Source organism: Ureibacillus sp. FSL W8-0352 (assembly GCF_038004345.1).
GTDB lineage: Bacteria > Bacillota > Bacilli > Bacillales_A > Planococcaceae > Ureibacillus > Ureibacillus thermosphaericus.
In genome coordinates this window covers 346,028-461,370 of record NZ_JBBOQT010000001.1, presented here as the reverse complement: position 1 = coordinate 461,370, position 115,343 = coordinate 346,028, and the positions used below count along the sequence as shown (strand labels likewise).

105 protein-coding genes, 1 other RNA gene, 2 pseudogenes and 1 riboswitch (1 of these 109 cut by a window edge) are annotated in these 115,343 nt (G+C 36.0%); of the genes and pseudogenes, 18 read left to right on the top strand and 90 right to left on the bottom strand.

What is annotated here, in order from left to right; genetic code table 11:
* The 4 genes from qoxB to NST98_RS02280 all read left to right on the top strand — a co-directional run.
* Positions 1 to 922 carry the 3' end of a cytochrome aa3 quinol oxidase subunit I gene (qoxB, locus tag NST98_RS02295; protein ID WP_340714297.1) on the top strand. Its footprint begins 1,028 nt before the window's first position, so 922 of the gene's 1,950 nt are visible here — the last part of the coding sequence; the start codon falls outside the window, past its left edge; it ends in the stop codon at positions 920 to 922.
* Positions 919 to 1,515, top strand: coding sequence for a cytochrome aa3 quinol oxidase subunit III (qoxC, locus tag NST98_RS02290; protein WP_096550877.1), 597 nt, complete (start codon positions 919 to 921; stop codon positions 1,513 to 1,515). The genes qoxB and qoxC overlap by 4 nt, the downstream gene beginning before the upstream one ends.
* A gap of 1 nt (position 1,516) precedes the next feature.
* On the top strand, positions 1,517 to 1,798 hold the full coding sequence (gene qoxD, locus NST98_RS02285; protein WP_016839144.1) for a cytochrome aa3 quinol oxidase subunit IV: 282 nt from the start codon (positions 1,517 to 1,519) through the stop codon (positions 1,796 to 1,798).
* Between the two features lie 537 nt (positions 1,799 to 2,335).
* Positions 2,336 to 2,436, top strand: a riboswitch (purine riboswitch).
* Positions 2,437 to 2,566: 130 nt separating this feature from the next.
* The gene (locus NST98_RS02280; RefSeq protein ID WP_340714296.1) at positions 2,567 to 3,862 is read left to right on the top strand and encodes an NCS2 family permease; all 1,296 of its coding nucleotides are present in this window, start codon (positions 2,567 to 2,569) and stop codon (positions 3,860 to 3,862) included.
* A 310-nt stretch (positions 3,863 to 4,172) separates the two neighbouring features.
* Here the strand turns inward: NST98_RS02280 and NST98_RS02275 are convergent, their stop codons facing one another.
* The 16 genes and pseudogenes from NST98_RS02275 to NST98_RS02200 all read right to left on the bottom strand — a co-directional run bounded on the left by NST98_RS02275 (position 4,173) and on the right by NST98_RS02200 (position 21,379).
* Positions 4,173 to 4,853 carry a Dph6-related ATP pyrophosphatase gene (locus NST98_RS02275; protein ID WP_340714295.1) on the bottom strand — a complete coding sequence of 227 codons (681 nt, stop codon included), beginning with the start codon at positions 4,851 to 4,853 and terminating at the stop codon, positions 4,173 to 4,175.
* Positions 4,854 to 5,064: 211 nt separating this feature from the next.
* A pseudogene (locus NST98_RS02270) lies at positions 5,065 to 5,784 on the bottom strand (enoyl-CoA hydratase/isomerase family protein).
* 80 nt (positions 5,785 to 5,864) lie between these two features.
* Entirely contained in the window at positions 5,865 to 6,458 is a 594-nt protein-coding gene (locus tag NST98_RS02265) for a TetR/AcrR family transcriptional regulator (protein ID WP_340714294.1), read from the bottom strand.
* Positions 6,459 to 6,669: 211 nt separating this feature from the next.
* Positions 6,670 to 8,256, bottom strand: a complete 1,587-nt coding sequence (locus NST98_RS02260) for an FMN-binding glutamate synthase family protein (RefSeq protein ID WP_340714293.1) — start codon at positions 8,254 to 8,256, stop codon at positions 6,670 to 6,672.
* A 766-nt stretch (positions 8,257 to 9,022) separates the two neighbouring features.
* On the bottom strand, positions 9,023 to 9,832 hold the full coding sequence (locus NST98_RS02255; RefSeq protein WP_340714292.1) for a C40 family peptidase: 810 nt from the start codon (positions 9,830 to 9,832) through the stop codon (positions 9,023 to 9,025).
* 12 nt (positions 9,833 to 9,844) lie between these two features.
* Positions 9,845 to 10,603, bottom strand: coding sequence for a serine hydrolase (locus NST98_RS02250; protein ID WP_340714291.1), 759 nt, complete (start codon positions 10,601 to 10,603; stop codon positions 9,845 to 9,847).
* 12 nt (positions 10,604 to 10,615) lie between these two features.
* Positions 10,616 to 11,548: a S66 peptidase family protein gene (locus tag NST98_RS02245; protein ID WP_340714290.1), complete on the bottom strand. Its 933-nt coding sequence runs from the start codon at positions 11,546 to 11,548 to the stop codon at positions 10,616 to 10,618.
* On the bottom strand, positions 11,545 to 12,492 hold the full coding sequence (locus NST98_RS02240; protein ID WP_016839436.1) for an ATP-binding cassette domain-containing protein: 948 nt from the start codon (positions 12,490 to 12,492) through the stop codon (positions 11,545 to 11,547). The genes NST98_RS02245 and NST98_RS02240 overlap by 4 nt, the downstream gene beginning before the upstream one ends.
* Positions 12,485 to 13,537, bottom strand: a complete 1,053-nt coding sequence (locus NST98_RS02235; protein ID WP_340714289.1) for an ABC transporter ATP-binding protein — start codon at positions 13,535 to 13,537, stop codon at positions 12,485 to 12,487. Before NST98_RS02235 ends, NST98_RS02240 begins: the two co-directional genes overlap by 8 nt.
* Positions 13,538 to 13,548: 11 nt before the next feature.
* Positions 13,549 to 14,523, bottom strand: coding sequence for an ABC transporter permease (locus NST98_RS02230; RefSeq protein ID WP_340714288.1), 975 nt, complete (start codon positions 14,521 to 14,523; stop codon positions 13,549 to 13,551).
* Complete coding sequence (locus tag NST98_RS02225; protein ID WP_340704101.1) at positions 14,523 to 15,467, bottom strand: ABC transporter permease; 945 nt, start codon at positions 15,465 to 15,467, stop codon at positions 14,523 to 14,525. Before NST98_RS02225 ends, NST98_RS02230 begins: the two co-directional genes overlap by 1 nt.
* 113 nt (positions 15,468 to 15,580) lie before the next feature.
* Complete coding sequence (locus NST98_RS02220; protein WP_339288666.1) at positions 15,581 to 17,404, bottom strand: peptide ABC transporter substrate-binding protein; 1,824 nt, start codon at positions 17,402 to 17,404, stop codon at positions 15,581 to 15,583.
* Between the two features lie 19 nt (positions 17,405 to 17,423).
* The gene (locus tag NST98_RS02215) at positions 17,424 to 18,497 is read right to left on the bottom strand and encodes a mandelate racemase/muconate lactonizing enzyme family protein (RefSeq protein ID WP_340714287.1); all 1,074 of its coding nucleotides are present in this window, start codon (positions 18,495 to 18,497) and stop codon (positions 17,424 to 17,426) included.
* A 20-nt stretch (positions 18,498 to 18,517) separates the two neighbouring features.
* Positions 18,518 to 19,312, bottom strand: coding sequence for a M55 family metallopeptidase (locus NST98_RS02210; protein ID WP_340714286.1), 795 nt, complete (start codon positions 19,310 to 19,312; stop codon positions 18,518 to 18,520).
* Entirely contained in the window at positions 19,309 to 20,055 is a 747-nt protein-coding gene (locus tag NST98_RS02205; protein WP_340714285.1) for a M15 family metallopeptidase, read from the bottom strand. Before NST98_RS02205 ends, NST98_RS02210 begins: the two co-directional genes overlap by 4 nt.
* 280 nt (positions 20,056 to 20,335) lie before the next feature.
* The gene (locus tag NST98_RS02200; protein WP_340714284.1) at positions 20,336 to 21,379 is read right to left on the bottom strand and encodes a DmpA family aminopeptidase; all 1,044 of its coding nucleotides are present in this window, start codon (positions 21,377 to 21,379) and stop codon (positions 20,336 to 20,338) included.
* Positions 21,380 to 21,784: 405 nt separating this feature from the next.
* On the opposite strand from NST98_RS02200, the gene NST98_RS02195 reads away from it, so the two are divergent.
* On the top strand, positions 21,785 to 22,195 hold the full coding sequence (locus NST98_RS02195) for a DoxX family protein (protein WP_168412505.1): 411 nt from the start codon (positions 21,785 to 21,787) through the stop codon (positions 22,193 to 22,195).
* 57 nt (positions 22,196 to 22,252) lie between these two features.
* Here NST98_RS02195 and rbsB read toward each other — a convergent pair whose 3' ends face one another.
* The 15 genes from rbsB to NST98_RS02115 form a co-directional block, all read right to left on the bottom strand.
* A complete protein-coding gene (gene rbsB / locus NST98_RS02190) occupies positions 22,253 to 23,179 on the bottom strand; it encodes a ribose ABC transporter substrate-binding protein RbsB (protein WP_096550864.1) in 927 nt (308 codons plus the stop codon).
* Positions 23,180 to 23,192: 13 nt separating this feature from the next.
* Positions 23,193 to 24,131: a ribose ABC transporter permease gene (rbsC, locus tag NST98_RS02185; protein ID WP_340714283.1), complete on the bottom strand. Its 939-nt coding sequence runs from the start codon at positions 24,129 to 24,131 to the stop codon at positions 23,193 to 23,195.
* The gene (locus NST98_RS02180) at positions 24,124 to 25,614 is read right to left on the bottom strand and encodes a sugar ABC transporter ATP-binding protein (RefSeq protein ID WP_340704105.1); all 1,491 of its coding nucleotides are present in this window, start codon (positions 25,612 to 25,614) and stop codon (positions 24,124 to 24,126) included. The genes rbsC and NST98_RS02180 overlap by 8 nt, the downstream gene beginning before the upstream one ends.
* A gap of 28 nt (positions 25,615 to 25,642) precedes the next feature.
* Complete coding sequence (gene rbsD, locus NST98_RS02175) at positions 25,643 to 26,032, bottom strand: D-ribose pyranase (RefSeq protein WP_340704106.1); 390 nt, start codon at positions 26,030 to 26,032, stop codon at positions 25,643 to 25,645.
* On the bottom strand, positions 26,029 to 26,910 hold the full coding sequence (gene rbsK, locus NST98_RS02170) for a ribokinase (protein WP_340704107.1): 882 nt from the start codon (positions 26,908 to 26,910) through the stop codon (positions 26,029 to 26,031). Before rbsK ends, rbsD begins: the two co-directional genes overlap by 4 nt.
* Entirely contained in the window at positions 26,907 to 27,887 is a 981-nt protein-coding gene (locus NST98_RS02165) for a LacI family DNA-binding transcriptional regulator (RefSeq protein WP_340714282.1), read from the bottom strand. Before NST98_RS02165 ends, rbsK begins: the two co-directional genes overlap by 4 nt.
* Before the next feature lie 519 nt (positions 27,888 to 28,406).
* The gene (locus tag NST98_RS02160; protein ID WP_340714281.1) at positions 28,407 to 30,080 is read right to left on the bottom strand and encodes a formate--tetrahydrofolate ligase; all 1,674 of its coding nucleotides are present in this window, start codon (positions 30,078 to 30,080) and stop codon (positions 28,407 to 28,409) included.
* Between the two features lie 618 nt (positions 30,081 to 30,698).
* Positions 30,699 to 32,272, bottom strand: a protein-coding gene (locus NST98_RS17255) for an IS3 family transposase (protein ID WP_445684020.1) whose coding sequence is annotated in 2 segments (ribosomal slippage) — positions 30,699 to 31,630 and positions 31,630 to 32,272 — 1,575 coding nt in all. Because the reading frame shifts where the segments join, the coding sequence is not laid out codon by codon here.
* A 159-nt stretch (positions 32,273 to 32,431) separates the two neighbouring features.
* A complete protein-coding gene (locus NST98_RS02145; protein WP_340714278.1) occupies positions 32,432 to 33,586 on the bottom strand; it encodes a PstS family phosphate ABC transporter substrate-binding protein in 1,155 nt (384 codons plus the stop codon).
* Positions 33,587 to 33,641: 55 nt separating this feature from the next.
* Complete coding sequence (locus NST98_RS02140; RefSeq protein WP_340714277.1) at positions 33,642 to 34,394, bottom strand: VOC family protein; 753 nt, start codon at positions 34,392 to 34,394, stop codon at positions 33,642 to 33,644.
* Positions 34,395 to 34,406: 12 nt separating this feature from the next.
* A complete protein-coding gene (locus NST98_RS02135) occupies positions 34,407 to 34,925 on the bottom strand; it encodes a YbaK/EbsC family protein (protein ID WP_340435658.1) in 519 nt (172 codons plus the stop codon).
* Positions 34,926 to 35,022: 97 nt separating this feature from the next.
* Entirely contained in the window at positions 35,023 to 35,697 is a 675-nt protein-coding gene (locus NST98_RS02130; RefSeq protein WP_340714276.1) for a phosphopantothenoylcysteine decarboxylase domain-containing protein, read from the bottom strand.
* A gap of 326 nt (positions 35,698 to 36,023) precedes the next feature.
* Positions 36,024 to 36,215, bottom strand: coding sequence for a zinc-finger domain-containing protein (locus tag NST98_RS02125; RefSeq protein WP_016837023.1), 192 nt, complete (start codon positions 36,213 to 36,215; stop codon positions 36,024 to 36,026).
* Between the two features lie 332 nt (positions 36,216 to 36,547).
* Entirely contained in the window at positions 36,548 to 38,152 is a 1,605-nt protein-coding gene (locus NST98_RS02120; RefSeq protein WP_340714275.1) for a DUF4179 domain-containing protein, read from the bottom strand.
* Entirely contained in the window at positions 38,133 to 38,687 is a 555-nt protein-coding gene (locus NST98_RS02115; protein WP_340704113.1) for an RNA polymerase sigma factor, read from the bottom strand. Before NST98_RS02115 ends, NST98_RS02120 begins: the two co-directional genes overlap by 20 nt.
* A gap of 189 nt (positions 38,688 to 38,876) precedes the next feature.
* Between NST98_RS02115 and NST98_RS02110 the strand changes: the two genes are divergently transcribed.
* Positions 38,877 to 39,266 carry a ribonuclease HI family protein gene (locus NST98_RS02110; RefSeq protein ID WP_016837020.1) on the top strand — a complete coding sequence of 130 codons (390 nt, stop codon included), beginning with the start codon at positions 38,877 to 38,879 and terminating at the stop codon, positions 39,264 to 39,266.
* A gap of 199 nt (positions 39,267 to 39,465) precedes the next feature.
* Here NST98_RS02110 and coaW read toward each other — a convergent pair whose 3' ends face one another.
* The 3 genes from coaW to NST98_RS02095 form a co-directional block, all read right to left on the bottom strand.
* A complete protein-coding gene (gene coaW / locus NST98_RS02105) occupies positions 39,466 to 40,311 on the bottom strand; it encodes a type II pantothenate kinase (RefSeq protein WP_340714274.1) in 846 nt (281 codons plus the stop codon).
* A gap of 131 nt (positions 40,312 to 40,442) precedes the next feature.
* The gene (locus tag NST98_RS02100) at positions 40,443 to 41,498 is read right to left on the bottom strand and encodes a 3'-5' exonuclease (protein WP_340714273.1); all 1,056 of its coding nucleotides are present in this window, start codon (positions 41,496 to 41,498) and stop codon (positions 40,443 to 40,445) included.
* A gap of 121 nt (positions 41,499 to 41,619) precedes the next feature.
* Positions 41,620 to 42,981 carry an IS4 family transposase gene (locus tag NST98_RS02095; protein WP_096550514.1) on the bottom strand — a complete coding sequence of 454 codons (1,362 nt, stop codon included), beginning with the start codon at positions 42,979 to 42,981 and terminating at the stop codon, positions 41,620 to 41,622.
* 282 nt (positions 42,982 to 43,263) lie between these two features.
* Between NST98_RS02095 and NST98_RS02090 the strand changes: the two genes are divergently transcribed.
* On the top strand, positions 43,264 to 44,091 hold the full coding sequence (locus NST98_RS02090) for a squalene/phytoene synthase family protein (RefSeq protein ID WP_016837017.1): 828 nt from the start codon (positions 43,264 to 43,266) through the stop codon (positions 44,089 to 44,091).
* Positions 44,092 to 44,201: 110 nt separating this feature from the next.
* On the opposite strand, the gene NST98_RS02085 is transcribed toward NST98_RS02090, so the two are convergent.
* The 3 genes from NST98_RS02085 to NST98_RS02075 form a co-directional block, all read right to left on the bottom strand.
* Positions 44,202 to 44,414, bottom strand: a complete 213-nt coding sequence (locus tag NST98_RS02085; RefSeq protein WP_016837016.1) for a hypothetical protein — start codon at positions 44,412 to 44,414, stop codon at positions 44,202 to 44,204.
* 162 nt (positions 44,415 to 44,576) lie between these two features.
* Positions 44,577 to 45,893 (bottom strand): D-serine ammonia-lyase, encoded by a 1,317-nt coding sequence (locus NST98_RS02080; protein ID WP_445684019.1) that lies wholly within the window; start codon positions 45,891 to 45,893, stop codon positions 44,577 to 44,579.
* Positions 45,886 to 46,353: a YaiI/YqxD family protein gene (locus tag NST98_RS02075; RefSeq protein ID WP_340715645.1), complete on the bottom strand. Its 468-nt coding sequence runs from the start codon at positions 46,351 to 46,353 to the stop codon at positions 45,886 to 45,888. The genes NST98_RS02080 and NST98_RS02075 overlap by 8 nt, the downstream gene beginning before the upstream one ends.
* Positions 46,354 to 46,517: 164 nt before the next feature.
* On the opposite strand from NST98_RS02075, the gene gdhA reads away from it, so the two are divergent.
* Both gdhA and NST98_RS02065 read left to right on the top strand, forming a co-directional pair.
* Entirely contained in the window at positions 46,518 to 47,891 is a 1,374-nt protein-coding gene (gene gdhA, locus NST98_RS02070) for an NADP-specific glutamate dehydrogenase (RefSeq protein ID WP_340714272.1), read from the top strand.
* Between the two features lie 165 nt (positions 47,892 to 48,056).
* A complete protein-coding gene (locus NST98_RS02065) occupies positions 48,057 to 48,704 on the top strand; it encodes a Yip1 family protein (protein WP_340704118.1) in 648 nt (215 codons plus the stop codon).
* A 150-nt stretch (positions 48,705 to 48,854) separates the two neighbouring features.
* On the opposite strand, the gene NST98_RS02060 is transcribed toward NST98_RS02065, so the two are convergent.
* The 4 genes and pseudogenes from NST98_RS02060 to NST98_RS02045 all read right to left on the bottom strand — a co-directional run bounded on the left by NST98_RS02060 (position 48,855) and on the right by NST98_RS02045 (position 56,232).
* Entirely contained in the window at positions 48,855 to 50,054 is a 1,200-nt protein-coding gene (locus tag NST98_RS02060) for an NAD(P)-dependent malic enzyme (RefSeq protein ID WP_016837011.1), read from the bottom strand.
* Between the two features lie 492 nt (positions 50,055 to 50,546).
* Positions 50,547 to 51,031 (bottom strand): annotated as a pseudogene (tnpA, locus tag NST98_RS02055) (IS200/IS605 family transposase).
* A gap of 382 nt (positions 51,032 to 51,413) precedes the next feature.
* Complete coding sequence (locus NST98_RS02050; protein ID WP_340714271.1) at positions 51,414 to 52,334, bottom strand: copper amine oxidase N-terminal domain-containing protein; 921 nt, start codon at positions 52,332 to 52,334, stop codon at positions 51,414 to 51,416.
* Positions 52,335 to 52,611: 277 nt separating this feature from the next.
* Positions 52,612 to 56,232 (bottom strand): dynamin family protein, encoded by a 3,621-nt coding sequence (locus tag NST98_RS02045; RefSeq protein WP_340714270.1) that lies wholly within the window; start codon positions 56,230 to 56,232, stop codon positions 52,612 to 52,614.
* Between the two features lie 409 nt (positions 56,233 to 56,641).
* Here NST98_RS02045 and NST98_RS02040 point away from each other — a divergent pair, with 409 nt between their 5' ends.
* The 5 genes from NST98_RS02040 to NST98_RS02020 all read left to right on the top strand — a co-directional run bounded on the left by NST98_RS02040 (position 56,642) and on the right by NST98_RS02020 (position 61,255).
* Positions 56,642 to 57,094, top strand: a complete 453-nt coding sequence (locus tag NST98_RS02040; protein ID WP_340714269.1) for a chemotaxis protein CheX — start codon at positions 56,642 to 56,644, stop codon at positions 57,092 to 57,094.
* A gap of 233 nt (positions 57,095 to 57,327) precedes the next feature.
* The gene (locus NST98_RS02035; RefSeq protein ID WP_016837008.1) at positions 57,328 to 57,456 is read left to right on the top strand and encodes a hypothetical protein; all 129 of its coding nucleotides are present in this window, start codon (positions 57,328 to 57,330) and stop codon (positions 57,454 to 57,456) included.
* 22 nt (positions 57,457 to 57,478) lie between these two features.
* Entirely contained in the window at positions 57,479 to 57,976 is a 498-nt protein-coding gene (locus tag NST98_RS02030) for a cytochrome c oxidase subunit II (protein WP_340710016.1), read from the top strand.
* Positions 57,977 to 58,025: 49 nt separating this feature from the next.
* Positions 58,026 to 59,657 (top strand): b(o/a)3-type cytochrome-c oxidase subunit 1, encoded by a 1,632-nt coding sequence (locus NST98_RS02025; RefSeq protein ID WP_026018956.1) that lies wholly within the window; start codon positions 58,026 to 58,028, stop codon positions 59,655 to 59,657.
* 236 nt (positions 59,658 to 59,893) lie between these two features.
* Positions 59,894 to 61,255 (top strand): IS4 family transposase, encoded by a 1,362-nt coding sequence (locus tag NST98_RS02020; RefSeq protein ID WP_096550514.1) that lies wholly within the window; start codon positions 59,894 to 59,896, stop codon positions 61,253 to 61,255.
* A gap of 51 nt (positions 61,256 to 61,306) precedes the next feature.
* Here the strand turns inward: NST98_RS02020 and fabG are convergent, their stop codons facing one another.
* From fabG to NST98_RS01970, 10 genes are all read right to left on the bottom strand, one after another.
* Positions 61,307 to 62,047, bottom strand: coding sequence for a 3-oxoacyl-ACP reductase FabG (fabG, locus tag NST98_RS02015; RefSeq protein ID WP_340714268.1), 741 nt, complete (start codon positions 62,045 to 62,047; stop codon positions 61,307 to 61,309).
* 176 nt (positions 62,048 to 62,223) lie between these two features.
* Complete coding sequence (locus tag NST98_RS02010) at positions 62,224 to 64,125, bottom strand: ATP-dependent DNA helicase (RefSeq protein WP_340714267.1); 1,902 nt, start codon at positions 64,123 to 64,125, stop codon at positions 62,224 to 62,226.
* Positions 64,126 to 64,291: 166 nt separating this feature from the next.
* Positions 64,292 to 65,425 carry a THUMP domain-containing class I SAM-dependent RNA methyltransferase gene (locus NST98_RS02005; protein ID WP_340714266.1) on the bottom strand — a complete coding sequence of 378 codons (1,134 nt, stop codon included), beginning with the start codon at positions 65,423 to 65,425 and terminating at the stop codon, positions 64,292 to 64,294.
* Complete coding sequence (locus tag NST98_RS02000; protein WP_340714265.1) at positions 65,426 to 67,177, bottom strand: EAL domain-containing protein; 1,752 nt, start codon at positions 67,175 to 67,177, stop codon at positions 65,426 to 65,428.
* A 127-nt stretch (positions 67,178 to 67,304) separates the two neighbouring features.
* Positions 67,305 to 67,701: RNase P RNA component class B (gene rnpB, locus NST98_RS01995), an RNA gene on the bottom strand.
* 59 nt (positions 67,702 to 67,760) lie between these two features.
* Positions 67,761 to 68,057, bottom strand: a complete 297-nt coding sequence (gene gpsB / locus NST98_RS01990) for a cell division regulator GpsB (RefSeq protein ID WP_340714264.1) — start codon at positions 68,055 to 68,057, stop codon at positions 67,761 to 67,763.
* Positions 68,058 to 68,218: 161 nt separating this feature from the next.
* The gene (locus NST98_RS01985; RefSeq protein WP_340714263.1) at positions 68,219 to 69,463 is read right to left on the bottom strand and encodes a ribonuclease H-like domain-containing protein; all 1,245 of its coding nucleotides are present in this window, start codon (positions 69,461 to 69,463) and stop codon (positions 68,219 to 68,221) included.
* A gap of 25 nt (positions 69,464 to 69,488) precedes the next feature.
* The gene (locus NST98_RS01980; protein ID WP_340714262.1) at positions 69,489 to 71,762 is read right to left on the bottom strand and encodes a DEAD/DEAH box helicase; all 2,274 of its coding nucleotides are present in this window, start codon (positions 71,760 to 71,762) and stop codon (positions 69,489 to 69,491) included.
* Positions 71,740 to 72,117: a YppE family protein gene (locus tag NST98_RS01975; protein WP_016836998.1), complete on the bottom strand. Its 378-nt coding sequence runs from the start codon at positions 72,115 to 72,117 to the stop codon at positions 71,740 to 71,742. The genes NST98_RS01980 and NST98_RS01975 overlap by 23 nt, the downstream gene beginning before the upstream one ends.
* A 34-nt stretch (positions 72,118 to 72,151) precedes the next feature.
* Positions 72,152 to 72,349 carry an endonuclease gene (locus tag NST98_RS01970; RefSeq protein ID WP_096550842.1) on the bottom strand — a complete coding sequence of 66 codons (198 nt, stop codon included), beginning with the start codon at positions 72,347 to 72,349 and terminating at the stop codon, positions 72,152 to 72,154.
* Positions 72,350 to 72,511: 162 nt separating this feature from the next.
* Here NST98_RS01970 and recU point away from each other — a divergent pair, with 162 nt between their 5' ends.
* Both recU and NST98_RS01960 read left to right on the top strand, forming a co-directional pair.
* Positions 72,512 to 73,129 (top strand): Holliday junction resolvase RecU, encoded by a 618-nt coding sequence (gene recU / locus NST98_RS01965; RefSeq protein ID WP_340714261.1) that lies wholly within the window; start codon positions 72,512 to 72,514, stop codon positions 73,127 to 73,129.
* Positions 73,130 to 73,153: 24 nt separating this feature from the next.
* Entirely contained in the window at positions 73,154 to 75,805 is a 2,652-nt protein-coding gene (locus tag NST98_RS01960) for a PBP1A family penicillin-binding protein (protein WP_340714260.1), read from the top strand.
* Between the two features lie 563 nt (positions 75,806 to 76,368).
* On the opposite strand, the gene NST98_RS01955 is transcribed toward NST98_RS01960, so the two are convergent.
* From NST98_RS01955 to dapB, 15 genes are all read right to left on the bottom strand, one after another.
* Positions 76,369 to 76,722: a YpoC family protein gene (locus NST98_RS01955; RefSeq protein WP_340432877.1), complete on the bottom strand. Its 354-nt coding sequence runs from the start codon at positions 76,720 to 76,722 to the stop codon at positions 76,369 to 76,371.
* Entirely contained in the window at positions 76,719 to 77,378 is a 660-nt protein-coding gene (nth, locus tag NST98_RS01950) for an endonuclease III (protein WP_016836992.1), read from the bottom strand. The genes NST98_RS01955 and nth overlap by 4 nt, the downstream gene beginning before the upstream one ends.
* A 10-nt stretch (positions 77,379 to 77,388) precedes the next feature.
* Entirely contained in the window at positions 77,389 to 78,108 is a 720-nt protein-coding gene (locus NST98_RS01945; RefSeq protein ID WP_340714259.1) for a DnaD domain-containing protein, read from the bottom strand.
* Positions 78,109 to 78,175: 67 nt separating this feature from the next.
* Entirely contained in the window at positions 78,176 to 79,369 is a 1,194-nt protein-coding gene (locus NST98_RS01940) for a pyridoxal phosphate-dependent aminotransferase (protein ID WP_340714258.1), read from the bottom strand.
* Between the two features lie 15 nt (positions 79,370 to 79,384).
* Positions 79,385 to 79,864: a cell wall elongation regulator TseB-like domain-containing protein gene (locus NST98_RS01935; RefSeq protein ID WP_340432869.1), complete on the bottom strand. Its 480-nt coding sequence runs from the start codon at positions 79,862 to 79,864 to the stop codon at positions 79,385 to 79,387.
* Between the two features lie 40 nt (positions 79,865 to 79,904).
* Complete coding sequence (dinG, locus tag NST98_RS01930) at positions 79,905 to 82,703, bottom strand: ATP-dependent DNA helicase DinG (RefSeq protein WP_340714257.1); 2,799 nt, start codon at positions 82,701 to 82,703, stop codon at positions 79,905 to 79,907.
* Positions 82,704 to 82,951: 248 nt separating this feature from the next.
* Positions 82,952 to 84,292, bottom strand: coding sequence for a dihydrolipoyl dehydrogenase (gene lpdA / locus NST98_RS01925; RefSeq protein ID WP_340714256.1), 1,341 nt, complete (start codon positions 84,290 to 84,292; stop codon positions 82,952 to 82,954).
* A 214-nt stretch (positions 84,293 to 84,506) separates the two neighbouring features.
* On the bottom strand, positions 84,507 to 84,890 hold the full coding sequence (gene panD, locus NST98_RS01920; RefSeq protein ID WP_340714255.1) for an aspartate 1-decarboxylase: 384 nt from the start codon (positions 84,888 to 84,890) through the stop codon (positions 84,507 to 84,509).
* Positions 84,883 to 85,749, bottom strand: a complete 867-nt coding sequence (gene panC, locus NST98_RS01915) for a pantoate--beta-alanine ligase (protein ID WP_339288712.1) — start codon at positions 85,747 to 85,749, stop codon at positions 84,883 to 84,885. Before panC ends, panD begins: the two co-directional genes overlap by 8 nt.
* A gap of 3 nt (positions 85,750 to 85,752) precedes the next feature.
* Positions 85,753 to 86,586, bottom strand: a complete 834-nt coding sequence (gene panB / locus NST98_RS01910) for a 3-methyl-2-oxobutanoate hydroxymethyltransferase (RefSeq protein WP_339288714.1) — start codon at positions 86,584 to 86,586, stop codon at positions 85,753 to 85,755.
* 274 nt (positions 86,587 to 86,860) lie between these two features.
* Positions 86,861 to 87,850: a biotin--[acetyl-CoA-carboxylase] ligase gene (locus NST98_RS01905; RefSeq protein ID WP_168411773.1), complete on the bottom strand. Its 990-nt coding sequence runs from the start codon at positions 87,848 to 87,850 to the stop codon at positions 86,861 to 86,863.
* Positions 87,819 to 89,012, bottom strand: coding sequence for a CCA tRNA nucleotidyltransferase (locus tag NST98_RS01900; RefSeq protein WP_340714254.1), 1,194 nt, complete (start codon positions 89,010 to 89,012; stop codon positions 87,819 to 87,821). The genes NST98_RS01905 and NST98_RS01900 overlap by 32 nt, the downstream gene beginning before the upstream one ends.
* On the bottom strand, positions 89,009 to 90,148 hold the full coding sequence (gene bshA / locus NST98_RS01895) for an N-acetyl-alpha-D-glucosaminyl L-malate synthase BshA (RefSeq protein WP_096550830.1): 1,140 nt from the start codon (positions 90,146 to 90,148) through the stop codon (positions 89,009 to 89,011). The genes NST98_RS01900 and bshA overlap by 4 nt, the downstream gene beginning before the upstream one ends.
* Before the next feature lie 128 nt (positions 90,149 to 90,276).
* Positions 90,277 to 90,684 carry a methylglyoxal synthase gene (locus tag NST98_RS01890; RefSeq protein ID WP_026018954.1) on the bottom strand — a complete coding sequence of 136 codons (408 nt, stop codon included), beginning with the start codon at positions 90,682 to 90,684 and terminating at the stop codon, positions 90,277 to 90,279.
* A gap of 25 nt (positions 90,685 to 90,709) precedes the next feature.
* Entirely contained in the window at positions 90,710 to 91,507 is a 798-nt protein-coding gene (dapB, locus tag NST98_RS01885) for a 4-hydroxy-tetrahydrodipicolinate reductase (RefSeq protein ID WP_168411770.1), read from the bottom strand.
* Between the two features lie 287 nt (positions 91,508 to 91,794).
* Here dapB and NST98_RS01880 point away from each other — a divergent pair, with 287 nt between their 5' ends.
* Positions 91,795 to 92,643 carry a YitT family protein gene (locus NST98_RS01880; protein WP_340704136.1) on the top strand — a complete coding sequence of 283 codons (849 nt, stop codon included), beginning with the start codon at positions 91,795 to 91,797 and terminating at the stop codon, positions 92,641 to 92,643.
* A gap of 107 nt (positions 92,644 to 92,750) precedes the next feature.
* Here NST98_RS01880 and NST98_RS01875 read toward each other — a convergent pair whose 3' ends face one another.
* The 15 genes from NST98_RS01875 to aroC all read right to left on the bottom strand — a co-directional run bounded on the left by NST98_RS01875 (position 92,751) and on the right by aroC (position 105,514).
* Positions 92,751 to 92,957, bottom strand: a complete 207-nt coding sequence (locus NST98_RS01875; RefSeq protein WP_340714253.1) for a hypothetical protein — start codon at positions 92,955 to 92,957, stop codon at positions 92,751 to 92,753.
* A 208-nt stretch (positions 92,958 to 93,165) separates the two neighbouring features.
* Complete coding sequence (locus NST98_RS01870; protein WP_340714252.1) at positions 93,166 to 93,843, bottom strand: zinc metallopeptidase; 678 nt, start codon at positions 93,841 to 93,843, stop codon at positions 93,166 to 93,168.
* Positions 93,844 to 93,901: 58 nt separating this feature from the next.
* Positions 93,902 to 94,501 carry a DUF1405 domain-containing protein gene (locus NST98_RS01865; RefSeq protein ID WP_016836974.1) on the bottom strand — a complete coding sequence of 200 codons (600 nt, stop codon included), beginning with the start codon at positions 94,499 to 94,501 and terminating at the stop codon, positions 93,902 to 93,904.
* 160 nt (positions 94,502 to 94,661) lie between these two features.
* Complete coding sequence (locus NST98_RS01860) at positions 94,662 to 95,456, bottom strand: menaquinol-cytochrome c reductase cytochrome b/c subunit (protein ID WP_096550825.1); 795 nt, start codon at positions 95,454 to 95,456, stop codon at positions 94,662 to 94,664.
* A gap of 39 nt (positions 95,457 to 95,495) precedes the next feature.
* Positions 95,496 to 96,170, bottom strand: coding sequence for a menaquinol-cytochrome c reductase cytochrome b subunit (gene qcrB / locus NST98_RS01855; protein WP_016836972.1), 675 nt, complete (start codon positions 96,168 to 96,170; stop codon positions 95,496 to 95,498).
* A gap of 22 nt (positions 96,171 to 96,192) precedes the next feature.
* Positions 96,193 to 96,690, bottom strand: coding sequence for a QcrA and Rieske domain-containing protein (locus NST98_RS01850; RefSeq protein ID WP_016836971.1), 498 nt, complete (start codon positions 96,688 to 96,690; stop codon positions 96,193 to 96,195).
* A 151-nt stretch (positions 96,691 to 96,841) separates the two neighbouring features.
* Entirely contained in the window at positions 96,842 to 97,291 is a 450-nt protein-coding gene (locus NST98_RS01845; RefSeq protein ID WP_016836970.1) for a YpiF family protein, read from the bottom strand.
* Between the two features lie 123 nt (positions 97,292 to 97,414).
* The gene (locus NST98_RS01840; protein WP_016836969.1) at positions 97,415 to 97,972 is read right to left on the bottom strand and encodes a ReoY family proteolytic degradation factor; all 558 of its coding nucleotides are present in this window, start codon (positions 97,970 to 97,972) and stop codon (positions 97,415 to 97,417) included.
* 13 nt (positions 97,973 to 97,985) lie between these two features.
* On the bottom strand, positions 97,986 to 99,242 hold the full coding sequence (locus tag NST98_RS01835) for a tetratricopeptide repeat protein (protein WP_340714251.1): 1,257 nt from the start codon (positions 99,240 to 99,242) through the stop codon (positions 97,986 to 97,988).
* 102 nt (positions 99,243 to 99,344) lie between these two features.
* Positions 99,345 to 100,655: a 3-phosphoshikimate 1-carboxyvinyltransferase gene (gene aroA / locus NST98_RS01830; protein ID WP_445684018.1), complete on the bottom strand. Its 1,311-nt coding sequence runs from the start codon at positions 100,653 to 100,655 to the stop codon at positions 99,345 to 99,347.
* A gap of 5 nt (positions 100,656 to 100,660) precedes the next feature.
* Complete coding sequence (locus NST98_RS01825; RefSeq protein ID WP_340714249.1) at positions 100,661 to 101,758, bottom strand: prephenate dehydrogenase; 1,098 nt, start codon at positions 101,756 to 101,758, stop codon at positions 100,661 to 100,663.
* On the bottom strand, positions 101,755 to 102,855 hold the full coding sequence (gene hisC, locus NST98_RS01820; RefSeq protein ID WP_168411768.1) for a histidinol-phosphate transaminase: 1,101 nt from the start codon (positions 102,853 to 102,855) through the stop codon (positions 101,755 to 101,757). Before hisC ends, NST98_RS01825 begins: the two co-directional genes overlap by 4 nt.
* A 15-nt stretch (positions 102,856 to 102,870) precedes the next feature.
* Positions 102,871 to 103,242, bottom strand: a complete 372-nt coding sequence (gene aroH, locus NST98_RS01815; protein WP_016836963.1) for a chorismate mutase — start codon at positions 103,240 to 103,242, stop codon at positions 102,871 to 102,873.
* Positions 103,239 to 104,330, bottom strand: coding sequence for a 3-dehydroquinate synthase (aroB, locus tag NST98_RS01810; RefSeq protein WP_016836961.1), 1,092 nt, complete (start codon positions 104,328 to 104,330; stop codon positions 103,239 to 103,241). The genes aroH and aroB overlap by 4 nt, the downstream gene beginning before the upstream one ends.
* A gap of 2 nt (positions 104,331 to 104,332) precedes the next feature.
* Positions 104,333 to 105,514, bottom strand: coding sequence for a chorismate synthase (aroC, locus tag NST98_RS01805; protein WP_016836960.1), 1,182 nt, complete (start codon positions 105,512 to 105,514; stop codon positions 104,333 to 104,335).
* A 231-nt stretch (positions 105,515 to 105,745) separates the two neighbouring features.
* Between aroC and NST98_RS01800 the strand changes: the two genes are divergently transcribed.
* Complete coding sequence (locus NST98_RS01800; protein WP_096549683.1) at positions 105,746 to 106,861, top strand: IS4 family transposase; 1,116 nt, start codon at positions 105,746 to 105,748, stop codon at positions 106,859 to 106,861.
* 235 nt (positions 106,862 to 107,096) lie between these two features.
* Here NST98_RS01800 and NST98_RS01795 read toward each other — a convergent pair whose 3' ends face one another.
* From NST98_RS01795 to folE, 9 genes are all read right to left on the bottom strand, one after another.
* Positions 107,097 to 107,867, bottom strand: a complete 771-nt coding sequence (locus NST98_RS01795) for a CheR family methyltransferase (protein ID WP_016836959.1) — start codon at positions 107,865 to 107,867, stop codon at positions 107,097 to 107,099.
* 437 nt (positions 107,868 to 108,304) lie between these two features.
* Positions 108,305 to 109,579, bottom strand: a complete 1,275-nt coding sequence (locus NST98_RS01790) for an ISL3 family transposase (RefSeq protein ID WP_340714248.1) — start codon at positions 109,577 to 109,579, stop codon at positions 108,305 to 108,307.
* A 179-nt stretch (positions 109,580 to 109,758) separates the two neighbouring features.
* Positions 109,759 to 110,175 carry a nucleoside-diphosphate kinase gene (gene ndk, locus NST98_RS01785; protein ID WP_016836958.1) on the bottom strand — a complete coding sequence of 139 codons (417 nt, stop codon included), beginning with the start codon at positions 110,173 to 110,175 and terminating at the stop codon, positions 109,759 to 109,761.
* A gap of 175 nt (positions 110,176 to 110,350) precedes the next feature.
* Positions 110,351 to 111,706, bottom strand: coding sequence for a transposase (locus tag NST98_RS01780; RefSeq protein ID WP_340714247.1), 1,356 nt, complete (start codon positions 111,704 to 111,706; stop codon positions 110,351 to 110,353).
* Positions 111,707 to 111,844: 138 nt separating this feature from the next.
* Positions 111,845 to 112,819 carry a heptaprenyl diphosphate synthase component II gene (gene hepT / locus NST98_RS01775; protein ID WP_016836957.1) on the bottom strand — a complete coding sequence of 325 codons (975 nt, stop codon included), beginning with the start codon at positions 112,817 to 112,819 and terminating at the stop codon, positions 111,845 to 111,847.
* A gap of 14 nt (positions 112,820 to 112,833) precedes the next feature.
* The gene (locus tag NST98_RS01770; protein WP_340715644.1) at positions 112,834 to 113,538 is read right to left on the bottom strand and encodes a demethylmenaquinone methyltransferase; all 705 of its coding nucleotides are present in this window, start codon (positions 113,536 to 113,538) and stop codon (positions 112,834 to 112,836) included.
* Between the two features lie 23 nt (positions 113,539 to 113,561).
* A complete protein-coding gene (locus NST98_RS01765; RefSeq protein WP_016836955.1) occupies positions 113,562 to 114,308 on the bottom strand; it encodes a heptaprenyl diphosphate synthase component 1 in 747 nt (248 codons plus the stop codon).
* A 69-nt stretch (positions 114,309 to 114,377) separates the two neighbouring features.
* Positions 114,378 to 114,599: a trp RNA-binding attenuation protein MtrB gene (gene mtrB / locus NST98_RS01760; protein WP_016836954.1), complete on the bottom strand. Its 222-nt coding sequence runs from the start codon at positions 114,597 to 114,599 to the stop codon at positions 114,378 to 114,380.
* A gap of 56 nt (positions 114,600 to 114,655) precedes the next feature.
* A complete protein-coding gene (folE, locus tag NST98_RS01755; protein ID WP_016836953.1) occupies positions 114,656 to 115,225 on the bottom strand; it encodes a GTP cyclohydrolase I FolE in 570 nt (189 codons plus the stop codon).
* Positions 115,226 to 115,343 lie beyond the last annotated feature (118 nt).

Sequence of the window (115,343 nt, the reverse complement as noted above, 5' to 3'; positions counted from 1 at the left end):
CTTCTCCATTTCAACAATGGCCATTGCGGTGCCTACTGGAGTGAAAATCTTTAACTGGCTGCTTACGATGTGGAAAGGGAAAATTCGCTTTACTGTTCCAATGCTGTACTCAGTAGGATTCATTCCACTATTTACAATCGGTGGGGTTACTGGGGTTATGCTTGCGATGTCAGCAGCGGACTATCAATATCATAATACAATGTTCTTAGTCGCTCACTTCCATAATACAATCATACCTGGTGTCGTATTTGCGATGTTAGCTGGCTTACATTACTACTGGCCAAAAATGTTCGGCTTTATGTTAAATGAACGCATTGGTAAATGGGCTTTCTGGTTCTTATCAATCGGATTCGTCCTTGCCTTCTTCCCAATGTACATTACAGGTTTAGACGGACAAGCACGCCGTATGTATACGTATTCAGAAGCGACAGGTTTCGGTCCTTTAAACTTTGTTGCATTCATCGGTGCAGGTTTAATGACAATTGCCTTCTGCATTATCGTCTATAACATTTTATATAGTATTAAAAATTCTCCAAGAAATGTTGGGGATGACCCATGGAACGCTCGTACATTGGAGTGGGCAACGCACAACCCAGTGCCAGAATACAACTTCGCACGCACTCCACATGTAGCAACGAGTGAAGCATTATGGGATGTGAAGAAAAATGGACATGAATTATTTAAAGGTGACATTGAAAAAATCCACATGCCAAATAATAGTGGTGTCCCATTTATTATGGGTGTGATTTTCTTTATCGCTGGATTCTCCTTCGTATTTGCATTGTGGGTTCCTGCAGTCATCGCGCTAATCGGTATTTTCGCATGTATGGTGCTTCGTTCCTTTGAAAAAGATGATGGACGCTATATTTCAGTGGAAGAAATTAAAGCAACGGAAAGCACATATGGAGGTGCTAATTCATGAAAATCGATCACACGCAGCCTCTTGAATATGGTACACATCAAAACCAATTGAATATTTTAGGTTTCTGGATTTTCCTTGGTGCGGAAATCATGCTGTTTGCAACACTTTTTACAGCCTACTTCATCATGGAACATCGAACAGGAAATGGACCAACTGGACCGGAAATCTTCGAAATTTCACCAGTGCTTATTGAAACGTTTGTATTACTCACAAGTAGTTTCACCATTGGCCTTGCTGTTCATGCAATGAGAATCGGACGTAAAAAGGCCATGTTAGCATTTTTAGGTATTACCCTATTACTTGGTCTAGGGTTCCTTTCAGTAGAAATCTTTGAATTTATGCATTACTACCATGTTGGTGCAACTTATCAAACAAGCGGATTTACTGCTGCACTCTTAACAACGCTCGGTACCCATGGTGCCCACGTTACCCTCGGATTGTTCTGGGGACTTAGCATCATCATTCAGGTGGCAAAAGACGGCATAAATGCACGAACAGCCAATAAATCCTTTATATTCTCCCTTTACTGGCATTTCCTAGATGTTGTCTGGATTTTCATTTTCAGCTTCATCTACTTGAAAGGAATGATGTAATATGAAAGAATTATTTCCTGCAAAACAAGTCGGCGGCTATATCTTTTCATTAGTGTTAACGATTATTGCTCTGCTTGTATATTTTCTGGATTTTACTTTCCCAATAGCAATGTCAATCCTACTTGTCACAGCTTTTGTCCAAGCAACAGTGCAATTAGTGCTATTTATGCACGCAGGTGAAACGGAAGACGGTAAAGCGATTTATACAAATGTGCTTTACGGAATTATTATCGCAGTCGTTACAATAATTGGTTCATTATTGATTTTAATTTGGGATATGTAATGGACATGGAAAAAGCTTGAATCTTGCATTCAAGCTTTTTTATTATTTGACTGAAATTCAAATTGGATTAAATGAAGAAATAGGCCAATGAGTAATGAATAAAAACTCCCTTTCACGATACTAATACCGTACCACATTGATAGATTGGAAACAAAACTAATTCCAAGTATTCAACATAGTCCTCTCCCCTATGCTATCAACAATCGTGAATACCCTTTTGTATATTTTCCGTTCACAATTTAGACAAATTTTTTCTTAAAAAAATAATACCATACTTTTTATACTTCAAACATAATAATTGTATTTTATGAACTTTTTTTGTTTTATGTTTACACTTTTATTAAAACGACTTTCAATTCATCTTTTTAACTGCTCTCAAACTTTGTTCTCCTTATGCATGTTCCTATCCATGACTTTTCGTTTTATTATTCTTACTTTTTTCATTTTTTAAAATATTTTATATTAATTATTTATAAAAAATCATTCTAATTTATATTGACGATTCAAATGAAAGCTGTTATCATTTTTCTAAACTTTTTAATATAACATAAAAAACCTTGTATAAATTCAAGAATACGGCTTGAATGTTTCTACCAGCTACCATAAATAGCTTGTCTACAAGGAATGAAAACTTATTATACATAATATTTTTATTCCATTCTGTAGAGAAACTTTGGCCTAATTGTCGCCAAAGTTTTTTTATTGGGGAAATCTATTAGCTGTAAACTTGCTTTCATCTATTCTTTGATAAAACTAGGAGAGTACATCATGAGAAACTTTTTTAAATTTACTGAACGAAATACATCCTATAAGCAAGAAACATTAGCAGGGATTACGACTTTCGTATCCCTTGCCTATATTTTAATCGTTAATCCGCTTATTTTGAGCCAATCTGGGATGGATCAAGGAGCAGTATTCACTGCAACAGCTCTTACTGCCATCATTGGTACACTACTTATTGGGCTGCTCGCTAACTTTCCCATCGCCATAGCTCCCAGTATGGGATTGAATTCTTTCTTTACTTTTTCCGTATGTATTGGAATGGGGATTGACTGGAAAATTACACTAACTGGGGTTTTTGTTGCGGGCATTATTTTTACGTTATTAAGTTTAATGAAAGTTCGAGAAAAAATTATTACGATTATTCCATCAGATTTAAAATACGCCATCGCTTCCGGAATCGGGTTCTTCATCACGTTTATCGGTTTAAAAAATGGTGGTATTGTTATAAGCAATGAAGACACATTTGTTTCCATTGGAGATTTGACTTCACCGATGACTCTGCTTGCAATAGTTGGACTTACTATCACAATTATTTTATTAGTGCGTGGAATCAATGGCGGCATATTCTATGGAATGTGTATAACAACCATTATAGGTATGATGTGCGGCTTAATTGAGGTTCCTTCATCATTCATTGGGAGTATCCCAAGTATTGAACCAACTTTTGGTGTCGTGTTTAATCACTTAGATGAAATATTTACACCTGAAATGTTGACAGTCATCTTTACCTTTTTAATTGTTGCCTTTTTTGATACGGCTGGTGCTTTAATTGGATTAACAAGCCAAGCTGGCATGGTCAAAGATGGTAAAATCCCGAATATAGGTAAAGGATTGCTTGCTGATTCTCTTGCCGGTGTATTTGGTGCTATTCTAGGAACTTCAACTCCTGCCACAAGTGTTGAATCGTCAGCTGGTATTGCTGTTGGAGGAAGAACGGGCTTTACATCTGTCGTCATTGCAGCGTGTTTCCTAGTTGCGTTGTTTTTCTCACCGCTTGTCAGTGTGATTTCGGCGGAAGTGACATCCGCTGCATTAATTATTGTCGGTGCCTTAATGGCAATGGAAATCCGTAAAATCAATTGGACAAAGTTAGAAATTGTAATTCCATCGTTTTTAACAATAATTATGATGCCACTTACGTCTAGCGTAGTTATTGGTATTGGATTAGGGTTTGTCCTTTATCCCATTTGTTTAATGGCTCAAAAACGTTTTAAAGAAGTTCATCCAATGATGTATTTACTTTGTATTCTATTTATTTTATATTTTGCGTTTTTCATCTAAGAAACACATTGATGAGTGATGTCAAAAGTAATAACCACTACATAGAATAGTCTAAAAAAATGCTGGTAGAAACCCTCCTCTGAATGAAAGTGCCTGTGAAATTTTTTACTGCGAAATTTCACAGGCAATTGTATTTTACACGCAATCCCATCATCGACACTTTATCTATTGTATTAAGAGTATTTTCGTTGTAGTCCTTCATGCTGATTACAATGAAAAACGGCTTTCAAAAGAACTTCTACACCATTTATTTTAAAAATATCAAAACCTTACATTTAGAGAGGCACTTCTAAATGTAAGGTTTTCATTATTACGCTTTTAATTTCAATGGCAAAAATGCATAATTTTCATGTGTAATAATGTCCAACGGTTGAACTTGAAGAGGGGCTGAAAATATTGGACCATCGATCACCGTTGTATGGAACTCGCCCCCTTCGCCGCAAGGATCAATAGATCTTTGCTGAAGCTCGTCCAAGAAGTCTCTAGTCAAGATTCTTCCTAAGTCTTCCATACGCATACCGAGTGATAAATTCACGGTTGTCACCATAGCTATAAAGTCTAAATCAATAAATTCTTCAACTAGCGAACGATGATTTTTAAGGTAAAGGGGCATGCTTAATGTGATCCCTACTTTATTTGTGACATCTGCGTGCCATGTTCCCTCATATGCTACGTCCACGTCTCCAGTCACGAGGACTTCCGCACCTTTTTTCTTCGCCTCTTGTAATAGCTCAATGAAATGTTGTTCATATGTTGTCCAGCTTGCTCCCCGTGAATAAATGGGATAACCAATAGCTTGAGCTTGCGCAGTTAAAAATTCAGGAGTCAGTCTGTGCGAGTGGGAATGTTCTTCTGTTTCATCCAGCATTGCAATTAGTCCAAGTGGTTCTGCTACTTGCTTCGCTTTATATAAAGCAAGCATACTATCCTTTCCCCCGCTAAAGGATGCGATAAATTTTTTATTTTTTACTCTTTCCAGCCAATCATTCACTATCGTTTCAGCCTTTCAATATATGTTTTTTCTTATTTATTATAAACCGTTTATAGACTCAGTGCTTCGAAAAACAAAAAACGAATTAAAGTGTAAAATAGCTCTACTTCTATAGTTACAAATTGCTATATAGAAACAAACGGTTTGAATTCGAAACTGGCTGTATAGAGAGCATTAATTTTAAATATGACTCCCTTTTATTTTTGATTCATCATTTTTTCATAAGCTGTTTAAACAATACCTCTTTAAATGCTTGATCATGTTCAATTTTAAAGGCTCTTTCAAAACTTTCCTCCGCATGTTTTTTCATATAACTTTTTGTGAATCGTAAAGTCTCAGCAGGAGATTCTAAAATCTGTTTAGCTATTTCAATACATTTATTTAATACTTGATCACTTTCCACAAGGTAATTAACTAATCCAATTTCATACGCTTTTTTTGCATCAATTATTCTTCATGTAAAACAAATATCCTTCGCAATTCCTTCTCCAACTATCCAGCGAAGTGGAGTAAAAATAGGAGGAGCTCCAAATTTTATTTCGGGATGTGCAAAAGTTGCATCAACTGAACAGATCCTCAAATCACATAAAGTAGCTAAGTCAAATCCTCCGCCATACGCTAAACCATTAATACCAGCAATTAATGGTTTAGGAAAATGCCAAACATCTCTATGATATTTAGCAGAAGATTCATATATTTCATCAAATAAAGTTTGGTCTGAGAACTCTTTCAAATCAAAACCACTTGAAAATACGTTCCCTGCACCCGTAATAATAACGACACCAATCTCATCACATTCTTTCCACTTATTTAGACATTCTGATACTTCTCTTCTTAACGTAATGTTAATAGCATTCTTTTTTAATGGTCGATTCAGGATAATAATCCCTATGCCATCTGCCCTTTTCTCCACTAAGATTTCTTTATACATATTCAATCCTCCTTCATTTTTTTCTGATAGGAACCAATCGGTCTCTTTTTGTAAAAAATAAAAATTCTGCATAGCAGAGATTAGTTTACTAATGTCTGTAAATACTTCTCTAAATTTTCGCAAACAGTTAATAAATATTTCGAATCTTTATAAAGCTTGGTTAGTGCCAATCCTCCTTCCAATGAAGATATAAAAAAAATAGCTTGCTCTTTTGCGGATAATTCGGAATGGAAAGTTCCTTTTATTCTTCCAGATTCGATAATCTCAGTAATCATTTCTATTAGTCTATGCATCGTTTTTTGTGCATGGGGTAGTATGTCGCTATCTTGTTGACAGTCCATCTCAATCGATGCATTGAAAATCGGACAACCACCTGCAATCGGAATATCATTTGCTAAATTTTTAAATACTTCAAAAAAGGTTTTTAATAAAGTCAATTCATCACTTTCTAACGTTGTTTTCTCTAAATAGAAATTTCTTACTTTTTTCACCGCAAAGTAGAAGGCTTCAATCATTAATTCATTTTTATCTTTAAAATATCTATATATTCCCCCTTTTTTCAATCCGGTTTCATTCATAATATCTGACAATGATGTTTGGTAATACCCTTTTTCATTAAAGATTTGAGCAGATTTTTCAATGATTCGTTGTCGTGTTTTTTCACCTTTTCGCATCGTGATCTCCCGTTTTCATCATTAGTGTTGATATTGAAGAAGCCTAGATCAATTAAAAATTTATAATACATTCTAATTGTCAATATGCTTATTTTGTTAAATTTATAACTCCTAATGTTTTTTAATGTTGCAAAAAAAAGAGGAATTATGATCACTATTGGAACATAATTACCTCTTATTAATTTTTAACCACAATTTTTTCTTGTATTCATCAACTTTTTAGTAATGATTGATACATCTCTTCTAATGAAATTACACGTCCTTTATTATCTTTATAAACAACATGTTCAGGTTTGAAATGGATTGGCGATTCAAGACCACAAGCAGCCGCTATACGGAAAAGTCCTTCCCTTAAGGTAATGACATAATTAGCCGTACGATATTTCTTTTCATCAACGACAAGAGCTTTTTGCAAATCAGGGTCTGTCGTTGCAACTCCAACAGGACAAGCATTTGAATGGCATTTTAATGCTTGGATGCATCCTACCGTAATCATAAATCCACGTGCGATGTTGACAAGGTCCGCTCCCATGGCTAAGGCAATCGCAATCCGATCTGCAGAGAACAGTTTGCCGGAAGCGATGATTTTCACCTGATTCCGTACACCGTAATTGATTAATGCACTGTGAACTAATGGCAAGGCGGATTTAATTGGCAATCCGACACTATCTGCTAACTCTTGGAAGGATGCACCTGTTCCACCTTCCCCACCATCAACCGTAATGAAATCGGGACCTTTTCCAGTCTCTTTTATCGCTTTTGCTAAAGCTTCTGCTTCATCGGGGCTTCCAATAACTACCTTCATGCCAACGGGTTTTCCTGTTTTTTCTCGAATTTGTTCCATAAATTCAAATAATGAAGGGAAATCATTAAACTCTTTAAATCGGTTCGGACTATCGATTGCTTTAAACGGCTCCACCATACGAATTCTTGCAATTTCCTCTGTCACCTTTTCAGCGTCGATATGGCCACCGCGTGTTTTCGCACCTTGAGCTAATTTAATTTCGAATGCCTTAATCTGTGGAATCTGACTTTTTTCCAATAATGCATCCCAATTAAAATTTCCTTCTTTATCTCGCACACCAAACAAACCAGGGCCGATTTGCATAATAATATCGACATTACCTTTTAGATGATATTCCGAAAGCCCTCCTTCCCCAGTGTTCATCCATGTCCCTTTCGCTAATCCTAACCCCTCTGATAAGGCAGTAATGGCATGATCTCCTAAGGAACCATAACTCATAGCAGACATGCCGATTTGCCCTTTCACAATAAACGGATGTTTCGTTTTTTCTCCAATGACAATTGCATCTTCATCATGTAATAAAAATGCCTTTGAAACATGATCTTCAAATATTTCCTTTCTTTGGCCAAATAAAGGCTCTTTCACTAAGAGGTATCTTTTTGTCTTTATTTTTTCATCGTCCATTTTTAATTCTTCTGTTAACTTAGGAAACATGGAGTTGCGAATATAAAAACCGGGTTTTTCAAAATCTCGAAGTGAACCAAAACCAATTACATCCCGTTTATATTTTGCCGATTTGACAATAGTTTGATATTCGATACGTGAAAATGGCTTACCCTCAGTATCATTGTTAAATAAATATTGGCGCAATTCAGGACCTATCGTTTCAAATAAATAACGGGCTCTCCCAATTAGTGGATAATTGCGAAGTACAGGATGTTGCTTTTGCGTCCGGTCAATAAAATATAGATATAATCCAATCACGACAAGAATGAATAAAAGGAAGCCTATTAGTACCGAACCAATTACAATCAGCACATCTGCAAGATTCAATATGGATACCTCCAAACAATATTAATTGAAAAAATCCCTATAGTTTAGATTTCTCAATCATATGGAAACTATTCAATTTTAGTTGCGAGAATTCCGATGATGTATTTTCTTCATTTCTGTTAGAAAGAATTTAGACTAAAAATCTGCTGCTTCTAGAATCTGATCCGCCAATAAAATCTATACATTAAACATTTGGAAAATATATCTTGATTTTACAAATTACTTAATAAATCATTCCCTCAAATATTTAAATAATAGCCAAAACTTTGCTTTTAATAGTCAAAATCCAAAAGATAATAGTCAAAGTAACTTACTTAATAGCCAAGCAGCTCAAAATCGCCCCTATAAAATCCGATAATAGTCAATTGCTAGCACATATTAGTCAAAATCCAAAAGATAATAGTCAAAGTAACATACTTAATAGCCAAGCAGCTCAAATTCGTCCTCTTAAAATCCGATAATAGTCAATTGCTAGCACATATTAGTCAAACTCCGTAAGATAATAGTCAAAGTAACTTACTTAATAGCCAAGCAGCTCAAAATCGCCCCTATAAAATCCGATAATAGTCAATTGCTAGCACATATTAGTCAAAATCCGTAAGATAATAGTCAAAGTAATGCTCTTAATAGCCAAACGAATAAAACCGTCCTTACTACAAAATCATGCAAAGTCAAACTATGAAAGATATAGCCAACCTTTACAATATTTCATCTTCAAAATTAACGGGCAGTCTAGACAAAATTCTAGACTGCCACGAAAAACAACCTATCCAAATAAACTCCCCACTGCAGTAATAGAAGTCGCTAAATCTTTTCGATAGTTCGAATCCTTTTCATTTAAACTATTGATGCTTACCTCATTTCCTCCAAGCGAGGAGTGAACATACAGTCCATCCCCCATATACATGGCGATGTGTCCAGGGAAATAAAGCAAGTCGCCTTTTTGTATTTTTTCAAAGGGTATTTCCTTGATTGGGAAACCTTCTACAATTTGTGCATCTCGGTAAATATAAACACCATTCAACATGTATGCCATAGAACATAATCCAGAACAATCAATTCCCAGCGGCGATTTTCCTCCCCAACGATAAGGCGCCTTTAAATAGCTCAATGCAGTTTGAACAACATTTTCTCGAAACGCTTCCTCAGAATCCAATTCTACAATTCTTTCACGTATCCAATAAGAACGACTATAACCAATCTCGCCATTCACCAATTTTACTTTAACCCATTCTGGATTCAAACTCGAATCTTCCACTAATGAAATAGAAGATCCCTTCACTAATGTAGCGATTTTCGCGCTTTGAATTTTTGGTTCCGCTAAAATATCTGCGAAGTTTTGAATGATGACATGTTTTGCTTCTTTATCCCATTGCCCAGCTTTTCCTTCATTGATGAGCAATTTTTCTTTTAAACAATACCCCTTATATCGATAGGCGGTTTGAACATGTACCCAAGTGCCACAATCTTCGAGTATCTCAACAACCATTCCATATAATACTTCGTCAACACATTCAGAAGTAGAATACGGGTGTTTATGTAGGGGTACAATCATATCACTTGCAACTGCTTTCATAGGGTATCCCCCCTATTCGAAATAGTCATATACGATTTTGGAAATGCGGCCGATGAATCGCTTTCCGAATTCAAAATCATTTAATTCCGTTAGAAAAACTCCGATCAAATAGTCCATAGTTGGATGATAGACAATTCCTACATCATGACAAACCGTATCTAAACTGCCTGTTTTATGGGCAATCCGGACGTCCGCTATATATCTCTTTAAGCGTTCATAGTCTCTTTGCTTGCACAAAATATCAATTGCTATTTTATTAAATTCGTCTATTAATAATTGTTGTTGATAAATCAATGAAAATAATTGTGCCATATCTCTCGCAGTCGTCACATTATCGTACCCTAGATTTATTTTTTCAAAATCCATCATTTTGCGTTCCAGGTTTGTATGAGCCAAACCGATTTTCTTAAAATAATGGTTCAACTTTTCAAAACCAAGTAAATCAATGAGTTCATTTGTTGCAGAATTATCGCTCGTAATAATCATCCATAATAGCAACTCATAGATGGTACAGGATGTTAAGTCTTGCTCCGTGATTACACTAAAATCCACTTTATTTTCTGGTGAAATTTCAACTACATCTGTTAAAGAAAATTGATCTTCTTGTACATAATGCAATACAGCTAATAAAATGGGAACTTTTATAATACTTGCACTTGGAAAGACTTCATCCATCTTTTCAGCAATCAGGTATTGATCCGTTTTCAAATCTTTCACTACAAGATGCACCTTACAATCTGCTTCATCTATCAAGGTTCGGATTTGCTCCATCCTAATCGCCACCTACCCCATTACTTTTATCATTCTCAATTCGGTATTAAATGAAATCTTCTTGCCTAATGGCAGCGTCATCGTAGGCAGCACATGACCACATGTAATGTCCATTAAGATCGGTTTACCTGTCGGAACTAATATTTCTTCAAATATAGTGTGCAATCGTAAACTTTGTTCAGGCTTATCTGGATTTTGTGGACCACAATTTGTCCAAGCTCCCAGCAAAATGCCCGCAGCATCATCCAGTTTACCTGCAAGTTTTAATTGTGTAAGCATTCGATCAACACTTCGCTCATATTCATCGATATCTTCTAAAAATAATATTTTTCCTTTCGTATCAATTTCATATGGAGTTCCTAATGATGAAGCCACCAATGTCAAATTGCCGCCAACCAATTCACCAGTCGCTTCACCTGGAACTAATACTTTCACAGGATTTCCAGGTGCATTTTCTAAAAAATAATCCGTGCGTTCTGTATCCATGACGCTTGTCAAAAATGAATTCCATGTATAATCGTCCATTTCCTCTTTAATGAATTCCGTAGATGGCATAGGCGAATGGAATGTGACAAATTGACATAGTTGATTAAATACAATATGAAGCGCTGTGACGTCACTATACCCAGCAAAAACTTTTGGGTTTTCTTTAATCATCTCTAAATCCAACAATGGCAAAATTCTTTGGGCACCATATCCTCCGCGAATGCAAAAAATCCCATCAATTTCAGGATTGCGGAACATTTCATTGATTTCTTGTGCCCGTAAGTCATCTTTTCCAGCTAAATATCCATGCCTTTCTTTGCAAGTTTCGCCTACAACGACGTTAAAGCCAAGGTCTTCAATTGCTTTGATGGCTCTAGGCAACACTTCAGATGGAGTTGGACTGGACGCACTAACCAACCCAATCGTATCACCCTTTTTTAACGATTTTGGTATTCTCACATGCTAACCCCCATTCTTCTCGTTTCACGGTAACGGGCAATTTCTTCTTCGTTTGCCAATACAAAATGTCCCTTTTCTATTTCAATAAAAGAAGGCGGCATTGTTTCATAGTTATGCTGAGTAGGGTCATAGATTTCCACCTTTTTACTACGTTCTTTATACGGATTTGGTTCAGGCACAGCTGATATTAATGCACGGGTATAAGGGTGAATGGGATTGGAAAACAATTTTTCTGTTTCTGCCAATTCCACAATATTCCCCTTATAAATCACTGCCGTTCGATCTGTGAAAAAGCGAACAATGGATAAATCATGGGCAATGAATAAATAAGTTAAATTATTTTGTTGTTGTAGGTGTTTCATTAAATTCAATACTTGCGCACGGATGGAAACATCTAAAGCTGAGATTGGTTCATCTGCAATAATAAACTCTGGTTCCATCACTAAAGCACGAGCAATTCCAATTCGTTGACGCTGACCACCTGAGAATTCATGAGGAAACCTTGAGGCAAATTCCGGTAAAAGGCCAACTTGTAGCAAAGCATTTCTTATTTTCTCTTGTCGTTCTTTTTCACTGGAATAATTTTTAGTATTTATTAAGCCTTCACTAATGATATAGTCCACTTTTGCCCGTTCATTTAAAGAAGCCATTGGATCTTGGAAAATCATTTGAATTTTTTGTGTGATTTCACGATCCCAATCACGAGGGATTTTTCCATTGATTTTCCTTCCTTTAAATAATATCTCCCCACTTGTAACTTCATTAATGCGCATAATCGCACGGCCAATCGTTGTTTTTCCTGAACCAGATTCTCCTACTAATCCAAATGTCTCTCCTTTATAAATTTGAAAGCTGACATCTTTGATGGCTTCAAACTTTTTCTTACCTTTTCCAAAGGTCACATTTAAATTTTTCACTTCAAGTATTACTTCGCGATTAGCCATTTGCGTATTGTCTCCCTTCTTCAAAAAATTTTCTCAACACTTCGGGAGGCTCTACTTTTGGGGCATCGGGATGAAGCAGCCACGTTTTGGCATAATGGGTATCACTGACTTTAAAGTATGGAGGGCGTTCTACAAAATCAATTTTCAATGCATATGGATTACGAGGCGCAAATGCATCTCCTTTAATTTCATTAAATAAATTCGGCGGCGTCCCTTTTATGGAATAAAGTTCTTTCCCTTTTTCCCCTAATTGTGGTAGTGATGAAATTAATGCCCATGTATAAGGATGTTTTGCATTGAAAAAGATTTCATCCGTTTTCCCAAATTCGATAATGTCACCTGCATACATCACCGCAACGCGATCCGCTACTTTTGCTACAACCCCAAGGTCATGGGTAATATAAATCGTTGTCAATTGATATTTTTCTTGGAGATTTTTCAGCAACTGCAAAATTTGTGCTTGAATCGTTACGTCAAGAGCTGTTGTTGGTTCATCACAAATTAATATTTTTGGATTACATGCAATCGCGATGGCAATCACAATCCTTTGACGCATACCACCTGAAAACTCATGAGGATATTGTTTGTAACGTCTTTCCGCATCTTTTATTCCAACATCCCGAATTATTTGAAGAACTTTTTCGTAGGCTGATTTTCCCTTTAGTCCTTGATGCAAAATGACCGCTTCCTCAATTTGCTTCCCAATCGTTTTTAACGGATTAAGAGAAGTCATAGGGTCTTGCGTCACCATCGCAATTTCTTTCCCTCGAATTTTCAACCAATCATTTTCCGTTTTAAATTGCGCTAAGTCATAATCTTCATACAAAATTTTCCCTTGATCAATATAACCGTTTTTATCCAATAGCCCTATGATCGATTTCATTAATACAGATTTTCCAGAACCTGATTCTCCTACGATGGCTAAACTTTCACCTTTATATAAATCTAAAGATATATCACGAATAGCCGTCAGTTCTCGTCCACGCAATGTAAACTTTATGACTAGATTTTCAATGGACAAGATTTTGTTCTTCTCATCTACCATTTGAATGCCTCCTATACGTGATTTTTCGGATCAGCCGCATCAGCGAATGAGTTACCTATAATATAGAAAGAAATCGTAATCACACTTAATACGATACTTGGGAATAGTAGCTGATATCTTAAATCTGGAGACATCATTAATACTCGACCTTCGTTAATTAAGTTGCCTAATGATTGCTCACCTACAGGCAACCCTAAACCGATATACGTTAAAAATACTTCTGCTCCAATTGCATAAGGAACAGCTAAACTCATTCGCAACATAATGATTGAAATTAAATATGGTAACAAGTTTTTTAAAATAATACGATAGCTTGGCGTTCCTAACGTTCTTGATGCCAAGTTATATTCACGGTCACGCAAGATGACAATTTGGTTGCGAATAAATCTTGCCATCTCAACCCAGCCAGTTATACACATTGCCACAATAATCGTAGTGATACTTGGTCGTAATATTAAAGACATTAAGATTAATACAATCGTCGTTGGTATATTTTCAATCACGTTATAAGCATGAGTGAGAGGTGCTTCTAATTTCCTTGAATACCCCCACAGAGCACCGATGGTAATCCCAATAATCGCCTCAACAATAGCTACGACCACACCAATAAATAACGATGTTCTTGTTCCTGCCCATATGCGAGACCATAAATCTTGTCCAATGGAGTTTGTACCAAACCAGAATTCCTCGTTTGGTGGGACATTGCGGGCTTGGTAGCCAGTTTCAGGATCCAGGTAGATTTCCGTTGGCGATTTTTGGTTAGGTAAATATGGCTGAATCAGAACAAATAAAACAATCGCAATAACTAAAATCAATAAACTTACTGCTACTTTATTTTTTAAAAAAGACTTCCAAGTAGAGCGCCAATAAGAATAATTCGAATAGCCGATTTTTTCTGCATTGTTTTCATCTGCTACCGCAAATTCAAATAATTGTTTACTAGATTTGTCCGTAATATTGCGTATTTCTTCAGAATATAAGCCCATCAGCGAACACTCTCCCCTTTGCCGAATTTGATGCGAGGATCAACAAGGGCCATTGCTACATCTCCTAAAAATAATCCAATGATCCCTAAAGATGAGAAGAGTAATACAAGAGCTTGAACGACTGGATTATCTTGACGCTGGATGGCGTCAACGAGCAACCCGCCCATTCCCGGTATGGAATATAAAGATTCAATATAAATGGAGCCAGTGATAGTTAGCAAGATGGTTGCTGGCAAATACTGAGCCAATGGAATAAAAGCATTTCGCATAACATGTCTAAACATGATGGTGCGTTCTTTTACACCTTTAGCCCGCGCTAGTTTAATATAATCTTTGTTTAATTCATCGACCATATAACGTCGCATCCACATGGCATAAGAAGCGATTGGCCCTAAAGACAGTGAAATTAATGGCAACACCCAAGTAATGGGCTTGTTTTCATTAAACAACATAGGTAAATTCAAGAAGTCCGTTATATATACTTGAATGAGCAAGTAATAGACCATGGAAGGAACTGCCACAATGAACACAATATAGCCCGTCCCAAGCCGATCTAACCATCTTCCTTTAAATTGAGCCATGAAAATTCCTAATGGAACGCCCACGATAATGGATAAGGCAACAGCTGCGACTCCAAATGCAAATGAATACACGATTTTATCTGCAATAATATCAATAACGGGTACATCCGTACGATATGTAATGGATTTGCCCAAATCGCCACGCAATAAATCTAAATAAAAGTTTCCTAGCTGAACGAGGATTGGATCACGCAATCCTAAATTCGTTAAATAGACTTCTTGTTGTTCGGGTGTCATTTTATCAGCAGCGGCACCTAAATAACCTTCTTCAGGCAATAAGCGTAATAAAAAAAACACGACTGTAATAATGACAAATAGTGTAACCACTGACTGTAACAGCCGTTTTACGATATATCCTAGCATGAGAACCCCCCTTGTTTACCTAAATAAGAGAAGAAAGGAGATGTAAGTTAGCCATCTCCTTCTTCAAAGATCGACTATGAATCTTTTCATTAATTGAATAAATTCATAGTGAATTATTGACTTGCTTTAGCTAGCGCTTCAGCACGCTCTTTCTCCCATTGCGCTTTCGCTTCTTTAAATTCTTCGTTGTTCATTGGTTTGTCTAGCAATTTTTGCCCTTTAAATTTCTCCATTGTTACCCCAAATGGTGAATATTGTGCATCAAATGGATTTAATTTAGATGCTACGTATCCAGTGCCACCTACTTTGTAAGGAACAACGAATGCTTCTTCGATTAAGAAAGCTTCTGCCTCGGCAAACAATTCATAGCGTTCTGCAAAATCAATTGCTGCTTTCGCTTTGTTTACCATATTTTCATAAATCGGTTGACCATTCGTATCAGTATATCCTTCAGCTAATTCTGGTTTGTTATATGTTCCACCTATTGTAAATGGATCTGTATAAGTGGATGGATCTGCATAGTCTGGACCCCAGTTCACTTCCATAAATGCAAACTTTCCTGGACGCCGAACTTCTCCAAGGAATCCAGTTGAAGGGCCAGCATAAACAATAATGTCAATATAATCTTTGCCTAACAAATTTTCCATTTGTTGTTCAATAACTTGAGAGCGGTTTGCCCAGTCAGGCATTCCAGAGTTATATGGCATTAATACTTTAACAGGGAAAGTCGCTTTACCTTGAAGTTCTGCCATCGCTTTTTCTTTATATTCAAGCGCTAAGTCAGGGTTAAATGAATCATTATTTGTAAACTTGGCTAATGGTTCTAATTGTGTATAGTCAACACCATCTATATCAACAAAGTTTTTAGGCGTAATCGTATTGTTTAATAATGATTCAGGATTATAAGGTTCGTCCGTCAACATAGCAGAAACTCGGTCAAGCGCATGGAATAATGATTTACGGAAGTTTTTGTTGTTTACTGCAATCTTCCAGTTTTCCGGTTCATATTCTGCATCAAATTGTGGATTAAAGTTTAATGCATAGAAATAAGAATAGAAGTTGCTTCTACTTTGACGAATTAATTCTTTTTTCTCTGAATCTTTGAACCAATCATCTAAAATGGCAGTTGGAATTGCCGCTTCGTCCACTTCTCCACGTAAGAATAATTCTGGTGCAACAGTAGCTGCTTCTTTGTTATACTTATATTCGATTTTGTCAATTAACACATTTTCATGATCCCAATAAGTCGGATTTTTCGTTAATACACGTTTATTTTGAGGTTCAAACTCAGTTAAAATATAAGAACCATTGTATAAAAGGTTTTCTTTTGATGTACCAAAGCTGTCTCCCTTTTCAGCTAAAAACTCGCCATATACCGGGAAGAAACATACATAGTTCAACATGGAAAGAAAGTAAGGCGTTGGTCCCTCCAATGTATATTCAAGGGTATATTCATCTAAAGCTTTTACCCCAACTTGAGAAAAATCTGTAATTTCTCCTTCATAGAATGCATTGCCGTTCTTCACAACAGTTGCAATCCATGCAGTTGATGATTCATTTTTTGCATCGAGCACATAATGTAATCCATCTACAAAGTCTTTTGCAGTTACTTCAGCTACTTCATTACCTTCATGGTCTACCCATTTCACACCTTTTCGAAGTCTAAATGTCCATACTGAAGCATCTTCATTTGTTTCCCACGATTCAGCTAAACCTGGTTGAACAATGCCGTATTTGTCATATTCAATTAATCCATCTACTAAGTTTGCAGCAACTGCAAATTCATTAGTTTCAGATGTTTTTAAATAGTTGAGCGTTTTTACTTCTCCGGAATATACTGTGCGAAATACAGATTCATCTTTTGTTTCTTCATCATCGCTACAAGCTGCTAGCATCATAGCAATACAAGCGAGCAAAAACAGTAAATACTTTTTCATAGAACCCCCCATTTTTTCTCTAACTTTCTATTGAAAATCCTAACCCAGGATCCTCCGACATTCTAATCCATTGGCTTTCGAATGTTGGACCACCTGAAATAGGATCTTTCAAACATAAGCTTGGCCCATCTAAATCAACGAGCGTAATGTTCTTTTGTGACGCAGCAAAATGAGCCGCAGCGCTTACGCTAATTTTTGTTTCCAACATGCAACCAATCATGCATGCAATTCCATTCGCTTCTGCAATATGGGAAATTTTTTGTGCCTGATAAATACCACCCGTTTTCATCAGTTTAATATTGATACAATCACAAGCACGCATTTGAATAACCTTAAGTGCATCTTTTGCTGAAAAAACGCTTTCATCTGCTAAAATATTTGTTTCTGTATGAGCTGTTACATAGTGCATGCCTTCCAAATCAGCATAGTGAACAGGCTGTTCGACTAATTCGATGTTGACATTTGCATCCTCCAATTTACGAATTATTCTGACAGCTTGTTTTGGAGACCAGCCTTGGTTGGCGTCTACACGAATTTGAATGTCAGGTCCCACAGCCTTTCGGATAGCGATAACTCTTTCCGCATCACTTTCAGGATCTTTCCCAACTTTCACTTTTAAAATTTGATAACCACGTTTCACTGCTTTCAAGCTGTCATTGACCATCGTTTGTGCATCATTAGCACTAATGGTGATATCCGTTACAAGCTCTTTACGATAACCACCCAACACTTTGTATAAAGGAGCATTATAACGCTTTGCAAACAAATCATAAATAGCCATATCTACTGCGGCTTTTGCACTTGTATTTTTATATATGCATTGATCAAGGCGTTCCATAATGAACGCAATTTCTTCGATTTCCAATCCGATTATTGCAGGTTTTATGTAACGCTCAATTGCGTGTACAATTGATTTTCTCGTTTCACCAGTAATGACAGCCGTTGGAGCTGCTTCCCCAATCCCAATTTCTCCCTCATCTGTATAAACGTAAACAACAATATTTTGAATATTTTCGACTGTTCGAAGTGCCGTTTTAAAAGGTGTAATAAGGGGCGCTGCAACTTCGAAACACTTGATGTCTGTAATTTTCATGTTGGCTCACCTTGATTCATTTAAGTTAAAAACTGCAATATTCGTAAAACGTCAAAATAGTTATCTGTTTCATATTCCACTGTATTATGAGGCTTAAATTTTGCTCCAGGATAAAAAGAATTTCGATATGCACGTGTATGATCTCTGTAAATAATTTCGACATTGAATTGCTTTGGAAGCTCTATTTTAATTGAATCTCTATCAACCTTCATCGCTTCTTCTACCAATCTCTTTGTTTCGCTAATTGCTAATTTAGGGCTAATACTTACAGTAGCTCCACCAATTCCCTCTTTGATAGGAAGCGTAACAATATTTTCGTTAACAGACTTGATTTCCTCTGTCAGTCCAACATCTCCACTGACAAATGCAACAGGAACTCCATGTAGTGCTGCCGCATAAGCATTAATTAAAAATTCACTTGCATATTCACCGTTGATTTTCACATCGGCATTCACGACCAATGTGTGGGCCAATGGATTTCGATGACTTCCACCTTTACTGTGATAACCGATGAAAATGGCGCGATCAAAACTTTCATCTAATCCAGCAACCATACACATTGGATCCCCAGTCCAGCCACGAATTATTTTCACATTTTCTGGTAAGTTTGAAAAATCAATATTCCTTGCAGAGTCATGGGCATCTTTTAATATGATTTCAGTTGCTCCACCCGCTATTGCTCCTTCGATTGCGGCTTCAACTTCTTTTGTCATTTGCTTTTGAAAAGGGGCATAATCCGGTGTATTTTTTTCCGTCTCAATCCAAGTTGTTGAGCCAGCAACTCCTTCTAAATCTGCACTAATATAAACTTTCATATAAACTGAAACTCCTTTACATCATTGTTTTCTAGTTCTGCTAATACTGGGCCATAAGGGACGACTTGTTCATTTACTCTCCTTGCCCAAGAGATATTTCCGAAATCATAATGCCACCATTCATCAGCGTAATTTGTAAAGCCGACATGGATTAAACTGTTATATAATATTCTTCTATTTTGAAGTGCTGTAACATTTTCTTCTGGATGATCTTCAAAATATCTCGTTGCTGATTTTTCGTTCATTTCATCAAACTTTGTGCCTAAGTCTAGTTCGTTTCCATTCGCATCGCCTAAAGTTAAATCAATCGCTCCCCCTGTAATATGGGGGGAAGTACGTGTTGGCTCAATGCTTGGATACGCAACATATTTTAAAGTGATTTGAAAAATTTCCTCTTCCGTCAGCTCAGGATGCTGCATTTTCATTTTTTCTAAAAACAGATTGAATAGAGATTGCTGAACCTGGAATGGACGAAATCCATCGAATAGAATGAAACTATACTGACGAGGCAATATTTCTAAAGCTTTCTTGATTCGTAGATAAACTCCCTTACGTAAATAGATGGATTGAATACTAGATGGAATGTTTAGTTCATAATAAATAGGTCTGATGTATAATCGGTTCGGTACTTGTTGCACTTTAATAAGTGGTTCATGAACTTCAAGTATTTGTGGAGTCCACTTTTGTGATGGAATTTTAAGATCTTTAATGGGTGAAAGTAGAAAATCCTGTATGAAAATCACCTCAAATAATCGTTAATACTATTAAATTTTCATAATGAATTACCATATGGCAGAATGTTTTGATAATTCTGTATTCAAACGAAATATATTATACCTTCCTTGTTTTTTCTAGTTCCTTTTTGGTTAATTATTATAAATAAGTATATATATGGTATTAATTGATATCATTTTATTATTAGTTCGCTATTTTTATAAAACTTAGGGTTTGAATAATAAATGCATTTTGCAAGCACGTGTATTCTTTGCTTCCTCTACGGAAAACAGGACCAATTCATTTTATTTACCAATTAAATGAATGAACGACATGTCCATTTCTTCCAGTTGTTGTAACAGCTTGGGATAAGGAATTTAAAATTGCTTCTTCCGTTGTTTCTGCAGCAGCAATAAATAATTGATTCATGATTGGATGATCTTCTCGTAGTTGGATTCTAGATTCAGTAATATAATCAGTGAAATGTGGAATTTTGTGAGCAGTCGTAAAACCAATTACAATATCACCACTGCCGTGAGAATAATGGCTTCCTGTTCTAGCTAGTCCAATTCCACAACGTTTAATTACGCGCAATAATTGCCGGCTGCTTAACGGTGCATCTGTTACTAGTATTATGATGATTGAACCATCTGTCGGTTTAAGAGTGGAATCCTCTTGACGTTGGTTTGTTGTATATTGCTCACGTCGAAACTCAACACTTTCTCCAAAATTACTCAACACTAAACATCCAAGTGTATAGGATTGGTTCTCAGCCGTTACAATTCGAGATGAGGAACCAATTCCTCCTTTATAACCAAAGCAGATCATTCCTTTTCCCGCTCCAACAGCTCCTTCCTCCACTACTTTATCAGATGCATTTTGAATCGCTTCAATGGCATGTTCAGGTGTGACAGGACATGCACGGATAGAATTTAAATAACTATCATTACACTCTCCTACAACAATATTAATGGTTCCTGTTGAGATACCAATCTCAGGATTTTGTTCTAACATATATTCTAAAGTGCCTTGAGTGACAGCTGGAACGCCAAACGTATTGGTTAACATAATCGGTGATTCGATGACACCTAATTCATTGATTTGTACAAGGCCTGTTGTTTTTCCAAATCCATTCAGGACATAGCTTGCTGCAGTTACCTTTTCTTTAAATAAATTACCGCCATGCGGTAATATGGCAGTTACACCTGTACATGCATATGTACCTTGATCATCTATTGGATAATCCAGCGTCACATGACCCACCTTTACCCCTTCCACATCGGTTATGCAGTTTTTTTCTCCTACTGGCAATCTTCCAATGTTGATTCCAAATTCTCGAATCTTTTTCCTCATATTCCAACCCCCATCGATTTTTATCATGTATTTTAATAGAATTGATAGGTTTGGAAAAGATTAGAAGAAACAAAAAGCACATGAGCTGGATTTAAAATCAAATAGATCGTTGAAATAATATATTTTAAAAATATGAAAAATTTGAAGGAAATAGAACCAACTTCTCTTTATTTCTCTCATTTTTGCAAACATTTTCATATCTATTTAGCGTCATAATCTATATTTATAATTAAATTAAACATATTTTGCTAGAAAAGATGTTGATTCAATCTGAAAGTGAAAAGCTAACAGGTTGCCAAGTAATTTTATTGGCAAAAATAAAACGATATAAAATTTGAATGAAACGGTGCTATGTTTGGACGAGCGATAATATGATAGTAAAAAAGCAGTTGGAAGGAGATTTGATTGAGAAAAAGTGAATTTGGAGGTTTTATTCTTCGGATTGTTCTAGGAGTTATTTTCATCGTTCACGGATTAGCAAAATTGCAGGAAGGAATTACTGCCGTAGCAGACCGATTTGCCAGCTACAATTTACCATTCCCAGAAGTTTTTGCATATGGTGTTACAGGTCTTGAAATCATTGGAGGAATTTTCATTGTCATTGGTTTTTCCATACGTCTATTTGCTTTTTTATTCATTCTTCTGATGGCAGGAGCCATTGCAACAGTGAAATTTGCTGTTGGGTTCCTCCAAGGTTATGAATTGGATTTAGCTTTGATGGCAATGGCTACTTATTTACTTTTTGCAAGCAATCGTTTTCTTGCTCTTGATAACTTCATTGTAGAAGGAAAAGAAAAAAGGAATAAAGTACGATAAAAAACAAAGGTAGAACGTTGCAGCAATTCATGCTACTAAGTTCTACCTTTTTATTGATTATTGTTTTGTAACTAATTCTAAGTCAACTGGTACGAATTCTTCTACAGATTCACCGTTTAAATATTTAATAGCTGTTTCTACAGCAATTTTACCAATTTCCTCTGGTTTTTGCGCAACAGTTGCAGCCATTACGCCTTCTTCAACTTTCTTCACAGCATCATCTGTAGCGTCAAATCCAATTACAATAATATCTTTACCAGCTGCTGAAATTGCTTCAATTGCACCTAAAGCCATTTCATCGTTTTGTGCGAATACTGCTTCAATGTCAGGATGTGCTTGAAGCATATTTTCCATTACAGATAAACCTTCACTACGGTTGAAATTAGCAGTTTGACTAGAAACAAGATCTACTTTACCTTCTACAGCTTCAAGGAAACCTGCACCACGGTCACGAGCAGCAGATGATCCTGGAACACCTTCAAGCATTGCTACTTTTGCACCTTCACCAGCAAGCTCAAGTAAATATTCTCCTGCAAGTTTACCACCAGCTACGTTATCAGAAGCGATATGTGAAATCACTTCACCGCTATCTGCAGAACGGTCAACTGTAATAACCGGGATGCCAGCAGCGTTTGCAGATTCTACTGCAGAACCTACCGCTGAAGAGTCAACAGGATTGATTAACAATAAGTCAATTCCTTGTTGAATTAAGTCTTCTACGTCAGAAGCTTGTTTAGAAGCATCATCTTGAGCATCTACAATCACAAGCTCTACACCATTTTCTTCACTAACAGCTTTTGCACCTTCGCTAAGTGTAACGAAGAATGGGTTATTTAATGTAGAAATGGAGAAACCAACTTTTACTGCTCCTTCTTTTGTTCCTTCATCTGCAGCATCATTTTGTTCCACAGATGAATTCATGGAACATGCAGATAAAACTAACATTGCAATGACAACAAAGAATAGATGTTTCATTTTTTTCATTCTTAACCACTCCTTATTCAGATTTTTTTCGATCTAGTAAAACTGCTAATAATATTACGATCCCTTTCACGACTTGTTGCCAGAAAGAGGAAACGCCAATGAGGTTCATACCGTTATTGAGTACACCAATAATAAGTGCACCAATTAACGTACCAAAAATCCAACCTTTCCCGCCATTTAAACTTGTACCGCCTAACACAACCGCAGCAATCGCATCTAACTCATAAGATTGCCCTGCAGTTGGTTGAGCAGAATTTAGGCGAGAAGTTAAAATTAATGCAGATAATGCAGCAAGGAAACCGGAAATCGCATAAACTGCAATTTTCACTCGGTCTGCATTTATACCTGATAATTTTGCAGCTTCTTCATTTCCACCTACCGCATAAACACGGCGGCCAAATGTTGTTTTATGCAAAATAAAATAAAGAATACCAAAAGTGATTAATGTCGTAATAACTGGAATCGGAATTCCTAAGAAATATCCTTTACCAAATAATTGGAATGAAGCATGGTCACCTAAACCTGAAATTGGCTTACCGTTTGTATAAACAAGCGTTAAACCTCGATAAACTGTCATGGTTGCTAATGTTGCAATAAATGGTGCTACTTTACCTTTTGTAATAATTACCCCATTTATTCCACCTAAGATGAGACCAAGAATTAAAGCAATTCCCATAGAAAGGATTGGATCAAACCCACCAGCTAATAAACTTGCGGCAACAGCGCCTGTTAATGCTAGTGTTGATCCTACAGATAAATCTATACCACCTGTGAGAATAACAAAGGTCATTCCGAATGCAATAATAGCGCTGATTGATACTTGTCTTAACACGTTGAAGATATTAGAAATGGTTAAAAAACTAGGATTCAATATACTAACGACAATAATTAAAAGAATTAAACCAATTAATGGCCCTAATTTTGATATTATTTCTTTCGACGATTTAGACAACTTGTTCACCTCCAGTTGCAAAATGCATAATTCTTTCTTGCGTCATTTCTTCTTTCGAAACTTCTCCCGTTAATTTTCCTTCATGCATAACAAGAACGCGATCAGCCATTCCAATGATTTCTGGCAATTCTGATGAAATCATTAAAATCGCTACACCTGCTTGTGCTAAATCGTTAATGATTTGGTAAATTTCTTTTTTTGCACCGATATCGACACCGCGAGTCGGTTCATCTAATATTAATACTTCAGGTTCCGTACCTAGCCATTTAGCAAGAACCACTTTTTGCTGATTACCACCACTTAATGATTTGGCACTTTGTTTTGGACTAGATGTCCGAATTTTTAACTGCTCAATATATTGGTTGACGAGGGATAATTCTTTCTCTTTCTTCACTACACCTGAAGTGGAAACTTTCTTTAAGTTCGCCAACGCTACATTTTCCTGAATGGAAAAATTCAGTACTAACCCTTTCGTTTTACGGTCTTCCGTCACGTATCCAATTTTGTGTTTCATTGCATCAATCGGTGATTTAATGGATACTTTATTACCATCGATCAAAATGTCACCACTATGTGCTTTTCGATAACCGAAAATGGTTTCAGCTACTTCCGTTCTTCCAGCTCCCATTAATCCGGCAACACCAACCACTTCACCTTTTCGTACGTTAAACGAAATATTTTCAAACAAACCTTTCGCCGTTAAATTACGGACTTCCAGTTTGATGTCTCCTATATCACATTGTCTTTCGGGGAATCGTTCGCCCAGTTCCCTTCCTACCATCATGGCAACAATTTCATCAAAATTCGTTTCAGGGATATTTCGTTCCCCCACATATTGTCCATCTCTTAAAATTGTAATGCGATCACAAATGGAGAAAATTTCCTCCATACGGTGAGAAATATATACAAACGAAATTCCTTTCGTTTTTAGTTCATTAATTGTTTCAAATAATGTTTTTATTTCCCGATCTGTTAAGGCAGCAGTTGGTTCATCCATCACGATATACTTCGCGTCACTGGCGATCGCTTTAGCTATTTCAATGATTTGCTGTTTTCCGACAGACAAATCTCCAGCACGAGTTTTCGGATTCACGTGTAACCCTAACTTAGATAATAACTCCTCAGCTTCTCTATCCATTTCGCGATTTTTTAAAATACCGAAAGGACCGTATGTTTTTTCTTTTCCTAAAAATAAATTTTCAGCAACAGTTAAATCAGGTAATATATTTAATTCTTGATGTATGACAACGATTCCGTATTTTTCAGCATCTTTAGGCGATTTAAAGTTGACAGGTTGACCATCTACTTTAATTTCACCAGCATCCTTCGTATAAATGCCACTTAAAATTTTCATTAATGTCGACTTTCCAGCACCATTTTCCCCCATTAGTGCATGGATTTCACCTTCTTTAAGGTTAAACCGAACATCTTTTAACACGACATTGCCATTGAAGGCTTTCGAAATGCCTGTCATTTCAATCATGAAATCACCTACTTTTTCAAGAAATCTATTAAAAAATCACACCGCATTGCAAAATGACATTGGCATAAGGCGTCGTTTCACCAGTGCGAATAATGAACTTCGCATTTTTCGTTAATCGCTTAAATTCCTCATGTGAAACATACGAAATGTTCGGTAATGTGTTTGTTAATGTTTTCGAAAGCTCTGCGTTTTTTGTTTTAATTTCTTCTGCTAAAACGGAGCTTTCTACGACTAAATCGTCAAGTACAACTTCTAAAATAGTAAGAAATCTCGGCTCTCCCAACTTATATGATAAATCTATACAAGGTACATCATCTGGAATTGGTAAACCACAGTCGGCAATAACGATTTGATCCGTATGACCTAATTTTGCGAAACGACCAGCTAATTCTCTATTTAAAATTCCGTGTTTTTTCAAACTTCCTGTCCTCCCAAGCGAGCTAATACTTCATTTAAAGTTGGCATGCCGCCTTGTGCGCCAAACTTTTCAACTGAAAGGGATGCAGCGATGTTTGCAAATTCAACCGCATCATCAATTGATTTTCCACTGCAAATCGCATGAGCAAATGCGCCATTAAACGTATCCCCAGCTCCTGTTGTATCAACAGCAGTTGTTTTAAATCCAGGGATTCTTACAATTTTTGATCCATCATAGTAAGCCGCACCTTCACTACCTAAAGTAACAATGACTTTATTTGGATAATCTTTTAATACCGTTTCCCAATCAGCACCAAAGATTAATTCACATTCCGTTTCGTTTGGCGTTAAATAAGTAATTTGATTCATCCATTCTTTTTTGAAATTCGCAGCAGGTGCTGGATTTAATAAAACTGGAATAGCATGCTCTTGACAGATAGTGAATACGTACTCAATCGTTTCTGCTGGTATTTCCAACTGCATCATCACAAGTTTGCTTTCTCGAATCAGTTGGATATTGGCATCGATAATTTCTTTATTTAAATCAAAATTCGCTCCTGGAACAAAAAGAATGCGATTATCACGATTATGTAGCAAGATATTTGCTATTCCAGTGGAATTATTTGTTTTCACGATGCCTGAAACATCTATATTTTCATTCATTAATTTTTTATATAACTCTATTCCAAAGCTATCGTCTCCTACTGCACCAATCATGCGAACTTGACTTCCAAGTCGAGCCGCTGCAACAGCTTGATTTGCACCTTTTCCGCCTGGAATCGTCGTAAAAAGCTTTCCTTGAACCGTTTCTCCCTGTTTCGGGAAAGTGTCAGTTTCCACTACAAGATCCATATTTATGCTTCCAATCACCGTGATCATTGTAAGAACCCCTTTCGAGTCGTCTCTCGCACAACTAATTCCGGATTAATGACAATGTTTTTCTCAGTTATGCTTTTGCCTTCGATTTGTTGAATTAATAATTCTGTTGCAGTTTCACCTAGCTTGTAAATGTTTTGGGCAACAGTTGTTAAACTAGGAGTTGTATATTTTCCTAACTGTATACCGTCAAAACCAATGATTTGAATATCATTCGGCACGCTTCTATTCAATTTTTCACAAGCTTTTAACGCTCCAATTGCCGAAACGTCGCTACTGCCAAATATTCCATCAATAGTAGAATGTTTTTGTAAAAATTGGAATGTAATATGTTCAGCAACTTTAAAATCATAGGGACTTTCAACAATGTGTACTTTTATATTTTTTCCTTCAACAGCCTTTAAGAAACCTTTCAAACGCTGTTCGGATGAAATAAGTTGCTTAGGACCTTTTAGAAAAAGCAGCTCTTTAGCACCACACTCTAGCATGTAGCGGCCGGCCATTTCTGTTCCCAGTATATTATTTGTCGTTACAGATGGGATATCAATAATCGGAGCCCGGTCTAAGGCAACGATTGGAATCGTTGCTTCTTGATCATTTCCTGAGTGAGTAGATGTGATAATAACACCAGCCACGTATTCTTGAGTAAGAGCTTTAAAGTAATGTTGTTCTTTTTTAGGATTCTCGTCCGAATTACATAATATAACAGTGTATCCATATTTGTAGGCGGTATCTTCTACAGCACGGGCAAGCTCTGGAAAGAATGGGTTTTTAATATCCGGAATAATGAGTCCAATCATATTGGATTGTTTAGTGGATAGCGTCCTTGCAACATTGTTTGGGACAAAGTTCAATTCTTTAATCGCGCGCTCTATTGCTTCTCTAGATTTTTTTCCCACATAACCATTCTTATTAATGTATCTAGAAACTGTGGCTGCAGATACATTTGCCCGCTTTGCTACGTCATGAATCGTTACCATACAATCACCTTTCGAATCATTGTGGTATCGGTTACACATTTTCATGAAAAAATATGTAATCGGTTACACATTTGACCTCATGTGTAATCGGTTACACAATCTACCGCCTAAAAAAATTTACGTGTATATATTACCTGAAATAATCTTTTATAGTATGTCATTTTTCTTTTAAATAGGCTATACCATTATCGATTGTTCACAAATTGTTCATCATTTTGTAATTATATGGAATAACCTTTTTGTTTTCAACTGATTTCTTTAGATTTCAACTTTACATTCAGCCTGTCTATATAATGATTGGCGTCCTTAAATTGTTGTTTTATAAAAAAAAGGCTGTCCAAAGTCGAACACTTTCTGAACAGCCTTACTTCTTATAGTAATATTCTCTTAAAAACTTTGCTCTCCTGCGGTGGTCACATCAAACGCGCCTCCTCGTCGCAATTTATCTGCGGCGAAAGCGATAGCGACAGCCGCAAAGTGGGCGTCTCAAAATGACTTTTCAGACGCCCACTTTTCCAATTAAAACAACCCGATTGCATTCCCTTTTTCATCAACATCCATACGTAATGCGGCGGGTGCTTTGGGCAATCCTGGCATTGTCATAATATCGCCCGTTATGCAAACTAAAAATCCTGCTCCTAATTTTGGAATGATTTCTCTTACAGTAATCGTAAATCCAATTGGGCGACCTATTAATGTTGGATCGTCTGACAATGAATATTGTGTTTTTGCCATACAGATTGGTAATTGATCCCAACCGTTTTCCTTAATTTGTTTCAATTGCTTTTTCGCTTGATTTGAAAATTCTACTCCAATCCCGCCATATACTTTTTGGACAATCGTCGTAATTTTCTGTTCTATGGAATCGGATAATTCGTAAAGCGGAGCAAATTGTTTCGGTTCGTCTAAAACTTCCAATACTTGTTTGGCTAGATCCATTCCACCTTTCCCGCCTTCTTCCCATACATTTGTTCTAGCGATGCGGACATTGTTTAATTTCGCCCAATTTAGAAGCGTTTGAATTTCTTGCTCCGTATCCGTTATAAATCGATTCAAAGCAACAACCGGTTCAATTCCGAAATTTCTTACTGTCTCAATATGTCGAGCTAAATTTGGGATTCCGTTGCTGAGAGCCTCAATATTTTCTTTCGCTAACTCGCTTTTTTCTGCTCCGCCATGCATTTTTAATGCGCGAATCGTTGTCACAATTACGACTGCATCCGGATGGAATTCACCTTTTCTTGCTTTAATGTTCAAAAATTTTTCAGCACCTAAATCCGCACCAAAACCAGCTTCTGTCACGACGATGTCCGCTAATTTCCGTGCGGTTTGCGTAGCAATCAGGGAATTACATCCATGAGCAATATTCGCAAAAGGTCCACCGTGAACAAGAGCAGGAGTTCCTTCAATAGACTGTACAATGTTCGGTTTGAACGCTTCTTTTAAAATTAATGTTAATGCCCCCTCAATTCCTAGGTCCCGCACAAAGACTGGGTGACGATCATAAGTGTAACCAATTAACATCTTGGATAATCGTTCTTTCAAATCCTCCATACTTGTTGCTAAACAAAATACCGCCATAATTTCAGAGGCAACTGTTATATCAAAGCCGTCTTCCCTTGGAACTCCTTGCGTTGGACCTCCTAGTCCTACAACAACTTTTCTAAGTGCTCGGTCGTTCATGTCCAATACCCGTTTCCAAATAATTCTTCTAGGGTCGATGTTTAGTTGATTTCCTTGATGAATATGATTGTCAATTACTGCAGAAATTAAGTTATTCGCAGTTGTAATCGCGTGAAAATCTCCATTAAAGTGCAAGTTAATTTCTTCCATTGGAAGCACTTGTGCATAGCCGCCACCTGTTGCTCCACCTTTGATGCCGAATACAGGACCTAACGATGGTTCGCGAAGAGCTACCATGACCTTTTGATTTAATTGTTTTAAGGCATCAGCAAGTCCAATAGTAACCGTTGATTTTCCTTCTCCGGCAGGTGTTGGATTCGTTGCTGTAACAAGTACAACTTTACCATAAGGCTCACCCGGAATTTTTTTCGGGTCGATTTTTCCTTTATAACGTCCATATTGTTCAAGTGCATCATCTGGAATGTTTACTTGTTCTGCAATTTCTGCAATAGGTTTTAATGCTGCACCATAAGCAATGTCTAAATCCGTTAATGGTTTTGTAATTGTCATACTAATTCCTCTTTCTAGTCAGATTGAGTTTACTCTTCGTTATGAACGTTATTATTTACACAAATGTTTGTTTTATAATGTTTTTGTTTTGTCTGCTTTGTTAATTAATGACGGATTTTATTATTACTACATAAATTCACTTTTTAGAAATGGGGCTGATAATAGTCAAAGCTCGGGCAATAATAGTCATACTGGGATGAATAATAGTCAAATTTGTGAACATAATTGCCAACCCATAAAAATTTGCTTCAATTATGGAAGATATTAGTCAGTTTCAAGCATTTAATAGTCAACTGGCCAAGGATATTTGCCAAATTGATGAACATAATAGCCAACTACATATAAACGATTTCCTTGAAATAACGATAATAGCCAAAATCAAGATTATAATAGTCAATCTTTGATAAATAATAGCCACACTCGAGCAAATAATAGTCATTCATTTTTTTTTCGTATCCTATCCATCATTATACAATTCATCTAGCAAGATTTGCCCTTGAGCTTTCAAAAGAATTGTGAACTCTCATTCTAAAAATTTCACCATAAAAACGAAGAAAAGGCTGTCTAGAAAGTGAACTGCTCCCTGTCAAGTAGACAGTGTAAAAAATAAAAATGTTACTAAGCGGCTTGAGCCCTGTATTCTAAGGGACTTAAGCCGTTTAATTTTTTCTGATAACGGAAATTGTTATAGAAATAAATATATTCATCAATCGATTGTTTCAGTGCTTGATATGAATCATAGGTATTCAAATGATATTTTTCACATTTGAATTTACTCCAAAAGGATTCAATTGGAGCGTTATCGATGCATTGACCTACCCGAGACATACTTTGTGTTAATTGTGCCTCGTCTATAATTTCCTTATATTTTTTGGACGTATATTGGAATCCTCGATCGCTATGTACGAGTGGATGTTCATCAGGTTTCAGGGTTTGGATTACTTTTCGTATGGTTTTAAAAACTAATTGATTATTATTGGAATGACCCAATTCATAACTCACAATAGAACCATCATACAAATCAATAATGGCACTTAAATAGGCTTTTTTTCCGTTCCCATATTTCAGCTCCGTTACATCTGTACACCATTTCATATTGGGCTTTTCTGCAGTAAACTCGCGATTTAATCGATTTTCAGCTACGTGTTGAACAGGTGATTTCTTATATCGTTTTCGTTTTCTTCGAATCACCGCTTGAATCTTCGCAATTTTCATCAAACGATAAATGCGTTTTTCATTGACAAGGGGCTCATTCGCCATTTTTCTGTATCGATTAATGGTGATGGTCATGCGACGATAACCATAGATTCCATTGACTTGTTCGTGAAGTGTTTTAATGCCCTCTAACAGTGATTCATTCAATTGTTCACGCGCTGATGGAGTGCGTTTCAGCCATTTATAATAAGCTGCTCGTGAAACGCCTGCGATGTGACAAAGTAAAATGATAGATAAGTGTTCGGTTTCATGTAATTCTTGAATGGCCTCATATCGAGTTTGTAATCGTACTTGGGTTAACGACACTTCCTTTCGATTTCCTCTAACTTTTTTAAAAATAGATTTTCTGCACGTAAACGTTCATTCTCGCGTTCAATTCGTTTGATTTCTAATTTAAATTTTTCTTCCGTCGTTAATTCAGCCTCTGATTTTGTGCGTCCACGGCGATCTTGTAGCCCTTCTTCTCCATGTAACTCAAATTTTTTCACCCATTGGTATACCTGTTGATAAGAAACTTGATAAGTTTGGGCTGCTAATTGATAATTTTTATGGTGCTTTAAGCAAAAATCGACTATCTCCATTCGTTCTAGTAGGGTTGTTTTTCTACCTTTTGTCATTGTTTTACTCAATCCTTTACCCGAATCTTTTATATCACAATGACTAGTATACTTTTTCACCCACTTCATTAAAATAGTTCTACCTGAAATTTGATGTTTTTTCATTAATTCGAGTAAAGAATATTCACCAGATAAATAATCCTCCACCGCTTGAATCTTCTGTTCTCTTGTATAACATCGTGGAGAAAAGTTAGAGTGAAAGACCGCTTCACCAAAGGCTTCATACTTTCGAACCCATTCTTTTAAAGTACTTTGGTGAATTTTATATTGACGAGCAAGCTTTTCAAATGAATAATCACCCGTTAAATATAAATGAATCAGTTTTAACATGAACTCTTTAGGATACTTGTAAAAGGTCATAATGAAAGCCCCCTATTAGGTTAGATGAATTTTTATTTTTTCATCTGTCTACCTAATAGGGAGCATATCAAAGTCGGAAACTTTCCAAACAGCCTCACTTCCTCATAATCATGATTTTTTCTGTCCAAAATGACAGCCACTTTTTGTCATACTATTTATTCATTCATCCACATTATTTATAGGCACATACCCAACCTTTTCAATCAGTTGTTGTCCTTGAGGAGATAGTACCCAATCAATTAATTTGTCGACATTTGGATTTTCCGTACCTGCAGTAACAATATAAAACTCCCCTGTTATAGGATATTCGCCACTTCGAATCGTTTCTTTTGTCGGAGGAACTCCGTCAATGGCCAATAGTTTAATTTGATTATTGCCGACCATTTCTTGTGAATAATATCGAAACGTATAGCCAATTGCGTTTTCGAAATTTCGATATTGTGCCACTTCGCTAATGATTTCTCCCATGCCGCTCGCCACATTTTCTCTTGGTGCATCCATAATAGGCGTATCACCCATTAATGACTGCAACGCCGTTTGAGAACCGCTATCTTCAGGGCGTTGATATGCCCGAATAGGTTCGTTTTTACCACCAACCTCTTTCCAGCTAGTGATTTTACCGGAATAAATATCTTTAATTTGTTGCAAAGTTAACCCATCAACTTCATTTTTTTGATTGACGAAAAATACAAACGCTTCCTTCCCAATGGGTATTAATTTTAGTTCGACTCCCTTTTCTTTTGCTCGCTGCAATTGTTTTTGAGAAGGCTCATTGACAAAAATCATATCCACTTTACCATTAATTAAATTTTCGTAGGCTTCTGGCGTTGTATTGACCATCACTTCACTATTATATGGGTCGTATTCTTTTTTCGGATATGTAGCTTGTGCAATGGCGGAATAGATCGGATACAATGCTGTTGCACCATCCATGATTGGTAATGAATCGGATAATTGAAGAGTTGCTTCTTCTTCTAAAGTTACTACTTTCGAATTTTCTTCAAAAGGCATGTATTCATAAATATTTACTTCTGCTGAAACGGTTGGAATGTTCTCTACATATTTTTGGTAAATCGGCCAAATGGAACTAGCACTAATCGCAACACAAGAAATAACGACAAACCAAATGATTCTTTTCTTTGTTTTGAAATATCGAAATAGAAATGCTAAAAAAAGCAAATACAGAAAAATTGCAAAAATAATGATGATTGGAATCCATTCGAAATTTCCTATCAACAGTTCCATAAAAACGACACCAAATGTAAAAAAACATAGAACGAAGAAAACAATGATTGACACAAAAATGTTCGTCATTACAAAAAACCTCCTACCACCTAATTCGGCATGTAGGAGGTGTTTCCCTTTATTTTCATCGAACGAACAAATAATTCCCGTCCTCAAGCGTTACATGCTTTTCTTCTTTCGCACCGCTAATTTTCACTTCAACGATTTCATACTTTTGCTCTAAATTAAATTTGAAATGACAATTTGGCGCTTTTAATGTTATGTATGAGTCTGTACTCTCCACTATTTCATGTTCAAATAAACTTGCCCATTCTTTTGCCCACTGTAAATCTGTAACGGAGAATGAGATTTCATCAATTGTTAAGTCTCCTAAAGGATGCTTTTGGATTGTTCCATTTTTTACCAAATCATTGTATCGTTCTTCGTCTGACCCTTCCCATTGAATCAGAAATGGATATTCAAAAGGCAACTCTTTTTTGCCAAAATGCAGTAATTTCCAAGTTAATACACTTCCATCTGGGCGTATTCTTGAAAATGAATCAGGTCCAATCACTTCATATCCTGCATCACTAAGTTTTTTTGCATCTTCTTCAATTGTCGTTGTCCGAATGGCAATTCGTGTAAAACCATTTTCTTTGTTTCGTTTTTTATAAGATTCATGCAATGTATATGGAATTTCCGCAGATTTTTCGAGCAACGTTTCATCAAATACGCCAATGAATTCAATATAAGAAAGGCCGAAATAACTGAGGGAATTATAGGTTCCCCACATTTCATGTTTTCCTCCTTCTACTGTATGAAGGCCAATTTCTTTCGTTTTTTCAACCATGGCTTTCGGCTCTTTCACAAAATGTACGATATGATCAAGTAAATACATATTTCTCACCTACTATAATTCATTTGTTGCTGCAAATTCACTAATGTCCGTTAATGTTTCATTCCAATCTTTTCCGACATCCACCCACTCTTTCGCATTTGAAAATTCAAACAATTCATCGCAAGTTAATTCGATTGCAGAATTGATGCTGCCGCAAGCTGGAAACACTGTTGTAAAACGTTTTAACGAAACATCTAAATAAACATCTAAATCATGAGCTAATCCAAAAGGACATACTCCCCCAATGACATGCCCCGTAAAATGTTCTACTTCTTCTGAACTTAACATTTTCGCCTTAACGCCAAATGTAGATTTAAATTTTTTATTATCAATTTTTGCATCACCAGCTGCTACAACAAGAAAAGCATTTCCTTCTTTATCTTTAAATGATAATGTTTTGGCGATGCGTGCAGGAATGACGTTTAATGCGATGGCTGCTTGTTCAACTGTTGCACTACTTTGTTCATATTCTAAAATATCTTGGTCACGGTTAAATTTTTTTAAATGTTCTTTTACACTTTGTAAAGACATTTTCCCATCCTCCAATCCCGATAAAACAAATTCGAATTATTACCTATTATATACAAGAAAAGACTAGTGAAACTAGCCTTTCGTTTTAATTTCAATTTTATACTTTTTCGCACAGTATTTCCAATAAAGTTCTTGCCGTTTGTTCTTTGCCTTGTACTTCAATGACATCTCCAGTTTGCGAAATAATATAATGCTGAACATCGCCATACAATGATTGAGAACTATTTGCCACCATAATGTTAGCATTCGATTCTTCCATTCGCAATTTTGCACGTTGAATTAAATAGTCTACATCTTCCGTTGCTTCAAGTTTAAACCCGACAAGAAGGGTTTTTGGATCCCAGCCTTTAATTTTCCCTAAGATTTTTGGCGCTTTTTTAAAATGAATAATCGGTGGTTCATCCGAAGACATTTTTCCATTTTCCGTGATTAATTTACCGTTTTGGTCGTAAACTTTGTCTACAACCCAATCAGAACCAGCCGCTGCCATAATCACAATATCAATTTTTTCACTTTGCAAAATATGTTTTATTTTATTTCCTAAATCTTCAATTCCTTCAAAACCTACTAATCGCATGGATTCTTTATGTTTCGGAAGCTTCGCAAAATATCCGTGTAAATAAACTACTTCTGCCCCCATAGAAAAAGCTGTTTCAGCTAAAAAACAGCCCATCGTGCCTTTTGAAAGATTCGTATGTCCGCGAACCCGATCCCATTTTTCAAGGGTTCCTCCGCTTGTAATGAGCACTTTTTTTCCTTCTAATGTCTTCACAGCTATCACCTATCATTTTTATCTTTCGTTATAGATTAAGTTTACTGAACTTTAACTCCATTTTCATTAATAAATTCTAATTTTTAAAAACGAGTCGTTATGTAAAAAGTTTCTGTTTCGGAAAATACAAAAAAGCAGCCCTTATTAAGGGAGCTGCTCAACCTATGGTAACCAACCGTGTATATATTAATCCTCTGAAGATATATCAATTCATGTGTAAAGACATATGATTTGATAGATATATCGAGAGTATTAATATTACATTGATAATATTATCATTATTTTATCAAAAATTCAATACAAAAAGGTACCAAAGTTCTATTGCATCATTTTTCCTGCATCTTTAATAATTCGTTACCCAAAAATTGCAATTGCTCGCCAACAGAGCACTGTTCAATGCAAAACCGGTGTGCTCCTGCTTTTCCTCTTATTTGTCTTAAATCCCTTTTGATGGGACAATCTATGCAATAAGTATCAATTAATTCATCTATATCTTTAATCACTGCACTTTTATCCACAAATCACAATCCCCCTTTATTAGTTTTTATATTTTACTATCGTCATTTTTTATTTGTCAAAGCGCATTGCTTCCAGTTGAAACAAGCTTATTATGTTGTAAAACAATTGAGAATATGTCTATTGCGACATTTTCTGAGCTTGTCCTTTTGGAACAAGAGTTGATATACCTTTTGCTCGACAATTTTTTATAATCAAGTCTTTACGATAGTCTATGATAAAGGGGATAAACACCGTTTGTGCAGTAATTCTTCAACTTTATAAAAAAGCAGCAGTTCCAAAGGTGAACTACTGCTTAACGAACCATTGATTTCCTCTACGTTAAATGATTCATTCAATTTTTAAATAATGGAATTCGTATTTCGTTTTTCAACGGAATGACTTCCGTTTCAGCAATGATATGGAGTGTCATTTCTTCAGGAATCTCTTCTAACTCGGAAGAAACCAATTCAAATGTTCGTTTGAATCGACCTTGCTGATCCGTTTCATCTAAAGTTGATCCTCCATGGTGAATTGTATATTTATTTCCTTTTTCATCTTCTAGTGCCCATTTTTCTATGTTAGGAGCTTTTTGCAAAGCAAATCCTGATAATTGTATTTCAACACTTTTTTGACGTTGTATTGGCATCCATGATTTCTGTAATGAATAATCTGTTTTTTCTTGCACAGAATCAATAGTTAATTCATATCCGTTATATTCAAAGGTTTTAGGTAATTCTTTTGGATTAAATGTAATTGAGAATTCACTAATTTTTGGTCGATAAATTGTATCTACAACGAAATATAATTCTTCTTCAGCATTTTTATTTGGAACGAATGAATCAATTTGTTTGTAAGGACCAATTTCACTAGGCTCTCCATCCCATTGTCCCATGCCGCTTAACATATTTTCGGAAACAGGATGGCCCCGTTCTTTTGAGAAATAAATATTTTCATAACCTAGCACTTCCCCTTTTCCGTTTTCAATTCGATAGCCAATAGAAGGGAAATATAGGAATTGGACAATTTCATTATTAAATTGTAGCTCTTTTTGTTTTAATTGCTGTTTTAATCTTTCTTTTACTTCCTCGGTATATTCTAATTGATAATAGATGTCTGTTGTAGAAGTAGCGTAATTGACTTTATCCAGATGAATTTTAACTCCTTCAACTTCGTAAGATTCATTTAAAGATACAACTTTTTGCTGTTCATAAGCGGAAGTCAAATCAATTGGTATATCGATTTGCCATTGTCCATCTTTCCCTGCAAGATGATGGATGTCCAATCGAACGGTTCCTTTTGTAAAGTTATCGATATTTACTAACGATATTTCATAAATCCCATAGTCATCATGAAGTCCCCAACTCATTGAATTAAGTTCCACTTCATTTTGATGTTCATCTAATACTTTGATTGAATATAATTCGGCATTTCCAATAAATGGATTTAATACTTTACCTTGTTGATTGGTTACCCGATAGGAAAAAGCAATTCGCGACGTATCGGCTATCAAGTCCTCAATGTGCAGCGTTATACCTGCATCTGTTGCTGAAAGATTAATAGGTGTTGCGATGTCAGTATCAATTGCCATTCGCAATCCTTCATCCACCGTCTCGCTGGAGAAGATTCCACCTACAAGTTTTGCAACACTCGGACTCACCGACATGAACACTCCCCCTGCAAGAAGTGCGCTTGCTGCCGTACCCAACACCCATTTTAACGGGCGATTTTTTTTGCGTTTATGCGGTTCCAGCTGATCGACAATCTTTTCGGCAAAATCATCTGGCAATATTGGAGATTTTAGTGTTTGTTCTAATAGTTCATTTTCTTTTAATAGCAGTTCTAATTGCTGCTCACAATAAGGGCAAGACTGTATATGACGTTCCATAAAATCTTTTTCTTTGTCTTCTAAAATGCCTTCAATATAATCGAATAACTTATCATCTTTCGGACACACCATATAAATACCCTCCTTCTTTTGCATTTTTTCGTAATTTTTTCTTAGCCCGGTACAATTTATTGCGTACCTCTATTATCGAAATCTCTAAGGTTTCACTAATTTCTGCGTAACTCAATTCGTTGGCATAACGTAAAAGTAAAATGTTTCGTTCATCTTCCGGCAATAATGAAACCATTTTCTCCAGTTCTCTACTCTCTTCATTTTGTAATAAGACTACTTCTGGTGTATCGTTGCTTCGTATAATCGTATTTTCAATTTGTTCCGTTTGAATTCTTTTTTTCCGAAGCTGATCGATACAGTAATTAATGGCAATGCGATAGAGCCAACTTTTAAATGGACCTTTCGGATTGTATTTTGGTAATTGTTCATACACTTTAAAAAATACTTCTTGGAGCAAATCTTCTGCCGTTTGAGGATTTTTTGTCATCCGTAAAATCGTTGCATACAAAGGATTTTTATAACGATTAATAATGTGTATGTAAGCTCTTTTATCTCCTGCTAAAATTTGTCGAACGTATCGGATTTCCTCATCCATGTTATTCCTCCTTTCTTTCTTCACTTAGTAAAACGAGATTCATCATGAAAAAATCTCACTTTATTTAAAAAATTTTTATTTTCGTGGCCACCTAGATTCATTACTGAAAACCATTAACAGATTAGAATGTTTTTACACGCTTTTGATATATTGCGGTATAATATAGTAAAAAAAGTTCTTGGGGGCAATATGTTAGAAGTTTATATTGATGGTGCTAGTAGCGGAAATCCCGGTCCAAGCGGAATCGGTTTATTTATAAAGGGAGAAGGACATTCCATACAAATTGGAGAATTTATAGGCGAATCAAACAATCATGTTGCGGAATTTATCGCTTTAATTCGAGGTCTAGAAGAAGCAAAAAAATTAGGAACGTCATTCGTATCCGTTCGTTCCGATTCGAAAATTGTCGTGAGTTCAATGGAAAAGAAATATGTAAAAAACGAACAATTTAAACCCTATTTAGAAGAAGCTTTAAAACTTGCTGATGAGTTTGATTTGTTTTTTATAAAATGGATTCCAGAACAACAAAATAAAGCAGCTGATCTGTTAGCGCGACAAGCTATTCGTAAAGGGATGTAATTTTCGTCATAATTAAAAAAGTGTGATGCCTGAAAAGTCACTTTTCTGTTTTACACCTTTGCGTCTCGCTAACGCTTTCGTCGGAGATAAATGTGACGAGACGGGGCATTGATTGTGACCACTACAGGAGTAAAGAAAAAACAATCATTATGTATTTGAGCCTGACCAAAAGTTTTACATTTTTTGGTCAGGCTCTTTTTTATAATTGTGCAATATTTCTTTGTTCTACTTTATTTAAAAGAGCACCTATCGCTCCTGAAAATCCACAATCTTTTAAAAAGATTGGCTTGTGTTTTTTCAAAATCGTATAATTTGCAATAACTTCTTTCAAATGATCATTATTCGTCAATGTCGATCCAATATATATAATCGTTTCAGAATTTTTTATATCTGCATATTGGATGCTTAAAGTTGTAATGACTTCACCAACTAGCGCTTGAATGGTTGCTAATAAATCAGGAACAGGATAATCGTTATGATTTAATATGTTGACTTTTCCAAAATTACTCGCCGTCAAATGGCCTTCTATCGGAGGATTCATCCCTTCAAAAATATCTTTTACAAATAAATCAATGAATTCCCTTTTACCTTGCTTTGCAATTTTCGTGATTTCATTAAAATCCGAAAGCCCAGTAATAATCGTTGATAACCCTGTTAAAGTACCTCCGCCAATTCCAGTTCCACCAACACGCACATGTTTGTCATTTTCCATATAATGTATACTTGTGCCTGTTCCAACATTCGTTATGATACTTTTTTGAATTTCATGGCCTTCTTTTTTTAATAAGTATTTTACCCCTTTGATTGTTGCATCAAATTCTACAACATAATCGATTGATTTTTTTGTTTTTAATTTTGCCAATAGCTGTTCTGTTCGACCACCTGTAATCCCAATTTCTTCAATGTTTGGATTTGCTTCAATCCATTCCTTCACTAGTGTTAAATCTTTGGAAGGAAAGACCTTAAATTGGAATTCATTTTCATCATCCAAGTAAGCAACTTTTGTTAAAGTGCCTCCTGCATCGATACCTATTGTATTGCGCATAAGCTTTCTCCTTTATAGATTCCCTCTATACACTTTAACTGTATAAGCATATGATTGCAATTTTTTCTAATTTTAACACTATTCAAAAAAACGGTTACTATATTAAAATTATATTAATTTTTGTTAAAAAATTAAACTTTTACTACCTCATTAGAGAATAAATTTCTTTTTTCAAATTCATCAATTAGTTTGTGTTTATATCGAAATAATAATTTAGAAATTGTTTTTTCATATGTATCGATGGATTGGCCATTCATTGTAAAACGGCTTAGCAGTCCCTCATCCATTAGCAAGTGTTGCAGTGTCATCACTTCAGTTTTTGGTAAAACACAATGGTGTAAACGGTAAATGCGAGAAATTTGTTTTAAACCAGAGCGAGTAATCAGAACTTTATTCTCTACATCATCTCTCACTGTATGTAAAAATTGAGCTAATTCCTCATTTGGAAGAATTTCATTATATTCAAATTTAACAATCGAACCGTCTTCTTGAACAATTTCCTTTTCTGTTATAATGCATGATAACGATTTATGTATGGAATTAATCGAGTGAATACGAATATGGGAAGGAAAAACTTCTCCAGTTACATAGGTTAAGTATACATCAACTTCATTTTCTTCATGATGATTTTCACTTAACATGAGGGCGAATTGATTCGTTTTTTGCTTTTCAATCATTTCATGGCCGCCTGAAGCTTTAAATATTTTAAAAAGGGTATTTGCATCTTGCAAAGCACGATGTTGTTCAGCAACCACTTCAAATTTTTCCATTAATTCACTTAAACTTGGTTGAACTTTTAATTGATTTTCAATCATATATTTTTGCTGAAAATCCACGATGGGATATATAAAATGCCGTTGGATTCGATTTCGGAAAAGCTCTTCTTCCAAAACTTTTCGATCAAACTCACCAAAGGTAACGAAAATTGTATCTCCTTGGCTCCATTCCATAAAGCGTTTAATGATTTGTTTAAAGGAAGGAGCATATAATAAATCTTCCGTTTGAATTCCCGTTAACTTTTGGATGCGGCTATTCAGCTTTTTAAATTTATATGGTTGAATTAATTCAGAAAAAAATTCAACTTCGTCATTTGGCAACCATTTCACTGCTCCTATTTCAATGATGTGCTGTTTTCCGCGCACAATGGCTGCCTCAATATCTAAAAAAATATATGTTTCCTTTCGCACGAATGAATTCACCTTTTTTCTATCAAACTATCACATTTCATTGTAACGAAAATAGTCAATAATGACACGTAAAATAGTAAAAAAACTTGCCAAAGTTTGTTAAACATTAATTGTAATTAACTCAACTTTCGCACACAGATATTGTCAGACATCTCTTGATGTAATTGGGTAAAGACGCAATCCATTCTTGTACTTTACTTTTAAATAATTCCATGTTCAAACAAACATTAGCTTCTGCTAATGTTTGGAAGATCGCTAATAATTGATTCAATGCACTCTCTAGATTCATATCTTTTACATCTTCACATAATAGAAAAAAGAGATTTCCAATCGTTTTAGGATCGTTGTTTTGTCTACGCTCCCACTCTAAGAGTATAAAGCGAGTAAACACAATCGTTGTATGACTAATCAACAGATCATACGAACGACCTTGAAATTCTTTTGCTAGGTTAAGCAATGATTTGGTACACTTGAAAAATGTTTCGATGTCCCAGCGCATCCCGTAAATACGCACAATTTCTTCATCTGAAAGTGTGGTATCTGTACTCAAAATGGCTAACCATTCACTCTTTTTATTGCGGTTACGCACGAATACAATCTTGACTTGTCGTCCTTTTGCAAGATGAACATGGATCGAACCGAGTAGGTCTTTCTTTTCCATGGTACGCTTTGCTTTTTTAAAGAGTTCATCCAGAGTATGGGCTTCACCATCTATGAAATAACGTTGTTTTAGCTGCTTGACCATACCAATGACAAATAAACCTTTATCCGTGATTTTTTCAATCAAAGGCTCATGCGTAAACCAAGTATCCATTAACACATAATCAGCTGTAATTCCTGCATTTAAGGCATGATCCAATAAAGCAGAGACAACGCTTGGCTTATCTTGTTGTGCTTCAAGACGACGCTTGTAGCCGGAAGTGCGTTTATCAATGGATTCATCGACCCCGTTAAGTTGATTTTCCTTTTTCGCTGAACTCAATAAAGCAAAGTCTACAGGTAGAAAAGAATATCCATCAGACCAACCAAGAGTAAGCAACTGAAACCCCTTATAGAATCGTTTCTCTGTATGATCAAATACTCGTGAAAGAAGTTCAACAGACTTGCTTCGGTTGCGTGAAAAGAGTGAATCATCAACAATAAACACCTTCACTCTGTTGTTTGATGTAAGCTTTTTTATACGTCCAGTAAGATCTTGACATAAGGAAAGTAAAAAAGTTCGCCAAGCATAAGTAGATGAATTTAGAAAACGGTAGATCGTATCTTTTTTAGGTAAGTCCACGGCTTTCTTACTTTGAAGTGCTTGAAACCAATTTTTATATTGGAAAACAAGCAAAAAAATAAGACGGAAAATAGATAAGCATGAATAACCAAATCCCTTAGTAATTCTCGCTTTTCTCAAATGTTTGCCTATATTTAATTCAGAAAATCTTCGTTCAAGTTCTTTTGGTAGTTGTGCAAAAGTATCTTTTTTCGTTATCATAATGGTGACACCTTCTTTGGTATTTGGTTTGTTCACCATAATTTTACCAAAAGATAGGTGTCTTTTTCTTTTAAAAAAATAAAATCAATAAAAAACAAGAGAAATAATGAAAGACGATATAAAACAGTCATATCAAGAGTTGCAATAAGATATTACTCTGCGAAAGTTGAGTAATTAATATTTTCCTTTTGTCTATAATAATTTCAGAAGTTTTATTTTTCATTTTAGAAAAATTATTGTAGGATAAATAGAAAGGTTAATGATCGGAGGAAATTTGATCTTATGAATCAGAAAGCGCTTGAAAAAGATGCTATGAGAGTATTAAAAGAAACGAGTCGCACTTTTTATATACCGATTACATTTTTAAAAAAAGATTTGAAAAAGGCTGTTGCCAATGCCTATTTAATTATGCGTGCACTGGATGAAATCGAAGATAATGAACATCCAGAAGTAACGAATGAAATCAAATATTTCTTATTAATGGAAGTAAGTGAACTATTAAAAGAAGAAAACTTTAATAACGACAAATATTTACAACTGTTAGAACCTTATAAACAATACATGCCTGAAGTAACGATGCGTTTAAATGATTGGATTTTACTGTTACCTGAAGGAACGAAAAAAATTGTCTGCGATGCTGCAAGTGAAATGGCATTCGGTATGGCGAAATGGGCAAAAGCAAATTGGCAAGTTCGCACGAAGGAAGATTTAGATGAGTATACATACTATGTAGCCGGACTTGTTGGTGTCATGCTTTCCGATTTATGGGAATGGGATAGTGCAGTAAAAACGGATCGGGAATTAGCCATTGGATACGGCAGAGGTTTGCAAGCGGTAAATATTTTAAGAAACCAACAGGAAGATTTTGAAACACGAGGCGTCAGCTTTATCCCTGAAGGTTGGACAAAAGAAGATTTGTTCCATTATACAGAGGAAAATTTAGAAAAAGCTTATCAATATATGGATGCAATCCAAAAACGTTCTATTTTAATGTTCTGTCGCTTACCCCTTGCTCTCGCTCATAAAACATTAAATGCTTTAAAAGAAGGCAAGGAGAAAATGAGCCGCAGCGAAGTGGAAGAAACCGTAAAAGAATTGATGGTGGATTAACAAAGATAAAGCTTGTCCGAAAAGTAAGGTATTGAAACCCTCTCTCTTTTCGGACAAGCTTTCAATATTTTTATGCAATTGTTTCTAAACGGGGGAAAAAGCGATATTGTTTAATTATCCATGTCACAATAAAATGAAAAAGTCATATTAGCGTTTTCGGAGTAAACTGGTAATCCACCTTTTTCATAAAATTGATTAATTGTATCTACAGCAATTCGATGTTTTAAATTAACGTTTATTATAAGTAAAATTGCTGTGATAATCATAATAATTGAAATTACAATAATCGTTGGCTCAATAATTTTTGATCTTGTATTATCCACTTCCACCCTCCTTTCTTCAATTACTCGCAGCACCTACATTAGTAGCTTCAATTATTACCTTCGAATCTATTTTTAAATCATCTTCAATTCTTTTGCCAATGACTTAGTTAACAATTCAACATTTAAATCGCTAGATTAGTTGATTCAACCATTAGTGTACCTTTATCGATTCAAATAGGATTCCCTTTGTTCTTGCGGCACCATATTGCCCCCTGTCGCCCATAAAATATGAGTTGCTTGATGTAATCGATTCGTTAATTCATATTTTTCTATATACGCATTTCCTTCCTTCAATAATTGTATCGGCCCGTATACGCTTGCATGGCTGGAAGGTTCCATAAATATCCCTTCATGTTGCATCATTTCTTTTAAACTCTCAAATAAAAATTCATCATCTACCGTGTAACATCCGCTCAGAATCGGCTCCATCAACTTCCCAACAAACTTGGAAGCTCGACCAACTGCTAATCCGTCCGCTTCTGTTCGATTCGTCAATCCAATATCATTGACAGCAATTTTATCATGTAATCCTGTCATCATTCCTAAAAGCATGCAAGGAGACTGAGTCGGCTCACCAAAGAAAATGTGGACATGTTCTTTATATAGGGCTTTTAAACCATATGCAACGCCTCCCGGTCCACCGCCAACTCCACATGGTAAATATACAAACAATGGATGTTCTTCATCCACTTGAATATTTAATTCTTCCAGCTGTTTCTTCAATCGTAGGGCACTCACTGCATAACCACTAAATAAATCGATGGAATTTTCATCATCCACAAAGTGGCACATTGGATCATGTTCTGCTTGTTTTCTTCCTTCCTCCACCGCTAAGCTATAATCCGACTCATATTCAATCACTTTGACACCTTTTTCACGAAGTAAATCTTTTTTCCACTTTTTCGCATCCATGGACATGTGTACTGTCACTTGAAACCCTAGTTTCGCTGCCATTATGCCAATACTAAGACCTAAATTTCCAGTAGATCCCACTGCAATTTTATATTGACTGAAACATTGGCGAAACGCTTCACTCTTAAACTTTTCATAATCATCCGTTTCTTTAATGAAACCATTCTCGATGGCACATTGTTCTGCGAATTTTAACACTTCATATATTCCGCCTCGCGCTTTAATGGAACCGGAAACTGCTAACTCATGGTCACATTTTAATAACAGTTTACCTAACAGCGGCTTTTCAGCATTCTTCTCGATAAATGGTTTCATTTTTGGTATTTCAATTAAATCCGATTCAATGATTCCTTGTAATTTTTTCGTTTCCGGAAACACTGCTTGAATATATTGGCTAAACCGTTGCAATCGTTTTTCTGCGTTGATGACTTCCTGGAATGAAAAGGAATGATTTTCTGGTAATTCATCTGTTTTATTCGGATTTAACCATAGTACAGTGTTCTGTTTCTTCATATTCTCTAAAATATCTTGTTCCATTTCCGAAAGTTTGCGTGGAAAATTAAGCATTATCATTCTCCTTTTTTAATAACATTGCTCGTTCACAAATTTGTCGAAATTTTATTTCAAAGTCCAAATTATTTTTCTCTGTTCGTTTTTTTGGACCTTTCGTTTTTCCACCAGCACGGCGAAATTTTGCATTTTCATGCCTAAAAAATAACATTTGATCAATATTTTCATCTGTAAATTCTTTTCCATTTTGATTTAAAACAAAGGCACCTTTTGCCAAACACATGGCAGCTAAACCATAGTCTTGTGTAACAACAATATCAAATTTTGAAACCGCATTCACTATTGCAAAATCAACAGAATCTCGACCCTCGGCAACTTGAATTGTTATTGCATCCTCCCTTTCTATGAGATGAGAAGTATCGCAAAATAAGAATGGTTTTATCTCGTATTGAGATGAAACAAATACAGCAATATCAACGACTGGACAGGCATCTGCATCTATAAACACGGATATTATACCATTCACCCTCTTACATAATTTTTGGTAATTTTTATTATATAAATATAATTAATTTTACCTTATTTTTACATTTTATTTTCCCTAAGTCAAAAATTAATGATTGAATTGTTTGAAAAATCATAATAACATTTTCTCATAAGATTTTGAGGAGGGAAACAAACATGACAACAACAGATGTAAAAAAACAATCCAAAGCAAAAGAATATATTGATTCTGTATATAATCAACTTAAAAATAAATATGGATATCAAACGGAATTTTTGCAGGCTGTAGAAGAAGTATTTTCTACATTAGTACCTGTTTTTGAGCAACATCCTGATTATATTGAACATAATATTCTTTCTCGAATTGTAGAACCGGATCGTATCATTACTTTCCGTGTAACTTGGCAGGATGATCAAAATCGGGTTCACGTAAATCGTGGTTACCGTGTACAGTTTAATAATGTTATCGGACCATACAAAGGTGGTTTACGTTTCCACCCAACAGTAAACGAATCCATTATGAAATTTTTAGCTTTCGAACAAATCTTTAAAAACGCACTAACTGGACTGCCAATTGGCGGTGCAAAAGGCGGCTCTGATTTTGACCCTAAAGGAAAATCAGATGCAGAAATTATGCGTTTCTGCCAAGCGTTTATGACTGAATTATACCGTCATATCGGTCCAGATGTCGATGTTCCTGCCGGAGATATCGGTGTTGGTGCACGCGAAGTTGGTTATCTATGGGGTCAATATAAACGCATTAAAGCGATGCATGAAGCAGGCGTTCTTACTGGTAAACAGCCAGGTTACGGAGGTTCACTTGTTCGTAAAGAAGCTACAGGATACGGTTTAGTATACTTTGTAGAAGAAATGCTACGCGATAAAAATGAATCATTCTTAGATAAAACTGTTGTTGTTTCCGGATCAGGTAATGTTGCTATTTACGCCATCGAAAAAGCCCAACATTTCGGTGCAAAAGTTGTTGCATGCTCCGATTCAAATGGTTATATTTACGATTCTGAGGGCATTGATTTAAACATTGTTAAAGAAATTAAAGAAGTTCAAGGTGAACGAATTAAAAAGTATGTTGAATATCGTCCAAACGCAACATATACGGAAGGTTGCACAGGTATTTGGACAATTCCATGTGATATCGCACTTCCATGTGCAACACAAAACGAAATTGACGGAGAATCTGCTCGTACTTTAATTAGTAACGGCGTAAAAGTTGTTGCGGAGGGCGCAAATATGCCTTCAACTCCTGAAGCCATCAATGAGTTTTTAGAAAATGGTGTCTTATACGGGCCTGGTAAAGCAGCAAATGCCGGCGGTGTAGCAACTTCTGCATTAGAAATGGCACAAAACTCAAGCCGCACTTACTGGTCATTTAATAAAGTCGATGAAAAACTACATGACATTATGAAAAACATCTATAGAACAAGTAAAGAGTGCTCTGAAAAATATGGATATCCTGGAAATTTAATGCTTGGTGCAAACATTGCCGGATTTATCAAAGTTGCGAACGGAATGATTGCTGAAGGGGTTTATTAATCGTCTATTATCGGGAGAAATGAATTCAAAAGGGGCTCAATATAGAAAATGAAGCCAATTGAAATGTGCTATTTTGCATATTTCAATTGGCTATCTTTTTTCCTATTGAAGTTCGTTAATCAAATATGTTTTACTAAAAAAAAGAAAATATTGGGAGGTTTTTAGATGAACGAGTTCGAAACACCGCAACAAGAAAAGATTAATCCTTTTTTCACGATATGGTTGCATCCTAAAAAAACAACTCGCTATGTAATACAAGAGAAAAGTTGGCTTTATGTCATTATTCTCTTATCGATTGGTTATATTGGAAGTTTGTTTACAGGATATATGGATATAGGTATTTATCCAAACTTTCCTCTTTGGGCAATGATTCTAATTACCATTATTCTTTCGCCTATTGTGGGGCTAATTAGCAACGCTTTTTCAGCTCTTTGTACTTGGCTAATCGGGAAAATGTTTTCAGGAAAAGGAACTTACGCACAATTATTCAAAGCTTCTTCCCTAAGTGTATGGCCGTTTATTGTGTTAATTCCCATTTACTTGCTTTGGATGTTGATTGATCCGAATAGTTTAATGAATATGAGCGAAGATTTTGGTGCATTTGCAATCATTGGAATATTGTTCACATTCATTGCAACCATATGGTCAATTGTCATTACGATTGCAGCAATTGCAGAAGCTCATCAGTTTTCTAATTGGAAGGCCTTTTTCACACTATTGATATTTGCTATAATCATAGCAATTATTTTTATTCTAATCGGCGTTATCATTGGCATCATCATTGTCTTACTGGGACTTAGCTATTATATGTAATCAACGATATGGCTTGGTATTAGATAAAAACCAGTCATCCCCTATTTTCTACCACCAAGCCATATTTTTTCTCTTTTCAAATTGTAAAAGAGATTTTCATTTTTTCAATCTTTCAGTTTACCATACAAGAATTGATAACGAACATTCACACTAAATTACTTTTGCTTGTTGATTACTATATAGCCTTGATACGCCCGTTTCAATTGCCGCGTTTGCCACTGCTTTTGCAACAGCAGGAACAACTCTTTCATCCAATGGTTTTGGAATCACATAATCTTCTCTTAACTCATTTTCATCAACAAGAGACGCAATGGCATTTACAGCGGCAATTTTCATTTCTTCGTTAATTTCTGTCGCAAATACATCCAATGCCCCTCTAAAGATTCCTGGAAACGCTAATACGTTATTTACTTGATTTGGATAATCGGAGCGACCAGTACCGATGATTCTTACTCCCCAACGCTCAGCGTTTTCATAAGTGATTTCAGGATTTGGATTAGCCAATGCAAAAACAATTGGATCCCGATTCATGGAATCAATATGTTCCTTCGTTAAAATATTTGCGATGGAAACACCAATAAAGATATCCGTCCCTACCATTGCATCGTCCAATGTTCCTGTCAACTTTTCAGGGTTTGTAATTTTCGCAATTTCTTCTTTTACAGCATTCATTCCTGAACGCCCTTCATAAAGGATACCCTTTGAATCACAAACAACAATGTTTTTATATCCAATGCTTGCTAACAGCTTTAATGTAGCAATACCAGCCGCTCCCGCTCCATTAATTACAATTTTCACTTCTTCTTTTCGTTTTCCAACAAGCTTCAATGCATTTTCTAATCCCGCTGCAACAACGATGGCTGTACCGTGTTGATCATCATGGAAAATTGGAATATTGCATTCCGCTTTTAATCGTTCTTCAATTTCAAAACAACGAGGCGCTGCAATATCTTCTAAATTAATAGCGCCAAATGTAGGTGAAATCGCCTTTACTGTTCTAACTATTTCATCCACATCTTTTGTGTTCAATGTAATTGGCACTGCATCAACATTTGCAAATCGTTTTAATAACAACGCCTTTCCTTCCATAACAGGAAGAGCTGCTTCCGGTCCAATATCCCCTAAGCCTAACACCGCAGTTCCATCAGATACAACCGCTACTAAATTCCCTTTCATTGTATAGTCATAGACGCGCATCGGGCTTTTTTCTATTTCTTGGCAAGGTGCCGCAACACCTGGTGAATAAGCCAAACTTAAATCATAGCTATCTTTAAGAGGTACTTTTGATACAATTTCCATTTTCCCCTTAAATTCTTTATGCATTTCTAAAGACTTTTTCATTAAATCCATACTTTATCATCCCCTAACCATTATTGTTTAATATTGTATTTTGTATAATATTACTTTACTTAATTAAAGTCAATAACATATTTTGTCGAAACCTCAAAACACATTGAAAATACCGAGTTTTTAAAGCGCTTTCATGATTTTTTTGACCAACTTTTCTTAATTTTTTGATTAAATTTTTATTATATTAATATAATTTATAATGCATTTTTCACAATTCAAACGTTGATACTATCAGCATTTATTTGTGAAAATGAAAACAGACTATTTTGCTTAGTTAAATATGATATTTTTCACATACTTCAATTTAGAAAAAAATGACGTTGTCACATATTTTTCACAATTTTTCATCTTAATAATTAAAATCAAAACCACCCGTGTGAACGGGTGGTTTGTTCTGCGGCTAGAAGCCTTTATTACTGGCCAACCCCTAAAGGGGCATCGAATGGTTCGCCAACTGCACTACTTTTCCAGCTGACCCTTAAAGGGTCTCTTTTATTTTTTCCTAGGTTTTCGCTTTATCTCTTCACCTGTAAATGGATCGACGAACTCTTCCATACTGAGTTGATCTGCAATGATATCATCTTGTATTTGATTTCGAATATATTCTTCAATTACCTTTTTATTTCTACCTACCGTATCCACATAAAATCCTCTACACCAAAATTTTCTGTTTCCATATCGATACTTTAAATGGGCATGTCGATCGAATATCATCAAACTACTTTTTCCTTTTAAATATCCCACGAATGATGAAACACTTAATTTTGATGGGATACTGACCAACATATGTATGTGGTCTTTGCATGCGGTAGCTTCAATTATTTCTACGCCTTTTCTTTCACATAGTTGTCTTAATATTTGTCCAATATCTTCTTTATCTTTCCATAAATTATCTGTCTTCTATATTTTGGTGCAAATACAATGTGATACTTACAATTCCACTTGGTATGTGCTAAACTATTTGTGTCAGAAGACATAATAGGTCCCTCCTTGGTACTAAAATTTGGTTGGCGAACCGTAATTTATTTTAGCATCAAGTGGGATCTTTTTTAATACCTCGCTGTAAGCTATACGGAACCCCCTGCCTAGCAGGGGGTTTTCTTTTTTACACAAAAACAGCCTGACCAAAAAGTTTGCCCCTTTTGGTCAGGCTCAAATCTCTAAATTATAATTCTTTTTCTGCTGCAATCACATCAACTGCGCCGCCTCGTCTCAATTTTTCTAATACGATAGCTGACGTCAGCTGTAATCTATCTAAGCGACATCCCAAATTTACTTCGGTCACAGTAGCAAAAAGAGCGCCCTAAAATGACTATTCAGGCGCCCTTTATATAACGGTTGGTATCCCAATTTAATTATTTAAAAATTCCCCACAAGTTCCTCAATGAATTCATACGGCACGTATGTTTTACGAGGCTCTAACAATGCAGGTACTTCTACAAACTGTTTCGTCGTTCCATTTGTAATGTAAGATTTCGTCCCTCTAGTAATCGTAAATGAAACTTCGCCTTTTGATACAATTGCTCCAACGCCAGTAGAGTCTACTCGGTAGCCCAGTTGCTCAGCAATCAATCGTAAAGGTACCATTTTAACATTGTTGACGATGTAGAAATCATTTTCAGCGATTTGATAAGCTTTTTCGATTTCTGATGGTTGTTCCGATTGCTCATTTCTCTCTAATACAATTACTTTAGAAGGTACTGTTTGAGCAGGGTGGCTTTCTAACACAACTTCATAGAAAATTAATACTTCTTTATCAATAACATCTTCTTTTGATAGTTTTTTACCTGATAAATTCATAATATTTGACTTTTCATTCAAATGAATAATTAAATCTTTTGCGACATTTAAGTAGTTTTGATCAAATTGATCCAACTGTACTGTACCTGGATTATCCGTTTGAGCAATGACTACATCAGGCGAATATTGAGGTGGATAAATCATTATCATTGGTTTAAGACTATCAACATAGGCTGTGATTTGCATGCCTTCCTTCAACTTTAACGCGTTTCCACTATTATCGAAAATGAACGTGTCTTCATCGAAATAAAAGCCGAATGGATTTTCCTTTGAGTCTATAGTTGCAAAGAAAGATCCATTTTCTTTTTCAGTAATACTACTAATGGTTCCACTTACTTGAAAATATTTTAATTGGTACTCTTCTTTAGCTTCAATAACCGGATTGTCATTTACTTCAAGTGCTTGTACATTTCCATCAGGAATCAGCGTGAAGCTACTTAGCACAGCGAATGCACAAAGAGCAGATAATTTCTTTTTCACATGCACCTCTCCTTTCATAATTCCGTTTTCGTTCAATTAGTCGAATAACGACGGAAAAGGTTACAAACTTCCACAAAAATTTCTACATACATAAGTTTGCAAATAAAAAAGGTGCTAGAAAATGGAACTTTTCTAGACACCCTTACATTCTTTTACCTAATTGATTTGTTAAAACTCTCCGCGCCTGCTGTAGTCGAACAAATTTCCACAGTCCTTCGCCACAAATTATTTGTGTCGAGCCTCAAGGGGAGCCGTCTCAAATAGACACTCCGTCGCTTTATTTGACTTCTACTTTTTGCAATTCTTGATAGATATTTTTCCAAGTCGCCAATCGGCTTTCTTCTTGTAGCAATAAGCGTTCTGTTTGAATTTGATTCATCGCTTGGTGATAAATATGTTCGCGTAAACGTTCAGCTTCCTTCGCAATATACGTCCGCGCCCAATCCATCACTTGTTGTTTTTGTTCTTCTAAATATTTCTCAGCATCTGGTTTCGTTAATTCTTCTAACGCTAGTTTCAAATGTTCTTTTTCGTTCTTTTCAAAGAAAGATTTCGCATTTTTGAAATATGATTTTACGGATGCATATTTATTGAAATCATCAAACGGACCATCGAAATCCAATAATTCTACATCTTCAAACTCATAAGCAATAAATGAGAAACTTTGGTTCATTTCCTTCAAAGAACGACTTTCTTCTTTGAAACGTTCTTTCATTTGTTTTTGAATGAATTGTGCGATGCGGAAATTCGTAACTCGAAGTTCTTGAGCAAAGTCAAATTTTAAAGAACTTAACGTTTCCTTTAACGCTTTACTTAAAGCTTCTTGTGGCGACAACGCTGCAAATGTCGATGGATTGTAACTTTCTCTAAAGAAGTCTGGATAACGGTAATAAACTCTTTGCAATACATAATATAATAGTTCATCGAGTTCTTGCTTCGTATCGCTTTCAATCATGCTTGTTCCTAACGAACGATAATGTTTCTCTACATAATCTTCTAGCTGTGCCAATTCCTCTAATCGTTCATCTTTTCGTTTTAAGTTTTCTTCAGTTTGAACAATTAAATCTGATAAACGTTGATGAGTTTTTTCAACTTCCTCATGTAATGCTTGAATCGCAATTGATGCCAAGTCTTCATTTAAGAAGCGATAAAACGCTTGTTCAAACTCTTGCATTCCAGATGCCAATTCCGCCTTCTCTTGCTTCTCACGCAACGCAAGTAAACTGGAGACGCCATACAATTTAGGGAAACGAATGCCGAAGCGCTGCAATTCATTGCGAACGTAAGCTTTCACATCTTCAGCTTCTTCTTGGTTTTTCGCTAAATCGATAGCATTAACGATAAAGAACATTTTGTCCAATTCAAAGGCATCTTTCACGCGACCTAACTGGATTAAAAATTCACGGTCTGCCTTTGCAAAAGCATGGTTGTAATACGTGACGAAAAGAATTGCATCGGCATTGCGAATATATTCGAATGCGACACCTGTATGCCGAGCGTTGATTGAATCCGCTCCCGGTGTATCTACCAATGTCACACCCATACGAGTGAGTGGACAATCATAATAGAAATTAATATTATCCACAAAGCAAGATCGGTTCTCTTCCGCAACAAACCGTTCAAATTCTTCTCGGTTTACACGAAGAATCTCACCGAGTTGATTGCTGTAAGTAGGATAACCTTCTTTATATGCGCGAATAAAGGATTTATGAACATTTAAGCGCTCATCCTTCAGTTCGACTTTTAATGCTTCATCTGCACGATTGTATGCCTCATCTAACGATTGGACCGTCATTCCAATCGCTTCATATGCAAATTGAATATCCTCTAGTAGTTGTTCTTTCGTTTTGAGTTGAACATCTGCTGTTTCATGGTGATGCTGTTCATCTACAGGGCGTATTTTGTTAATGGCCGCTGTTGTTGGGTTTGGGGATACCGGTAATACTTTTTCGCCCATTAATGCGTTTGAGAAACTTGATTTCCCTGCACTAAATGCTCCGAATAAGGCAATCGTAAAATCTTTATGTTGTAGCCTTTCAACTTTTTTCAAAAAGAAGTCGGCTACTTCTTCAAAGCCTTCCACTTGTCTTACAAGATTTGCTGTATGCAAAGCATTGTCAATTACTTCATCGCCTTGCATTGATACACCCATTTGTTGTGGTACCTCTTCTACCACCACTTCTTCTTGTTGCTCTTGTTTCAGCATAGATGGGTCAAACAATCGAACTTCATTTAATTCTTGTTCGAACTTGTTTTCCCACTGCTCTTTTTGTTTTTTCGCTTCATCTCTCGTATTTTTTGATGCATGAACGAGCTGTCTTTCTAAAAATTCTTTTCGTTCGACTATTTCAGAGATGCTTTGAATTGCTTTTACTTTCTTTTCTAGATTATTCAATTTTTGCTGTACCGGAGCTTGTGATGTTTCACCGAGTTCTTTTAATAATGGAAGTTGACTGTCTTTCCACGCATCCGTTTCACGAATAAAGTAGCGACGAGTTGCCTCTCTTACTCGATTAGCAAAGTTTAACACCGCATCCCCTGTAACAATAGCGTTTCTTTGAACACATTCTTCAATTAAAGTAAACGGCACATCAAAAGCGATGGCATCGATTTGACTAGCCCTTTCATCTGTTAATGCTCCAACATCTTTTAATGACTGTTTCATTAACGATTTCATATGACCGATGATTTGCGATTGTAAGATGGTTTGATACTGGTCATAGACATCCTTAATGCGTCGTTGGATTTCCTCTTGAGTTTTCTTTTTCGAAGTGAAAAAGCCGCCTACTTTAAATCCTTCTTGTTGACTCTCTAAATATAGACGCAGTTTTTCTCGGAAGTCAGCTGGTATGACTGCTGCATTTTCTAGCAAGTCATTTCGTTTTTCCTTGAAGCTTTCCTCCCAATTTTCAATGGAGAATAGTTCTGTTTGCAATTTTAATTTTTCATATTGCTCCAAAAGTTCTTCACGGTTATCCCATTCATCGGTTGATAAAACTTCACTATTCTCTTCAAATCGTGCATTCTTTTCTTCCTCTAAAAACGCTAAATGTTCACTTTGCATCTTTTTCAATGTGTTTTCAGCCGTTTCTACTAGGCGATCTTGCCAGTGTTCCATTGAATCCATAACTATGTTTTTTACTTTTTCAAAATCATTGTAAGGATGGTTGAAATCTTTAAGAGATGTGAAAAAGATGCCCTTCGGCTCCACTCCCCAAGCTTTAAAGGAGTTATATACCGATTCTTTATATTCTTCAAATGAAAGTTCTTGTTCATTATGTTTGTCAATCTGGTTGACAATCAAATACACATTTGGATTATATTTCATTAATTGTTTTGTAAATTGGAAGTTTAATTCAGACTGCACATGGTTGTAATCCATTGTGTAAAAAACAATATCCGCAATATGTAATGCTGATTCCGTACTCATACGGTGAGCATCGTCTGTAGAATCGACTCCTGGAGTATCCATCACAGTGACACCGGCAGGCAACTTTGAATCTTTATGCCCAATTTCGATTTGCGTAACGAGGTCGCCATTTTTACTTAATTCTTTTACCGTTTTTATATCATATCCAGCTTCAAATTTGACAGGCTTGTCGTCTTTCATATAACAAATAGCGAAATCTTCATCTGATTTATGGACTTTTACGATATTTGCACTCGTCGGAATCGGGCTAGAAGCTAAAATATCTTCACCGGATAATGCATTAATCATACTAGATTTTCCAGCTGAAAAATGTCCGGCAAATCCAATGACATATTCTTTTTGTAATAGTTTTTTAGCAAATAAGTGGAGCTTTTTCATTCGCTCTGTATCTTCATTATTCTTAAATATTATGTATTGAATTGCGGATTGCTCTAACAATTGTGATATTTTTTCGTCAAAACTACTCATGGAATAAATACCCCTTTGCCTTCATTTTGTCACAATTATAATATTAACATGCTTTTCAAGTAAAATCGCTAGTAAATCAAAAAGATTACAAGAAAAATGAAGTTTTTATTGAGTATATTTAGAATGTGTGAAAATACAAAAAATTTGTGCCAATCGCTAAAAAAAGTTGATTGGCACTATTTCGTTACATTTTTAAAGATGTATGTACCGATCCAATAATATATGGCAATCGTCCCAGCAATGAATGCGTAAACCATTCGTTTTTACCCCTTTTTTCGATGAGAATTCTTATCAATTATTATAATAAAAATAAAAATAATAATAAATATACAAAATTCTTCTTAATTTCGGTTTTTTTTCTGCTAAAATAGGTAAATAAATACAAAAGGATGCGATAAGATTGATGTCTATGACTTCTAAACATGTACAAACGATTTTAAACGGTGCAATCTACACATTAAAACAAATCATCCCAATGAATATCAACATTCAGTCTCCCTCCTTTTTGACCGAGCCTTTTACCCATAAAGAAATTGGCGTTCTAGTCGGTTTGACTGGTGATATTAAAGGTAGAGTAATACTGGATAGCAATTCCGCTATTTTTTCTGCGATAGGAATGAAAATGTTCGGCATGAATTTAGAAGGCGAAATGTTGAAATCATTTACAGGGGAATTCGGTAATATGTTTGCTGGAAATTTAAGTATTCAGGCAAGTGAAAAACAACTATTTATTGACGTGACTCCACCGACAATACTCATCGGCAAGACGACTCTTCACGGTATCGATAACGCCATTAAATTACCAACTATCATCGAAGATATAGGTATGTTGACGGTTTTGCTTACAATCGATAATAAGTAATTTTTACATAGATTTTCATAAAAATTTATTAAAAAATATAGAACGATATTACGTTTTTTTGCATAAAATGTCTCTTTTTTTGAGACATTTTATTTTTTTGCTTCCATCGACTTTCACAGGAAATTCACATTTCCAGTATTGAACTGTGATTTTTATCACATCTTGGAAGTTTGATTTTTATTATGATGAACGTGAAGTATCATATTTGAGTTCATTTCATAGGAGGGAGAGACATGACAAATCACAAAAAGAATTCTTCGGAGGAAAATTTAACAGGTACTCTTTTAGCGACTTTTGGTATAGGTCTAATTATTATTATTTTTTGGATCGCTGCATTCGATTTATACATCGGTCGCTTCTAACACTTGAGCAGGAGGGAAAACAATGCACATACACAAGTATGAGAAATGGTGGTTAATATTTGGCACAGGTACACTCATCGTGTTCTTAATTGTTCTCGGTGTAAGCGCATTCCATGGAGGAACGCATCCAAATAACTCGAAATGGACGATAAACAACTACGAAAAAGTAGATGAAATCGCTCCTTTCAATAACCCAGGAATACACAAAGTAGAAGGTAAAGACTGGGATTATGAAGTGGTACTTGTTGCACAAGCGTTTGCTTACACTCCAATGGAACTTGAAATACCTGTTGGTTCTAAAGTTCGTTTCATCGCAACGACAAAAGACGTTATTCACGGTTTTGAGGTTGCAGGAACAAACATAAATATGATGCTTGAACCTGGATATGTATCAGAAAAAATTACAACTGTCGATAAAGTTGGAGAATATACAATCGTATGTAACGAGTATTGTGGTACTGGTCACACATTAATGTACTCGACTTTAAAGGTGGTGGACCCTAATGACAACAACAACTAAGGAAACCGTACAAAGCACTGTATCAACAAGTTTAAAAAAGCAACTTGAAATGGTTGATCGAAGAGATGGTAAATTAGCATTAGCATATATCTATATCGCATTTATAGCCGTATTATTAGGTGGTATAGCTGGATTACTTCAAGTATTAGTTCGTGCTGGTACACTTCAGCTCCCTAGTTTTCTTAACTACTATCAAGTGTTAACAGTACACGGTGTTTTACTCGGACTTGTATTAACAACTTTCTTCATTATGGGATTCCAAACAGCTGCTGTTAGTCGAACTTCTGGTACATTTACAAATAAACAACGAACTATTGGCTGGATTGGTTTCTGGATTGCTACAATTGGATTAGTTGCAGCAGCCGCAATGATTCTAACGAATGAAGCTTCTGTTCTTTACACATTCTATGCACCATTACAAGCCCACTGGGTATTCTACCTTGGTTTAGCATTAGTAATTGTTGGTTCTTGGTTTACAGGTTTAGCACAAATTATGCGTTTTGTTCAATGGAAGAAAGAACATAAAGGCCAAAGTACACCGCTATTATCCTTTATGGTTGTAGTGAACAACTTCTTATGGTATGTCGCTACATTAGGTGTAGCAATTGAAGTATTATTCCAATTAATCCCTTGGTCAATGGGATTAGTAGAACGTGTTGACGTACTACTTTCTAGAACATTGTTCTGGTATTTCGGTCACGCATTAGTTTATTTCTGGTTATTACCTGCATATATGATTTGGTACACAATCATTCCTAAAATCATCGGCGGTAAAGTTTTCTCAGATGCTTTAGCAAAATTAACATTCATGTTGTTCTTAATTCTTTCAGTACCAGTTGGTATTCACCACCAATACACTGAACCTGGTATTGATCCATTATGGAAGTTCATTCAAGCAGTATTAACATTCTTCGTCGTAGTTCCATCATTAATGACTGCCTTTTCTATGTTTGCAACATTTGAATTGCGAGGACGTGAACTTGGTGCGAAAGGCGTATTTGGATGGTTCAAAAAATTACCATGGAATGATTCAAGATTCTTACTACCATTCATTGGTATGGTTGCATTTATTCCTGGCGGTGCCGGTGGTATCGTTAACGCCTCTTACCAAATGAACGAACTGATTCACAATACAATTTGGGTAACAGGTCACTTCCACTTAACAGTAGCTAGTGCTGTTGCATTAACATTCTTTGGTACAGCATTCTGGTTAATACCGCACCTAAATGGTAGAACTTTAACAAAACGTGCTAATAGCATGGCAAACTGTGCAGGAATTTTATGGGCTATTGGTATGACGATTATGTCGAGTGCCATGCATATCGCAGGTTTATTAGGCGCACCACGTCGTTCTGATTACTCTACTTACGGTGGTTCAGAACAAGCGGCTGAATGGCTCTCTTATCAAATTGCTCAAGCGGTTGGTGGATCAATCTTATTCATCGCAATATTAGTAATCACTGGATTAGTAATTTACGTAGGTTTCTTTGCTCCTAAAGGTGAGGAGGATTTCCCAATTGCAGAAGTTGCACCAGGAGCTGCTAAAACTCCAGCTGCTATCGAAAACTTCAAACTTTGGGGCGTCATCATGATTGCAGTAATTATCTTCGCTTATACAATTCCAATCATCGATATTATATCTAACTCACCTCTTGGAGCTAAAGGCTTTAGATTATGGTAAGAAAAAATGCAACACAATTCCCTCCCCACATTGACGGGGAGGGTTATTTATGCACATATTATGAACTCAACTTTCGCAGAGTAATATCTTATTGCAACTCTTGATATGACTGTTTTATATCGTCTTTCATTATTTCTCTTGTTTTTTATTGATTTTATTTTTTTAAAAGAAAAAGACACCTATCTTTTGGTAAAATTATGGTGAACAAACCAAATACCAAAGAAGGTGTCACCATTATGATAACGAAAAAAGATACTTTTGCACAACTACCAAAAGAACTTGAACGAAGATTTTCTGAATTAAATATAGGCAAACATTTGAGAAAAGCGAGAATTACTAAGGGATTTGGTTATTCATGCTTATCTATTTTCCGTCTTATTTTTTTGCTTGTTTTCCAATATAAAAATTGGTTTCAAGCACTTCAAAGTAAGAAAGCCGTGGACTTACCTAAAAAAGATACGATCTACCGTTTTCTAAATTCATCTACTTATGCTTGGCGAACTTTTTTACTTTCCTTATGTCAAGATCTTACTGGACGTATAAAAAAGCTTACATCAAACAACAGAGTGAAGGTGTTTATTGTTGATGATTCACTCTTTTCACGCAACCGAAGCAAGTCTGTTGAACTTCTTTCACGAGTATTTGATCATACAGAGAAACGATTCTATAAGGGGTTTCAGTTGCTTACTCTTGGTTGGTCTGATGGATATTCTTTTCTACCTGTAGACTTTGCTTTATTGAGTTCAGCGAAAAAGGAAAATCAACTTAACGGGGTCGATGAATCCATTGATAAACGCACTTCCGGCTACAAGCGTCGTCTTGAAGCACAACAAGATAAGCCAAGCGTTGTCTCTGCTTTATTGGATCATGCCTTAAATGCAGGAATTACAGCTGATTATGTGTTAATGGATACTTGGTTTACGCATGAGCCTTTGATTGAAAAAATCACGGATAAAGGTTTATTTGTCATTGGTATGGTCAAGCAGCTAAAACAACGTTATTTCATAGATGGTGAAGCCCATACTCTGGATGAACTCTTTAAAAAAGCAAAGCGTACCATGGAAAAGAAAGACCTACTCGGTTCGATCCATGTTCATCTTGCAAAAGGACGACAAGTCAAGATTGTATTCGTGCGTAACCGCAATAAAAAGAGTGAATGGTTAGCCATTTTGAGTACAGATACCACACTTTCAGATGAAGAAATTGTGCGTATTTACGGGATGCGCTGGGACATCGAAACATTTTTCAAGTGTACCAAATCATTGCTTAACCTAGCAAAAGAATTTCAAGGTCGTTCGTATGATCTGTTGATTAGTCATACAACGATTGTGTTTACTCGCTTTATACTCTTAGAGTGGGAGCGTAGACAAAACAACGATCCTAAAACGATTGGAAATCTCTTTTTTCTATTATGTGAAGATGTAAAAGATATGAATCTAGAGAGTGCATTGAATCAATTATTAGCGATCTTCCAAACATTAGCAGAAGCTAATGTTTGTTTGAACATGGAATTATTTAAAAGTAAAGTACAAGAATGGATTGCGTCTTTACCCAATTACATCAAGAGATGTCTGACAATATCTGTGTGCGAAAGTTGAGTTATGAATATTAAAATATTATGAACTTTTTTTCAATAAGTATTTTGAATTTTACATCATAATTCCACCATCTACATGTAAAATATGACCTGTGATGTAATTTGATTCATCCGAAGCTAAAAACAAGTAAGCGTTTGCAATATCGATTGGCTCCCCTAACCTTTTTAAACTTGTAATCGATTCCATATAATTTAATATTTTCTCTGGCATCTTTTCAACCATTCCTGTTTTCGTAAATCCTGGAGCGACAGCGTTCACATTTATACCCTTTCTTCCAAGTTCCTTCGCCCATGTTTTTGTCATGCCGACTATTGCCGCTTTTGCAGCAGCATAATTTGTTTGCCCCACATTCCCATAAACACCGCTTACAGAAGAAGTATTAATAATCTTTCCATGTCCTTGTTCAATCATCACTTTTGAAACCGCTTGCGTACAATTGAAAACTCCCTTTAAATTTACATTGATGACTTCATCAAATTGTTCTTCTGACATTTTTACAAGCATCGCGTCCCTTGTAATACCTGCATTATTGATTAAAATATCAATCTTGCCATAATGTTCCTTCACTTTTTCAACCATTTTTTCAACTTCTTCTTTTTTTGCAACATTTACTTGGTAAAATAAAACATCATAACCTCGCTCAGTTAATTCTTTTTCAAATTGTTTTCCTTCTTCTGCTTGTATATCTGCGATGACTACTTTTGCTCCCTCTTCCAAAAACCTAATGGTAGCGGCCTTACCTATTCCATTTGCACTTCCTGTTATAATGGCAACTTTCCCTTTTAATCTCATATTTCTCTCCCTTTTTCGAATAGATTAATCCGTACATCTTTTACAATAACAGACATTCATCGACATAGACAGCATTGACACGACCACTTTCAACAATTTTTAAAAAATTATATTCTTAAAAATAAAAAAATATGCAAAAAATCTATATAGACTTTTTGCATATATCTGTTCGTTCATTATTGTGGTTTCACTGGCAATACTTCAACAAAACGTGATTGTACTGCATTATCTTCTTGATTTAATAAAATGTGAACGTCACCGTAATCTTTTGAAGTGCGGATGAGTCGACCAATTCCTTGTTGCAATCGCAGTAACATAAATGGTAAATCTACTTCTTCAAATGGTTTCTCAACAAATTTTCGTTTTGCATCAAAAAGCGGATCTTTTGGTGGGAATGGTAATTCATAAATAACAACTTGTGTCAATGCCTCTTCTGGCAAGTCCACACCTTCCCATAAATGATAGGAACATAGAGTTTTAATAGTGCCATTTTTGAAATCTTGAATAATGGATGTTAATTCCCGATCTCCTTCGAAACCAACTGTTAACCGTGACATGATTGGTAATTTGTTTTTAAAATTCAACATCGATTGTCTAGATTTAAACAGTACCAATGTTTTCTTATTTTGTTTTAGCAGCTCTTCTACTTTTTTCACTTTCTCATCTTCATTCAATTCATGTATATATATTTTCATAACTTCATCATAATCAAAAGGAGAAGGCACGCTAAAATGCTGATACTTTTTCACACCCAAACTGGAAGCAATGTAAGAAAAATCTTTATTGACTGATAATGTTGCGGATGAAAAGATAATCGGTATATTGTTCGAGAATAACTTCTCTTCTAATACTTCTGTAATTAATCTCGGCATGATGACTAACGTTTCTTCGCCATCCGTATCTTCCAACCAATCGACTGCTTCGCTTTTTGAAATAAATATTTTTAAAGCAGCTTCATACTCTTCTAAAAATTCTTCAACAATATTCAATTCATATTCCGGAATAACGTACATTTCTGATTCAAAAACAAACTCTTCCAATAATTTTTCTACATCATCGATTAGTTGCTTACCTAATGCCAATAATTTTTCGGATTTCTGAATTGTTTTTCTGTCTTCATTGGATGGTACGATATCTTCCCGAAGTTGATCAAAAAATAATTCGTGGTCATCTTGCAATTTTTCCATCGCATATAACGTGCTTTCACGAATACCGTCTACCATTAATTGATCTAGCAATTTTACAATGGTATAATTTTGCACTTTATATGTCATCGCTTTTTGAGCCGCATATTCCAATAAATGCCCTTCATCTAATACAATCAACGAAACATCAGGTAAAAGTGTTAATTGCCCTTCTCTTTTACGAGATTCTTTTGTTACTAAATGTTCCATTAAAAAATCTTGCGAGCAAATAATCAAATCAGCCGCTTTTCGATAGTGCATACGATGCAGCGTCTGACCACAACGATTACGTTTCTCGCACGTACTACACTGCATAATGGAATTGTAATTCACCTTATTCCAATTTTCATCGCTAATTTGTGGATAATCGCTTCTTGCACCATAAAGTGGGATTTGTACAGCTGAACTTTCAGCAAACACTTCTTCTGGAATGTTGAAAGCAATCTCATCTATCCATTCATCATCTTCATACAATTCCGCTTCCTCAAAACGTTTTAAACACAAATATTGATCACGGGATTTCGCGAGCCTTACATCAATTTTCAATCCTAAATATTTCTCAATTTTTGCGATGTCCCCTTCAACTTTCACAAGCTGATCAATCAATGTTTCATCAGCACATGCAATTAAAGCGGGTTTCCCTTTGTAACGAGCGTAAGCAATTGCAGGCAATAAATAAGCGAGGGTTTTCCCTGTTCCAACACCCGCTTCCGCAAACAAAACGTTATTTTCTTTTAATGCTTTCTCTATTTGATAACTCATAAAAATTTGTTCGTCCCGACATTCAAATCCTTTTTCGGGTAATACATCATAAAAAATGTCGCCAATCCAATCCCCTAAGGAATCAAAAAAACTTTTCTCTCTTGATAATTCAAAAGGTAATGATGGTCTCATTGTTCAAATCTCCTTTATGAATGCCTACTTTTTAGACATTAAGAAAAAGTGTCTCGAATCTATTCAAGACACCTATTGAAGTCTACATAATCTTTGCTAATCACTAACAATATTTATATTATAAGAAAATCGACATAAATTAACAATATTCGATATTCATAGGTTGTTACTTGATGGATTTCTGTCCCCAAAATTGATAAAAATCAGTACGAATAAATCCATTAAATAATTTTCTTTTTTTTGTTGCTTTTTTGCCGTACAATTCTTCAATATTGTCCATTGAAGACAGCAAATAAACCGACCAGGTTGGATAATTTCTCATTATTTTACCTAGTTCAACAATAACCTTTTCAATTTGCTCACGCTCACCAATTCTTTCACCATACGGAGGATTCGAGATGATTACCCCGTCTGTTAAAGTAGTCGTAAAATCAGTTGCTTGCATTTGTTTAAAAGTAATAAGATCACTAAAACCTGCTTCCATTGCATTGTCTTGTGCAATTTTCACCATTCGATGGTCGATATCTGTACCTAAAATTTCAAGATGCTGATCATAGTTTGCTAAGTCTTCTACTTCCACTCGGGCATCGTCCCAAATTGACTTATTCATCCAATCCCATTCTTCCGAAATGAATTCTCGGTTATATCCAGGAGCAATGTTTTGGCCAATCATCGCTGCTTCTATTGGAATCGTACCTGATCCGCAAAAAAGATCTACAAAAGGTCTGTGAGGTGACCATTTTGAGATTTTTACCAAAGCGGCAGCCAATGTTTCTTTTAAAGGTGCATCACCCTGGCCTACCCGATATCCTCTTTTGTGGAGTCCCGCACCACTTGTATCAATTGTCAGTGTTACCAAATCTTTCAAAATTGATACTTCAATTTTAAAAGTTGCTCCCGATTCTTCTAAAAAGCCAATACGTTTATAAGCATGTTTTAACCGTTCCACAATCGCTTTTTTTACGATTGCTTGACAATCCGGTACACTATATAAAGTTGATTTCACTGATTTTCCGCTGACAGGGAAGTTTGCATCAACAGGCAAATATTGTTCCCATTCAATGGCTTTTGTGTTCTCAAATAATTCATCAAAAGTCGTTGCAGGGAATTGTGCAACAACGATTTTTACTCGATCGGCAACTCGAAGCCAAAGATTTGTTCGAGCAATCGCTCTTTCATCACCTTCAAAATAGATTTTGCCGTTTTCTGTTTTCGTTTCGTATCCTAATGCTTTTACTTCGTCTGCAACAATTGATTCTAATCCCATTGCAGATGTTGCTACTAGTTGAAATTTTGTCATTTACATCCATCCTTGATGTTCAATTTCCCATATTTTCAAGAAGTCTATTATATCATCAATTCGCTTAGGCTTACAAAAATAATATCCTTGAATATAATCACAACCCATATTCTTTAATAAGTTGCATTGTTGAATGCTTTCAACCCCTTCAGCAACAACTTGAATATTCAAGCGGTGAGCCATTTGAATAATTGCATCAACAACAGCTTGTTTATCAGCAAAAGCGGTAATATGTTGAATAAAACTTTTATCAATTTTCAAAAAGTCAATCGGAAATCTTACTAAGTAGCTGAGAGATGAATAACCCGTGCCAAAATCATCGATGGCTATTTTAAAACCAAGTTGCTTTAATCGAACTAATTTTCTAATCGTATCCGCATCGTTATTCATAATTGTTCGTTCTGTTACTTCCAACTCTAAATTTTTTGCTGATATGTTATTTCGTTCTAATATCGTTTGGATTGATTGTAAAAAATTATATTGCTGAAAGTGAAGCCCGGAAATATTAATTGAGATTTGGAGATTTGGAAAACCTGATTGATGAAGATAACTGATATCATTACATACTAAATCAATGATTAATTCTGATAAAGGGATAATTAAGCCGCTTTCTTCTGCATATGGAATAAATTCATTTGGCGAAACATATCCTAATTTTTCATTTTCCCAACGAATTAGCGCTTCTAAACCCATTACTTGATTTGTAGTTAAACATACTTTTGGTTGATACATTAAAGTAAATTGTTTATTGTCTATCCCTTTTCGCATTTCATTATCAAGAATTAATAATTTGGCCTTATTCACATTTAATTCATCAAAATAAAAGGAGAAATGATTCGAACTTTTTTGCTTTGCATAATACATTGCTTTATCTGCACAATAGATGAGCTCGTCTGTCGTTTGGCCGTCAATGGGGTAAAGGCTAATGCCAATGCTCGTTGACATATAGATTTCATGACCATCAATAAAAAAAGGTTCCTCTATATTACGAATAATTTTTTCTGCAAAGTGTGCAGCCTCTCTCGGGTGAGAAATATTTACTAAAGTGATGATAAATTCATCTCCTCCATGGCGGGCAATTATATCTTTTTCACTGACTAAATTTTTTAAGCGGTTCGCTACTTCCAGAAGCAAAGCATCGCCAATTATATGACCTAACGTATCATTTACTTGCTTAAAACGATTTAAGTCTATGAAAATCACAGCATGTTGTACTTTCATTTTTTTATTATTCAAAGTGTTGGAATCCAAAAGAGAATTCATTTTCACTAAGTAAGAATATCGATTATTCACATTGGTAAGTGTATCGGTTAAGATTTTATTTTTTAATTCATCTTCAATAATCTTTTTCTCTGATATATCAGAAAATATCCCGATATAGTTTGTAATTTCCCCTTGTTCATTTTTAATGGCCTTAATTTTTAACCACTCAGGATAAATTTCTCCATCTTTTTTTCGATTCCATATTTCTCCTTGCCATATCCCTTGTTGATGAATGGATTCCCACATAGATTGATAAAATCTGTGATCATGCATGCCAGATTGGAGGATTGTAGGATTTTTTCCAACAACCTCATCAAAATGATAGCGAGTTACGTATTCAAAAGCTGGGTTAACGAATATAATTCTCTTCGTTTCATCCGTTACGAGTACGCCTTCAGTAATATTATCCATAATGATTTTTAATACCTTCGCTGATATTGACTCGGTTATCTGTTTATCTATTGATTGATTTTCATTTTTCTCCACCATTATCCATTCTCCCCCGCATCGATTATATAAAGAAAAGCTCTCCTTTAATGGAGAGCTTATGACGATAATTTTAATTGAAGTATACGATGAACATTTAAAAATGTGTTTGTTTCCTTATCATAGTGATTTCTGTAAGCCATGTTCTGTGCCTGCGTACTCAAACGGCGATCGCCTCGTACTGTCAGGTAGTAATCATCTATCTACGGGAAGAACCACTCTTCCCGTCCCTCCCTCCGTTCATTTCCTTCGGGAGGGCGCCCCTACCATAATTTGGGTTTCTCACTCGTGGGGTTTACCGCGTTCCACCTTCACCGTTTCCGATGAAGCTACGTCACTGTGGCACTTTTCAGGAAGTGTCAACCATATCCAAAAAGGACTTAGGTCTTCCTTCCGCCGTCAAAGCTGCGTAAGCTTTGCCTTACCTTATTTTTTCGGTAAGCACGAACACTACGGTCATCTCAGATCCGTGTGAGCATGGACTTTCCTCTACAAACGAAAATCGTTTGCAGCGATTACTCGAAACCACTATGATCTAAAAATCATTATACTAGACAATTAATTCAAAAACAACTTGAGGATTTTATCAATCATACAATTTACTTCCAAACACATGTTTCTCTAAATTCGATAACCGTTTTAAAATATCAAAATTCGTATTTCCTAAAGTTGGTTGAGGGATCTGTTGTTTCTTAGTCGCATTTTCTAGTTCTTTTTTCAAACGTTCGTTTTCAGCTTGTAATTCTTCAATCATTTTATTGAAATTGTCGTAATCTTCCATGATAATATCTAAAAATTGGTCTACTTCATCGACATTGTAGCCCTTCATTTGTCTTTTAAATTCTTTTTCCAATATCATTTTAGAATTTAATTTTATTTTCATGCACATCGCCCTTCCATCGATACATACGTACCCTATATTATATCACATATAACGTTATAAAAGGACAAATAAACATCTTATAATTATATTTTTTGCAATTTTCGACTCATTGAACGAAAAGATTTTGTCAATATTTGCGCTTACCTGGGAAATGAAAGTTTCTATTCAAAAGTATGAAATAATTTCCCATTTTTCTTTTTTATACGCTGCAAACGTTTATCCCAAGTTTCTAGCTGTTTTTTCTTTTGATTCTCATTGAAAAATGTTGCCTGTTGAAGCAAATCTATTCCTTTTATTGTATACTGTAATGCTTTTGAATAGTCTTTCATTTGATGTTCATAGAGCATTGCCAATTGTTCAAAAGCTTTCAATTTTTTTCTCTCGTCAATTATATGTATTGCCTTTTGAAAAGATTCAATTGATTCTAGAAATTGTTTATTGCGTTTTTGTTGAAATGCTAAATAGAAATATGCGAGTCCTGATTCTTTTACATCAAATTGATTTGTTACAGATAATAATACTTTCTCGCTTTGTTGACGTTCCTTTAAATCATCGTACCATTTTCCAATATTTATATATGTAACTGCATCATCTTGTAACGCATGGTCAAGAAGAAGAGTTGTTGAATGAATATAAAGAGTCAATAATGATAATATATCCCATTCATTGTGTTGAAGAACTTTCATTAGTTCGATAGCATTTCCGCTCTTCACCGCATCTGCATAAATAATCGGAGCAAGAAATCCCGGAATATCATGTTCCCTTTTGAAACCTAATTTTTCTTCTTCCACTTTCGTCAACTTTACTTTTTCTAAGTGGTTTTTCCAGATTCGCTTTGAACTATGTAATAAATCGATTTGTCTAGGCGTTTGTAATTTCGGCAAAAAGTTTTTATGAAAGGTCCAACGCATCTCAAGCTGCGGCCAATCAAAACTTTTCCCGTTGTATGATACAATTGTATTCCCCCATTGCCATAGCTTTGATTCAAATAATAATGCTGCTTCATTTGCTGGATCAGCTAATACGTATTGATTCAACACAAATTCCTCTTCATCAATCCCAAGCAAACCAATGAGAAAAATTTGAGTTCCAACTCCCTTTAAGCCCGTTGTTTCTGTATCAAAAAACAACACTGTTTCCTCTGAGGATATTGCATATGGATGGTGAAATTTAGTCTGTTCCCACTTCTCTACTGCCTGAAAAAATTGTTGAAGTTGATACCATCCATGCTGATAAGTAAATGGATATCGTACTTGTCGATGAAACACCACTCCAAAGTCATTTTCTACGATAGAAAGCCCAGTCTTTCCCCAATTGGAAATATAGGCTGGTTTTTCTGGTTTTTGATATGAAGGTTGTTCAGAATGCTGTTCTTTCTTCTTTCCAAGCATTTTTTTCAGTTGCATTATTTTATTTTCGTAACTCATACCATCACATCATTTCATTAAATAAAATCTTTAATATTTTCAATACTCTCGATTTTCCATCGGATAAATTATCTTGTGCACCGATGCAAGACGGGCAACCATATTCACATGGGCAAGATAAGACATGTTCAATCGTTAATTCTAAAATAGGTACGAGAAGATCATATACTTTCTCACTTAAACCGATTCCCCCAGGATAGCTGTCATAAATAAACAAAGTCGGTTTTTCATTGTGTACGGACTTTACTTGTGGAACAACTGTGACATCATTTCGATCGCATTGGATATACAACGGGATGAATGATCCGATGGCATACGCAGCCCCAGTTAATGCATCTGTCAGCATCTCCTCTGACCAATTTTCCGGCAAATCAAAGGAAATCCACGTAGCATTTGTATGCATCTCCATAGGTGGTATATGAATCTTTCCGGATCCAATATTATCTAATGTTGTCATATGAATCTTTTTGAAAATAGTAGGTATAGCGACTAAACTTACATCTCCGTAGCTAACCGTCACATTCTGATACATAGCTGATTTATCTTCACTTAACACTTTTAGTTCCACAGCTAAATTGGCGTCTGTGTAGTAATTTACATCGACTTCACGAACATATGCCTTCTTCTCTTCCCAATCGAGTTTTTCCACTTGGTATTGAACTCCTTGATGAAGATAAATCGCTTCTTCATGCAATAACGTCATAGCAGAATACGTATCCATTTCACCAATTACTTTCGTGCCCGCTGGAATGGTTTGGTCAATAATGACGACATTTTCGCCAGCAGCTGAACGCAAGTTTACATCATGAGCTGGAAAACGGTCGCTCATCCAATAATAATGAGCATTTGTTTTCACTAGAACGCCCTCTTCTTGCAAATACTCTAACAACTCTTGAACTTCAAATTCTCCATAAGTTTCATTCGTCGAAAAAGGTAATTCAAATGAAGCACACTTTAAATGACTCATCAAAATCAAAATATTATCTGGATTAATAAGTGCTTCTTCCGGAGCGTTGCCCAGTAAATAGTCCGGGTGGTTGACGACATATTGGTCAAGAGCAGTAGAATTTGCTACATATATTACCAATGCGGAATCTTGTCTTCTCCCCGCTCGTCCAGCTTGTTGCCATGCACTGGCGATATTTCCTGGATATCCTGTCATAATACAGGCTTGTAACTGTCCGATATCGACACCTAATTCAAGGGCATTCGTACTTACAACAATTTGGATTGTGCCATCTCGCAAACCTTTTTCAATTTGACGCCGCTCTGAAGGTAAATATCCGCCCCGATAGCCTTGAATTGATTCATCTGCAATTTTATTTTTTGTTAGCTGTTTTAAATACGTAACGAGCCTTTCGACGCTGACACGGGATTTGGCAAAGACAATCGTTTGAATCCCAGCTTGATATAGTTTCGCTGCTAAATCTCTTGCTTCTAATATAGAACTTCTTCGAACACCAAATGTTGTATGTATAATTGGAGGATTATAGAAAATAAAAGTTTTCTTTCCTACCGGTGCACCTGATTGAGAAATTAATTCATGCTTCGTATTTGTTAATTTTTCAGCCAACTCTTTTGGGTTTTTGATCGTTGCTGATGTACAAATAAAAACAGGATTGCTGCCGTAAAAATGGCAAATTCGAAGCAATCTCCGAAGGACATGGGCTACATGACTGCCAAAAACACCTTTATATGTATGGAGTTCATCGATGACTATAAACTTTAAATTTTCAAAAAGCGAGACCCATTTCGTATGGTGGGGCAAAATGCCTGAATGTAACATATCGGGATTCGTCATTACAATGTGGCCAGCTTTTCTTACTTTTTGCCGAATATTTGGTGCTGTATCACCATCATAAGTATAGCTGTATATTTCCTCATCTATGGCGTCAATCAAGTGATTTAAATCTGTCTTTTGATCTTGTGCCAACGCTTTTGTCGGAAATAAATAAATCGCTCTTGATGAAGGGTCTTCTAAAATCTTTTGTAATACGGGCAAATGATAACAGAGAGACTTTCCGGAAGCGGTTGGCGTAATTGCAGTAAAAGATTTTCCTGCAAGAGCTAAATCAAATGCTTGGCGTTGATGCGTATATAATTTTTTTATTCCTCGCTCTTGTAGCGCTTTTTTTATAGAAGGATGAAGATGTTCGGGAAAATCTGCGTACTGCCCTTCTCTACCTTCCATTGTCACGATATGAGCAATATTTTGTTTTATTTCCTCATCTTCTTGCCATTCCCTAACTAACTCATCAATCGTTCTTTTTTTCTTCACCGTTCTTCTCCTCCAAATACCTTAACAATGTTGAAAGTGTATATTGTACCGAATGCACAGATTGAAGGAATCTTTTTTTGCTCGTTTCTTTATAAAAGGATTGTACGACGAACTGATCCATCGATTCTACGACATTGTAAATTTGTTGTATATGCACATATTTTGGCTTCGTTTCTTCAATCCATTGAATGGCCAGTTCTTTCCAGTCTATGAGGAATTGGTGTACATCATCCGAATGCGGTTTAACTTCTTCAAAAAATAGAGGTGTTGCGTCAAGTTCTCTCATTTTAAAAAAACGTTTTCTTGACGCATCACACTCATCTAATAACCATTTCGTCAGTTCTAGCAGTTTCATAGAGATTACCCTCTTATTCTTAGTGTATCAAAATCTATTCTAATTCACTAGCAATAGGGGAACAAGCATTCTTTACATGAACATTCTTTTCTGCTAAGCTTACTTTTTGATGAGTGGAAACAATTTGTCCGAAAAAGTAGTCATTAATCATAGCTCGTTCATTTTCTAGTTTGGCGGTCATCATTTCATCTAAACAATCCAATTGAGATATAAGCAATTGAAATTTATTCATACGAATCCCTCCTTATTATTTGTTAATTCAATATATATAGGAGAAAACCTTTCATCTAGCCAAAACTAGACATCGTTAGCTAAAAGAACAATTTTTTCGATAAATTTTTATGTTAAACTTATTTCTAGTTTTGGATATCATTTTCAAGAGGGTGATTTTAGGATGCTCAAATATCCGAACGGAAAACCATATAAACCGAAAAGTACAACATCAAATGCGAATCCTATTCAAGAGAACAAAGATTTTTCTTTTGGAAATCGAGGAAAAACTCTTGAAGATGAAATCAATGAGACAAATGCGTACTATTTAAGTAGACAAATTGCAATCATTCATAAGAAACCTGTTCCCATCCAAATCGTCAAAGTAGAGTATCCAAAAAGGAGTGCGGCAGTCATTCGAGAAGCATATTTTCGTACTCCATCTACTACAGATTATAATGGGGTGTGGAACGGCTACTACATTGATTTTGAAGCAAAAGAAACGGAAAGTAAAACTTCTTTCCCTTTAAAAAATGTACATGAACATCAAATCACCCACATGAAAAATGTAATCAGTCAACAAGGAATAGCATTTACCATTGTGCGTTTTTCTAAACTGGATCGATACTTTTTACTACCTTTTTCCGTTTTATATGATGCGTGGTGCAACATGAAAAACGGAGGACGAAAATCGATACCAATCGATACTTTTGAGGAGAAAAGCTATGAAATCATTCCAGGTTATAATCCTAGAATCGATTATTTAAATGCTATAAAAAAACTCATTTCCAATGGAGAATGATAGACATGAAGCGAGGAGATAGAATTGAGTGAAAATAGACGCTCTCGAACAGAAATACGAAAAATACGAGAATCTCAACAAAAAAATCATAAAAAACCTATAAAAAAATGGTTGAAATGGGGAATCATCTCCATTTTTACTCTCTTTTTCGCCGGTTTAGTTTTTGGAGCGGGATTGTTCTTTTATTACGCAAGTTCAGCGCCTGAGTTGAATGAAGAATTATTGAAAGATCCGATTTCTGCAGAGTTTTACGACATGAATGGAGAACTCTTTGCAACAATCGGTGTTGAGAACCGAAAATATGTTGAATATGACGAGATTCCACAAGAAATGGTTGATGCGATTCTTGCAACAGAAGACGTAAGATTTTTTGATCATTTTGGAATTGACTTATTCCGTCTAGGTGGTGCGGTAATCGCGAACTTTACCGGCGGATTTGGTTCACAAGGAGCAAGTACGATTACTCAACAAGTAGTGAAAAACTCTTTTTTAAGCAATGAAAAAACATTAAAACGTAAGGCGCAAGAAGCATGGTTATCGATTCAATTAGAACGCATGTATGACAAAGAAGAAATATTTGAAATGTATTTCAATAAAGTTTTGATTTCAGGGAACATTTATGGATTTGCTACAGGAGCTGAATACTTCTTTGGCAAAGAATTAAATGAATTAGAGCTAGATGAAATTGCCTTATTAGCCGGTATGCCACAAAGTCCAAACAATTACAATCCGTTTAAAAATCCAGATAGAGCGGAGAAACGCCGCAATATCGTATTAAGTTTAATGGTTCAACACGGAAAAATTACGGAAGCCGAGGCTGAGGAAGCAAAGAAAATTGATGTAGCTTCACGTTTATTACCGGAAGAACAAAGAAAAGGCGTTGCCGGCACAAAATACGATGCCTTTTTAGACATTGTATTAAATGAAATTGAAGATCGGGATCCAAGTCTATTATCTGAAGGTATAAAAGTTTATACAACGTTGGATCCAAAAGCACAAACTACCGTTGAAAATATCATGAATAACGCAAGCAATTTCCCGACAGAAACGATTCAATCCGGGGTGGCAGTTGTTGATACAACATCTGGTGCACTGCGAGCAATTGGCGGTGGACGCAATTTTGGTGCAGGTAGAGGCTATAACTACGCTGACGACGCAAAAAGACCTCCTGGTTCAACAATGAAACCGCTAATCGCATATGGTCCTGCCATTGAATATTTCAAATGGTCTACCGGAAAAACCATTGTGGATGAACCACATACGTATTCCAATGGTAAACAATTCGGAAACTGGGACGGAAAATATTTTGGCCCAATTACTATTAGGGAAGCGTTATATGCTTCTCGAAATATCCCAGCAGTAAAAATATTGCAAGAAGTTGGGCTCAACCAAGCAAAAGAATTCATTTCAAAATTGGGTATTGAAAGAGATGAAATTGTAGAAGCAGATGCTATTGGTGGCGGTAAAATTGAATTATCGCCTATCGAAATCGCTGCGGCATATGCAGCTTTCGGTAATAACGGTGTTTATAACAAACCATATGCCATTAAAGAAATTGTTTTCCGAGATGGCTCTAAAATCTCGTACAAACCTGATCCGGTAGTGGCGATGAATGACTATACAGCTTATATGATTACAGATATGCTTCGTGATGTAGTAAGTTCAAAAAGAAACGCAACAGGTACAGCAGCAAGAGTTTCAGGATTAGATATCGCCGGGAAAACTGGTACAACAAACTATGGTGCCGATGAATTTAGAAAATATAACCTGCCAAGTACAGCAGTGCCAGATTCATGGTTTGTCGGATATTCAACGAATTATTCCATTGCTATTTGGAGTGGATACGAAAAACGTTCTGAGCCTATAACAACTTGGGATGAACGACGCCTTCCACAAGTATTGTTTAGTAAAATCATGGGGGAAATTTCTCAAGGAAAAGAGACGAAACGATTTGCAAAACCAAATTCAGTCGTTGAAGTAACAATTGAAGTTGGTACAGAACCGTTAAAACTCGCAAGTAAAAATACACCTAGTGAACTTCGAAGAACAGAGCTGTTTGTACGTGGAACAGAACCAAAAGAAGTTTCTGATGCATATGAAGAAGTGGATATAGGAGCACCGTTTAATTTACAAGCAGTTAACCAAGTATTTGGAGTAGTTGATTTAACATGGGACTACACAATTCCGGAAGACTATGAAGGTTCGGATGTTCAATATGAAGTATCCATGCAATCCGATGATGGCAAATCATCCGTCGTCACAATTACAGCGGATAAACATGCTTCCATATCAGGTATTGAAGCCGGCAAAACATATACTTTCACCGTTGTTGCAATTATCGGAGAAAACCGAAGCACACCAGCATCTGTATCCATTACTATTGATGGCGGAATAACAGAACCGGATGTTGAATTACCTGATGATACTGAGGAACCTTCAACTGACCATCCACCAAATCATAACAGAAACAACGGTAACCAAGGAAATCCAAATGGTAATAATGGTAATAATGGTAATAACGGAAATAATGGAAACAACAACGGAAATAACAATGGTAATCCAAATAATGGAAACAACAACGATTTTGATGATTGGTTCTCACCAGGAGGAGAAGGCAATGTCGTAAATCCCCCTAATGGACCAACACCACCTGGGGAAGCTTCAAAAGACGACTAAAATTCAATAATCATTCATTTATCAGAGGTTGGGACAAATCTAAAAAAACATCATTTTCTCTAAGGAGAAAATGATGTTTTTTTGATATGTTATTGAAATTGATTTCCGTTCCGGGGACGCTTTCCGCGGGCCCGGCTCGAGCCTCCTCGGAGCTCATCCCTTCGCTCCTGCGGTGTCTCGAGACACGGGCTGTTCCCGCAGGAGTCGCCCCGTCACTACAATCAATTTTTAGTTATATCAATTTTTTATCAAAACTCTTTCAACTGTCCCTTTAATTTTTTGTTTATGTCCCAGCCTCTTCTTTTCTATTTCATCCAATAAAGAAAGGATTCGTTGATTCTATTCTACTATCTTGTCAACATTTTTCTTTATTTGAACAATCAAATTAAAGAAAAGGTATTCAACTATACACAATATTACATATGGAATAAGTGCTAAAAGAAAAAGCATAAAATTTTGCACTTTCTATATAATCAACTGATATTGGAATAATTTGTTAATATTTCTCCACAAAAAAGTGGCACAAACGATTACACTCGCCTATGCCACTATTGTTCCATTCATTATTTCTGTACCCTTAACCGCGCATATCGTTTCTTCAATTCTTTAAATAACTCATCTAACTGCACAAAACATGCGTATTGTCCGGGTCTTCCTTTGATGAATTGAAAACGCTCCATCCCATTCAATGGCATTGCCTCATATTCTTCAGAGAGCAAGAACTGTTGAACTTGCGATTCTGAAGTTTTGACAATCAACTCCTCAAACAAACTAATGCCTTGCTCCATTAAACTCTGAGCTTTTTTTCCATTGCGTTCGTCATGCGCATCAAAAATTTCTTTTGATAACTTTTCCCAAGCTTCAAAATAAGGCTCGATTTGTTCCTTTTGTATAGCATCTTTCCTTACCCGTATCATTGTTTAACCAACCCTTTTTTCAACCGTTTTTGCCCTTCGCGACATAAGTCAAGCAATGGACATTGATGGCACTGAGGGTTTTGTGCCTTGCAATGGTAACGGCCAAAGAAAATTAATTGATGATGGGTTTTGGACCATCTTTCTTTAGGTGTTTTTTTCATTAGCGTTTCTTCTACTTCTAACACGCTGTCCTTCCATCGACAAAGCCCAAGCCGTTTTGTTACTCTTTCTACATGGGTATCTACCGCGAAAGCCGGAATTCCAAAAGCCACTGACATCACAACATTCGCTGTCTTTCTTCCAACTCCAGGTAATGAAGTTAACTCTTCTCTCGTTTTTGGAATTTCTCCATTAAATTCTTTTATAAGTTTTTCACACAACTTTTGAATATTTTTTGCTTTATTGCGATAAAGCCCAATGGAACGAATATCTTGCTGCAACTCCTCCAATGGTACCGATAAATAATCGTCTGGTGTTTTATATTTTTGAAACAAATTTTTTGTCACTTTATTGACAAGTTGATCAGTACATTGGGCAGATAGAAGAGTTGCGATTGTTAGTTCAAATGCATTGCTGTGTACAAGCTCACAGTGGGCATCTGGGAACATTTCGTCGATTACTTCTAAACAATGCTCCCACTGTTTTTTTGTCAACATTCTATCTCCCCTATTCTCTTTCATCTAACCAATTGTAAAATGGTACTTTTTTTCGATTTTCTGTTGCACTTTGATTCGGAGGGGCGGAAGGTGAATTATGTTTTGCAAATTGCTCCCGCTGCTTTTCAATTTGCTGGATTGTTCGAATATTTTTCTTTTTCCATTCAAATAAAATACGGTCAATGTAACGGAAAGACAATTTTCCAGCTAGCACTGCTTCCTTCAAAGCTTCTCGTATAATTTTTGGAGGGTGATGATCCTGATCTAACCATAAAGAAATGGTTTCAATCTCAATCGGTGATAGTAAACGACCAAATTCCTGTTCAAAAAGGGAGAATAATTCCCCTTCCTCTTTTTTCTTTTGGAATTCTTCTTGCTTCATGGATTGTGCTTCCATTAAATCTAAGATTCTATCCCATAGAGGGAAAATTGAATATTTCTCATAAATTTTGCCGCTTGAGTCAATTCCTTGAGTGATTTCGATAAAGCCTTTTTGAAGCAATCGTTGTAACTTCGCAGTAATTTCATTTTCCGTAAAATGCATTCTGTCCGCTAATGCACTTGGGGGAGGAAAATCAATGTTGTCGGAATGGAATGCAATAAGTTGGAGTAATAGCAACGCTTCATCATCAGAAATCCCCAATCTTTTGTAATATCGAAAAAATAGTTCTGGGATGCTTACATTTTTTTGCTCTATCCAGTTACGGAGTCGATGATTTTGTTCCTTCATATGCTTGACTCCTTTCATTATGAAGTAAGCGTCCGTAATATACGGACGCTACGTATTGCGAAACTGCTTATTCTTGCCATTTATCTTTAACAAATCGATCGATTCGTTCAATGGCTTCTTCAATTAAGTTTAAAGATGTTGCGTAACTGATTCGAATTGTCGTTGGCGCTCCAAAACCAGAACCTGGGATTACCGCTACGTTTGCTTCCGTTAGCAACGCACTTGCAAATTCATCTACTGAAGCAAATCCAGTTTTTTGAGCTGCCTCGCTGACATCTGGCAATAAATAAAAGGCACCTTGAGGTTTCACTACTTTGAAACCAGGAATTGCACTTAATTTTGGATAAATAGTTTCTAATCGAGACTCAAAGGCTTTTCTCATTTCTTCTACAGAGTCTTGTGGTCCATTGTAAGCTTCAATCGCTGCATATTGAGATGCAGTTGTTGGATTGGAAGTTGAATGAGATGCCAAATCTGTCATCGCATTAATAATATCTGCATTACCTGCAGCATAACCGATTCTCCATCCCGTCATTGAATGGGATTTTGAAACACCATTAATAACAATCGTTTGAGCTTTCACTTCTTCGGAAATTTGTGCGATAGAGAAGTGCTCCGCTCCATTGTATAATAGTTTTTCGTAAATTTCATCTGATACAATCAGAATATTATTTTCTAATGCTATTTTCGCAATGGCTTCCAATTCTTCACGAGTATAAACCATTCCCGTAGGATTGCTTGGTGAATTGATAATAACCGCTTTTGTTTTATCCGTAATAGCATTTTTTAGCTGTTCAGCAGTAATTTTGTAGTTTTGTTCACTTGTTGCTTCAATATAAACTGGTACTCCACCAGCCAGTTTTACTTGCTCAGGATATGAAACCCAATATGGAATTGGAATAATAACTTCATCGCCTTCATTTAAAATCACTTGGAATAATGTGTAAAGAACATGCTTCGCTCCAACACCAACAATGATTTCATTAGGTTTATATTCCAATTGATTATCTCGTTTAAATTTCTCAATAATCGCTTGTTTTAAAGCAGGAAGACCTCCAGAAGGCGTATACTTTGTATACCCTTGTTGCATTGAATCAATGGCTGCATCCATGATGTTTTGTGGAGTGTTAAAATCTGGTTCACCAGCTCCAAGACCAATCACGTCAATGCCTTGCGCTTTCATTTCTTTTGCTTTTGCTGTAATTGCTAAAGTTGTAGATGGTGTTAATGTTTTTACACGATTGGCTAATAATTCTTTCATTTGTAATCTTCTCCCCTATAAGTTCAAAATGCGTTTCCACCATTGTCCATCTTCAAACAAAATGTAGACGTAATTGAGTTTATCCGATTTGTTAATATAAGCGATTTCCCAAACAGCGCCTGGTTCCTCATAGCCTAATTTTGTATGAAGCACTTGTTTAACATTTTGTTCATCTAAAAATGATTTAGCCTCGTCTTCTGTTATACCGTCTTTTAAGCTAACGATTTGTATCGATTTATCATCTAATGTAATCGGTACAAAAACAGCCTTTTCCTCACCCTTTTCATCTACTCCGAAAACGGTGACATACGGTTTATTTCCATTGTAAACATAAGCATCAGTGGCTGTTTTGATGGAATTAGATGAAATTGCTAATTCCACAGCCTGCTTCTCTATTTTTACAAATGGGCTTGACGCTTTCCAGAAGACTAAAACAGATATTCCAATAGTTAATATTAACATAAAACTTGTGATAAAAATAATCCAATTTTTCATTTAAACACCTTATATTTTATGGAATAATTTTTTCTTTTTTTCAATTGTTGTCTACCTGCTTTCCTTCCTCACCTTTGTTATTATACCAATGTTGTAAGTCTTTCACCATATGTTGTAGAGGGAGTTTTTCAATTTTAATGTTAGGAAGTGCTTTTATAAATTCTTTACCATACGATTTCGTTTCAATTCGTCGATCCAGTACAATGAACACTCCTTTATCTTTTGACGAGCGAATGAGTCTCCCGAATCCTTGCTTGAATCGTAATATTGCCTCAGGTAAAGATAAATCTATAAAAGCGTTTTGCCCTTTTTCTGTTAACATCGTTGCTTTTGCTTTAAACGTTGGTTCATCAGGGGAAGAAAAAGGTAGCCTTACTATGATGACAGCACTCAAATCTTCTCCAGGTACATCGACCCCTTCCCAAAAACTGTTCGTACCAAACAATACAGATCGATGGAATTTTTGGAATGATTTTAATAACCGCATTCGGCTACCACTCGTAACACCTTGTGCAAATAACAAATAGTCATTTAATAATTTTGCTTCTTGAATAAGCTCAACCGTTCTCTTTAGCATATCTTGCGAAGTAAATAAAACAAAACATCGACCTTCAATCGTTTGAATAATTTGAGTTACAGCCGCTGCAACCGATTCAATATAATCCGACTGCGATACTCCTTGAATATCTGGCATATCGGATACGATATAACCTTTCGCTCCACCGTAATAGTTTTGGGGAGCTTCCAATTTAAGAATCGGGACATTGTCGGCTATTCCTAATTGTTTTGCTATAAATCGCTCATTATTCGGAATGGTCAAAGTGCCCGACGTCCATATAACACCTGCGTTTTTCCTTAAATTATTAAACAATACATCGACTGTTTCTGTTATTTCAATCGGCTTCTTGTATATGCGAAGGCTGCCTGGGATATGCCGTTTATCTATTTCAACCCAAACGGCAAATTGATTGCTTTTTACAAAAAATAGTTCATCCCATTCAGCTAATTTGATTTTTAATTCTCGAATCCAATAATCCCAACGTTCTAACAGCAGCTTATTTTTCTTTGGGAGTTCTTCAACATCTTGACGAACTTGGTTTGAAACATATTCCGCTAAATCAATCCATTTTTGCAAAGTTCTCGAAACATCTTTCAACAATGGCATATTTAATGATAAATCATTTAAAAATGCCGTCTGTTTATAATCTAATAAAGGTGGTTTTTGATTTTGTATTGAAATTGCGAGTGTTTGCATTGCGCTTTCAATACGTTCCAAAGTAGTTGCAAAAGACTTTTCTAATTGGAAAAATAGTTGTTCAGAGACTCTTCCTGTTTGTATTGCTGCTTTTCGAAAAGCTTGGAATAGACCTGAATCAGAAGAAATTCCAATCTGACCAAAAAGATATTTCCATTGAGCATAAGAAAACATAATTTGATCACGTTGAATTGCTGCTTGTACAAATTGGTGCGCTTCGTCAATTACCCATCCGTCAATCGATTGGAAAATCGGCTCAATACGCACTAAATCAGCTAGCAACATTGCATGGTTCGTTACAATAATATCTGACTCTAAGCTTTCCTTAATGGCTTTTTCAAAAAAATCAAAAGAATTTTGGTGATTGCGATTTTTTTTGCGAATTTTTTCAACGAATAATTGCCCTCCGCCGGATAGATTCAATTCACTTAAATCACCAGTATTCGTTTTTGATAGCCATACGATAATTTGCAAAATCGTCAACGTTTCATCGTAGGAATGTCCATCTTGTTGAATGAGCTGTTCAAATAACTCTAAATCGATGTAATTTTGCATTCCTTTTAGTAGAGATACATTTACCTTTATTCCTAAAACCTTTTCAATTTTAGGAATCTCTTTATATAAGATTTGTTCAAGTAAATATGACGTATAAGTACTAATGCATATTTTCTTTCCTCGTTGCTTTGCATAGATAATGGAAGGTAACAAATATCCAAGCGTTTTCCCAATCCCTGTGGATGCTTCAATCATAATTTCTTTTTTCGCTTGATAAGTTTCCCAAATGGCATCCATCATTTGAAATTGCTCTTGGCGTTTTTCAAATTTGGGAAAGTGTTTTGAAAGAAGCTCAACTTTTTCATCAGTAGAATATGGGTAACTTCCCTTCAAATCTTTTTCAGCACTTTTTAGCGCCTTTTTCTTTAATGCGAATTGTTGATAATAGATATAATCCGATTCGTTCTCGATCGTTTTCCGTTTTACTTGTAATGCTTGGAATAATAAATGGGAAATATTCGATTTTAATTTAAATGACTGTTTATGCAATTGTTCAATAGTTGGAATGGGAAGTGATAACATTTCTTCCCAACATTTCTTGAATAATAAAGCCGTTGCCATCGCATCATCATCCGCTCGATGTGCATTATTGAGCGGAATATTTAATTCGCTGGCAAGATCCGCTAATTTATAGCCTAATGCCATAGGAAACAGTATTTTAGATAGTTCAACAGTGTCAATTTTCTTCCCTTTCCATCTCGGCAATCCCGCACGTTCAAATTCCGATTGCAAAAAAGATAAATCAAAGTCGGCATTATGAGCTACAAAAACTGCATCCTGCAATATTTCATATATTTCTTCTGCATATGATTCGAATGGTAATGCGTCCTTGACGTCTTGGTCTGAAATATTTGTTAAATCTTGTATAAATAAAGGAATCGTTCTTCCTGGATGGATAAAGGTAGTGAAAGTTTTTTGCACTTCCCAATTTTTCATAATGACCATCGCAATTTGAATCATTCGATCTCCTTCTTTAGGAGAATGACCGGTCGTTTCTAAATCGACAATGACATATTTTTGATTTTCCATTTGAATCTCAACTCACATTTACATATGTTTATAATTTATAAGCGAATTTTATCATAACATAAGAATGCATGGTCTTGTTTTACATCATTCATCGAAATTCATATTTTACGAATGCTTATCGTTAATTTGGCTAATTCGCTTCGGATTTTGAGTATTTTCGAATAAAAATATATCTTATTTTGATGGCACTCATTTGCCACATAAAAAAAGCGAAAAGGATATGAAACCTTTTCACTAAGTTAATGTTTTTAAATATGGATTCCTTTCCAAAATACTGTTCTTGCTGCATCTCCAATAAGCTCGCTTTTTGTAGGATGCGGGAAAATGATTTTAGCTAAATCTTCTGCTGTTCCACCAGCCACTTTTACTGCAAGCATGGAATTAAGAATTTCCGTCGCACCATCTCCTACAACGCATGCTCCTAAAATGCTATTGTCCTTTTTGCTTGAAATAAATTTAATGAATCCATCTGCATTTCCTTCCATCAATGCTTTCGGATTTGTTTTAAATGGTAATTTTGTAACAATGACTTCGTCTGCACTTACTTCATTTTCCAATGCCCCAAATGTCGCGATTTCAGGAGTTGAATAGACGCAACGTGGAATGGTAGATAAATCAATCGGTTCTGGTTTATTTCCTAAAATTGCTTCAATGGCATGAATTCCTTCTGCGCTCGCTGCATGTGCCAATTGATGACCTCCGATGATATCGCCAATTGCATATACATGTGGCATATTTGTTTCATAATATTCGTTAACTTTAATGTAACGGCCGTCCATTTCTAATCCAAGTGCTTCTGCAATTTCTACATTTGGTCTTCTACCTGTTGCAAATAATAAATTTTCATATGTATAAACCCCTCTTGAAGTCACAATTTCATTTCCACGAATTTCTTCAAATTCAAAATCGAGTACAAGTTCCACTCCTAACTCATGCAACTTTTTCCGTATAATTGGTCGTGCATCTGGTTCTTCTGTCTGCAAAATGTCACGGCTATGATTTAAAATCGTTACTTTTGTGCCCAATGGTGCTAAGCTAAAAGCCATCTCAATTGAAATCACACCACCACCAATGATTGTGAGTTGCTTTGGCAGCTCTTTCATATTGAAAATCGTATCAGTTGTGTAATATGTTGCTGTCTCTAACCCTTTAAATGGAGGTACGAATGGTTTACTTCCTGTCGCTAAAATAATGTCTTTCGCCTCAAACTCTTCTCCGTTTACTTTAACAACTAAATCTTTTGTTACTTCAGCTTTTCCAGAGTAATAAGTAATCGTATTATTACCAATATAACGATGAATATCTTCTAGTAATTGCTGAATCAAGTCTTCTTTCCGTTGCATTAGTTTTGGAAAATCGATTTCAATGTTATTAGTCGAAATCCCCCACTGTTCTCCTAGCTTCATTTTTTGAATGAGTTTCGAATGTTCAATCATGATTTTGGACGGAATGCACCCAAGATTAAAACAAGCTCCTCCCACTTTCCCTTTTTCTACTAAAGCAATGTTTAATCCGCTTCGAGCCGCATAAATTGCTGCAACATAGCCTCCTGCACCTGCTCCAATAATGGCAACGTCGTATTTCTTCATTTTCATCACCTCTTTAACAAAAATATCACCTAAAAAATTGTAAATCAATGTAAATGAAGGAATTTTTCTTATGCAAAAACAGCAAGTTTGTCATCTGAATAGTTGCAATTTCATTATGTTATTTGCCATTTTCAGAAAAATATTCTTCATTTATTTAAAAATAAAAAAGAGCAAACAGGATATGTCGTTCCAATTTGCTCTCTTTTCTACAAGATTACAGTACAGTAGCTTCAAGTTCGTAGTGAATAATTTCTTTAATTTTATTTCCTTCATCCATAATTGCCACAGTAGGCTTATGTTCCGAAAGTTTTTCTTGCTCTACGTAAGCATATGAAATAATAATTACAATATCCCCTTTTTGAACGAGGCGAGCAGCAGCTCCATTCACACAAATAACGCCGCTACCACGTTTACCTGGAATAATGTATGTTTCAAAACGAGCACCGTTATTGTTATTTACCACTTGCACTTTTTCGTTTGGAAGCATGCCTACTGCATCTAAAATATCGGCATCGATTGTAATAGAACCGACATAATTTAAATCGGCTTCTGTTACTTGTGCACGATGAATTTTTGCGTTCATCATTTCTCTAAACATTCTCTGTATCCCCTTTATTCGTAAACATAATATTGTCTATTAGTCTAGTTTTTCCAATAAATACTGCTGCTGCAAGTAAATATTGCTTCGTGCTGTCATCGATTGGTTTTAAATCTGGATAAGCTAACAATTCAATATAATCGATACGCCCTGTTGTTGTGTTCTTTAAGATATAGTCTTTTGCAACGCCAATAGCTTTTTCTGCATCTTTGGAAGATAAAAATTCCTCTTTCGCAAGCTGCAGTCCTCGATAAATTGCCGGAGCTTCCTTGCGCTCATTTTCAGACAAATACACATTTCGAGAAGATTTCGCAAGTCCGTCTTCTTCTCGAATAATTGGCACTGTACGAATTTCTAATGGGAAATTAAAATCTCTAACAAGAGTAGAAATAATGGCAGCTTGTTGTGCATCCTTTTGGCCGAAATAAGCTCTTGTCGGTTCTGCTAAATGGAATAACTTTGTAACTACTTGCAACACACCATCAAAGTGCCCTGGCCTTGATGCACCACAAAGAATCGTTGCTTGTCTGCCTGCATGAATTCGAATACCGCCATCAGTTGGATACATTTCATCAACTGATGGAGCAAACACAACATCTACTCCTACCGATTCGGCAATTTTTTGATCTCGTTCTAAATCCCTTGGATAAGTTTCATAGTCTTCATTCGGTCCGAATTGAGTAGGATTCACAAAAATACTCATGATGATAAAATCGTTTTCTTCTCTTGCCGCTTTCGCCAACGCCATATGACCTTCATGAAGATAGCCCATCGTTGGTACAAGACCGATTGTTTTTCCTTCTGCTTTTACCTTTCTTACAATCTCTTTTAGTTCGGCTATTGTTGTGACGACTTCCATCGGTTATTTGCCTCCATAAATTGAAAATAATACTTCATCTTTCATGTTGAAGCAATGTTCAGGAGCTGGGAACGAGCCATCTTTTACACTCTTTGTATACCCTTCAATCCCCTTCTGAATGTGTTCCCCAACATTTGCAAATTCCTTCGCAAATTTCGGAATATGGTGATTTCCATATCTTAATAAGTCATGGAATACTAGTACTTGTCCATCTGCTTCAGGACCAGCACCAATGCCGATTGTTGGAATAACTAGTTTATTGGATACAATTTCTGTTAATTGATGAGGAATACATTCCAATACTAGAGCCATGGCTCCTGCTTCTTGGCAACGAAGGGCATCTTCAATTAAGTTTTTAGCTTGTTCTGCCGTCTTCCCTTGGACTTTATATCCGCCTAGAACCCCAACCGATTGAGGTGTCAAACCTAAATGAGCTACAACAGGAATTCCAGCTTGAACTAATTTTTTTATCACATATAACACTTCACCGGCACCTTCTAATTTCAGTGCATCTGCTCCTGTTTCCTGCATCATGCGAACTGCTGTTTTTAACGCTTCATTCGGATCACCATGGTAGGATCCGAAAGGCATGTCCACCACTAAAAATGTGTCTTTAGCTCCTCGACGAACCGCCTTTGCATGATGAATCATATCTTCCACAGTTACTTGCACTGTAGAATCGTAGCCTAAAACAACCATCCCTAACGAGTCGCCGACAAGAATCATATCGACTTCCGCTTCTTCTGCATATTTTGCAGCAGGATAGTCGTAAGCAGTAACCATAACGATTTTCTCACGATTCTGCTTCATCTTTAAAAAATCGCTCGTTGTTTTCATATTGTTTCCTCCTTATTAAATTCGGAGGAAGAAAACAAAAAAATATCCTTCTTCCAAAAATGGACAGAAGGATAGTATTTGTTCGGATGTTTCGAACTTGTTTTCTTCCGTCCCTGTCTTACTAGATCAAGGCAGATTCCATTTATCAAGTTGCGTACAGGTACAGTTCGTTACGATACTGCCCATCGAACTACACAACTTTATTAAAAAGATACAGAAAAAAGCCTAGTTTGTAAAGCGTTGAATGAAATATAAGACAGGGCGTTTGAAATAGCTATTGATTTTGAATCTCAATATCTGCAGAATAAACTTTCTTTATTTGACCGTTATCCAATAATATTTCCAGTACGCCTTCATCGGTAATTCCAATTGCTTGTCCTTCAATAACTTCCCTAATCGTTGATGCTCTAATTCGTTTTCCAATTGTACAAGAATGCTCTACCCACAATTGCTTAATGGACTTAAAACCATTTTCGATATACTCATCTGTATATCGTTCTAAATATGATAGAATCTCCGCAACAAGTTGTGCACGGTCCACTTTTTGCTTTTCCTCTATGGCAACTGATGTTGCAATCTCTTGCAGTTCATCTGGAAAATCAGTCTGTTCATGATTGGCGTTGATGCCAATTCCAATTAACAAACCGTCCACCCGATCCATTTCTGCTAGCATTTCCGTTAATATCCCAACGCATTTTTTTCCATTAATTAAAATATCATTTGGCCACTTAATTTCTGGTGTAAAGTTAGTATATAAAGATTTCATTGCCATTACGATGCTAACCGCAGCGATTAATGTTAATTGAGGCGCTTGGTGAGGGAGAAGATCTGGACGAACAATAACTGTCATCCAAATCCCTTTCCCTTTTGCAGAATACCATGTTCTTTGCATTCTTCCTTTTCCACCAGTTTGTTCTTCAGCAATGATGATCGTGCCGTCTTTCGCACCATCTCTTGCCAACTGGTGAGCCAGCCTTTGTGTCGAATCTATTTCTTCAAAATAATGAATCGTGTGGCCAAAGCGTTTCGTTTTTAAATAGGATGAAATTTTAGCAGCATCTACACGATCAGGTACAGCAATTAATTTATACCCTTTTTTCTTAATCGTAATAAATTCATATCCCTCTTCTTGCAGATTTTGTAAATGTTTCCAAATTGCTGTACGAGAAATTCCTAAATCATCTGCCAATTGTTGCCCCGAAATTGGCTCATCTTTTGCTTCTAAAAAACGTTTAATGATTTTGTCTTTCATCGATAAATTCATTGTGGAACCATTCCTTTAAGTGTTCTTCATCATTTTTTACTCTGCCTGATAATACTGCATATAACGCTTTGTTTAATGCTTCTTTCAACCAAGGACCGCCCTTTAAACCTGACCATTCCATTAAGAGGTTGCCATTCAGTGCAAATTGTTCCATTGATTGAATTGGTAAATGTTCTTTCACCTTCGCAATATGCTCTTTTGCAAATGGAACATTTTTTCCTTGCCAAATTGCAAAATCATAAGCTGTTTCTAAAATTATTAGATCATTTGAAAAATAATCATATTCATCCCAACGTTTTAAGAGACTGTCATACGCTTGAATCACTTTTTTCGTAAAGTTTTTTTGTTTATTGGATAATTTATAAAAATCAATAATATTCTCCATATCATTACGGTTTAGCAAACAGAGGTATGCCCATCCAACTTCCTCTTGCTTTGTGTGAAATTCCTTCCAAACCTCTAAATTCTCTCTAAAGTTGCCAGGTAAGTAAAGGGCTAAATCACTGTCGACTAGAGCTTTAACACCGAAATATACATAATCTGCTACCCACATTTTTGAGAATTCCATATGAATTCGTTCACGGGCAATAAATTCAATTAAATCACAATCTTTTTGGATGGCTTTCATCGTTGATTCATCTATATCAAAGCCTAATTGTGCAGCAAAACGCACTGCTCGAAGCATTCGAAGAGCATCTTCTCGAAATCGGGAATTGGCATCTCCAACTGCTCGAATTATACGATTCTCAATATCTTCTTTCCCACCAAATAGGTCGATAATGGTACCATCCTTTGTATAAGCCATGGCATTAATCGTAAAATCACGCCGTTCTAAATCTTTTGGCAAATCTCGTACAAATGTGACTTCTTCCGGTCGGCGAAAATCTGTATAGGTTCCGTCTGTACGATAAGTTGTTACTTCAATCGGTTTCCCTTCGTCTAAAACAACCACCGTGCCATGCTCAATTCCTACATCAACTGTATTGGAAAATATTTTTTTAATTTCCATCGGTAGTGCACTTGTTGCCACATCGACATCATGTATTTCTCGTTGCAGCAAATGGTCGCGTACTGCACCGCCAACAATGACGGCTTCAAATCCAGCTTTTTCAATTTTATCAATGACGCGCAATGCGACATCCCAATCTTTTACCTGTTTCATACTTTTAATGCCGCCAATCGATAATATAATTCTTCGTATTGATCGATAATAGGTTCTTCGTGGAATTTTGTTTGAACCGTTTGTATTGCGTTTAGTTTAAATTCCTCATGTTTATTTTCATCTGTTAACAATTCAATCGCATATGCAGCCGCTTGTTGCACATCACCTAACTCAACAACATAGCCATTGACACCATGCTCAATTACTTCCGGTATTCCTCCAACGTTCGTTCCAATACCCGGAACACCACATGCCATTGCTTCCAATAGCACTAAACCAAACGATTCTTTTTCAGACAATAATAATTTTAAATCGCTAATAGAAAATAATTCTTCCACATTTTCTTGTTTTCCTAAAAATAAAATATCGTCTTTATATGGAGATTCTTTCACCTGAACCATCACTCGGTGTTTTTCAGGGCCATCTCCAACGAGCAGTAATTTTGCTGGAAGCTGTTTTCGAATTTCGATGAATGTTTCAACAATGTCTGGCAAGTTTTTAATCTTTCTGAAGTTTGAACAGTGAATGATGACCTTTTCATCATCACGAATACCATATTGCTGTTTTAACAGAGTAGCTTTTTCTATTGGTTTAAATACGGATTCATCCACAAAATTATATATCGTTTCGATTTCTTTATTCGTACCAATAATATCATAGGTTTGTTGTTTTAATGCGTTGGATACTGCTGTGACTATGTCGGATTTTTCAATTCCATATCTGATGGCTTGGGAGAGTGTGGAATCTTGGCCTAATACAGAAATATCTGTTCCGTGTAACGTTGTGACAATTCCAATATTTTCTCCACACATATCGCGGGCAAGGACTGCACACACTGCATGCGGTATCGCATAATGAACATGCAATACATCTAATTTTTCATCTAAAATGACATCGGCCATTTTACTTGCCAAAGCGATATCATACGGAGGATATTGAAAAACGGAATAATTATTTACTTCTACTTCGTGGAAAAAGACATTCGGGTAAATTTTCTTTAACCGAAAAGGAACACTAGAAGTGATAAAATGAATTTCATGACCGCGCTCAGCAAGTTTTTTACCAAGCTCTGTCGCTAACACTCCTGAGCCACCCACAGTAGGGTAACATGTAATACCTATCTTTAATTTTCTCACCGACACACGTCCTTTCAATTTATGCGTATTCATTATATTCACTAATTTATACCAACATAACGAAAAGACTAAACTGTTAAACTGAACAATGGCATTCAAATAAGGGAAATCAACAGTATAGCCACTGTTTAATTAAATTTTCTTTCTTGAATGAGTCTCCAATCAACGAAACCTTTTTGGAGCCCTTTTAATAAGATTTCTGCCGTTCCCATATTCGTTGCAAGCGGAACGTGATAAACATCACATAAACGCACGAGGGCTGTGACGTCTGGTTCATGAGGTTGCGCAGTTAACGGATCGCGGAAGAAAAATACCATATCCATATCGTTGTTTGCAATCATCGCTCCAATTTGTTGATCGCCCCCTAATGGACCTGATCGGAAACACGTAACCTCTAATCCAACTTCTTCAATGATGCGGCGACCTGTTGTTCCTGTAGCATATAATTCATGTTGCTGTAATATTTCTTTATATGCAATGGCAAACTCGACAAGACTATCTTTTTTACGATCATGGGCAATTAATGCAATTTTCATATTCACTCATTCCAATCTTCCCGGTTTATAAAATATTTTCCATTCCATAAACTAATTTGTCTAGTTCCATGACTTTTTCGACACAATACACAATGCCATCCATAAAGGATTCTCGGTTAAAGGAATCATGACGAATGGTTAATAATTGACCTTTTCCGCCAAAAATTACCTCTTGGTGAGCGACTAATCCAGGAAGGCGAACAGAGTGAATACGCATCCCTTCAAAATCTGCTCCTCTTGCACCTTTCATCGTTTCCTCTTCTAATGGATGTCCTTGTTTTTGCGCTTCTCTAACTTCTGCAATCATTTGAGCGGTTTTCTTTGCTGTACCAGAAGGAGCATCTAATTTGCGATCATGATGTAATTCGATAATTTCAACGTTAGGCAAATATTTTGCCGCTTCTTTTGCAAACTTCATCATTAACACAGCACCAATGGCAAAATTCGGTGCAATAATACAACCCGTTTTTTGTTCTTCGGCAAGCTGAATTAATTCCTCTAGTTGTTCGTCTGTAAATCCTGTAGTTCCAACAACTGGACGAACGTTATGTAAAAGAGATACCTTTACATGGTCATACACTGCTTGAGGGCTTGTTAAATCAATTAATACATCAGGTTTTGTTTCTTCAATTAATTGTTTTAAATTCAAAAAAATCGGTACATCTAAATCGGGTGGGAACATTTCAAGTTCCGCAAGACTTTCTCCAACATGTTTGTAATCAAGAGCTGCTACTAACTCCATTCCTTCTTGATTGACAACAGTGTTGACAGCTTCCTTCCCCATTTTCCCTCTGCAACCTGCGATTGCTACTCTTATTGTCATTGGCATTCGTCCTTTCATATCATCAATGTTTATTTCTTCTTATAAGGTTTCAAATGGTACTTCTATTCCCCTACTTGCTAATGTCTTTACTCCTATTTTACTTGAATGTTTGCATCCAACAAAAAATTAAGTCGAATATTGTTATGATTAAATGTTTATTATATTATCATATCACTCTTTCTTAACAATCGTAATGAAAAGGAATTTCGTTGTCAAAAGTAGAAAAATAAAACATAATTAAAATGCACTCTTGCCATAACGCCCTTTCTTCATAAGGAGGTAATAGATTGAAGGATATTAAAATCCAACAAATTATTGGAATTATTATAGGAACTGCCATTTTCAGTTTCGGTTTCGTCCATTTTAATATGTTAAATGAGCTGGGAGAAGGCGGATTTAGTGGAATTACTTTAATTCTATTTTTTACACTTAATTGGGATCCGGCAATTATGAACATCCTTTTAAATATTCCAATGTTTATTTTAGGTTGGAAATTGCTTGGACGTAAAGAGTTTTTCTACTCGGTTCTCGGCATCATAAGCGTTTCTGTATTTTTAAGAATTTTTCAAACCTATCAATTTCCGCTAGATTTGCACAACGATTTACTACTGGCATCTTTATTTGCAGGAGTATTTGTAGGTGTCGGTTTAGGTATCATTTTCCGTTGTGGTGGGACTACTGGTGGCGTTGATATCATTGCCCGCCTTGCCAATAAATATATTGGTTGGAGCATGGGAAAAACGATGTTTCTATTCGACTCTTTAGTACTAGTTGCCTCTTGGTTAACTTTCTTAAGTTCCATCACAATGATGTATACGCTTGTGGCTGTATTTGTGGGAGCTAGAGTGATTGATATCGTTCAAGAAGGGGCATATTCCGCGAAAGGGGCATTCATTATTTCCAATAAACCAGATGAAATCGCAAAATCCGTAACTGAAAAAATGAATCGTGGAATCACAGTTTTTCATGCTTACGGATACTATACAAAACAGTCAAGAGATGTGTTGTACTGCATCGTCAGTCGAAATGAAATCGTTCAACTAAAATCCATTATCCGTAAACTCGATCCAAATGCTTTCGTGTCCATTGTTGATGTAAAAGATGTAACAGGAGAAGGGTTCCGAATTGAAGAATAATAAATTGCTTTAGCCCTTTACTTGATCCCATTACATTCAGCTCGTACTTTCAAAGGCTGTCTAGGTAAATCTGCTCCATAAGACAGCCTCACAAAATGTCAAGTATATTAATGATCTTCTTTGAATTCGATCGAAATGCTCTCCTCTGTTAAATCTGATTCTTTAATATCTGAAATTCTAAAACCATCATACGTTTCTTCATCTTCATTATCTAAATAGCTTAAAGATAATTTAATGGAATATATTGCAAGACATAGAATAATAATGAAACCAAGAAACCCGAACAAAAACAGTTTCGAATAACTAATCTTCATCTTTCCCCTCCTGTTCAAGCCGATTTGCTATATCTTATTAATGAAAGGGAGGGCTTATTAATTGATTCATGGAAAATTTGAATTTTTTCTTACATATTTATTTGTTCAAGTTAAATGGAATCTTTGTCACCCGTATATTCCAACTAATTATTCTTCTAAAAAGCAAAAAGGCGAATTGGCATTTGACCAACTCGCTCTTTACAGTTCATTAATCTTCATTAGAACTCATATTTGTAAATATTAAAATTAAACGCAATAGTTCTAGTACAGCCACTGCAGCTGCTGCAACATAAGTTAATGCTGCTGCACTTAATACTTTTCTTGCACCACGTTCTTCATCATTGTTAATAATTCCTAATTGAATGACTTCATTCATAGCGCGTTTCGACGCATCAAATTCCACTGGTAATGTTATAAGTTGGAACAATACGCCGGCACCAAGTAAAATAATACCTAATAAAAGCATATTGGCACTGTACGAAATAATACCGATTAGTACAAAAATCCAAGATAAACTAGATGAGAAGTTTGCAACTGGTACAAGTTTTGAACGTAAAGTTAAAAAAGAGTATGCTTCTTTATGTTGAACAGCGTGTCCGCATTCGTGGGCAGCTACTGCAATTGCAGCCAATGAATCATTATGATAGTTATCTTCAGATAATGCCACAGTTTTTGTCATCGGGTTATAGTGATCGGATAAAACACCTTGTGTTGGAACGACGCGAACATCATAAAGTCCATGACTATCTAAAATCATTCGCGCTACTTGAGCACCTGTTAAGCCTTTTGACGCATGTACACTTGAAAAACGTTTATAAGTGTTTCGAACTTTAAATTGTGCATAAATTGGTAATAATAAAATGATTAGAAAGTATAGAATATACATCCTGTTGACTTTAGTCCCCTTTCCTACTGTTCATCTTACTTTTTATTCTAATTATTTTTTAAATTATATGCAAATAATTACGCTTCTTTAAAGAATAATAGGAAATAGCTATACAGACAATTGATAACCAAAATGTGAAATATCCAATATGGTTGGCATATTTGTATAAACTGCTGTACGTTGGCATTTGTCCATATACATAATCGATGACATCATTATGCAAAGTCCAGATAGCAGCTATGGCAATATGAATGTTTGTAAAGCGGTATTTCTGCATATATAGAATTCCTTCTACTGCCATCATACCATGAGAAACTACCAACATCCATCCTGCAACCCCAATTGAACCTATCTCCATCAATGTTAGTATATTCATCACTACTGCCCATATACCGTATTTCACTAACGTTATTAATGCAAGGGCTTCAATTAATTTAAAGTTCGTGCCCAATAACCAGCCTATAATAGCTAAACAGAAAAATAAGCTCGCAGTAGGGCTATCCGGTACAAAAATGAGAAATTGTGGTGCCGTTCTTGAAAGTTGAGGAATATACCAAATATATCCGTAGATGGTACCTAAGAAATTAACAATGAATAACAAAGTTAAAAAGGTGCGATGTTGTAACACGTACGTAAACTGCGGCAATAAGGTTTTCATTGTGTTTCTCCTTTTTGAAAAAATAGGCATATATGGTTATTATTTTTCATAAGTAATAATACCAAATATGACAGCAGATTGTGAATTATTTTCGAATTTTATATACATAAGCCATAAAGAAAAAAGGAGCTAGCATAATAACTAACTCCCTTCAAAAACATTATTCTTCTTTTAATGACGCAATAAATTCTGCTAATGTTTTTAATTCTTCATCCGTACCAGAGAATTGTCCTGGAGGCATTGCACCACGGCCATTTCGAATTACTTCTTCAACTTCTTCAGCTGTTAGTTCATTACCTAATAACATAGGGTTTGAACCAACACCTGTTAAATCACCGCCGTGACAAGCAACACAAGTTTGTTGAGATTGGAAGATTTGATAGCCTTCAGAATTCTCATCAATTTCAATATCTGGTACTAGTCCTAAATCTTTTGGTGTAATTTGACCTTGAGCTTTTGAAGCTTCCCAGTCATGGTTTACAACAGACTCCCATGTTAAATAGAACATTGAAGCTACTACCAATAACATAATTGCAGTTGGAATTGGTCGTTTTGATGGACGACGCTCAGGACCTTTATCTAACCAAGGCATTAATAATAATGCTGCAACAGCAAGTCCTGGCATAACAATTGCACCGATAACGTTATAGTCACCAGAAGCAAATGAATATTTTAATAATTGATATAAGAATAAGAAATACCAGTCTGGTAATGGAATATAACCTGTATCAGTTGGATCAGCTGGACGCTCTAATGGTGATGGGTGAGCGACTGTTAAAATCAAATAACCGATAAGGAAAACAGAACCAACCATCCATTCTTTTAATAAGAAGTCTGGCCAGAAGGCTTCTGTTTTACCTGGATATTCGGAATAATCTTTCGGCTTATTCGGCATTCGGTTTGAGGCCTTAACGCGAGAGTCGCCGACGAATTTCATTCCTTTTCCGCGATGCATGTTGTCCCCTCCTTTTGAATAACAACTCTATAACTTAAATCATAGTGGTCCTGAAATACCTTGACGACGAATCATAATAAAGTGAACTGCAAGCAACGCAAATAAAGCTGCTGGCAAGAAGAATACGTGAATAGCGAAGAAACGAGTTAATGTTTGAGCACCGATGATTGTAGCATCACCAGCAAGTAAGATTTTGATTAGTTCACCAATAAATGGTACAGAACCCGCAATTTCAAGACCTACTTTTGTAGCAAACAACGCTTTCATGTCCCAAGGTAGTAGGTATCCTGTGAATCCAAGACCTAACATAACACAGAAGATTAATACCCCTACAATCCAGTTTAATTCACGAGGTTTCTTATAAGAACCTGTGAAGAATACACGAAGCGTATGTAAGAACATCATTACGATAACTAATGAAGCTCCCCAGTGGTGCATACCGCGCACAATCTCACCAAATGCTACTTCGTTTTGCAAGTAGTATACTGATTTCCATGCATTCTCTACGTCTGGTACATAATACATTGTTAAGAACATACCAGATAAAATTTGAATAACCGTAATGAAGAATGTAAGTCCTCCGAAACAGTAGACGAATGCAGAGAAGTGATGTGCAGGGTTTACGTGCTCTGGCACTTCATGGTCGGCAATATCACGCCAAATTGGGGTGATATCTAAACGTTCATCGACCCAATCATATAATTTATTTAGCACTTGTGTTGTACCCCCTAACTAATTAAACTAATGTGTTTGGTATTTTCTTCCCAAGCATTAAATAACCATCTTTTTCAGATACTTCATACTCATCTAACGGACCTGTTGGTGGTGTACCTGGAATGTTTTTACCATTCTTTTCATAACGTCCACCATGACAAGCACAGAAGTATTCATTTGGGCGGTCACCTTCCCAGTTAACCGTACAACCTAAGTGTTTACAAACAGGTGAAAGAGCTACGATTCGATCTCCTTCTTTGTAAACCCAAGCCATTTCCGAAACTTCAGACTTATACCAAGCGTCTACTTGTTCATAAGTAAAGTCAACTCGTACGGGAACATCAGTTAAGTCAGCAATTTTTTGGCTAGTTAGTATAAAATCGCCTTCAGCTTTAACTTGTAAAGCTGGATCAATTGCAAAGCGTAACATTGGCATTAGCATACCTGCCGCCATAAATCCACCAACACCAGTTAAAGTGTAGTTAAGAAATTGACGTCTTGAAACCTTTTTGTTAACCATCCTTTTCCCCCCTCTAACTTAAGGTCAGTCCAACAGACATAATAATAATAGTATAAACTAGGACATATCTATGATATATCAATAAAATAGGCAGGTCAATATTGCAATATCTCGTATTTATTTAGAATGTGAACAATTATTGAAATAATTTCTACTGTTGAGTCCACTTAGATGTCAGAACTGGGATTACTTGTTTTAATTGTTCTTCTAAAATTCGTTTCTTCACATCTTTGTCCATCGATTCAATTGGTATTGCAGGCAACCAAATAACATCCACTTCTTTTTGAAGGTTTGTCCAATAATGATCGCAAGTGATAAAGATGACGTGTTTAAATCCTCCTTCTTGTATATTTTTTTTCAAGATTGGGACAACCTGCTCGCTTCTTGTGCTTTCTGTATAAGAAAATGGAGGAATTAACATTAAGCGGCCTTTAAATTGCTGTTCAATAAAGGATGTAAGCGACATTAAAAACTCTACATCCGAGCTGCTTTTTACCATCTTGTCCTCAGCAAAATCTAAATAAACTAGTGGAACGATTGCAGTATCAATAAATTCTTTGTTCTGTTGATATTGTTGTACATCTTTTACTTGAAAATACATTTTTATTTCCTCCAAATAATCATTTTTTCATCAATCATAAATCATTATACCCCACTCTATTAGAAAAAGATGATGAAAATAAAAAATCCAGTCGAAAAGAGCGTCTCTTTCGACTGAATTTCGCTAGTGATGTTTCGAAGTTTCTTTTAATGCTTGTAATAGATTCGAAAGTTCTAAAAACTTTTCTTTATCTCCTTGGTCAAGCGCTTCATCTATTTCTTTTAATAATTTCTCTTCTTGGAACGTTAGCATGCTCGTATTCAGTATTTCTTCTGCAATTAACCGGTCTTTTTCATTAATATGCAAGTATTTTGGCATATACGGATTTTCTTCCAATACTGCCAAATACAATTGGTTAGGTGGCACATTCGGAAAGTTTAGCTGAATGTACATATCTTCATTTGGATAAAGTCTTAAATCATGAAAGGATTTTTCAGCATCACTTGTCATAATGTTGCCTTTGTAAAATCTGAACGGCACACCATTTGAATCAACACTCGACATTACAATCGCTCTCGGACAATAATGAGCTTCTTCTACAAAATGAATATTTTCAAGCAACTGATCATTACTAAGCAAATAATTTAATATCCATACACATTCTCGTCGCTTCAATTGGAAATTTTTTAAAAACCAGCGCACAAAATTCTTTTTGTCTACAATTGGTACGGAAGAAGTCATGAGTGTCCCTCCCCTATTCTAGACTCTCAAGCAAATCTAACCACTGTACTTCTGCAGGTTGTAACTCAATTAATCGTTGTACTACTTCTTTCGCTTCATCTCGTTTACCATCTTCAATAAGGAAATAACAATAGTTTTCTAGAAAAAATGTATCATCCTTTAATTCATTATATGCTGCTTTATAAATTTCGTATGCTCGTGTGTACTCTTCATTTTTTGCATAAGCATCCGCAATGAAAGGATATAGCGAAATCCACTCAAACTGTTCCTTTTGTAAATTTTCATACAGCTCAATGATTTCATCATAGCGTTCCATTTGATGGTAAATAGACATTAGTACAAGGATTGCTTCCATATATTCAGGGTCTAGAGCAATAGCTTTTTGCAAATGCTCAATGGATTCTTCGGGAAGGTTATTTTTTAATGCAATTTTACCTGCAAATAAATAGAAGGATTTTTCATATTCATCTCGTTTAATTCCTTCTTTTATTATACTATATGCTTTTTTATTATCCTCTAACATGGCATAACTTTGGGCAAGTAATAGATAACTGCTAAAGTAATCTGGATCTAGTTCTTTTAAATCTTCTAATTGCCTGATAGCCGTTTCATATTTTTCGCATTGGAAAGCGCTATAAGCACTGCCGTATAACAAATCAGCAGTTACTTTCTCTTCCAATGCTTCCATGTAATAATCAAGGGCCGTTTCATATCCCCCGCCTGCACGGTATACTTCAGCAAGCCTTTCTGCCAGTAATACACCCGCAATGGTTTTTTCTTGTTTATGCAAGTCTTCGTAAATTCGTGCAGCTTCTGTAAAACGTCCAATTTCAAATAATAACTCCGCTTTTGCAAAATGAATTAGCGGTTCAGCGGGAAGTATTTCCAACGCTTCGTTGATCCGTTGTTCCGCCACTTCATACAACCCTTGCATTTGATAGTAATCAGCAAGAATTAGCAAGCATTGGGGATACTCTGGTGCGCTCTCTTCAATGCTAGTTAAAATATTGAGCGCTTCTTCTTCCTCACCAAGCTCAATTAACACGGAAGCGTAGTCGATTGCAATTTGTGCTTCATCAGGAAAGATGAAACGTAAATGTTCCAGCACTCGTTTTGCATGCTGTATATACCCATATTGCAAAAACAAATCGCTAATTTCATATTGAACTTCTGGTGTTTCGTTAAGAAAAAATGTCTCTAGTAGGGCATCAATGCGTTCTATTTCTCCTTCTTCAATTGCTTCGATTAAGTCCTTTGTGATGTTATTCAATTTGCTCACCTTTACTTTCTTTATCTATTAATATGCTACAAAACTAATTTTCAATAGACAAGAAAAAAGGTTCATCACTAATAGATGAACCTTTTTTATCAATTATTTTAATAGTAAATCAAGATGGTCAAAAAATGTTGGATAGGAAACGGCAATACAATCTGCATCATCAATTTCAATTGGCGAGTCGGTAATTAATGAGGCAATTGCTGCCATCATCCCGATTCGATGGTCGCCGTATGTGCTTAATTTCGCTCCTTTTAAACTTGTTGGACCATTGATAATCATGCCATCATCCGTGGCTGTAATATCTGCGCCAAGTTTCTTCAACTCTGTTACGACTGCAGTGATGCGATCTGTTTCCTTCACTTTTAATTCTTCTGCATCGCGAATAATTGTCGTTCCTTCCGCTTGAGTAGCTAGTAGCGCAATTATTGGAATTTCATCGATAAGACGCGGAATAATATCCCCTTCTATCGTTGTCCTTTTTAAATTGGACGTCCTAATCGTAATCGTTGCTGTTGGTTCTGCTGCATCGGATAACTCTTGATCAACCGTTACATTTGCTCCCATTTGCTGCATGACTTCAATAATGCCAGCCCTTGTAGGATTAATGCCGACATTTTTCAGAACGATTTCACTATTTGGAACAATCGCACCAGCTACTAAGAAAAAGGCCGCAGATGAAATGTCGCCCGGCACATCTACATGCGTTCCATGAAGTCGTTGACCGCCTTCTAAGGATATAACGCCATCCTTTACGTCAATCTTTGCACCAAATTGTTGTAGCATGCGTTCTGTATGATCCCGAGAAATCTCTTTTTCCCTTACAATCGTAGTACCTTCTGCTCTAAGTCCAGCTAACAATATCGCAGACTTCACTTGAGCGCTGGCAACAGACATCGTATAATCAATAGCTTTTAATGCTGTTCCTTGAATGGCAATTGGCGTATATTGTCCATTTTCACGTCCATTGATTTTTGCCCCCATTTGTTTCAATGGATTCGTGACGCGACCCATAGGACGCTTTCCAATAGAGGCATCACCAGTCATCACACTATGAAAGTTTGTCCCTGCAAGGATGCCCAACATTAATCTTGTTGTCGTACCTGAGTTGCCTGTATATAATACTTCTTTCGGTTCTTGCCAACCGTCCATTCCTGGACTATTAATTTCAACATTTGTACCATCCACTTGAATATCAACACCGAGTTTTCGGAAACAATCAATCGTGCTTAGACAATCTTCACCGGGAAGAAAACCTGTAACAGTTGTTTTTCCTTCCGCAATAGCTCCAAACATTACCGCACGATGTGAAATTGATTTATCACCCGGTACGGTTATAATACCTTCTAACCGTGGTTTATTATAAACTAATACTCTTGAAGTCAATTTTATTACCCCTTTCCACATACGAGTTAAGAAACGTGCATTTCAAAGTTCGTATGTGAACGAATGCATTTCATTGCTTTTTCTCGATCTTTTTCATTTTGGAAACTAATCACCAAAATACCAAATATGTCTTCTCTCGTTTCGACTACTCGGATATTTGTAATACTGATATTTTCGTCTGCTAGGTAGCCAGTAATTTCGGAAATTACACCAGGGTAGTCTGGAATATCTACGTATAAATCGTATGTAGTATAGAATGCCCCTGTTGAAATTGGCAATGCATCACGAACATCTTTCGCTTTTCTAAAATACTCTTCAACAGATTCATCATCATTTTCCAGTAATATTTTCTTTACTCGTTGCATTTCATCAATCCAAGCATCCATTTGCCCGATGAGCTCTTCTCGATTTTGCAATGTAATGTCTCTCCAAATCATCGGGTTCGATGATGCAATTCGAGTAATATCGCGAAAACCACCTGCGGCAAGCATACTTGTCATTGGAAATCTTTTATTTTCCTCATTTAACTGGTGAACAAGGGAAGCAGCTACGATGTGAGGAAAGTGGCTGACTACCGCGGTCATATGATCATGTTCTTCCGCATTGATTTTCACTAATTTTGCTAACGTATATTTTAACAACTGTTCTAGAGCGATAAGATTATTTCCATCTTCATCGTCAAAAGGAGTTAAAATATAGTACGCATTTTCAAAAAGGTAGGGTTTTGCAGCCGTGATGCCGCTTTTATGGGAACCAGCCATTGGATGTCCGCCAATAAATGTAATTCCTTTTTCTCTTAGCTCTTCAGCTTTCTTCATAATTAACCCTTTTGTACTTCCTGTGTCGGTAATAATAACATGTTGCTTTAACGACCAGTGCTTCAATTCATCCATCCATTGTAGCGTTGCGTTTACCGGTGTTCCAAAAATGATAAAGTCCGCTATTTTAGCCGCTTCCTCTACATCCTCCACCACTTCATGTACAATATTTAAAGTTTCTGCAAGATTTCTCGTTTTTCCAGAAAGATCATAGCCAACTACTTTTGTTTTGGGAGCTTTTTGTAGAGCTAATGCCAAAGAGCCCCCAATTAAGCCTAATCCTATGATTAACACATTACGGGTCATGCCAATACTCCTTGCTCCTTTAATACCTCTTCAAGAAGTGATAAAAACTTTCGGTTTTGTTCTTCTGTACCGATAGAAACTCGAATGAATCCAGGTGTACCTAAGGCATTCCCACTTCGAATAATAAATCCGCGTTTCATCATTTCTTGGAAGATCACATCACTGTCTGCTTTTACTTCAAATAAAATAAAGTTTGTTTGTGATGGGTAATATTTAAGTCCATGTTTGTTACAAAATTCAACATATTGCTGTTTACCTTTTTCCGTTTGTTCCACTGTTTCTTGAATAAATGGTTGATCTTCCAATGCAACAATCGCTACTTTTTGACTTAATACCGTGTTGTTGAAAGGTGCACGCACTGGGTCTAATGTGGCAATTAATTTCGATTGACCGATTGCATATCCGATTCGGAAGGCAGCTAATCCGTATGCCTTAGAGAATGTACGCATGATTAATACATTCGGATATTCCTCTACGTAATGCAACGTATCTTTATAAGCAGGATCTGTTATATATTCAAAATAAGCTTCATCTAATACGATTAGTACATCACTTGGTACTTTCTCTATAAAGGAGCTTAATTCCTCATCCGATACAATAGTTCCTGTTGGGTTATTTGGATTACATACCCATACAATTGACGTGTTTTCATCAATTGCTTCTAACATTTTTTCTAAATCATGCTTACCATCTTTCAATGGCACTTTTCGAACTTCTGCTCCTTCAACTTCTGCATTATGACTGTATTGAGAGAAAGATGGATCTGCCATGACTGTATTAACACCGGGATAAAGAAGTGCCCGCGTAATGATTGCGATTATATCATCTGAACCGTTTCCAAATAGCAATTGTGATTCATCTACACCAAGATGTTGACTCACTGCTGTACGAAGTTCTTGCGCATAACCATCCGGATAAATGGCAAAATTCATTCCATTATTTACAATAAAATCTTTCACTTTAGGAGAGCAGCCAAAAGGATTTTCATTTGAAGCAAGCTTAACAACTTCCTTTAAACCAAATTCTTTTTGTACTTCCTCAATGGGTTTACCTGGTTGGTAAGCTTTCATACCGTAAATTTGTTTTTTAAATTTCATGATTGACGCTCCTTTTTATCGATTTTCATTGACTAAATCTGGTCTTAGTTTCACCGCATCATTTAAATAAACGTGGCGTATTTCTTTTTGAGGTACCGATGTATTCACATGCATTAACACTCGAATACATAAAGGCAAAGATCCAGGAACATCCATTTCGTGGGTACACATCGTTGGTACATATTTCCACCCATCAATTGAACGCACGGCCTTTGCTGGGAATGCGGCGTTAATATCCGGTGTTGTCGTGACAATCACCGAAGCAATATCTTCTGGAACGATATTGTTAACTCTCGCCATTTCTAACACTAATCTTTCCGTCTCACTATAAATCGCATCGGGCGTATTCGATTCTATCGTTATCGCTCCACGTATGCCGCGAATCATTTACATACCTCCTCTAGCAGATAGCGAAGCTCTCTATCTACTTCTCTACATTCCGATTCCCCAATTTCTCTTACGAATGGTTGGCCGATTTCCTGTAATAAAACAAATTTTAATTTGCCATATTCAATCTTTTTATCTTTCATTAAATATTCATATAATTCTACAAAAGAGAATCTCTTTACTTCTTCGAATGGATAGTCGTTTCGATATGCAAACTTTAGAAAATCAATCGTAAATTCTCTAGAAATTTGACCGTATCGTTCGCTCAAGAGAAGTGCATACACCATCCCAATCATGACCGCTTCTCCATGGGCAAGGCCGCCATAACCAGCTGCTGCTTCAATAGCATGACCATATGTATGCCCCAAATTTAAATATTTTCGGACAGATTGTTCAGTTTCATCTTGCCCTACGATTTTCGCCTTTACTTCGATGCCTGATTTCAAGTGGTTTGCTAAAGCTGTTTTGTCAATTTTCGTAATTGATGGAGTTTGCATCAATTGTTTTAACCATTTTTCATCTGAAATCAGCGCGTGTTTAATTACTTCAGCCATTCCTGAACGAATCTCTTTTGTTGGTAAACTATCTAAAAAGTTGATATCATAAATGACCGCTTCCGGTTGATAAAATGCTCCAACTAAGTTTTTGCCTAGCGGGTGGTTAATTGCCGTTTTTCCTCCAACGGCTGAATCGTGAGCTAAAATGGTCGTTGGAATTTGAATGTATGGGATTCCACGCATGAATGTTGCTGCTACAAACCCAGTCAAATCACCAACTGCTCCTCCACCAAAGGCAAATAAAAAGGATTTGCGCGAGCAATGTTTTTCAATTAAAAAAGTGTGGGCATCTTCGAAATTTTGAAAACTTTTACAAGCTTCCCCACCTGGCATCACAAACACTTCGAAAGGATAAGGGAAGTTTTCTTTAAAATATTGTTGTTGTGCTTGCCAAACATTCTCATCGGTAAAAACGACGAGTTTATCTGCTTTTTCAATTTTCTCTTTTAATGAATCGCAAGCGGTACGTAATATACCGCTTCCGATGAACACTTCGTAGGAATGGCTTTGGGTATTTACTGGGATTCGCATCATTAAAACTCCTTCGCCAATTTACGTGCTTCTTCAATTTGTGCTTTTAATTGTGGTAATTGATCGCTATGGAACTGTTCGACAATCGCCTTGGCAATTTCCCAAGCGATGACGCATTCAGCTACAACAGATGCAGCTGGTACTGCACAAGCATCGGAACGCTCCACACTTGCTTTAAATGGTTCTTTCGTTTCGATATCAACACTTTCAAGAGGTTTGTAAAGTGTAGGAATTGGTTTCATTACACCGCGAACAATGATTGGCATTCCTGTAGACATGCCACCTTCAAGGCCACCTAAACGATTTGTACGACGATGATAGCCTTGTTTATCATCCCAAACAATTTCATCATGAACTTCAGAGCCTCTACGACGAGCCATTTCAAAGCCGATACCAAACTCAACCCCTTTAAATGCATTGATGGATAACATCGCTTGCGCCAATTTACCATCTAATTTACGGTCATAATGAACGTAAGATCCTACTCCCGGCGGCATACCTTCCACAATGACTTCGACAACACCACCGATGGAATCTCCTGCTTTTTTCGCCTCATCAATTGCTTCTACCATTTTCGCAGAAGCTTCTGGGTCCACTGAATAGCAAGGATCATTTTCAACAATTTGGCGAATTTCATCTGCTGATTTGCCTGCAACTTTTGATGTATCTGCTTTAATGCCGTAAATTTCAGTAACATGTCCTACGATGGAAATACCTAATTCTTTTAAAAGAGCTTTTGCAACGGAACCAACAGCCACTCGCACAGTCGTTTCTCTAGCGCTCGAACGCTCTAACACATTTCGCAAGTCACGATGACCATATTTAATTCCGCCGACTAAATCAGCATGTCCAGGTCGAGGTCGGGAAATTTGACGCTTAATTTCTGAAGGATCTACATCTTCTGGGAGAGGTTCAATTCCCATAATTTTTGTCCAATGTTTCCAGTCATCATTTTTTACCACTAATGCAACAGGTGAACCTAATGTTTTTCCGTGACGAACTCCTCCAACTATTTCAACAGTATCTTTTTCAATTTGCATACGGCGTCCGCGACCGTGACCACCTTGTCGTCGTTTTAAATCGTAATTAATTTGTTCTGCAGTTATCGGTAAAAGGGACGGCAACCCTTCAATAATTGTCGTTAATTGTGGACCGTGGGATTCCCCAGCAGTTAAATATCTCATCAAACACTTTCTCCCTTCAACTCGTTAAAGTATGTATTTTTTAATATAACATAAAGCTAGTAAAAAAACATTGTGAATAAATAATTTTAATCACTAGCATTGCACTAATTAAATCTGATGATTCAAAATACTAAGAATGTTCAATTTTTTATTGATTTCGAAACAAAAAAATCCTTTACAATGGAAGTACAGGTGGTTCCTGTCCAAATCCAATCGTAAAGGATAAACGTTATGGACAAGAATACACTAATTTCATCATTTGGTAAATGGGTTTCACCCATAAATATTCAAAAACTTAGCGAACAAGTCAAAGAATTGAAACAGGACTATTACACAAAAAAGCTGACAACAGAAGCCTATATTAAACTTTTATTGGTAGCCCAGCTGCTCGAATTTAAGAGCTTAGAGGAAATGAGTGATGCACTTGTAGACGAAGATCTTCAAAAAGCACTCGGATTTGAATCGATAAGTGCCTCTCAGCTATCCCGAAAAAACAATCAGATCAACCCACTAATTCTTGCAAATTTGTTCTTGGATCTTGTTTGGAAAATTCAACGGTACCATTATAAAACCGGAAAGAATATGCCACTGAAAATCATTGATTCAAGTACACTCCCGTTGAATTTGACCAATTATAAATGGGCAAAATTCCGTAAAACAAAAGCTGGTGTAAAGCTACACTTACGGCTCGTTTTCATGGATAAAGACACCGTCTATCCTGAAAAAGCAGTGATTACGACAGCAAAAGAACATGACCGAAATCAACTCGAAGTCCTAGTGGATGATAAAGAAGCCATGTATGTGTTTGACCGCGGTTATGTGGACTATGAACGTTTTGATCGGATGACAGATGATGGCTATTTCTTCGTTTCAAGACTGAAGAAAAACGCAGTCATTCGTGAAGTCTATACATTTTCACTTCCTGATGATTGTCACGTTCTATCCGATAAAATGGTCTACATTGGTACCACACAAAATCGTACTGAAAATGTCTTTCGTCTACTAGAAGTTATGGACACAAAAGGGAACTTACTTCGTTTCATCACCAACCGATTTGATTTAAAACCAGAAGAGATAAGTGATATTTACCGATCTCGCTGGGCTATTGAACTCTTTTTCAAATGGCTCAAGCAACACGTAGAAATTAAGCACTTTTATGGAATGAGTGAAACAGCTATTCAAAATCAAATTTTCTTAGCCCTTATCACGTATTGCTTACATGTTCTCATTCAATTGGAGATGAAAAGTAAGAAATCTCTACTTCGAATTACTCGTTGGTTAAAGAGAGCTCTGTGGAAACCAGCTTATGTTTGGTTGCGAAAATTTGATGGGCGAGCCAGTCCATAATCTCCCTTTTGTCGTTGTCGCTCTGGTTTAACTGTATATATTTACCAAATGGGCAGTGCCACCTTTCTTTAGGTTTTGTCTTTTTGGCACAAATTCACAAAAATTAATTAACAGAAAATTCTAACTATATTTATGCAATGCTAATGAATTTTAATTTTTAATATAATATAGAATTTAACGAAAATATAATACGCTTTTCGCACAAGTCGAAAAGCGCCCAATCCTTTTTTCAATCTCATATTTTTCGGTAAAAAAACGTATCTTCCACTTCAAAACCATAACGAGCAGGATTGAATATTTGCTCAGTAGATCCTACAAACAAAATGCCACCTGGTCGTAAAGAATTGCTAAATTCTTTATAAATATGATCCTTTGCCTCTTCAGTGAAATAAATCATAACATTGCGACAAACGATTAAATCAAAGTTTTTCTCATATGGGTCACTTAATAAATTGTGCTTTTTAAATGTTACAGTATTTTTAATTTCATCTTTTACACGATAAAACTGCCCTTCTTCAATAAAATATTTTGCTTTTATAGCCGGAGGAACTTCTGCTAAGGAACGATCAGGATAAATGCCTAGCTTTGCTTTTTGAAGACAGTTTTCATCTATATCAGTAGCTAATACTTTTATGTAAGATAATGGTACATGGTTAGAGAGCACCATGGAAATTGTGTACGGTTCCTCGCCTGTTGAACAGGCAGCACTCCAAATTTTCAAACGGTTATTTTTTTCAAGCAGTTTTGGAAAAATTTTATGTTGAAGTACTTCCCACCGTTTCCCATTACGATAAAATTCTGAAACATTAATCGTCATTCGATCTAGGAATTCATTCAATAAATCTCGATCTTTTTCAACCCCGTGCAAAAAATCAACAAAATCTTTAAAGCCTTTTTTTTCATAAAGGGATGTTAAACGGCGTTTCATTTGTGCTTCTTTATATAGCGATAAATCAATACCTGTTAATTTTTTTATACCATTAATAAACAGTTCGTAGTCTGTCATAGTTATCGATCCCCTCTAATGACGTACACTTATTATATACAAAATTTTTCTTTTCTGAAATATGTAAAAGTTCAAAAAGTAAATTTCTAAAGCAGTATTAAATTTGTTCGTAGTTAGTATTTTTTCTACTTTCGAATTTCACTACAGGCGAATGCTTTCCGCATGTTCGTCCTTAAAGGTTATTCCTTGCCTTTGCATTGTATCGATACTCGTGTTATTCCCTTTGCTTGTGTAAAAAAGAAGTCACAGTCTTATGCTTATTATATTCATATTATCAAAATTTACGGTTTCTGCAAAAATTTTCTATTGGCTAACCTTTTGCAATATCATATTAATAAAAAACTATGGTTCTTTGTCAAATGGTGTTGGTGAATAAATTTTAGTGACATTATTTGGTAATATGTAATCGGATGGCTTAGGGGAAATTCGAGGTTCCCCTAAGCTGTTTTTATTTTCGCTAAGTTTTGGGTAATGAATATTCGGTTTCTAAAGTGATAGAAGGATCGATAACCGAAAGAAATGCGTTTAATCACTTTGATTTTGTTATGAATCCCCTCTAAAATGCCGTTATTATAATCGTACTTTAGCGTATTCTCGACATAATTGATGTATTTGTTGATTGTCTTGATGGCGGTTTTCATATAGCTGGAAACGATATTTTGTTTATTCTCTAATGTTTTCTTTAGGAGCTCAAAGTCTTTGGTTTTGATGTAATGTCGAACGTATTGGTATAACTCATAGGACGCTTTTAATTCAGAATCTAAATCAATGAGATAGTGGAGAATCTCCACCTCACACATATGCTTTTTAAAGCAACGATGATATGTATAGTTCTTATAATCAAGTTTTGTTTGATCTTTCAGAAGGAGCTTCCAGTATTTTTTCAATTTATTGTAATTCTTTTTATCCCGATTCATGACGTTGATGCGCGTTTTGTTTAAAGCTCTGCTAAATAGTTGGAGGATATGGAATTTGTCGAGTACGATTTCCGCTTTAGGGAAAACTTCTTGGATTAAGGAAATATAAGGGCTATACATATCGATGACAATCGTTTTTACCGCATCTCTCGCCTTCTTGGAATACCGTAAGAAATACTCTTTGAGGACAGATAATCTCCGGTCCTCCACGATATCCACAATCTCCCCCGTTTCAGAGTCGCAGAAAATAAAGGACATCGCTCCAGCTGCGGATTTCACTGATTTAAACTCATCAAAACACAAATGCTTTGGAAGGTAGTGAACATTTGGTTGATAGTAGCTATAAAAGCTGTCAATGACACGACTGACAGTGGCATGAGAAACATGATGTTTCATCGCAATATCTTTTTCGGATATTTTATCTTTGGCGTTTAAAGCAATCGATACTTTGGTATTGTTGGAAATACAACAGTTTTTAGCCACGACGCTCGTTTTTAAAGTAAACGTGGAATGACAATGTTTACAGAAATAACGCTGTTTACGCAATTTTAAGTAGGTATGAAAACCTGAAATGCTAGGCATTTTAATGAGAGACGTTTTAAAACCGTGTTTAATGATTTGATCATCGAAGACATGTCCACAAGCATAACACGCTTTTGGTTGGTAAGTTAATTGGCCATAAAAGACTTTTGATTGGACCCCTTTAATGAGTTCTTCTGCACAAAAATTTTCATCAAATGTGATATTTTTGTCTTTAATATTTAATAAATTACGTATAGAATAATGATGAGACATGTGACATCACTCCTTGTAAATGTGGTTTTGGTCGATTACATTTTACCAGAGTTTTGTCACTGTCTCATTTTTTTTGTTCAAAAAAATTGGTGCTGGTTTATACTCACCAACACCAAATATTATAGAGCCAAAACTATCCCAACAGCACAATTGCTGTGGGATAGCAAATTTACAGTGTATTAAACGATTTCATTGTTGAACCATAAATTGATTTCACGTTCAGCAGATGCTGGTGAATCGGAACCATGGATAACGTTTTCAGAAATTGTTACCGCATAATCGCCGCGAATTGTACCTGGTTGTGCTTCTTCAGGTTTTGTAGCGCCCATCATCACACGAGCTAACTTAATAATATTTTCTCCTTCCCAAACCATTGCAAATACTGGTCCAGAAGTGATGAAATCTACCAATTCACCAAAGAATGGTTTATCCTTATGCTCTTCATAGTGTTTTTCAGCTAATTCACGTGGAACATTCATTAACTTTGCTCCGCGCATTACAAATCCACGACGCTCAAAACGGTCAATAATGTCTCCTACTACTTGGCGTTTTACACCATCAGGTTTTACCATAAGAAATGTTCTTTCAATTGCCATAAGTTAAACAACTCCTTAAATCTCAATTAAGCTTTATTACCTACCGCTAAATGTTACCAAAATCAAGCTCAAGCTTCAACTATCAATATTAGAAATAGATGAATCAATTTCATAAATCATAGTATTTCTGAAGAATAGAGTACCCCTATACTAAAAACTTTGTTTTTTTTTAAAATTATGCAACTTGGTTTTGTTGCTGTAATAAAGCATTGATTCGATCAACTGCTAGTTTGCAGGTATTATAAATTAACGTCACCAGATTGAAATGCATTTTTGCTTTCTTTCCTGTACGATGACGGACATTGTTTAATTGAAAGTATTCCTTTAAATAAGCGTTAACGCGTTCGACTGCTGTACGTTCTTGATAAAGCTGTTTCCATCGTTCTGTCCCACGTGCTGGATAGGTAAATTTACGGATATCTATATCACATTTGATTTTGAAAACTTTTTGGCAAAGGGTGTCTTCTCGTAATGGGCAAGTTGCACATTCCTTTGGACGTGTGAATTTTAATGTATTGTACTTAGCGTCAAAGCTGTCATATTGGTAACTATGTTCACGCACACAGGTTGGACGAAAATGTTCATCGAATCCTATATATTCTCCTTCTCGGCGAACGTTGTAAGGAATCACGACTCGCATGGACTGTGATACGGCTTGACGGTAAATAGGTTCAACATCATAACCAGCATCAAATATAGCTATTGTAAATTGACCGTTTCCTAAGTGATGAAGTTTTTTCAATAATGGAATCGCAGCTTTACAATCACTTAAATTACCTGAGGACATCAAACGAGTGATGATATATTGACTTTTCGTCGAAACAGCTAAATGTGCTTTATAACCAAACCAGAATGTATTTTTTCCTTTACTATTCTTTTTCACACCCCATTTTGGCTCAATCGGTACATCCTTCCAAAGGGTTTCTAATGGGATATCCAGCTGTTCTTTCAGTTCTTTTTCATAGGTTGATTGATTTCCTTTTTTCTCTACTTGTTCGGCTAACCAAACAGCTCGTTCAGCTTTAGTTTTACGACCACGTTTTTTAGGAGTTTTAGGTGCTTTCTTTTCTGATGGTGTGAAAGCATCACGAGCTTCAAAGTGACTCGCATCGATGGCGACATGTTCATCATTTAGAAAGCCTTCCAACATCGCTGTTTTGATGAGTGTATCGTTCATTTTATCTAGCACATCTGATTCACTAATGACTTGAATCATGCGTGAATAAGAGCTTTCAGATGGTACGACATCAGACACAAGGAATCCACAGTCGAAACGAAATAAAGGATCATGGACCAAACGTTTGACTAAATCCTTCATTGTTGGAATTCGTTCGACAATACGAATAATCAGCGATTGAATCATTGCACCATAATTCAATTCACGTGGTGCACCTTTCAATGTCTTTTTAGAAAACAATTGAAATATAGGCTGAATGTCGATAGCACTAAAAATGGCTTCATAACGATGGGAACTTTCCATTTCTAATAATTGATGGATGTCAAAAAGAGAAATTTGTTTTACAATAGTCATAGGGTACTCACCTCTTTCGTATGGTTTGTTTGGTTACCTACCATTATAACGAAATTTGGGGAGGTACCCATTTTTTATTGTCTTGAATCCCTTGAAAATCAAGGGGTGAGAATTATGAAATTAACTCAGATATATTTTTTAAAACTTACGTTTACCGATAAACAATGCAATATCTCTTAGTTTTTTCTTTGTTGGATGTTCTGGTAATTGCTCTACTTCTTTCATTGCTTTCGCTAAATATTGATCGCTTACTTTCAAGGCTTCTTGAATTGAATCAGAATTGCGTACAATTTGAAGCATTTCTAACCGTTCCTCTTCTGTCACAATTCCTTTTGAAGCCCGCTCAATAAATTGGATAATTTTTGGATGATCTTTCATGAGCAATATAGGCAAAGTAATGTTTCCCTGCAATAAATCACTGCCTGCAGGTTTTCCAAGTTGTTTATCCGTTGATACGAAATCCAACACGTCATCCACGATTTGATAACTCATACCCACATAATAACCGAATCTCTTTAACCGCATTGTAACAGCAGGATCAACATTTGCTACTACTGCTCCCACTTCACAACTGGATTCAATAAGAAGTGCCGTTTTTCTTTTTATTCGACGGAAATAATCTTTTAAGTTTTGATTTAGTCGAAACTTATCTTCAATTTGAATGACTTCACCATTACAAATTTCAACCATCGTTCTTGCTAAAATTTGATGCGCCTTCGGATCTTTAATTTGGGATACATATTGAATTGCTCTACCGAAAATAAAATTACCAGTATGCATTGCAACTCGATTGTTCCATTGAGAACGAACGGTAGGACGCCCTCTTCTCATATCGGAATGATCGATTACATCATCGTGGACAAGGGAACCCATATGAATTAATTCGAGAGGTACAGCAGCATATTTCATTCTGTCGATATTATAATGACCAAATTTTGCACTCATTAAAACAAAAAGTGGGCGAATTCTTTTTCCGCCCGCACGTAAAAGGTGGAGAGAGGCATCATTTAATACATGCGACGTTGAATAAAGTGCTTTTTCTAATTCATTTTCGATGATTTCTATATCCGGTTTTAAATCGGAATAGATCATTTTTAACTTCATCTTTTCCACTCGCGAACCTCTCCCTAAACTTCTTTCTTAAATCCCATATGCATTGCTGCTGCACCACCACTATAACTTTTGTATGTGACGTTTACAAAGCCAGCTTCTTCAAACATTTTTGCAAGCTTTTTCATCCCTGGGAAAGTGCTTGCGGATTCTTGTAACCATGAATACTCTTCATAACTTTTCGCAAAAATTTTCCCGAAAAGCGGCATAATATATCGGAAATAAAAACGAAACAATTGTTTATATCCAGGCATTTCTGGTTTAGATGTATCTAAACAAACAGCCATCCCACCAGGTTTTAATACACGATGCATTTCCCTTAATACTTGCATATAATCCGGTACATTTCGTAAACCAAAACCGATTGTGACATAGTCAAAAGTGTTATCTTCAAAAGGTAGTTCCATTGCATTCCCATGTATTAACTCCACATGAGGATACGGCTTTACTTTCTCAGCTCCAACTTTTAGCATATTTTTGCTAAAATCAAGCCCTTTAACAACTCCATTTTCACCTGTTGCCTTTGCTAATGCAACTGTCCAATCAGCTGTGCCACAACAAACATCTAAACATGTAGATCCCGGTTTTACATTCATGCGTTTCATAATATCTTCACGCCATTTGACATGAAGCTTAAAACTAATCACCGAATTCATTTTGTCGTAGTTTTCGTAAATTTTCTCAAACACTTCATGGACGCGTTCTTCTTTGGATTTTTCCATCTTTTTCATAACCTTTCTTCACTCTATCTAATCAACCGTTCTGCAATATATTGTTTAAGTTCAGCTTTGATAGAAGAGATACGTAACAATTCTTGCAATTGTTGAATAAGAACATCCAATTTTTTCAGAAGGTATTGTTCAAAATTCAAATGATCAACGGGTACAAAGCTTTCTATCATTTTTTGTAAAAGGAGCGAACTATTACCTTCTCTATAGTTTAATAGTTCATTTTGTAATCGTAGAATCAATAAATTGATTTGCATTATATTTAAATATTGATCGTAATTGTAAAGTTGATAAAATCTGCTAATACATTCTGTTTCAATAACCGTTATACTATCTAACCAATCATCGATGGCGTATTGTCTCGGTTCATATACTCGAATTTCATGTTCAGATCTTAATACAACACTTTCAGAAAGTTGACGTATCAAAGAAATATTACCTGAATTTGCTAATATTTCATAATAACGACCACTGTAATAATCGCCGGACAGAACTGTTAGCTGCTGCTCTTTCGATGTTGCATCATACTCGTTGATGAGACCATGTTCCGCTAAAGATGCTTGTACAATTCCGACAGTAATGATTCCTTCATATTTTTCATCATCCCAATGGTCTCCATTAAAAAATGGCAACAGCATGTAAAATAATTGATTTTCATCCACCAATGGATTTCCAGTATATTTCAGAAGTGTTTTATGTTGCACATAACGATAAATATCCTTTTTTAATTGTTCAATATGGTTTTTTATATATGTTGCATCCATAGGTATTACTCCATTCCAATGTAAGCACAATCTACTGCACTTATTACAGTCGTCATCATAATGAGCGGTTTATTTTTTTGATTGGCTTTCAATGATTCCATGCGATGTATAGATTTTCGCTTTTCCACGAATTTTCATGGCCGACGTATGTTCAGTAAATTGAGCTATCATCACTTCTCCGGCATCTAATTTTTCTGAATGATGAAATTTCGTATCTTCACCACGAGTTAACCCAATTACATGTACGCCATCTTCTTCTGCTTCAATTACGACATAATCAGATTGGTTCATACTTCTCCCTCACATTTACATATTCTTTGTTATCATATCACAATCTATTTTGTTAATTAAGACATTTGAATAAATGAAATCACTTCTTGTCGTTTTATGTCATCTTCTTCATAAATTCCTCTTGCACATGAAGTCACTGTTTTTGTCCCAGGTTTTTTTAATCCTCTCATCGTCATACACATATGTTCAGCTTCAATCAATACAAAAACGCCTTGCGGTTCTAATTTTTCCATTAAAATATCTGCAATGGTTGTTGTAATTCGTTCTTGTAATTGAGGCCTGTGACTTACGGATTCCACTAATCGACCGATTTTGCTTAAACCAGCAACTCGGCCATCTTGAGGTATGTATGCAACATGAGCTTTTCCGTAAAAAGGAACTAAGTGATGTTCACACATCGAATAAAAAGGAATATCCTTCACAAGAACTAGCTCATCATGGTTTTCATGGAAGACCGTTTCAAAATAACTTCGCGGATCTTCATTAAGCCCTTTAAACATTTCTTCATACATTTTTGAAACGCGTTTTGGTGTATCGATGAGTCCTTCACGATTAACGTCTTCACCTACGGCCTCTAAAATCATTTTTACAGCTTCTTCTATTTTTTTTAAATCAACATTTGACATATATGTTCCTCCTAAATCGACAAAGCACAACACTGTCAAAATGAATCGTAGCACATACAGACGTGAATCGCAAAAGGCTTTCACTCAAATTGTACTCTATATGTGTTGCTTTTTTGCT

Bases quoted from the DNA above. Each gene is read 5' to 3' on its own strand.
- fabG (WP_340714268.1), bottom strand. From the start codon at position 62,047: ATGAGATTAAAAGGGAAAGTTGCCATTATAACAGGAAGTGCAAATGGA.
- NST98_RS02250 (WP_340714291.1), bottom strand. From the start codon at position 10,603: ATGGAGCAAATCCGAACCTTGATAGATGAAGCAGATTGTAAGGTGCAT.
- gpsB (WP_340714264.1), bottom strand. From the start codon at position 68,057: ATGAAAATAAAATTAAATTCTAAAATGATATTGGAAAAAGAATTTAAA.
- NST98_RS02225 (WP_340704101.1), bottom strand. From the start codon at position 15,467: ATGCTAGGATATATCGTAAAACGGCTGTTACAGTCAGTGGTTACACTA.
- rbsK (WP_340704107.1), bottom strand. From the start codon at position 26,910: ATGATCACGGTGATTGGAAGCATAAATATGGATCTTGTAGTGGAAACT.
- dinG (WP_340714257.1), bottom strand. From the start codon at position 82,703: ATGGAAAATCAAAAATATGTCATTGTCGATTTAGAAACGACCGGTCAT.
- NST98_RS02135 (WP_340435658.1), bottom strand. From the start codon at position 34,925: ATGTCTTTACAAAGTGTAAAAGAACATTTAAAAAAATTTAACCGTGAC.
- ndk (WP_016836958.1), bottom strand. From the start codon at position 110,175: ATGGCAATTGAAAGAACATTTCTTATGGTAAAACCTGATGGTGTAAAA.
- NST98_RS02060 (WP_016837011.1), bottom strand. From the start codon at position 50,054: ATGGATTTAATGAAAAAGTCTTTAGAAATGCATAAAGAATTTAAGGGG.
- NST98_RS02280 (WP_340714296.1), top strand. From the start codon at position 2,567: ATGAGAAACTTTTTTAAATTTACTGAACGAAATACATCCTATAAGCAA.
- NST98_RS01765 (WP_016836955.1), bottom strand. From the start codon at position 114,308: ATGGATGCAACATATATAAAAAACCATATTGAACAATTAAAAAAGGAT.
- mtrB (WP_016836954.1), bottom strand. From the start codon at position 114,599: ATGAACCAATCTGATTATGTCGTAATTGAAGCAGAAGAAGATGGCGTA.
- NST98_RS01860 (WP_096550825.1), bottom strand. From the start codon at position 95,456: ATGCATCGCGGAAAAGGAATGAAATTCGTCGGCGACTCTCGCGTTAAG.
- NST98_RS01850 (WP_016836971.1), bottom strand. From the start codon at position 96,690: ATGGTTAACAAAAAGGTTTCAAGACGTCAATTTCTTAACTACACTTTA.
- NST98_RS01900 (WP_340714254.1), bottom strand. From the start codon at position 89,012: ATGAAACAGGTAAAAGATTGGGATGTCGCATTGCGCGTCATTGATAAA.
- NST98_RS01825 (WP_340714249.1), bottom strand. From the start codon at position 101,758: ATGACCCGTAATGTGTTAATCATAGGATTAGGCTTAATTGGGGGCTCT.
- panC (WP_339288712.1), bottom strand. From the start codon at position 85,749: ATGGAAGTCGTCACAACAATAGCCGAACTAAAAGAGATTGTAAGAAAG.
- NST98_RS01780 (WP_340714247.1), bottom strand. From the start codon at position 111,706: ATGACTATTGTAAAACAAATTTCTCTTTTTGACATCCATCAATTATTA.
- hisC (WP_168411768.1), bottom strand. From the start codon at position 102,855: ATGAAATTTAAAAAACAAATTTACGGTATGAAAGCTTACCAACCAGGT.
- NST98_RS02140 (WP_340714277.1), bottom strand. From the start codon at position 34,394: ATGTATTTACTTGATCATATCGTACATTTTGTGAAAGAGCCGAAAGCC.
- NST98_RS01865 (WP_016836974.1), bottom strand. From the start codon at position 94,501: ATGAAAACCTTATTGCCGCAGTTTACGTACGTGTTACAACATCGCACC.
- NST98_RS02160 (WP_340714281.1), bottom strand. From the start codon at position 30,080: ATGACAATTACAAAACCATTAACGGATTTAGACATTGCTTATGGTGCA.
- gdhA (WP_340714272.1), top strand. From the start codon at position 46,518: ATGACAACAACAGATGTAAAAAAACAATCCAAAGCAAAAGAATATATT.
- NST98_RS02000 (WP_340714265.1), bottom strand. From the start codon at position 67,177: ATGGTGGAGAAAAATGAAAATCAATCAATAGATAAACAGATAACCGAG.
- NST98_RS01770 (WP_340715644.1), bottom strand. From the start codon at position 113,538: ATGGAAAAATCCAAAGAAGAACGCGTCCATGAAGTGTTTGAGAAAATT.
- NST98_RS01975 (WP_016836998.1), bottom strand. From the start codon at position 72,117: ATGAAACTGCTAGAACTGACGAAATGGTTATTAGATGAGTGTGATGCG.
- NST98_RS01890 (WP_026018954.1), bottom strand. From the start codon at position 90,684: ATGAAAATTGCATTAATTGCCCATGATCGTAAAAAAGATAGTCTTGTC.
- panD (WP_340714255.1), bottom strand. From the start codon at position 84,890: ATGTTTAGAGAAATGATGAACGCAAAAATTCATCGTGCACAAGTAACA.
- NST98_RS02030 (WP_340710016.1), top strand. From the start codon at position 57,479: ATGCACATACACAAGTATGAGAAATGGTGGTTAATATTTGGCACAGGT.
- NST98_RS02090 (WP_016837017.1), top strand. From the start codon at position 43,264: ATGAATCAGAAAGCGCTTGAAAAAGATGCTATGAGAGTATTAAAAGAA.
- NST98_RS02215 (WP_340714287.1), bottom strand. From the start codon at position 18,497: ATGAAAATTACAGACATCAAGTGTTTCGAAGTTGCAGCGCCCCTTATT.
- NST98_RS01985 (WP_340714263.1), bottom strand. From the start codon at position 69,463: ATGCAACTGAAAAAAATGCTTGGAAAGAAGAAAGAACAGCATTCTGAA.
- NST98_RS01940 (WP_340714258.1), bottom strand. From the start codon at position 79,369: ATGAAAGAATTATTAGCCAATCGTGTAAAAACATTAACACCATCTACA.
- NST98_RS02010 (WP_340714267.1), bottom strand. From the start codon at position 64,125: ATGAGACCATCATTACCTTTTGAATTATCAAGAGAGAAAAGTTTTTTT.
- NST98_RS02220 (WP_339288666.1), bottom strand. From the start codon at position 17,404: ATGAAAAAGTATTTACTGTTTTTGCTCGCTTGTATTGCTATGATGCTA.
- NST98_RS02045 (WP_340714270.1), bottom strand. From the start codon at position 56,232: ATGAGTAGTTTTGACGAAAAAATATCACAATTGTTAGAGCAATCCGCA.
- NST98_RS02035 (WP_016837008.1), top strand. From the start codon at position 57,328: ATGACAAATCACAAAAAGAATTCTTCGGAGGAAAATTTAACAGGTACT.
- NST98_RS01905 (WP_168411773.1), bottom strand. From the start codon at position 87,850: ATGAATTTATCGATGAAAGACAAAATCATTAAACGTTTTTTAGAAGCA.
- dapB (WP_168411770.1), bottom strand. From the start codon at position 91,507: ATGACAATAAGAGTAGCAATCGCAGGTTGCAGAGGGAAAATGGGGAAG.
- NST98_RS02240 (WP_016839436.1), bottom strand. From the start codon at position 12,492: ATGGCTAATCGCGAAGTAATACTTGAAGTGAAAAATTTAAATGTGACC.
- NST98_RS01800 (WP_096549683.1), top strand. From the start codon at position 105,746: ATGGACAAGAATACACTAATTTCATCATTTGGTAAATGGGTTTCACCC.
- NST98_RS02110 (WP_016837020.1), top strand. From the start codon at position 38,877: ATGTTAGAAGTTTATATTGATGGTGCTAGTAGCGGAAATCCCGGTCCA.
- NST98_RS01970 (WP_096550842.1), bottom strand. From the start codon at position 72,349: ATGAATAAATTTCAATTGCTTATATCTCAATTGGATTGTTTAGATGAA.
- NST98_RS02180 (WP_340704105.1), bottom strand. From the start codon at position 25,614: ATGATTGAAATGACAGGCATTTCGAAAGCCTTCAATGGCAATGTCGTG.
- NST98_RS02235 (WP_340714289.1), bottom strand. From the start codon at position 13,537: ATGGTAGATGAGAAGAACAAAATCTTGTCCATTGAAAATCTAGTCATA.
- aroB (WP_016836961.1), bottom strand. From the start codon at position 104,330: ATGCGAATCCCAGTAAATACCCAAAGCCATTCCTACGAAGTGTTCATC.
- NST98_RS02115 (WP_340704113.1), bottom strand. From the start codon at position 38,687: ATGGATGAGGAAATCCGATACGTTCGACAAATTTTAGCAGGAGATAAA.
- NST98_RS01945 (WP_340714259.1), bottom strand. From the start codon at position 78,108: ATGAAGGAACAAAATCATCGACTCCGTAACTGGATAGAGCAAAAAAAT.
- NST98_RS02040 (WP_340714269.1), top strand. From the start codon at position 56,642: ATGACTTCTAAACATGTACAAACGATTTTAAACGGTGCAATCTACACA.
- NST98_RS02095 (WP_096550514.1), bottom strand. From the start codon at position 42,981: ATGATAACGAAAAAAGATACTTTTGCACAACTACCAAAAGAACTTGAA.
- aroA (WP_445684018.1), bottom strand. From the start codon at position 100,655: ATGTGGAAAGGGGTAATAAAATTGACTTCAAGAGTATTAGTTTATAAT.
- NST98_RS02025 (WP_026018956.1), top strand. From the start codon at position 58,026: ATGGTTGATCGAAGAGATGGTAAATTAGCATTAGCATATATCTATATC.
- panB (WP_339288714.1), bottom strand. From the start codon at position 86,586: ATGAAAACAACGAGCGATTTTTTAAAGATGAAGCAGAATCGTGAGAAA.
- aroC (WP_016836960.1), bottom strand. From the start codon at position 105,514: ATGAGATATTTAACTGCTGGGGAATCCCACGGTCCACAATTAACGACA.
- folE (WP_016836953.1), bottom strand. From the start codon at position 115,225: ATGTCAAATGTTGATTTAAAAAAAATAGAAGAAGCTGTAAAAATGATT.
- lpdA (WP_340714256.1), bottom strand. From the start codon at position 84,292: ATGAAGAAATACGACGTTGCCATTATTGGAGCAGGTGCAGGAGGCTAT.
- NST98_RS01935 (WP_340432869.1), bottom strand. From the start codon at position 79,864: ATGAAAAATTGGATTATTTTTATCACAAGTTTTATGTTAATATTAACT.
- coaW (WP_340714274.1), bottom strand. From the start codon at position 40,311: ATGCGCAATACAATAGGTATCGATGCAGGAGGCACTTTAACAAAAGTT.
- aroH (WP_016836963.1), bottom strand. From the start codon at position 103,242: ATGATTCGCGGCATACGTGGAGCGATAACGATAGAATCGAATACGCCC.
- qoxD (WP_016839144.1), top strand. From the start codon at position 1,517: ATGAAAGAATTATTTCCTGCAAAACAAGTCGGCGGCTATATCTTTTCA.
- NST98_RS01875 (WP_340714253.1), bottom strand. From the start codon at position 92,957: ATGAAGATTAGTTATTCGAAACTGTTTTTGTTCGGGTTTCTTGGTTTC.
- qoxC (WP_096550877.1), top strand. From the start codon at position 919: ATGAAAATCGATCACACGCAGCCTCTTGAATATGGTACACATCAAAAC.
- NST98_RS02080 (WP_445684019.1), bottom strand. From the start codon at position 45,893: ATGCTTAATTTTCCACGCAAACTTTCGGAAATGGAACAAGATATTTTA.
- nth (WP_016836992.1), bottom strand. From the start codon at position 77,378: ATGTTGACAAAAAAACAGTGGGAGCATTGTTTAGAAGTAATCGACGAA.
- NST98_RS01790 (WP_340714248.1), bottom strand. From the start codon at position 109,579: ATGTCTCATCATTATTCTATACGTAATTTATTAAATATTAAAGACAAA.
- rbsB (WP_096550864.1), bottom strand. From the start codon at position 23,179: ATGAAAAAAATGAAACATCTATTCTTTGTTGTCATTGCAATGTTAGTT.
- NST98_RS02200 (WP_340714284.1), bottom strand. From the start codon at position 21,379: ATGAGGAAAAAGATTCGAGAATTTGGAATCAACATTGGAAGATTGCCA.
- recU (WP_340714261.1), top strand. From the start codon at position 72,512: ATGCTCAAATATCCGAACGGAAAACCATATAAACCGAAAAGTACAACA.
- NST98_RS01840 (WP_016836969.1), bottom strand. From the start codon at position 97,972: ATGACTTCTTCCGTACCAATTGTAGACAAAAAGAATTTTGTGCGCTGG.
- NST98_RS02020 (WP_096550514.1), top strand. From the start codon at position 59,894: ATGATAACGAAAAAAGATACTTTTGCACAACTACCAAAAGAACTTGAA.
- NST98_RS02230 (WP_340714288.1), bottom strand. From the start codon at position 14,523: ATGGGCTTATATTCTGAAGAAATACGCAATATTACGGACAAATCTAGT.
- NST98_RS02065 (WP_340704118.1), top strand. From the start codon at position 48,057: ATGAACGAGTTCGAAACACCGCAACAAGAAAAGATTAATCCTTTTTTC.
- NST98_RS02210 (WP_340714286.1), bottom strand. From the start codon at position 19,312: ATGAAAGTTTATATTAGTGCAGATTTAGAAGGAGTTGCTGGCTCAACA.
- NST98_RS02165 (WP_340714282.1), bottom strand. From the start codon at position 27,887: ATGGTAACGATTCATGACGTAGCAAAGCGGGCAAATGTATCTGCAGCC.
- NST98_RS01955 (WP_340432877.1), bottom strand. From the start codon at position 76,722: ATGATACGGGTAAGGAAAGATGCTATACAAAAGGAACAAATCGAGCCT.
- NST98_RS02265 (WP_340714294.1), bottom strand. From the start codon at position 6,458: ATGCGAAAAGGTGAAAAAACACGACAACGAATCATTGAAAAATCTGCT.
- NST98_RS01870 (WP_340714252.1), bottom strand. From the start codon at position 93,843: ATGTATATTCTATACTTTCTAATCATTTTATTATTACCAATTTATGCA.
- NST98_RS02120 (WP_340714275.1), bottom strand. From the start codon at position 38,152: ATGGTGTGTCCGAAAGATGATAAGTTATTCGATTATATTGAAGGCATT.
- NST98_RS02145 (WP_340714278.1), bottom strand. From the start codon at position 33,586: ATGACGAACATTTTTGTGTCAATCATTGTTTTCTTCGTTCTATGTTTT.
- NST98_RS02005 (WP_340714266.1), bottom strand. From the start codon at position 65,425: ATGACAAAATTTCAACTAGTAGCAACATCTGCAATGGGATTAGAATCA.
- NST98_RS01845 (WP_016836970.1), bottom strand. From the start codon at position 97,291: ATGTATTTTCAAGTAAAAGATGTACAACAATATCAACAGAACAAAGAA.
- NST98_RS01795 (WP_016836959.1), bottom strand. From the start codon at position 107,867: ATGACAGACTACGAACTGTTTATTAATGGTATAAAAAAATTAACAGGT.
- NST98_RS02255 (WP_340714292.1), bottom strand. From the start codon at position 9,832: ATGAAAGCAGTTGCAAGTGATATGATTGTACCCCTACATAAACACCCG.